Annotated in this window: 94 protein-coding genes, 1 tRNA gene, 1 pseudogene and 2 riboswitches (2 of these 98 running past the window's edge); of the genes and pseudogenes, 75 read left to right on the plus strand and 21 right to left on the minus strand. The window is 33.1% G+C overall.

Going from position 1 to position 115,343, the window contains the following annotated elements; genetic code table 11:
* Positions 1–201 carry the 3' portion of a hypothetical protein gene (locus tag JOOMADRAFT_RS07180; RefSeq protein ID WP_008612267.1) on the plus strand. Its footprint begins 612 nt before the window's first position, so 201 of the gene's 813 nt are visible here — the last part of the coding sequence; its start codon lies off the left edge, out of view; it ends in the stop codon at positions 199–201.
* Here the strand turns inward: JOOMADRAFT_RS07180 and JOOMADRAFT_RS07185 are convergent.
* Together JOOMADRAFT_RS07185 and JOOMADRAFT_RS07190 are read right to left on the minus strand one after the other, a co-directional pair.
* Positions 192–452, minus strand: a complete 261-nt coding sequence (locus JOOMADRAFT_RS07185) for a hypothetical protein (RefSeq protein WP_008612268.1) — start codon at positions 450–452, stop codon at positions 192–194. The genes JOOMADRAFT_RS07180 and JOOMADRAFT_RS07185 overlap by 10 nt on opposite strands.
* The gene (locus tag JOOMADRAFT_RS07190; protein WP_008612269.1) at positions 449–1,009 is read right to left on the minus strand and encodes a sigma-70 family RNA polymerase sigma factor; all 561 of its coding nucleotides are present in this window, start codon (positions 1,007–1,009) and stop codon (positions 449–451) included. Before JOOMADRAFT_RS07190 ends, JOOMADRAFT_RS07185 begins: the two co-directional genes overlap by 4 nt.
* Before the next feature lie 347 nt (positions 1,010–1,356).
* Here JOOMADRAFT_RS07190 and JOOMADRAFT_RS07195 point away from each other — a divergent pair, with 347 nt between their 5' ends.
* Entirely contained in the window at positions 1,357–1,731 is a 375-nt protein-coding gene (locus JOOMADRAFT_RS07195) for a rhodanese-like domain-containing protein (RefSeq protein ID WP_008612271.1), read from the plus strand.
* Positions 1,732–1,906: 175 nt separating this feature from the next.
* Here the strand turns inward: JOOMADRAFT_RS07195 and lysS are convergent, their stop codons facing one another.
* The gene (gene lysS / locus JOOMADRAFT_RS07200) at positions 1,907–3,598 is read right to left on the minus strand and encodes a lysine--tRNA ligase (RefSeq protein WP_008612272.1); all 1,692 of its coding nucleotides are present in this window, start codon (positions 3,596–3,598) and stop codon (positions 1,907–1,909) included.
* A gap of 331 nt (positions 3,599–3,929) precedes the next feature.
* Between lysS and JOOMADRAFT_RS19845 the strand changes: the two genes are divergently transcribed.
* The 4 genes from JOOMADRAFT_RS19845 (at position 3,930) to lipB (ending at position 6,141) form a co-directional block, all read left to right on the plus strand.
* Positions 3,930–4,088, plus strand: coding sequence for a YqaE/Pmp3 family membrane protein (locus JOOMADRAFT_RS19845; protein ID WP_083833452.1), 159 nt, complete (start codon positions 3,930–3,932; stop codon positions 4,086–4,088).
* 275 nt (positions 4,089–4,363) lie between these two features.
* Complete coding sequence (locus JOOMADRAFT_RS07210; protein ID WP_008612274.1) at positions 4,364–4,747, plus strand: hypothetical protein; 384 nt, start codon at positions 4,364–4,366, stop codon at positions 4,745–4,747.
* A gap of 18 nt (positions 4,748–4,765) precedes the next feature.
* Positions 4,766–5,239 (plus strand): HAD domain-containing protein, encoded by a 474-nt coding sequence (locus JOOMADRAFT_RS07215; RefSeq protein ID WP_008612275.1) that lies wholly within the window; start codon positions 4,766–4,768, stop codon positions 5,237–5,239.
* Between the two features lie 197 nt (positions 5,240–5,436).
* On the plus strand, positions 5,437–6,141 hold the full coding sequence (gene lipB / locus JOOMADRAFT_RS07220) for a lipoyl(octanoyl) transferase LipB (RefSeq protein ID WP_008612276.1): 705 nt from the start codon (positions 5,437–5,439) through the stop codon (positions 6,139–6,141).
* A gap of 816 nt (positions 6,142–6,957) precedes the next feature.
* Here the strand turns inward: lipB and JOOMADRAFT_RS07225 are convergent.
* On the minus strand, positions 6,958–9,405 hold the full coding sequence (locus JOOMADRAFT_RS07225; RefSeq protein WP_008612277.1) for a hypothetical protein: 2,448 nt from the start codon (positions 9,403–9,405) through the stop codon (positions 6,958–6,960).
* 276 nt (positions 9,406–9,681) lie between these two features.
* On the opposite strand from JOOMADRAFT_RS07225, the gene JOOMADRAFT_RS07230 reads away from it, so the two are divergent.
* From JOOMADRAFT_RS07230 to JOOMADRAFT_RS07245, 4 genes are all read left to right on the plus strand, one after another.
* Positions 9,682–12,741, plus strand: a complete 3,060-nt coding sequence (locus JOOMADRAFT_RS07230; RefSeq protein WP_008612278.1) for a SusC/RagA family TonB-linked outer membrane protein — start codon at positions 9,682–9,684, stop codon at positions 12,739–12,741.
* Between the two features lie 6 nt (positions 12,742–12,747).
* On the plus strand, positions 12,748–14,148 hold the full coding sequence (locus JOOMADRAFT_RS07235) for a RagB/SusD family nutrient uptake outer membrane protein (RefSeq protein WP_008612279.1): 1,401 nt from the start codon (positions 12,748–12,750) through the stop codon (positions 14,146–14,148).
* Between the two features lie 244 nt (positions 14,149–14,392).
* The gene (locus JOOMADRAFT_RS07240; protein ID WP_050989667.1) at positions 14,393–17,605 is read left to right on the plus strand and encodes a SusC/RagA family TonB-linked outer membrane protein; all 3,213 of its coding nucleotides are present in this window, start codon (positions 14,393–14,395) and stop codon (positions 17,603–17,605) included.
* An 11-nt stretch (positions 17,606–17,616) separates the two neighbouring features.
* Positions 17,617–18,933 carry a SusD/RagB family nutrient-binding outer membrane lipoprotein gene (locus JOOMADRAFT_RS07245; protein ID WP_008612283.1) on the plus strand — a complete coding sequence of 439 codons (1,317 nt, stop codon included), beginning with the start codon at positions 17,617–17,619 and terminating at the stop codon, positions 18,931–18,933.
* A gap of 53 nt (positions 18,934–18,986) precedes the next feature.
* Here JOOMADRAFT_RS07245 and JOOMADRAFT_RS07250 read toward each other — a convergent pair whose 3' ends face one another.
* Positions 18,987–19,583 carry a ribonuclease HII gene (locus tag JOOMADRAFT_RS07250; protein ID WP_008612285.1) on the minus strand — a complete coding sequence of 199 codons (597 nt, stop codon included), beginning with the start codon at positions 19,581–19,583 and terminating at the stop codon, positions 18,987–18,989.
* A 154-nt stretch (positions 19,584–19,737) separates the two neighbouring features.
* Here JOOMADRAFT_RS07250 and JOOMADRAFT_RS07255 point away from each other — a divergent pair, with 154 nt between their 5' ends.
* From JOOMADRAFT_RS07255 to JOOMADRAFT_RS07265, 3 genes are all read left to right on the plus strand, one after another.
* Positions 19,738–21,717, plus strand: a complete 1,980-nt coding sequence (locus JOOMADRAFT_RS07255) for a putative porin (protein ID WP_008612286.1) — start codon at positions 19,738–19,740, stop codon at positions 21,715–21,717.
* A 59-nt stretch (positions 21,718–21,776) separates the two neighbouring features.
* Positions 21,777–22,865, plus strand: a complete 1,089-nt coding sequence (locus JOOMADRAFT_RS07260; RefSeq protein WP_008612287.1) for an aminotransferase class V-fold PLP-dependent enzyme — start codon at positions 21,777–21,779, stop codon at positions 22,863–22,865.
* A gap of 152 nt (positions 22,866–23,017) precedes the next feature.
* Positions 23,018–23,314 carry an isoamylase early set domain-containing protein gene (locus tag JOOMADRAFT_RS07265; protein WP_008612288.1) on the plus strand — a complete coding sequence of 99 codons (297 nt, stop codon included), beginning with the start codon at positions 23,018–23,020 and terminating at the stop codon, positions 23,312–23,314.
* A 163-nt stretch (positions 23,315–23,477) separates the two neighbouring features.
* Here the strand turns inward: JOOMADRAFT_RS07265 and JOOMADRAFT_RS07270 are convergent, their stop codons facing one another.
* The 8 genes from JOOMADRAFT_RS07270 to JOOMADRAFT_RS07305 form a co-directional block, all read right to left on the minus strand.
* On the minus strand, positions 23,478–24,248 hold the full coding sequence (locus tag JOOMADRAFT_RS07270) for a hypothetical protein (protein WP_008612289.1): 771 nt from the start codon (positions 24,246–24,248) through the stop codon (positions 23,478–23,480).
* A 4-nt stretch (positions 24,249–24,252) separates the two neighbouring features.
* Complete coding sequence (locus JOOMADRAFT_RS07275; protein WP_008612290.1) at positions 24,253–25,212, minus strand: L-histidine N(alpha)-methyltransferase; 960 nt, start codon at positions 25,210–25,212, stop codon at positions 24,253–24,255.
* Between the two features lie 18 nt (positions 25,213–25,230).
* A complete protein-coding gene (egtB, locus tag JOOMADRAFT_RS07280; RefSeq protein ID WP_008612291.1) occupies positions 25,231–26,394 on the minus strand; it encodes an ergothioneine biosynthesis protein EgtB in 1,164 nt (387 codons plus the stop codon).
* A gap of 123 nt (positions 26,395–26,517) precedes the next feature.
* Positions 26,518–27,342 carry a thymidylate synthase gene (locus JOOMADRAFT_RS07285; protein WP_008612292.1) on the minus strand — a complete coding sequence of 275 codons (825 nt, stop codon included), beginning with the start codon at positions 27,340–27,342 and terminating at the stop codon, positions 26,518–26,520.
* A gap of 475 nt (positions 27,343–27,817) precedes the next feature.
* Positions 27,818–29,494, minus strand: coding sequence for a NupC/NupG family nucleoside CNT transporter (locus tag JOOMADRAFT_RS07290; protein ID WP_008612293.1), 1,677 nt, complete (start codon positions 29,492–29,494; stop codon positions 27,818–27,820).
* 135 nt (positions 29,495–29,629) lie between these two features.
* The gene (locus JOOMADRAFT_RS07295) at positions 29,630–30,253 is read right to left on the minus strand and encodes a bifunctional nuclease family protein (RefSeq protein ID WP_008612295.1); all 624 of its coding nucleotides are present in this window, start codon (positions 30,251–30,253) and stop codon (positions 29,630–29,632) included.
* 86 nt (positions 30,254–30,339) lie between these two features.
* A complete protein-coding gene (locus JOOMADRAFT_RS07300; protein WP_008612297.1) occupies positions 30,340–31,308 on the minus strand; it encodes an electron transfer flavoprotein subunit alpha/FixB family protein in 969 nt (322 codons plus the stop codon).
* Positions 31,309–31,448: 140 nt separating this feature from the next.
* Positions 31,449–32,189: an electron transfer flavoprotein subunit beta/FixA family protein gene (locus tag JOOMADRAFT_RS07305; RefSeq protein ID WP_008612298.1), complete on the minus strand. Its 741-nt coding sequence runs from the start codon at positions 32,187–32,189 to the stop codon at positions 31,449–31,451.
* Positions 32,190–32,366: 177 nt separating this feature from the next.
* Here JOOMADRAFT_RS07305 and JOOMADRAFT_RS07310 point away from each other — a divergent pair, with 177 nt between their 5' ends.
* The 4 genes from JOOMADRAFT_RS07310 to JOOMADRAFT_RS07325 all read left to right on the plus strand — a co-directional run bounded on the left by JOOMADRAFT_RS07310 (position 32,367) and on the right by JOOMADRAFT_RS07325 (position 39,207).
* Entirely contained in the window at positions 32,367–33,344 is a 978-nt protein-coding gene (locus JOOMADRAFT_RS07310; protein ID WP_008612300.1) for a pyruvate dehydrogenase complex E1 component subunit beta, read from the plus strand.
* Between the two features lie 63 nt (positions 33,345–33,407).
* Complete coding sequence (locus tag JOOMADRAFT_RS07315; protein ID WP_008612301.1) at positions 33,408–35,900, plus strand: DUF5686 family protein; 2,493 nt, start codon at positions 33,408–33,410, stop codon at positions 35,898–35,900.
* Between the two features lie 315 nt (positions 35,901–36,215).
* A complete protein-coding gene (locus JOOMADRAFT_RS07320) occupies positions 36,216–36,743 on the plus strand; it encodes an inorganic diphosphatase (protein ID WP_008612302.1) in 528 nt (175 codons plus the stop codon).
* 112 nt (positions 36,744–36,855) lie between these two features.
* Positions 36,856–39,207 carry a sodium-translocating pyrophosphatase gene (locus JOOMADRAFT_RS07325; RefSeq protein ID WP_008612304.1) on the plus strand — a complete coding sequence of 784 codons (2,352 nt, stop codon included), beginning with the start codon at positions 36,856–36,858 and terminating at the stop codon, positions 39,205–39,207.
* A gap of 252 nt (positions 39,208–39,459) precedes the next feature.
* On the opposite strand, the gene JOOMADRAFT_RS07330 is transcribed toward JOOMADRAFT_RS07325, so the two are convergent.
* Positions 39,460–40,074: a deoxynucleoside kinase gene (locus JOOMADRAFT_RS07330; RefSeq protein ID WP_008612306.1), complete on the minus strand. Its 615-nt coding sequence runs from the start codon at positions 40,072–40,074 to the stop codon at positions 39,460–39,462.
* 383 nt (positions 40,075–40,457) lie between these two features.
* On the opposite strand from JOOMADRAFT_RS07330, the gene metK reads away from it, so the two are divergent.
* The 19 genes from metK (at position 40,458) to JOOMADRAFT_RS07425 (ending at position 65,782) form a co-directional block, all read left to right on the plus strand.
* Positions 40,458–41,714 carry a methionine adenosyltransferase gene (gene metK / locus JOOMADRAFT_RS07335; RefSeq protein ID WP_008612308.1) on the plus strand — a complete coding sequence of 419 codons (1,257 nt, stop codon included), beginning with the start codon at positions 40,458–40,460 and terminating at the stop codon, positions 41,712–41,714.
* Between the two features lie 230 nt (positions 41,715–41,944).
* Positions 41,945–42,060: riboswitch (SAM riboswitch) on the plus strand.
* An 85-nt stretch (positions 42,061–42,145) separates the two neighbouring features.
* A complete protein-coding gene (locus tag JOOMADRAFT_RS07340) occupies positions 42,146–43,426 on the plus strand; it encodes an O-acetylhomoserine aminocarboxypropyltransferase/cysteine synthase family protein (protein WP_008612310.1) in 1,281 nt (426 codons plus the stop codon).
* A 4-nt stretch (positions 43,427–43,430) separates the two neighbouring features.
* Positions 43,431–46,826, plus strand: coding sequence for a bifunctional aspartate kinase/homoserine dehydrogenase I (thrA, locus tag JOOMADRAFT_RS07345; RefSeq protein ID WP_008612311.1), 3,396 nt, complete (start codon positions 43,431–43,433; stop codon positions 46,824–46,826).
* Positions 46,827–47,087: 261 nt separating this feature from the next.
* The gene (locus tag JOOMADRAFT_RS07350; protein ID WP_008612313.1) at positions 47,088–48,254 is read left to right on the plus strand and encodes a trans-sulfuration enzyme family protein; all 1,167 of its coding nucleotides are present in this window, start codon (positions 47,088–47,090) and stop codon (positions 48,252–48,254) included.
* Between the two features lie 202 nt (positions 48,255–48,456).
* Positions 48,457–48,729, plus strand: a complete 273-nt coding sequence (locus tag JOOMADRAFT_RS07355) for a DUF2061 domain-containing protein (RefSeq protein ID WP_008612314.1) — start codon at positions 48,457–48,459, stop codon at positions 48,727–48,729.
* 56 nt (positions 48,730–48,785) lie between these two features.
* A complete protein-coding gene (locus JOOMADRAFT_RS07360; RefSeq protein ID WP_008612315.1) occupies positions 48,786–50,891 on the plus strand; it encodes a HEPN domain-containing protein in 2,106 nt (701 codons plus the stop codon).
* Positions 50,878–51,639, plus strand: a complete 762-nt coding sequence (gene cobA / locus JOOMADRAFT_RS07365; protein ID WP_008612316.1) for a uroporphyrinogen-III C-methyltransferase — start codon at positions 50,878–50,880, stop codon at positions 51,637–51,639. Before JOOMADRAFT_RS07360 ends, cobA begins: the two co-directional genes overlap by 14 nt.
* 9 nt (positions 51,640–51,648) lie before the next feature.
* Positions 51,649–52,233 (plus strand): precorrin-2 dehydrogenase/sirohydrochlorin ferrochelatase family protein, encoded by a 585-nt coding sequence (locus JOOMADRAFT_RS07370; protein ID WP_008612317.1) that lies wholly within the window; start codon positions 51,649–51,651, stop codon positions 52,231–52,233.
* Positions 52,234–52,296: 63 nt separating this feature from the next.
* The gene (locus JOOMADRAFT_RS07375) at positions 52,297–53,352 is read left to right on the plus strand and encodes an NAD(P)/FAD-dependent oxidoreductase (protein ID WP_008612318.1); all 1,056 of its coding nucleotides are present in this window, start codon (positions 52,297–52,299) and stop codon (positions 53,350–53,352) included.
* Between the two features lie 163 nt (positions 53,353–53,515).
* Positions 53,516–53,645, plus strand: a riboswitch (SAM riboswitch).
* 99 nt (positions 53,646–53,744) lie between these two features.
* Positions 53,745–54,752 (plus strand): homocysteine S-methyltransferase family protein, encoded by a 1,008-nt coding sequence (locus JOOMADRAFT_RS07380; RefSeq protein WP_008612319.1) that lies wholly within the window; start codon positions 53,745–53,747, stop codon positions 54,750–54,752.
* 71 nt (positions 54,753–54,823) lie between these two features.
* A complete protein-coding gene (gene metH, locus JOOMADRAFT_RS07385; RefSeq protein ID WP_008612320.1) occupies positions 54,824–57,541 on the plus strand; it encodes a methionine synthase in 2,718 nt (905 codons plus the stop codon).
* A 75-nt stretch (positions 57,542–57,616) separates the two neighbouring features.
* A complete protein-coding gene (locus JOOMADRAFT_RS07390; protein ID WP_008612321.1) occupies positions 57,617–57,856 on the plus strand; it encodes a hypothetical protein in 240 nt (79 codons plus the stop codon).
* Between the two features lie 100 nt (positions 57,857–57,956).
* Entirely contained in the window at positions 57,957–58,910 is a 954-nt protein-coding gene (metF, locus tag JOOMADRAFT_RS07395; RefSeq protein WP_008612324.1) for a methylenetetrahydrofolate reductase [NAD(P)H], read from the plus strand.
* Between the two features lie 33 nt (positions 58,911–58,943).
* A complete protein-coding gene (locus tag JOOMADRAFT_RS07400) occupies positions 58,944–60,044 on the plus strand; it encodes an acyloxyacyl hydrolase (RefSeq protein ID WP_008612326.1) in 1,101 nt (366 codons plus the stop codon).
* A gap of 116 nt (positions 60,045–60,160) precedes the next feature.
* A complete protein-coding gene (locus tag JOOMADRAFT_RS07405) occupies positions 60,161–60,931 on the plus strand; it encodes a head GIN domain-containing protein (protein WP_008612328.1) in 771 nt (256 codons plus the stop codon).
* Complete coding sequence (locus JOOMADRAFT_RS07410; protein WP_040879611.1) at positions 60,894–61,880, plus strand: ankyrin repeat domain-containing protein; 987 nt, start codon at positions 60,894–60,896, stop codon at positions 61,878–61,880. The genes JOOMADRAFT_RS07405 and JOOMADRAFT_RS07410 overlap by 38 nt, the downstream gene beginning before the upstream one ends.
* Positions 61,881–62,416: 536 nt before the next feature.
* Positions 62,417–63,670 carry a DUF4331 family protein gene (locus tag JOOMADRAFT_RS07415; RefSeq protein ID WP_008612330.1) on the plus strand — a complete coding sequence of 418 codons (1,254 nt, stop codon included), beginning with the start codon at positions 62,417–62,419 and terminating at the stop codon, positions 63,668–63,670.
* Between the two features lie 206 nt (positions 63,671–63,876).
* Positions 63,877–65,154, plus strand: coding sequence for an NAD(P)/FAD-dependent oxidoreductase (locus JOOMADRAFT_RS07420; protein ID WP_008612332.1), 1,278 nt, complete (start codon positions 63,877–63,879; stop codon positions 65,152–65,154).
* 163 nt (positions 65,155–65,317) lie between these two features.
* The gene (locus JOOMADRAFT_RS07425; protein ID WP_008612333.1) at positions 65,318–65,782 is read left to right on the plus strand and encodes a hypothetical protein; all 465 of its coding nucleotides are present in this window, start codon (positions 65,318–65,320) and stop codon (positions 65,780–65,782) included.
* Here JOOMADRAFT_RS07425 and gldA read toward each other — a convergent pair whose 3' ends face one another.
* On the minus strand, positions 65,783–66,679 hold the full coding sequence (gene gldA / locus JOOMADRAFT_RS07430; RefSeq protein WP_008612334.1) for a gliding motility-associated ABC transporter ATP-binding subunit GldA: 897 nt from the start codon (positions 66,677–66,679) through the stop codon (positions 65,783–65,785).
* Between the two features lie 103 nt (positions 66,680–66,782).
* The gene (gene pncB, locus JOOMADRAFT_RS07435) at positions 66,783–67,970 is read right to left on the minus strand and encodes a nicotinate phosphoribosyltransferase (protein WP_008612335.1); all 1,188 of its coding nucleotides are present in this window, start codon (positions 67,968–67,970) and stop codon (positions 66,783–66,785) included.
* An 883-nt stretch (positions 67,971–68,853) separates the two neighbouring features.
* On the opposite strand from pncB, the gene JOOMADRAFT_RS07440 reads away from it, so the two are divergent.
* The 19 genes and pseudogenes from JOOMADRAFT_RS07440 (at position 68,854) to dnaG (ending at position 91,137) form a co-directional block, all read left to right on the plus strand.
* Positions 68,854–69,681 carry a prephenate dehydratase gene (locus JOOMADRAFT_RS07440; RefSeq protein WP_008612336.1) on the plus strand — a complete coding sequence of 276 codons (828 nt, stop codon included), beginning with the start codon at positions 68,854–68,856 and terminating at the stop codon, positions 69,679–69,681.
* Entirely contained in the window at positions 69,678–70,823 is a 1,146-nt protein-coding gene (locus JOOMADRAFT_RS07445; RefSeq protein ID WP_008612337.1) for a pyridoxal phosphate-dependent aminotransferase, read from the plus strand. The genes JOOMADRAFT_RS07440 and JOOMADRAFT_RS07445 overlap by 4 nt, the downstream gene beginning before the upstream one ends.
* 227 nt (positions 70,824–71,050) lie before the next feature.
* Positions 71,051–71,911, plus strand: a complete 861-nt coding sequence (locus JOOMADRAFT_RS07450) for a prephenate dehydrogenase (protein ID WP_008612338.1) — start codon at positions 71,051–71,053, stop codon at positions 71,909–71,911.
* 11 nt (positions 71,912–71,922) lie between these two features.
* A complete protein-coding gene (locus tag JOOMADRAFT_RS07455) occupies positions 71,923–73,005 on the plus strand; it encodes a bifunctional 3-deoxy-7-phosphoheptulonate synthase/chorismate mutase type II (protein WP_008612341.1) in 1,083 nt (360 codons plus the stop codon).
* Positions 73,006–73,091: 86 nt separating this feature from the next.
* On the plus strand, positions 73,092–74,039 hold the full coding sequence (gene rsgA, locus JOOMADRAFT_RS07460; protein ID WP_008612343.1) for a ribosome small subunit-dependent GTPase A: 948 nt from the start codon (positions 73,092–73,094) through the stop codon (positions 74,037–74,039).
* Between the two features lie 151 nt (positions 74,040–74,190).
* Positions 74,191–74,643, plus strand: coding sequence for a D-aminoacyl-tRNA deacylase (dtd, locus tag JOOMADRAFT_RS07465; protein WP_008612347.1), 453 nt, complete (start codon positions 74,191–74,193; stop codon positions 74,641–74,643).
* 68 nt (positions 74,644–74,711) lie between these two features.
* Positions 74,712–76,631 carry a DUF3857 domain-containing protein gene (locus JOOMADRAFT_RS07470; RefSeq protein ID WP_008612349.1) on the plus strand — a complete coding sequence of 640 codons (1,920 nt, stop codon included), beginning with the start codon at positions 74,712–74,714 and terminating at the stop codon, positions 76,629–76,631.
* Between the two features lie 2 nt (positions 76,632–76,633).
* The gene (locus tag JOOMADRAFT_RS07475; RefSeq protein WP_008612351.1) at positions 76,634–78,655 is read left to right on the plus strand and encodes a DUF3857 domain-containing protein; all 2,022 of its coding nucleotides are present in this window, start codon (positions 76,634–76,636) and stop codon (positions 78,653–78,655) included.
* A gap of 2 nt (positions 78,656–78,657) precedes the next feature.
* Positions 78,658–78,984: a nucleotide pyrophosphohydrolase gene (locus JOOMADRAFT_RS07480; protein ID WP_008612352.1), complete on the plus strand. Its 327-nt coding sequence runs from the start codon at positions 78,658–78,660 to the stop codon at positions 78,982–78,984.
* A 39-nt stretch (positions 78,985–79,023) separates the two neighbouring features.
* Positions 79,024–80,250, plus strand: a complete 1,227-nt coding sequence (gene aroA / locus JOOMADRAFT_RS07485) for a 3-phosphoshikimate 1-carboxyvinyltransferase (protein ID WP_008612353.1) — start codon at positions 79,024–79,026, stop codon at positions 80,248–80,250.
* A gap of 523 nt (positions 80,251–80,773) precedes the next feature.
* Positions 80,774–81,823, plus strand: a complete 1,050-nt coding sequence (gene queA, locus JOOMADRAFT_RS07490) for a tRNA preQ1(34) S-adenosylmethionine ribosyltransferase-isomerase QueA (RefSeq protein WP_008612354.1) — start codon at positions 80,774–80,776, stop codon at positions 81,821–81,823.
* Positions 81,824–82,126: 303 nt separating this feature from the next.
* On the plus strand, positions 82,127–83,167 hold the full coding sequence (gene rlmN, locus JOOMADRAFT_RS07495; RefSeq protein WP_008612355.1) for a 23S rRNA (adenine(2503)-C(2))-methyltransferase RlmN: 1,041 nt from the start codon (positions 82,127–82,129) through the stop codon (positions 83,165–83,167).
* Between the two features lie 50 nt (positions 83,168–83,217).
* Complete coding sequence (locus tag JOOMADRAFT_RS07500) at positions 83,218–83,625, plus strand: hypothetical protein (protein ID WP_008612356.1); 408 nt, start codon at positions 83,218–83,220, stop codon at positions 83,623–83,625.
* A gap of 39 nt (positions 83,626–83,664) precedes the next feature.
* Positions 83,665–84,642: a polyprenyl synthetase family protein gene (locus JOOMADRAFT_RS07505; RefSeq protein WP_040879612.1), complete on the plus strand. Its 978-nt coding sequence runs from the start codon at positions 83,665–83,667 to the stop codon at positions 84,640–84,642.
* Between the two features lie 173 nt (positions 84,643–84,815).
* Positions 84,816–85,796, plus strand: coding sequence for a hypothetical protein (locus tag JOOMADRAFT_RS07510; RefSeq protein ID WP_008612358.1), 981 nt, complete (start codon positions 84,816–84,818; stop codon positions 85,794–85,796).
* Positions 85,797–86,048: 252 nt separating this feature from the next.
* A complete protein-coding gene (locus JOOMADRAFT_RS07515) occupies positions 86,049–86,282 on the plus strand; it encodes a hypothetical protein (protein WP_008612359.1) in 234 nt (77 codons plus the stop codon).
* 623 nt (positions 86,283–86,905) lie between these two features.
* Positions 86,906–87,442: a hypothetical protein gene (locus JOOMADRAFT_RS07525; RefSeq protein WP_008612362.1), complete on the plus strand. Its 537-nt coding sequence runs from the start codon at positions 86,906–86,908 to the stop codon at positions 87,440–87,442.
* Positions 87,443–87,976: 534 nt separating this feature from the next.
* A pseudogene (locus JOOMADRAFT_RS07530) lies at positions 87,977–88,303 on the plus strand (GNAT family N-acetyltransferase); the annotation flags it as partial.
* Between the two features lie 830 nt (positions 88,304–89,133).
* Positions 89,134–91,137, plus strand: coding sequence for a DNA primase (dnaG, locus tag JOOMADRAFT_RS07535; RefSeq protein ID WP_008612365.1), 2,004 nt, complete (start codon positions 89,134–89,136; stop codon positions 91,135–91,137).
* Between the two features lie 63 nt (positions 91,138–91,200).
* Here the strand turns inward: dnaG and JOOMADRAFT_RS07540 are convergent, their stop codons facing one another.
* Positions 91,201–91,830 carry a response regulator gene (locus JOOMADRAFT_RS07540; RefSeq protein ID WP_008612366.1) on the minus strand — a complete coding sequence of 210 codons (630 nt, stop codon included), beginning with the start codon at positions 91,828–91,830 and terminating at the stop codon, positions 91,201–91,203.
* Positions 91,831–91,989: 159 nt separating this feature from the next.
* A complete protein-coding gene (gene nadE / locus JOOMADRAFT_RS07545) occupies positions 91,990–92,781 on the minus strand; it encodes an NAD(+) synthase (RefSeq protein ID WP_008612367.1) in 792 nt (263 codons plus the stop codon).
* Positions 92,782–92,948: 167 nt separating this feature from the next.
* Here nadE and gldB point away from each other — a divergent pair, with 167 nt between their 5' ends.
* The 3 genes from gldB (at position 92,949) to JOOMADRAFT_RS07560 (ending at position 95,109) form a co-directional block, all read left to right on the plus strand.
* On the plus strand, positions 92,949–93,905 hold the full coding sequence (gene gldB / locus JOOMADRAFT_RS07550; RefSeq protein WP_008612371.1) for a gliding motility lipoprotein GldB: 957 nt from the start codon (positions 92,949–92,951) through the stop codon (positions 93,903–93,905).
* Positions 93,905–94,240: a gliding motility protein GldC gene (gene gldC, locus JOOMADRAFT_RS07555; RefSeq protein WP_008612372.1), complete on the plus strand. Its 336-nt coding sequence runs from the start codon at positions 93,905–93,907 to the stop codon at positions 94,238–94,240. The genes gldB and gldC overlap by 1 nt, the downstream gene beginning before the upstream one ends.
* A gap of 398 nt (positions 94,241–94,638) precedes the next feature.
* Positions 94,639–95,109 (plus strand): DUF4252 domain-containing protein, encoded by a 471-nt coding sequence (locus JOOMADRAFT_RS07560; RefSeq protein WP_008612373.1) that lies wholly within the window; start codon positions 94,639–94,641, stop codon positions 95,107–95,109.
* 3 nt (positions 95,110–95,112) lie between these two features.
* Here the strand turns inward: JOOMADRAFT_RS07560 and yihA are convergent, their stop codons facing one another.
* The gene (gene yihA / locus JOOMADRAFT_RS07565) at positions 95,113–95,721 is read right to left on the minus strand and encodes a ribosome biogenesis GTP-binding protein YihA/YsxC (RefSeq protein WP_008612374.1); all 609 of its coding nucleotides are present in this window, start codon (positions 95,719–95,721) and stop codon (positions 95,113–95,115) included.
* A 17-nt stretch (positions 95,722–95,738) separates the two neighbouring features.
* Entirely contained in the window at positions 95,739–96,503 is a 765-nt protein-coding gene (locus JOOMADRAFT_RS07570; protein ID WP_008612375.1) for an alpha/beta fold hydrolase, read from the minus strand.
* A gap of 289 nt (positions 96,504–96,792) precedes the next feature.
* Between JOOMADRAFT_RS07570 and mraZ the strand changes: the two genes are divergently transcribed.
* The 17 genes from mraZ (at position 96,793) to JOOMADRAFT_RS07660 (ending at position 115,090) form a co-directional block, all read left to right on the plus strand.
* On the plus strand, positions 96,793–97,272 hold the full coding sequence (gene mraZ, locus JOOMADRAFT_RS07575; protein WP_008612377.1) for a division/cell wall cluster transcriptional repressor MraZ: 480 nt from the start codon (positions 96,793–96,795) through the stop codon (positions 97,270–97,272).
* Positions 97,259–98,155, plus strand: a complete 897-nt coding sequence (gene rsmH, locus JOOMADRAFT_RS07580; RefSeq protein ID WP_008612379.1) for a 16S rRNA (cytosine(1402)-N(4))-methyltransferase RsmH — start codon at positions 97,259–97,261, stop codon at positions 98,153–98,155. The genes mraZ and rsmH overlap by 14 nt, the downstream gene beginning before the upstream one ends.
* A 7-nt stretch (positions 98,156–98,162) precedes the next feature.
* Positions 98,163–98,480, plus strand: a complete 318-nt coding sequence (locus tag JOOMADRAFT_RS07585) for an FtsL-like putative cell division protein (protein WP_008612381.1) — start codon at positions 98,163–98,165, stop codon at positions 98,478–98,480.
* Positions 98,481–98,483: 3 nt separating this feature from the next.
* Positions 98,484–100,493 carry a penicillin-binding protein gene (locus JOOMADRAFT_RS07590; RefSeq protein ID WP_008612382.1) on the plus strand — a complete coding sequence of 670 codons (2,010 nt, stop codon included), beginning with the start codon at positions 98,484–98,486 and terminating at the stop codon, positions 100,491–100,493.
* Positions 100,490–101,953: a UDP-N-acetylmuramoyl-L-alanyl-D-glutamate--2,6-diaminopimelate ligase gene (locus JOOMADRAFT_RS07595; RefSeq protein WP_008612383.1), complete on the plus strand. Its 1,464-nt coding sequence runs from the start codon at positions 100,490–100,492 to the stop codon at positions 101,951–101,953. Before JOOMADRAFT_RS07590 ends, JOOMADRAFT_RS07595 begins: the two co-directional genes overlap by 4 nt.
* Positions 101,954–101,991: 38 nt before the next feature.
* Entirely contained in the window at positions 101,992–103,224 is a 1,233-nt protein-coding gene (mraY, locus tag JOOMADRAFT_RS07600) for a phospho-N-acetylmuramoyl-pentapeptide-transferase (RefSeq protein WP_008612387.1), read from the plus strand.
* A gap of 9 nt (positions 103,225–103,233) precedes the next feature.
* Positions 103,234–104,568, plus strand: coding sequence for a UDP-N-acetylmuramoyl-L-alanine--D-glutamate ligase (gene murD, locus JOOMADRAFT_RS07605; protein ID WP_008612389.1), 1,335 nt, complete (start codon positions 103,234–103,236; stop codon positions 104,566–104,568).
* Between the two features lie 12 nt (positions 104,569–104,580).
* A complete protein-coding gene (locus tag JOOMADRAFT_RS07610; protein ID WP_008612390.1) occupies positions 104,581–105,777 on the plus strand; it encodes an FtsW/RodA/SpoVE family cell cycle protein in 1,197 nt (398 codons plus the stop codon).
* Entirely contained in the window at positions 105,764–106,861 is a 1,098-nt protein-coding gene (gene murG, locus JOOMADRAFT_RS07615) for an undecaprenyldiphospho-muramoylpentapeptide beta-N-acetylglucosaminyltransferase (protein WP_008612391.1), read from the plus strand. The genes JOOMADRAFT_RS07610 and murG overlap by 14 nt, the downstream gene beginning before the upstream one ends.
* 12 nt (positions 106,862–106,873) lie before the next feature.
* Positions 106,874–108,229, plus strand: coding sequence for a UDP-N-acetylmuramate--L-alanine ligase (gene murC / locus JOOMADRAFT_RS07620; protein ID WP_008612392.1), 1,356 nt, complete (start codon positions 106,874–106,876; stop codon positions 108,227–108,229).
* Positions 108,213–108,932 carry a cell division protein FtsQ/DivIB gene (locus JOOMADRAFT_RS07625; RefSeq protein WP_008612393.1) on the plus strand — a complete coding sequence of 240 codons (720 nt, stop codon included), beginning with the start codon at positions 108,213–108,215 and terminating at the stop codon, positions 108,930–108,932. Before murC ends, JOOMADRAFT_RS07625 begins: the two co-directional genes overlap by 17 nt.
* A 3-nt stretch (positions 108,933–108,935) precedes the next feature.
* On the plus strand, positions 108,936–110,270 hold the full coding sequence (gene ftsA, locus JOOMADRAFT_RS07630) for a cell division protein FtsA (protein ID WP_008612394.1): 1,335 nt from the start codon (positions 108,936–108,938) through the stop codon (positions 110,268–110,270).
* A 75-nt stretch (positions 110,271–110,345) separates the two neighbouring features.
* Positions 110,346–112,283, plus strand: coding sequence for a cell division protein FtsZ (gene ftsZ / locus JOOMADRAFT_RS07635; protein WP_008612395.1), 1,938 nt, complete (start codon positions 110,346–110,348; stop codon positions 112,281–112,283).
* A 194-nt stretch (positions 112,284–112,477) separates the two neighbouring features.
* Positions 112,478–112,927, plus strand: coding sequence for a GatB/YqeY domain-containing protein (locus JOOMADRAFT_RS07640; RefSeq protein ID WP_008612396.1), 450 nt, complete (start codon positions 112,478–112,480; stop codon positions 112,925–112,927).
* Between the two features lie 134 nt (positions 112,928–113,061).
* Positions 113,062–113,138 (plus strand) — tRNA-Arg (locus JOOMADRAFT_RS07645).
* 325 nt (positions 113,139–113,463) lie between these two features.
* Entirely contained in the window at positions 113,464–113,985 is a 522-nt protein-coding gene (locus JOOMADRAFT_RS07650) for an RNA polymerase sigma factor (protein ID WP_008612397.1), read from the plus strand.
* Positions 113,986–114,250: 265 nt separating this feature from the next.
* On the plus strand, positions 114,251–115,090 hold the full coding sequence (locus JOOMADRAFT_RS07660; protein ID WP_008612399.1) for a FecR family protein: 840 nt from the start codon (positions 114,251–114,253) through the stop codon (positions 115,088–115,090).
* A gap of 165 nt (positions 115,091–115,255) precedes the next feature.
* Here JOOMADRAFT_RS07660 and JOOMADRAFT_RS07665 read toward each other — a convergent pair whose 3' ends face one another.
* A protein-coding gene (locus JOOMADRAFT_RS07665; RefSeq protein WP_008611013.1) for an IS3 family transposase crosses the window boundary here: on the minus strand, positions 115,256–115,343 show its 3' end. The gene runs 761 nt beyond the window's last position; only the last 88 of its 849 coding nucleotides appear in the window; its start codon lies off the right edge, out of view; the stop codon is at positions 115,256–115,258.

Below are 115,343 nucleotides of genomic sequence, written 5' to 3' on the forward strand. Positions count from 1 at the left end.
ATAATTTTAATAGTTGCTTTTTGTGGACTTAGCTATTTAATGAAGGATATGTCTAGCAAAAGTCATTTAATAGAAATTATAATAAGCTTTTTACTACTTTTTGCAGTGTTATTTTCAAAAAAAGAACAGGCATCTTACTATTCTAGTTTTTTTGTGGAAAGTATTTCAATTGTATGGTGGTCACTCCTTATTTATGCTTGAGATTGAGAAGTATTTATTTTTTCCTTCATCTCATTTTTTTTCTGTGTATCCAAAGTTTTAATTTCAGCTTCCTGGCAAAGTTTAGTTAAGTTAACATTACGTTTGCTGTAGGACTTTGTAGCCTTACACCATAAAATGCGTAAATTTAATTTTAACTTCTCTAAAAATGTAGCCTCACCATATTGCATTTTATCGCAAATGTGTTTTGCTTCTTCACAAGATATAAGAAGATTATTTTTTTTAGTACTCATTTTTTAAACCAATTATTTTCTAAACAGTCCATTAAATTTGTTCTTGCTCGATGAACTATTACCCATAAATTAGACGCAGAGATATTTAATTCTTTACAAATATCTTCTGTATCCATGCCTTGAATTGTTTTTTTTATAAAAACATCTGCCTGTTTTTTAGGGAGTTTCATTAAGCATTCTTGTATTGCCATTCCTAACTCCTTATTTTGTAAAGCGTCTTCAGCATTAATATCAAAAGGGTCTGCAACAGTGTCCTCAAGCCAATCGCCTTCTTGATCTTCACGATTGGAATAGCCCATTTTAACTTCAGCTTTTCCTTTAGTAGAATTTATTTTTCGGTAATGATCAATAATTTTTCTTTTAAGAATAGAAATGAGCCAAGTACGCTCGGCGGCCTCACCTTTGAAGTTTTTAGCAGATTTTAATCCTGCCAAAAAGGTTTCTTGTACCAAATCTTCAGCAACAATAGTGTCGTTCACTCGTGTTATGGTGTAATTATAAAGATAGTCGGCATATTCGTCTACCCACTTCGAAGGATCTAGTTTGTTTTTAGGCACGCTAAATTTAATTTACTTCAAAAATAGGATAAAAACTTTAATAAACACTTTTGTGGATTTACATTTTAAATTTTAACCACAATACACGGATGTATCATTCTTTACCGATTAAAGAAACAAGACTGCTTCGATATAAGCGAAAAGACTAAATTTTAACTTTTATAAAATAAGTAGTTTAATAAATTTCTATTTACTTTTATCGGGGAACAATCCAAAAAACATTTGTGAATTTGTGGCAAACAGAATTTCAGGATGTATACAAACTATGTACTTTTAAATTTAGTTGCTCAGTGGAGGGATTATTTTGATGTTTCATATAGTCATTAAAAACAATTTAAAATAAGCACATGAAAAAAGAATTTTTATTTTTTTTATTGATGATACTCGTTCAGGTTACTTACGGACAGGTAAAGAACAAAAGTATTATTGAGTTTAAAGAGGTTGCTTCTGAAGGTTTTGTATTAATAGACGTAAGAACGCCAGAAGAGTACGCACAAGGATTTATAGGTGGAGCAATAAATATGGATATGAAAAATGAAAGTTTTGTTTCTAATATTCAGCAAATAGATAAAAATAAAAAAGTATATCTCTATTGTAAAGCAGGAGGAAGAAGTGCCAAAGCTTCTAAAGTTTTGGATTCTTTAGGCTATAAAAATATTATTAATCTTGAGGGTGGATTTGATGCTTGGAAAGAGGCAGGAAATGTATTTGTAGTACAGTAAAGGGTATTTTATAAAAAAAATAAAGAGGGTGTGTATAAAGTATTGTGCTATTGTTTTGTCAGGAGCTTGTCGAAGACATTTTGCGCCTAGAAACATATAAACTTTGACAAGCTCAGTTTGACAACTTCAAAATACTTTATACACACCCTCTTTTAGTGTTTTGTTAAGAGTTTATTTATAAAACTTCACAAAACAAGTTGTCATCGGTTTTAGAAACCTTAACTACTTTGTGTTTTGTAAGTCCTTTTATGGTTTTGTCCCATTTTTTATTACTCAATCCAGATTGCTCTTTTAGATCGTTAAGAGGCATTTTAGTTTCTTTTTTCAGTAAATCAAAAACTAATTTTTCATCTTCACTCAAAGCTACTTCTGCTTTTTTCTCTGGACGCATTTGTGGGAAGAAAAGCACTTCTTGGATAGAAGAGTTGTTGGTTAAAAGCATAACCAAACGGTCTATTCCAATCCCAATTCCAGATGTTGGAGGCATTCCGTATTCCAATGCACGTAAAAAATCTTGATCTATAAACATTGCCTCGTCATCTCCTTTTTCAGAAAGTTTTAATTGTTCTTCAAAACGCTCTCTTTGATCTATTGGATCGTTTAACTCTGAATATGCATTAGCTAATTCTTTCCCGTTTACCATTAATTCAAAACGTTCTGTTAAAGCAGGATTGCTTCGGTGTTCTTTGGTAAGCGGACTCATCTCTTTTGGGTAGTCGGTAATAAATGTTGGCTGGATGTAATTGTGTTCGCATTTTTCGCCAAAAATTTCATCTATCAATTTCCCAATTCCCATAGTCTCATCCACAGGAATATCAAGTTTTGTACATACCTCTCGGAGCTCTTCTTCATTCATTCCAGCTACATCAAAACCAGTATGGTCTTTAATAGCTTGTAAAATTGGAACACGAGGGTAGGGTGCTTTAAAATTAATTTCGTTAGCGCCTACTTTGGCAACAGCAGTTCCATTGGCATCGGTAGCAACTTTTTCAAGTAACTCTTCTGTCATGTTCATCATCCAGTTGTAGTCTTTGTAAGAAACATATAATTCCATTACAGTAAACTCTGGGTTGTGAGTTTTATCCATCCCTTCGTTACGGAAATCTTTTGCAAACTCATAAACCCCATCAAAGCCACCAACAATAAGTCTTTTTAAATACAGCTCATTGGCAACACGTAAATAAAGAGGAATGTTTAAAGCGTTGTGGTGTGTAACAAAAGGTCTAGCGGTAGCCCCTCCAGGAATTGATTGTAAGATTGGAGTTTCCACTTCTATATAATCTCGCGAATTAAAAAACTCACGCATACTTGTTGTAATTTTTGTGCGCTTTAAAAAAGTTTCTTTTACATGCGGATTTACAATTAAATCTACATAACGTTGACGGTAGCGAAGCTCTGGGTCATTAAATTCATCAAATACTTTTCCTTCACTATCAACTTTAGGTAAAGGTAATGGGCGTAACGATTTATTTAAAACCGTAAAGTTTTTAACCATAACGGTCATTTCTCCTACTTGCGTTTTAAATAGTGTCCCTTCAATACCAATAATATCACCAATGTCGAGTAATTTTTTGTAAACATCGTTGTACAATGTTTTGTCTTCTCCTTGGCAAATTTCATCTCTATTAAAGTACAATTGAATACGACCTTCAGAGTCTTGTAATTCGGCAAAAGAAGCTTTTCCTTGAATACGTCTACTCATTAAACGCCCCGCAAGTACCACCTTTTTATCTTCTTCAAAATTCTGTTTGACCTTTTTAGAAGTGTGGTCTACCGGATATAAATCGGCAGGATATGGGTTAATGCCTAATTCTCGTAGCTTTCCAAGCTTTTCTCTTCGAATAATTTCCTGTTCTGAAAGTTGCATAATTTATGTTGTCATTTTAAGCCTGCAAAGATAGGGAGTATTTAACAATCTATCAATCAATTTATACTATTTGGGCGGGTTGCTTATCGCAACCGCACTTTCCGCAGTACATGGTACTTTGCTTCAATTGCTCCCGCAAGGCTTTAGTTATTTTCAAATTTATATTTCTTTAGAACGGATGTAACAAAATCAATAGTTGTGCGTCGTATAAGTAAGAAGAATATAATTATCATCTTATATTTGCCCTGCTTTTGGGATTAATCAACCTAAAAGTTAGAATTAAAATAGCGCTCCTAGAGCGTAATTTCATCAATCAAAAAAAATATAAAAAATGAGTATTTGGAGAGTCTTACTTTCAATTTTTTTTCCACCCTTAGCAGTCCTAGATAAAGGTTGTGGTTCTATAGTTATTGTTTTTTTATTAACCCTTTGCGGTTGGATTCCTGGTGTTATTGCAGCATTGGTAATTCTAAATAATCCTAATAGATAGTATTTTAGTTCATAATAAATAGCGCAGCTACTAAATTGTAAGCAGTACCTTTTCATACTAGGTTTTTATAAAGCTTATAAATGTTTAAGTAGCTATGTTTTGTTGTACTTTTAAGAGCTTTTTTGTTGTCCAGTTGTGTTTTACTGAAAAATTTATTTCAAAGAAAACGGACAAGGAGATGTCAATTTAGAATGCAACGGAAAAAAATCATATAATAGCTCTAGAAGTCAGTCAGTATTATAAGGATATTGTTGTGTATACTTTAAAAAATACAAATGGAGACCATAGATAGAGAGGTGATTTTAAAAGCGATTAAAGAATCGGATTTTATTTTAATGGCAACTCATAAGAAGCTTTGCCTTCCAATTATTAATAGAATTTATAAAAAAATGATAAATGGAATAAAATTTGACGATATTAAAGTACATGACACATTAATTATTAATGGACACCATAGATATATAAGCTCTTTATTAGCAAATATTAAGCTTGATGAAGCTAAATCATCTAAGACAAGCGCAACAAATGAATATGATTGGAAAGATGTTGATTTTGTTAAAGAAGAATGGGATACAGAAGATAAAATTAGACGTTTGAACCAATTAGACGCTGAATTCAATAATATCACGTTAGATAAAATAATTGAAATAACAAAATAATTAATATACATTTGTATTATGCTGTTATACTTAGACATAGACGGAGTAATGGTTCCAGCTAACTCATGGAGAAGACCTGAAATATTAGAAGACGGTTTTCCTGAATTTAGCCCAAACGCAGTTAGGTCGCTTGATAGAATTATTTCTAATTTAAGTGCAGATATTGTATTGACTACTTCTCATAAACATAAGTATACTTTAAAAGAATGGTATAATATTTTTAAGCGAAGAAATATTAATGTTAATAAAATAACCAGACTTCCTAGGAATATAAATCATTTAAATAGAAAGGATGAGCTAATCAATTGGTTTAATGGTAAGCACTTAAAAGATAAATTTATAATTATTGATGATGATAAGTCCTTAAATGCGTTACCAAAATTTTTAAAGGATAGATTAATACAAACTAGTGGTTCTGTTGGCTTGACAGATTATTTGGCTGATGAAGCTATAGATAAGCTTGAAAAAGCTAATTATAAATTAGCTACTTAAAAAAGTATTACATATATAAAAAAATAAAAACGGCTTTGGAATTAAACTAAAGCCGTTTTTTTGTTCTAAAACCTGTATCATTTTACAACTCCAGATATAGTGAAGATATAAAAACTGTTACAATTGTTGTAGATTTGTATAATTATGCAACGGATTCATATCTGTTCAATTTAGAAATTATTTTAGAAAGATAAGCTTTGAATAAAAAGGTATTAATACAAGATTTAGGATTAAAGGATTATAAAGAAACTTGGGATTATCAAGAGTCGATTTTTAAAGATATTTTAGATATAAAAATTAAAAACCGACGAGAAAACACCGAATTGCCTACTCCTAATTATTTCCTATTTGTAGAGCATCCACATGTTTTTACACTTGGAAAAAGTGGCGATATGACTAATTTGCTTTTAAATGAAACACAATTAAAAGAAAAAGGAGCTTCTTTTTATAAAATAAATAGAGGAGGAGATATTACATATCACGGTCCAGGTCAAATTGTAGGCTATCCAATTTTAGATTTAGATAATTTTTTTACTGATATTCATAAATACCTTCGTTTTTTAGAAGAAGTAATTATTCTTACGTTAGACGAATATGGTATTGTTGCTACCCGAAGCGATGGAGAAACAGGGGTTTGGATAGATGCTGGAACTCCTTTTGCTAGAAAAATTTGTGCTATGGGAGTTCGTGCTTCTCGATGGGTTACTATGCATGGATTTGCATTAAATGTAAATGCCAATTTGGGATATTTTGATAATATTATCCCTTGTGGGATTAGAGGGAAAGGAGTTACTTCTCTCAATGTGGAACTAGGAAAAGCTACCGTTAATGAAACCGAAGTAAAACAAAAAATACAGAAACACTTTCAAGATCTATTTGAAGCTACTTTTGTGGAGAAATAAGAAAGAAGTCGGGAGGTTAAATAATTTAAAGATTGAAGGATTGAAAGATTGAAAAGTCGGGAGTTGGAAGACAGAATGCAGTGTTCAATGTTCAGTAGGCGTACATTTTCAATCAAGAGACAAGAAAAAATGCAAAAAAATGACAAGAATAAAGAGAAGGGAATATAGATTTTGTATTCTTATTCTTTTGAGAATCTTTAGTTTACCAGAAACAATAAAGAATTCGACAATTTACACAATCACAACTTTGTCACTTTGAGTTAAAAGTTATTTTGTTATGAAGTTACGATGTTACGTAAAAAGAATAGGGGAGAAGTCCGAAGTCGGGAGTCGGGAGTCCGAAGCTAATAAGAATAAAGAGGAGAAAAAATAGATTTTGTGTTCTTATTCTTTTGAGAATCTTTAGTTTACCAGAAACAATAAAGAATTCGACAATTTACACAATCACAACTTTGTTGCTTTGAGTTAAAAGTTATGTTGTTATGAAGTTACGATGTTACGTAAAAAGAATAGGGGAGAAGACCGAAGTCGGGAGTCCGAAGCTAATAAGAATAAAGAGAAGGGAATATAGATTTTGTATTCTTATTCTTTTGAGAATCTTTAGTTAACTAGAAACAATAAAGAATTCGACAATTTACACAATCACAACTTTGTTGCTTTGAGTTAAAAGTTACAAGGAAAAAACTGGCTAAAGCTACATTTTACTGAACACTCCCGACTTCGGACTTCGGACTTCCGACTTTTTATTTCCACATTTTCAAATCATCATATTGACACATTTACAAATTTGAACCTTTGCCTCTACAACCAACGGAACTAATTAATCTTATAACAGATTATCGAGTTTTTATCGCCTACGGTAACCATTTCTAACTTTTTATCATTGTCTATATCTGCTAAATCGATGGCAGAATCTCCATAGACAGGGAAGTTTTCCACTTGTTTTGCATTACTGTCAAATAAATAAACCTTATGTGTTTGTTTGTCGGTTACGGTAACATAAATTTTATCGTTTATATAAAAGATTTCCGGTTTAGTATAGATTCCAAAATCTAGCGTAGCTTTATTGTTTTTAATGGTTAAAATATTTTCAGAAATAGTAGCTAACGTATTAGCAGTTGCATCAATTAAATGGTTTTCTTTTAGTCCTAATTCAATTTTATTTAATCCACCTTTTTGGTCTACCTGAATTAAATCTCCAGAAGAATTGGTAGTTGTAAACTTCTTATCATATAAATAAACTTCATTTCCAGAAAAATCTATGGATCCTCTAACACGAATCCTCAAATCTCCTGTGCGGTGAAGAATATCTAATTTTCCATCATTTTCTTGGAGGATAATGTAATCTTTATTTCCAATACGAATATGTTTCGGACTATTAATAATAGTGTTTTCGGTTTCATCTAAAATAAAACCAGTAACCACTTTTCCGTAGCGGTCGTACATTTCTATTTTTTTACCCATTACCACCACAAAACGATAATCCTTATTATTACTATAGTCAAAAACAGCTAGCGGTTGTGTAATGGTGTTTTTAAAATCTATAGGAAATGGAGAAACCTCATTCCCATTTCTATCTAGAATCATCATTTTATCGGTTGTATTAAAGGCAAGTTGTAAGCGTCCATTTCTGTATAAATCAACCTGAGATATTTCGCCAATAATTTTACCGCTCAATTCTTTTTTCCATAAAACTTTTCCGTCTGTGCCAATTAAATAAAGGTTGTTTTTTACATCTTGCACAACAATTTCTTTCTTTTTGGTATGATGATTTATTACAAACTGCGGATTCGTAGCAATATCTGCATCTAAAGTAGTACTATATAATTGTGTAATAATATTAGAACCAACGGTAGAGGTGTTTGCTTTTTTTAATAACGCATGGAAGTGTGCAAAATCTCCTTCAGCAATATATTGAAAGGCAATAAATTTATAATCTTTAAAAGATTTTTTAGCTACCGATGCTTTAAAGTCCTCACTTAAAATAGCGCTGTCATTTTTTAGTTTTTCAAGATTCCCAATAATTAAAACAGAAGATTCATCTGCCAATTCGCTACGTAAATTTTTATAAGATGGAAGTTGAGAAAGCGTAGCACTATTTTGATAATTTGAAATAATATCTTCTAATAGGTTTATCGACTCAGCAAAAACATAAAAGTCGTCCACTTTGGCAACATAATTTGTACTAACCCCTTTTGTAATTTTCGAAAAGTGAGTCTTAATTAAGTCTGTTTTATTTATTTCCCAAATATTATAATCTCTGTATGAAGTTTCTTCTTTTACAAATTTCTGAAGACGGTCTTCAAAATCAATATTATCTGAAGTTGTAAAAGCAAATATTTTTGTTTGCTGAAACCCAATTTCTATCATTTCTGTAGCCTTATGAAAAAGAGAATCGCTCATTTGCTTCATTTCAGACTCATTTCCATTAATTGCAGGATATGCTATAAAATAGGTAGCATTTATAGGAACAATTTCTGAAGCAAAGCTAGTAGAGGGAGTTGTATGTTTAAAAGCATTTAAAGTGTTGTTGAGGGAGTCATTCGCTACAGCAATTCCGTTTAACTTGATATAATCTTGAGCAATGCTGGTATCAAAAGAAGTCCAATCGTTAAATTCCGTGAGATTGTTAGCTAGGCTTTTGGAAAGCACTCTTTTAAAAAAGCTAGCTCCTTTTTTATGATTAATAAAAATATTAGCAGGAACATTGTTTTGAGCTACTTGATATAATTTAGAAAGCTTTGGATTAGCTTTTAGGTGGTCTGAGTTTCTAATGATGTTTTCAATAATTAGACGAGAAGAAGAACCTATAAAGTGATTCCCAACATTGGTACTAAATAATTTCTTTCCTCCAATACTCAGTATTTTGATGGAAGCCCCTTCATAAGTAATGGTTTCTATTTTACGATTAACTGTAGAATCAATACTGAATAAGTTATTATGATTTTTACTTATAAAGGTGTAGTTAAACTCTTCTTTTCCAATTTCATTAAAAGCAAGAATAGAAGTGCCTTTAGGATTGATATATTTTAAGGTAGTTACTAAGGAGGCAGAATTCTTATAAGAAGTACTTTCTTGAAGCAACTTGAGAAAGTCGTTATTAATTATTTCACTTTTAAAAGCTTGATAGTCGTTTATTTTAATAACAGCGGTAGCATGTCTTGGAGTATATGAAACTAAATCTTCCGTTTGAACGGTTTCTTTTTTTGCACAAGAAAGGGTTATAAGTAGCGATAAAAATAGAATCTTAACAACAAACTTCATGGATACTTTAATTTTTTAGCAAAAATAGAGTTTAACGATAAAAAAAGTACAAAAATATGTTAAGACTTGATTTTTTGGATTTATAAAAAAAACTTTTTCTGACTAATTTTTTTGATAATCAGACACTATTGTAAGTTTTTTCTCTTAATAATGAAGAATTATGAATAATTGTGTTGTGTAAAATCTTTTAAATACGTAATATTTTATATGCATTTTTTTGTTTTTATTAAGAAAAAATTATGATATTGTAAGACGCTAAATTCAAATTAATTAAATATGAGATCAAAGTTTACTTGGATGCTAACGTTTTTTATGGCGTTAGTTTTACAGTTCTCCTATGCGCAGGAGAAGACAATTACAGGTATGGTGACAGACCAAGATGGTTTGCCGTTACCTGGAGCAAATGTAACTGTTAAGGGTACGTCCACAGGTACTCAAACAGATTTTGATGGAAATTATTCAATTTCTACAGCTGTGGGGAGTAAATTAGTTTATTCGTATGTTGGTCAGAAAACTGTTGAGAAAACAGTTGGAGCAGCAAGTACAATCAACGTAGTTTTAGAGCAAGATGCTCAGGCACTAGATGAGGTAGTTGTATTAGGATATGCTACTTCTAGTAAAGCCGAATTAACAGGATCAACTGTTCAAGTTGATGCTGCAGATATTGAGCAAGTTCCAGTAGCCTCTGTAGATCAGGTGTTACAAGGTAAAGTTGCTGGTTTAGTAATGAATAACTCTTCTGGTACACCGGGTTCTACTGCAGATATCCGTATTAGAGGTGTTAGTTCTATTACAGCAGGGAATAATCCTTTATATGTTATTGATGGGGTTCCTGTAGCAAATACAGATAATGCTGATAATCAAAATTCTGGTTCTTCATTGTCTCCTTTAGCAAGTATTAGTAGTAACAATATTGAAAGTATTACAGTGCTTAAAGATGCTTCTGCTACTGCTGCTTATGGTGCACGTGGTGCTAATGGGGTTATTGTAATTACTACTAAAAAAGGTAGAGAAGGAAAAACAGCTATTAGTTTTAACACTTCATATGGTTTTTCTAATGATGCTGTAGATGGACCAGACGTATTAACAGGGGCAGAAAGAGAAATGTTATTTTATGAGTCTTTATACAACTCTTATGGGGTTAGTGATGGTTTTTCTAGAGATGGAGCGAAACAACATTATGAAGATAATTTAGGATTATATGGTTCTGCATACTATGATTGGAATCAAGCAGGGAGACCTGAAGCAAATTGGGACGAAGTAGTAACAAATAAAGATGCAGCTTTTAGAGAGTATAACCTTTCAGCTAGTGGAGGTAATGAAAATCATAATTTCTATGCTTCATTAGGATATTTTAATCAAGAAGCAACTGTTATTGGTTCTGAATTTGAAAGAATTTCTGGACAGTTAAATTTTCAGAAATCATTAAATAGCAAATTAAAGTTTTCAACAAACAATAGTGCATCACATTCTTATCAAGATGGATTGTTAGAAACGAGTTCATATTTCTCTTCGCCTAGAACAGTTAAGTTTTTTGCTCCTCCAATAGAGCAACCATATGATGAAGATGGAGAAATCAACTTAAATACAACATTGCCTAACCCGTTATGGATTGCGCAAGAAGACATTGATGATTCTCAGTTAGTTAGAATTTTATCTAATAACTCATTAGAATGGGAAACACCTGTAGAGAATTTAAGATTTACTACACGTACAAATATTGATTATCAAGTATATAACTATAAACGTTACCGTAATAGAATTGATGGTGATGGAGCTAGTACAAATGGCTATGGTTGGCAATCTCATAGTAGTAGAGCTAACTATGTATTCCAGAACTATTTAGATTATACTTGGAATGTGTCAGATGAGCATTCTATTGACTTTAAAGCATTACAAGAGTATCAAAAAAATAGATATTATTATTTAGAGGCAGATGGAGATTCATTCTCTGATGATGGATTAACTAATTTAAACTCATCAGGTAATCCAACTACTGCTAATTCTTATTTTACAGATTGGTCAATTGCTTCATACATGGGACTTCTACACTATAGTGGTTTTAATGGACGTTATGTTTTTGATGCTACCTATAGAAGAGAAGGAAACTCTCGTTTCGCCGATGATAATAGATGGGGGAACTTCTGGTCTGTTGGTGGAGCTTGGAACATTCATAGAGAAGCTTTTCTTGCAGATAGTAATGTAATAAGTAATTTAAAATTAAGAGCTTCTTATGGAGTTACTGGTAATGCTAACATTGACTTGAATTTGTATCAATCGTTATTAAATTACGATTCAGATTATGCAGGTACTGGAGCATCTTATCCTGGAACTTTTGGGAATCAGAATCTTTCTTGGGAGACCTCTCATACTTATGATATAGGCGCGGATTTCGGTTTCTTTAACAATAGAATTACAGCTAATGTTGGTTATTACTATAGAGAGTCAAAAGATTTATTGCTTGAGGTTCCACTTTCTTTGACAACCAGTTTTGAAGAGCAAACACAGAATGTTGGTAGAATGGAGAATAAAGGTTTAGAGTTAGAAGTAAACTTTGATATTATCCGTTCACAAAACTTCAATTTATCTCTTGGAGGTAATATGGCAACTAACGAGAATAAAGTGTTAGAAACGGCAACAGATGGAACAGGAGAGCCAATTAATATAACTACAGGAACACGTAGAGTTGAGGCTGGACATCCAGTTTATGGATGGTATATGGTTTCTTACGCAGGAGTTAATCCAGATACTGGAGTTGACGAGTGGTATACAGATGGAGAAGGGAGTGCTACTACTACAACTTGGTCTCAAGCTAATCAAGTATGGCAAGGAGAAAGTGCTTTACCAACGCTTACGGCAGGTTTGAATTTGCATATTGATGCTTATGGTTTTTTCTTAGATGCTAATGGATATTATGCAGGTGGACACAAAGTATTTGAAGATTGGACACGTTATACCAATGGTACAGATAGATTTTCATTAGATCTTTACAATGGAGTAGATGCATTGCTTGACAGATGGCAAGAACCAGGAGATATAGCTAGATTTCCTAAAATGGAGTATACTGCAAAACCATGGCAAAACAGTAATAAGTTTTTATATGAAGGAGATTTTATTCGTCTAAGAAATTTAACTTTTGGTTATGACTTTAATCAAAAAATTACTGAAACTATTGGAATAGATGGATTAAGGTTATTCTTAAGAGGAACTAATCTTTACACATGGGTGAAAGATGATCGTTTAAAATACGATCCAGAGACAGCAGCAGATGGATTTACAAGTTTGACAACACCACCTGTTAAATCATTCATTTTTGGATTAAACGTTAAATTTTAAAAAATTATGAAGAGAATTAATTTTATATATAAAGTAGCATTTGTAGCGGTATCCCTAGTTGGGTTGAACTCGTGTACTACAGATGACTTAGATCCTTCTACCGAACAGAATAAACCTGTAGAAGGGGGAATAACTACGGTAAGTAACCTTGAAGGAATTATTAAAGGAGCTTATAGCGCAATGACCTCAAGTGAATATTATGGTAGAGACTATATCATAACAAATGAGGTAAGAACAGATAACTGTTTTGCTAATGGTAGTTCTGGGCGTTTTACTACAGAAGCTCAAATGGCATATAATGAGAACAATGATTATATCTGGGATAATGCTTATGATGTGATAGCATCTGCAAATATTGTTATTAATCAGGATGTTAGTGTGCTTGAAGGGGATTTAGATTATGCAAAACACCTTCAAGGTCAAGCATATACCCTTAGAGCTTTAGCGCATTTCGATTTGTTGAAGTCATATGGTCAAATGCATGCTGGAGGAACACTTGGAGTTCCATATGTAACTGAATTTAAAGGAGAGGATTTATTTCCTAGTAGAAATACAATTGAAGAAAACAAAACAGCAATTGCAGCAGACTTTCAAGCTGGATTTGATATGATGAGCACTGCTTATAATGATTCTTCAAAAGAATTCTTAAATAAATATGCTGCAAAAGCTTTACAATCTAGATTTAATGTATATTTTGGAATGTGGCCAGAAGCTAAGACCGCGGCAGAAGCTGTAATTAACTCAAAGTTATATTCAGTTTTATCTGCTAGTGATTTTGTAGGATCTTGGACACAAGATGGATCTTCAAATTCAATCTTTGAATTAGCTTATAGTGCAACAGATAACCAAGGAATTAATGGACTTGCTTATATCTATAGATTAGGTCCAGCAGGTAGTTATGGAGATATTCAGGTTATTGATGAGGTTGCAACCCTTTTTGAAGATACAGATGTTAGAGGACTCTTACCAGATGACGATGATGAGCCAACAGGAATTTTAGGATATGAAGATAATATGTTGAGAAACATAGGGAAGTATCCAGACAATAGAGGGTATGATAATGTTCCTGTAATTCGTTATGAAGAAGTAATCCTTAACTATGCTGAGGCATTATTAGAAACAGGTGGAGATGCTTTAACGCAATTAAATATGATTCCTTCAAATAGAGGAGCTACTCCTTATACTTCTGCAACAAAGGAAAACATCCTTTTGGAGAGAAGAAAAGAATTGATGTTTGAAGGTTTCCGTTTTGATGATTTTGTACGAAATGGAATGGGAGTGGAGAAAGTTTCACCTCAACAAAATTTATTAAGTACAGTTCCTTATGGGGATTATAGATTAGCATACCCTATCACAAATGCAGAAACAAATGCTAACTCTAATATTGTTCAAAATGACCAATATTAAATAAACTTTTTATTTGAATTAATTGCTAATTAATTCCAAACCCACCAGATTCACTGGTGGGTTTTTTTACTTCTACTTTTTTTCTCTTCCCATAGTTTTGTAATCATTACTTCTAGGTAGGTGTAGTCTGTCTTATAATTTAAGTAAGTTGATACGTGTTATATTCTATATTTTGTAGAATATTTGTTTTTATTTAAGAAATATTTCACATATTAGTGCACGCTAAATTCAAATTAATTAAAATATGAGATCAAAATTTACTTGGATGCTAACGCTATTTATTGCGTTAGTTTTACAGTTTTCCTATGCGCAGGAAAAAACTATTACAGGGGTGGTATTAGACCAAGATGGTTTGCCATTGCCTGGAGCAAATGTTACTGTTAAAGGTACAACCAACGGTACTCAAACAGATTTTGATGGCTATTATTCTATCGATGTTTCTGTAGGTAAGGTAGTAGTGTATTCTTTTATTGGACAAAAAACAGTTGAAAAAACTGTTGGTTCACAAAATGTTTTAAACATAACTTTAGAGCAGGATGCACAAGCATTGGATGAGGTAATAGTGACGGCCTTAGGTATTGAAAAGAAAAAGGATGATGACTTAAGTTCATCAACAACTGTTAACACAGAGGCGGTATCAAGAGCTGCGGAATCTGGTGTGATTCAGAGTATGGCAGGTAAAACCTCTGGACTTAAAATCACCAGAAACTCAGGTGACCCTGGAGCAGGTGCCTATATCCAAATTAGGGGGCAGAATACCATTAATGGTAATTCAAATCCATTAATTATTCTTGATGGGGTTCCTATTTCTAACACAAGTGTTGGTGGAGAAGTAGATGGTGTAACTCAACAGTCACGTTTAAATGATATTAATTCTGAAGACATCGAAAGTGTTACCGTTTTAAAAGGTGCTGCAGCTGCAGCTGTTTGGGGTACTGGTGCTGCAAATGGGGTGCTTATTATAAAGACAAAGTCGGGTAGGACTGGTGTTGAAAGACGGGTAGATGTTAATGTGAAGTCTTCTGTAATTGTAGATAAAATTAATGTTGAATTTGATAAACAAGGGAAGTTTGGTCAAGGAAGCAATGGAGTCTGGAATCCTTTTACAGGTAACTCTTGGGGAGATAAAATTTCTGATAGATTAGGTGGTGCAGACCAAGTAACTATTGGAAATGAGAGATTTGAATCTGAAACAGGAAATGTATATTACCCAATTACTTCAAAAAACTCAAGAGAAGTGTATAACCAAACTAATCGTGATCAAATATTTGGTACAGGATTTACTTTTGATAATTCGGTGTCTGTTTCTTTTAGTGGGAATAATAGCAACACTTTTTTAAGCTATTCAGACTGGAATCAAGATGGAATAATTAAAGGAAATTCATCTTATAGAAGACAAACATTTAGAATTAATAATGGAGTTAACCTAACCGATAATATTACAGCTAAAATTACTGTAGGTTATACTAGAATTAATGCGTCTAGAATACAACAGGGGTCTAATTTAGCAGGGCTTTATTTGGGGTATTTAAGAACTTCTCCAGATTTTGATAATAGAGATTATATAGGAACATATTATGATGAAAATAATATTCCATCACAATACTCGCATAGAGGATATAGAGATTATTTAGGTTCTAGTGCTCCTATTTATAATAATCCAGGATGGACAATTAATGAACAGGAAAATCCAAATGAGGTGGAAAGATTTATTATTTCTCCACAAATAAACTGGCAATTAAGAGATAATCTTACTTTAACTGCTAGATATGGATTAGATTATTATTCAGATAATAGAAAGACATTTTTCCCTGTAAATTCTGCTGCTGATTTTGCACCTGGATTTTATTCTGAGTCAACTATTCAGGAAAAAACACAAAATATAAATGTTTTTTTACAGTCTAATTATGATGTGTCTGATAATTTTAATTTTGGTTGGATAGTAGGAACCAGTTTAGATAGAAATGAATATAGTAGACTTACAGGAGAATCTAGACAGTTTACCAATCCAGAGGTAGGCGACTTAAGACTATTTGGAAATGCAGAAACTATAAATGAAAAGCCAGAGAATTTTAAAGAAGAAACAAGAAAATCTGGAGCCTATGCTGTAATAAATGCAGAATTGTTTAATCAATTATTTTTTGAATTTTCAGGAAGGTATGAAAGGCCGTCTACAATCGAGAAAAATATATTTTATCCAAGTGCTTCAATAGGTTGGAAGTTTTCTGAGTTAATTAAAGAAAATAACTTTTTCTCTTTTGGCAAGTTTAGAGCATCATATGGAGAAGTTGGTATTGAACCAGATGCATATTCTACTAATACGTTATATAGTCCAAGAGGAATTAGTTCTTCATGGGGAGATGAGCTTACTGCAGGTGCTTATGGGAATCCTTTTACTCGTAATTTTACACTAGGAAATTCTGATATTAAAGAGGAGCGAGTTAAAGAATTTGAGGTAGGAGGAGATTTTAGATTTTTTAAAAATGCAGTAACATTAGGAATTACATATTATGATAGAGTTACTGAAGATGCAATTTTAAAATTAGACCTGCCTTCGCCTACTGGATTTAGTGAAGTAATAGCAAATGCAGCCGAAATTACCAACAAAGGTTTAGAGGTAGATTTGGGAGTGAAGTTACTTACAGAAGGGAATTTTAAGTGGTCTATGAATGCAAACTATTCTCATAATAGAAATGAAGTTACCGATTTAAGTGATGTTAAGTCAGTATTTTTAGCTGGTTTTACAGGAACATCTTCTAGAGTGGTAGAAGGAGAGGCTATAGGAACTTTATGGGGGAATAAATTTTTAAGAGATGAGAGTAATAATTATGTATTAAATGAATTCGGATTTCCTGAAGTATCAGGGGAAGAAGGCGTAATAGGTGATCCTAACCCAAATTGGATAGGAGGTATAGGTACGGTTTTTACTTACAAAGGAATATCATTATCTGCTCAGTTCGAGACTTCACAAGGGAATGACCATTGGGAAGGAACTAAAGGAGTGTTAAACACTTTTGGAATCTCTCCAGAAACTGCAAATGAAACATTAGCTACGCAAGATCTTACAGCAGCTAACGGAAGTGTTATTCCGGCAGGAACTGTTTTTAGAGGTAATATTGGAGATTTTGGAGCTGGACCAGTTGCATTAGATCAATCTTGGTATACTACAAATGGTGGTGGTTTTGGAAATCAAAGTGAAACGTTTATAAGTGATGCCTCATGGACTAGATTGAGAGAATTGTCTTTAGGGTATGAATTCCCAAAAACAATGTTAGATAAAGTTGGTTTTTCAAATATGTCAATTACTCTATCAGGTAGAAATTTATTTTTATGGACTGATATTGAAGGATTTGATCCTGATCTAAACTTGACAGGAGCATCGCTAGGTAGAGGGTTAGATTACTTTACTAATCCAGCAACTCAATCTTATGTATTCACACTTAAATTTGGATTTTAATAAAAGTAAATATGAAAACAATAAATAAAATAATAACATTATGTTTTGGGATAGCTTTATTAATCTCTTGTAATCAATACACTGATGGAATTAATGAAGACCCAAATAATTTTCAAAATGCCCCAGCAGAATTATTAATTGGTCAGGGTAACTTAGCCGTAATTAAGTTGTCAGAAAGTCAGTCATCTAGAGTAGCTGGGATTTGGGTGGATCATTTTACAGGTAGTGATAGGCAATATGAATTATTACAAATTTATGGAACAACAGCATCAGATTATGATGATGATTGGGATGATATTTATACAAATGGATTAGCTCAAGCTAAATTAGCAGAAGATGGAGCGGTAGAAATTGAAAATCCAATTTTAGAAGGTGTTGCGCAAATACAGCAGGCCATTCTCTTAGGTGAGGCTGCAGCTTTATGGGGAGATGTACCAAATACAGAGGCTCTTGATAATGTTACTTATCCTAATCCAAATTATGATAATCAATTAGAAGTTTTAAGTTATGTGCAAAACTTGCTAACTAAAGCTATATCAAATCTAGGAGGAGTTAAAGTAAGTGATTTCTATAATAATGGTTATGTTTTAAATGAGGCAACATGGAAAGAGGTAGCACACTCTTTAAAAGCTCGTTATTATATGATTGTGAAAAATTATCCAATGGCTTTACTGGAAGCAAAAATGGGTGTTTCTTCTCCAGAAGCAAGCTTGATGGCTTTTCATAGTAACGCTGAAGGTTCTAAAAATTTATATTATCAGTTCCAAGTAGAACTTCGAGGCGGATATTTAACTGCGGCTGGTCCAAGCCATCTTTACAATTTGTTAAATGGAACTACAGCTAGGTTGTTAGATACTCCTGGAGATTCAAAAAGACTTGCTTTTTATTTTAATGGAACTAATATTAACACAACAGAGGAAGGATATTTTGCTGTTGATGCTTCTTTTCCAGTTGTTTCCTGGATTGAAACTAAACTTATTGAAGCTGAGGCTGAACAAAGAGTTAATATGGGAACTGCTGGAGAGCCAGCTTTTACCGAAGTAAGAAATTATTTAGCAACTGCTTATGGAGATGTTTTTCCAACATCAACCTCATCAGGAGATCAATTACTTAATGAAATTTTAGAGGAGAAATATGTGTCTCTTCCAGGATCTTTACAAGTATTTCATGATGCTAGAAGAACTAAAAATGTATTAGGAATTCCTATTAAGAAACCTAATGGTACTTTATTACCGCAAAGATTTTTATATCCTCAAACAGAAATTAACTCTAACGATAATTTCCCTGGGTTAATAGATTTGTTTACACCTACAGAAGTAAACAAATAATTTTAATACGCAATAAATTCAATACAAAAACCCACCAACTTCGGTGGGTTTTTTTATAAATCTAATTTTAGTTGCTCTGGCAGTAGTCTAAAAGATAGACGATGGTATTTTGTAGTACCATATTTTTTTATGGCTTCTCGGTGCTCTTTAGTTGGATAACCTTTATTTTTTTTCCAATTGTACATCGGGTATTCTTCATGGATTTCTTCCATATAAGCATCGCGGTAAGTTTTTGCAAGGATGGAAGCTGCAGCAATACTTAAATATTTACTATCGCCTTTAATAATACATTCATATGGAATATCTTTAAAAGGTTTAAATCTATTTCCGTCTACAATAATATGTTCAATCTCACTATTTAGTTTATCTAGTGCATTATGCATGGCCAAAATAGATGCATTTAAAATATTTATTTCATCAATTTTAATAGGATAAATATGAGCAACGCCAAAACAAGTAGCTCCTTCTTCAATTATTGGTTTTAAGATGCTCCGTTTTAATGCTGTTAATTGTTTGGAGTCGTTAATAATTTTATTTTTAAAATTTTCAGGAAGAATAACTGCAGCTGCCGTTACTGGTCCTGCAAGGCATCCACGTCCAGCTTCGTCAGTTCCAGCTTCTAAAGAGAATTCACTATACGATTTATACATTTTAATCGTTATTTAGGAGCCTATATATGGCTAATTCAAAAAAGTCAAAGTTAAAAATAGATACGGTATTTTGTCTTTTTTCAGTGTAAAAATAATAAATCCACTTATATGGATTTCGTTCAAATAATATACCTTTGTTTTTAAATCAAAATGGATGAGATATTTTAATTTTTTGTTTTTCTTTTTAGTATTATGTCTTGGAGTGGCAAATGCTCAAGTTGAACAAGAATCTAATGTTGTTAAGGATACTACAATTGTTCTTACTAAAAAGGAAAATCCAACTAAAAAGAAAGGTGATGATTTTCCTATTGAAGATTATAAAATAATCTCCTATGCAAGAGATACTACCACTTTTGATACAACCCTAACCATTTATAAGGAATACAAATATAATTACCTTAGAAAAGACGATTTTGAGTTGCTCCCTTTTGCAAATGTTGGTCAGACATACAATATATTAGGGGCAGCTACCAAGGAGAAGAGTTTCTATCCAAGAATGGGAGAAGAAGCTAAGCATAATAATTATATGGAAGTTAGTGATATTGATTATTACCGAGTGCCAACTCCTACTACAGAGCTTTTTTATAAAACAGTAATGGAGCAAGGGCAAATTCTAGATGCATTAATTACCTTAAATACCTCTCCACAGCTAAATATGTCTATTGCCTATAAAGGGATGCGCTCTTTAGGGAAATATCAACATATTTTATCAAGTACTGGAAATTTTAGATTTACAACTAATTATCAAACTAAAAGTGGACGTTATTTATTGAGAGGCCATTATACTTCTCAAGATATTTTAAATGAAGAAAATGGCGGACTGGGAGTTCCAGAGCAGTTTACTTCTGGAGACGATGAGTTTACAGATCGTTCTAGAATTGATGTAAGATTTGAAGATGCAGAAAACTTCTTATTAGGGAAAAGATATTTTTTGGACCATGAGTTTTTTCTGTTTAAAGAAAAAGATTCTTTAAGAAATTACGGACTTTCCGTTGGACATCAATTAAATTATGAAACTAAAACGTACGAATTTAGACAGACTACAGCTAATTCATATTTTGGGGAATCTTACCAAGCATCTAATTTAGAGGATAGAGCTAAGCTAAAAACTTTTAACAATCAGCTTAATTTAAATTATAATAATAAAATAATAGGGCAAGCAACTTTCCTAGTAAACTATTATAAATACAATTATTATTTTAATAGTTTGGTGGTAAACGACAGCGCTACAATTACAAATCAACTACGAGATAATGAAATCTCCATTGGAGGAAAATTTAAAAAGCAAATTGGAGGTTTTTCTTTAGGGGGAGATTTTACGCAGAATATTGTAGGAGACTTAGGTGGAACTACATTTAATGCTGAAATGAATTACCAAATTACCGATGATATTGATGTAGATGCTAGTTTACATGCTTCGTCTCGTATGCCAAACTTTAATTTTTTATTGTATCAAAGTGATTATAAAGATTATAATTGGCAAAATACTGACACTTTTGAAAAGCAAAAATTAAGCACCATTCAAGGAACTCTTAATTCTAAAAAGTGGGGAAGTCTTAGTGTTGCTTATACTGTAAGAGATAAATATGCCTATTTTGAAGAAAATTTAGATACTGGAGATTCAATTTCTTCTGTTTTGGATGATGTACAAAGGGTTACGCCAACTCAATTTGATGGTTCTATAAATTCAATAAAAGTAAAATTGAGTAACGATTTACATTTTTTGCGTAAATGGGGACTAGCAAATACAATTATGTATCAAAATGTGAGTCAGAGTGAAGACATTATTAATGTACCGCAAATTGTAACTAGAAACACACTTTATTACTCAAATCATCTTTTCAAGAAAGCTCTTTATTTACAGGTAGGAGTTACTGCCAAATATTTTAGTGAATATTATATGAATTCATACAGTCCTGTTCTTGGGGAATTATTAATTCAGAATAGAGAAAAAATAGGAGGGTATCCAATGATGGATTTCTTTATAAATGCAAAAGTTCGTCGTACTCGTATTTATTTAAAAGCAGAACATTTTAACTCTCCCTTTGGAGATAATAATTATTATACAGCGCCAAATTATCCATATCGAGATTTTATCGTTCGTTTTGGAGTGGTTTGGAATTTCTTTACATAAAAGCTATTTTTCAAGGAGACGCATAACTTTAGTGCGTATAACTTTTTAATTGAATTGAAATGACGATAGATAATTTTTCAAAGGATTTTCCTTTAATTAGTCAATATACTTATGCTAATACGGCAGCTTCCGGACTTATGTATGAAAGTTTGATGGAATGGCGACAAGGACATGATATTGATTTCCTTATTGGAGGGAGTAAGTTTAGAGAGTCTTTAGATGTTCAGCTTGCTGAAATTCGTACTGCAGTTGCCAATTTTTTCGATTCAGAGTTTGAAAATACACTTTTAACACCAAATTTTTCTTTTGCACTAAAAGTGTTTATCAATGGAATTGATAAAGACAAAAGTGTATTGCTTTTGGAAGACGATTATCCCTCTGTAAATTGGCCTTTCAGTAGCAGTGGTTTTAAATCTGTTTCTTTTGCTGAAGTAAATCAGCATTTAGAGCAAAATATAAAAGAAGCATTTGCAAAGCAGCAACCAGATATTTTTGCATTTAGTATTGTTCAATATCTAAATGGAATCAAATTAGATTTAAATTTTATAAAAGATCTAAAGAAAGAATATCCTGATACTATTTTTGTTGCAGATGGAACTCAATATAGTGGTACCGAGAAATTTTCTTTTAAAGAATCTGGGATTGATGTTTTTGGTGGTAGCGGTTATAAATGGATGTTGTCAGGTTATGGAAATGGTTATATGCTCTTTAATAAAGAAATAGTTTCTCAACTATATCCTGTTTCAGTAGAATTTGAACCGCAAAAAGAAGCTTTTCAGAAGGGAAAAAATCATTTAATGTGTCATTTTGAACCTGGACATATAGACACCTTAAACTTTGGAAGTTTATTATATTCTATAGAACAATTTAATGAAATTGGAATGGATGCTATTGAAGCTCATTTAGCGTCATTGGCAAAACATGCTAAAGAAAAATTTACTGGTTTAGAGTTGCTTTCGGAAACAGTTACAGAGAGAAAAGAACATTCTACAATTTTTAATTTAAAGGTTACTCCTAAAATAATGGAGGCTCTAAAAGAGAGAAATGTGCTGTTTTCCTTACGTGGTTCTGGAATAAGAGTAAGTTTTCATATTTACAATACAATAAAGGATATTGATAAAATAGCAAACATCCTTAAACATAAATAGTTCTTTTTCTTTATTTTTATATAGTAAATTTTACATATTTCATTATTTCGTTAAGACTGTTTTATTAAAACGATAAATGTTTGGATGCTAGTTGTTTATTATGATTTAAATGTATTCTTTTGATACAAATTAATCATTAAATTTTATCAACTATGTCAGTTTCAAAACAATATTTAAAGTCTAGACCAGTTTGTAAGGTAACTTTTGTAGTTTCTGCAGCAGAAGCAAATGAGGTGGTAGTTGTAGGAGATTTTAACGAATGGAATCCAGAAGCAACAGCCTTAAAAAAACTAAAAAACGGTAATTTTAAAGGTACATGCGAAATTCCAAAAGATAACTCCTACGAATTCCGATATATTATAGATGGAAATTACACAAACGAACAAGAAGCAGATGGATTTCAATGGAATGATTTTGCTGGTACAGAAAACGCTATTTTATACGTATAAATAAACTACCTTAAAATCCTGTCTAAGCAAAAGGCTCAAGTCAAAAAGTTGTGGGATTTTAAAGATTGGAAGGTAAACCCATAAAATAAATTTAATTTATTTGGAAGCAGTGTTCTTTAATGAGTAAGGATACTACTTAAGGGCTTGAAATCTCTTTGAAGGGTTAAATACGTTTTATTAGAATAGTACTAAAATCTATATAGAAATTTTCAATGGTGTTTAAATCGTAATTATCTTCCACGGAAATAATAGCACCATTCCAATTTCCTAATACCCAATTCCCATTTTTTAAATTGGGTAATTGAGCGTAATTAATAGTGTTGTTGCTCCAAGCATACGCATAGTAATATGGAAGTTTGTTGACCTCCGTATCTGCAATAGCGTATCCTAAACCTATATCTTTTTCTTTATCAATATTTATAAGCATTCCTGTGTCAAAATGGTGTGGCCAAACATATATTGTGGTGGCATTATTATAGTTACTTTTTAGTTTTTCTAAGGCACGCTGTGCTATATTGCGTTCTTCTATTAACTGAAAAATAATTTTTTCATCATCAGTATCTAAAGCAACAAACGTATCAAAGTCTGTTTCTAGTTTAAATCCTAAGTTATAATGGAAGTTACCTGCCGATAATCCGTAATCTGAAATAGTTTCGCGGATCCAAGAATCAATACCGCTGTGAGTAAGACCAAGTAAATCGAGTTCTTTATATTCACTTTCTCGATAGATTCTCAATACTATGTCTTTGTAATTTAACTCAATATAAAAATCTTTTACTTTTTGAGATTGGAGAGCACTTTTTTCAATGGACCATATAAGTGCAGACTGACTATCATCTTCTTTTTTAGTAAGAAAACTGTTGGAAAAAGCAGCTAGGTATTGAGATAAATGATGAAATTTGTTTTGAATAGTATTTATGTGGAATTGATCCATAGTTTTATGCTTTTATGGTTAGTAAGAAATCTTTAAAAAGATTTTCAGAATCAACATACTGATCTATAACTTTTAAATTAGCTTGCTCGGCAAGCCAATTTACAGTAAGATCATCATATTTTTGAGAAATCTCTGTATGGATGGTTTCCCATGCTTTAAAATTTATTTCTAAATCTATTTTCTGAAGCCTAACTTTTAAATCTTCTTTTGCAACTAAATAGCTTTTTGCAGTCCCAGTCTCAGGGTCGTAAGTTTCCCAATGTAAGAATTTATCAAGATCAAAATCGGCATTCATTTCTCTGTTTATCCGCAACAATAAATTCTTATTAAAAGCTTCAGTTATTCCAGTTTTATCACTGTAAGCATCTATAATTTGTTGAGGGTTTTTCTTCATATCAAACCCCATAAATAGCAAATCTCCTTTATTCATGCTTGCTTGAATATTTTGTAAGAATTCAATAGCTTTTTCTTGTACCAAGTTCCCAATGTTTGATCCTAAAACTAAAATCACTTTTTTACGACTCTTATATTCAGCTAAACGATTTAAAACTTTAAAATACATTCCTTCTTGTGGAATTACTTTTAAATTTGGGAGTTCATTTTCTAGAGACTCTTTTAATTCTTTTAACGCATACTTGCTAATATCAATGGGTTGATAAGAGAAATTAAATTTATTTTCATTTAAATAACGTAACAGAACTTTTGTTTTTTTGCCATCTCCAGCTCCTAATTCTATTATATCAAAACCATTTTCATCATTAAAAGCTGCGGCTATTTTTTCAGTATAACTTTCAATAATACTGTATTCTGCATCTGTTAAATAATATTCTGGCATATTCATTATCTGCTGAAATATTTTATCACCTTTTTCATCATAAAAATATTTAGAAGATAACTTTTTAGGATATGAAGTTAGACCCTTGTAAACGTCTTCTTCAAAGGCATTTGTATATATTGTTGGCATAGTTTTTCTAGATATAGTTTATCTTTTGGCTAGTCTAATTCCAGTAAATTGCCATCTTAAATGCGGATGAAAAAAGTTTCGATATGTATAACGAGTATGATCTTTGGAAGTTACCACAGATCCACCTCTAAGTACTTTTTGATTTACCATAAACTTGCCATTATACTCGCCTAAAGCTCCTGCTGCTTTTTTGTAGTAAGGATAGGGGAGGTAGGCGCTTTCTGTCCACTCCCATCGTTTCCCCCAGTCAAAATAATCTTGAGCAACTTCCCATTCAAATTCTGTTGGCAAGCGTAATCCTCTCCATTCAGCATATGCAAAAGCTTCGTAGTAAGAAACGTGTGTTATGGGAGCTTCAAGGTTAATTGGTTTTAATCCTTTAAAGGTGTATTGATGCCATTCGTTATCAATTTTATGCCAATATAGAGGTGCTTTTATAGTGTTAGCTCGAATCCAATCCCAGCCTTCGGCATGCCAAAAATTAAAGTTGTTATATCCACCATCATTTATAAATTCAAGGTATTCTTCGTTGGTAATAAGTTTGTTTGAGATTTTATAGTTATGGAGAAAAACCTTATGTTTTCCTAATTCATTATCAAAACAAAAATCGTTTGTAGCGTGACCAATTTCATAAGTGCCTTCTGGAATTTTAATCCACTTAGATTTCTGTTTTTCAATTAGATTTTCTTCAAAAGTTTCAGAATAATGTGGTAAAAGCGGATTGTTTCCTAAAATATACTTTATATCTGTAAACAGTAATTCCTGATGTTGTTTTTCATGATGAATTCCTATGGTTACCAAACTGCTAATCTCTTCTGTTAGATTATCATCTAAAAATTCAGAGAGACAATTGGTAACATAATCTCGATATTTATAAACCTCTTCTACAGATGGACGTGTAAGATTACCACGGTCTGTTCTTAAAATTTTATCACCTACACTTTCGTAATAGCTGTTAAATATATAGCTAAATTGCGAATCAAATTCTTTATAATCAGGATTGTATTGTTTTAAAATAAACTCTTCAAAAAACCATGTTGTATGTCCTAAATGCCATTTTGGAGGAGATACATTTTCAATAGGTTGCACAACATAATCTTCTTGAGTTAATGGTGCACAAATTTCTTCCGTAGCGATTCTTGTTTGAAGAAAATTGCTAATAATTTCATTGGTTATTAACATTTAGTAACTTTTTCCTTTGTTTTTTTATTAAAAATAAGGATTTTAACGTATGCATTGCAAGATGCTTAGTTAAAAGTTGTTAAAAACCAATTTAACGATTAAAAAATGAATGTAATTTAAGAATTACACCGCAACAGCTCCTTTAATATGCGGATGGTGCTCGTAATTTTCTAAAGTAAAATCTTCAAACTTAAAGCTAAAAATATCTTTTACTTCGGGGTTAAGCTTCATTGTAGGCAAGGGTTTTGGCTCTCTAGATAGCTGTAGTTCTAATTGCTCTAAATGGTTGTTGTAGATATGAGCATCTCCAAAAGTATGGATAAAATCGCCAGCTTTATAACCACAAACTTGTGCCATCATCATTGTAAATAAAGCATAAGAAGCTATGTTGAAGGGCACCCCTAAAAAAATATCGGCACTTCGTTGGTATAATTGGCAAGAAAGTTTTCCATCGGCAACATAAAACTGAAAAAAAGCATGGCAGGGAGGTAAAGCCGCCTTTCCATTAGCAACATTTTCAGAAAACGAAACAGAAGTATCTGGCAAAACACTTGGATTCCAAGCGGAAACTAACATCCTTCTACTATTTGGATTGTTTTTTAAAGTCTCCACAACCTCCTTTATTTGGTCTATTTCTTCACTGTTCCAATTTCTCCATTGATGACCGTAAACGGGACCTAAATCTCCATTTTCGTCTGCCCATTCGTTCCAAATACGTACCCCATTATCTTGTAAGTATTTTACATTTGTATCGCCATTTAGAAACCATAACAGTTCATAAATAATAGATTTTAAATGCAGTTTTTTGGTTGTTACCATAGGGAAACCTTCACTTAAATCGAAACGCATTTGGTAGCCAAAAACACTTTTGGTTCCCGTTCCTGTTCTATCTCCTTTTTCATTTCCGTTTGCTAATACGTGCTTAACAAGGTCGTGGTACTGCTTCATTTGTTATATAATCTAAGTGAGAATTTTCTGGGCGTTCCCCAACAAAAAGGTTGGGGCGGGCTTTTCGCGGTACACGGTACCTTGCTTCAATCCCTAACGCAAACTTTTACGAAAATAGAAAAAGCCTCTCAATAATTAATGTAGGAACTTCTTAATTTATTAAAAGGTTATTAACGGTTTTGGGTCTTGAGATTAATGAGCCAGAAGTCGGTCCTGAGTTTTTTCGTACTTTGGACTTTGCAGCTCTACAAATTCGCAATTTCGCCTCTTAAAGAGTTACGATTTTACAAGGTTACGTTGTTACGAAGAAAGAAACCGCTAACTGAGTACTGAACACTCCTGACTTAGGACTTTGCAACTCTACAAATTCGCAATTTCGCCTCTTAAAAAAGCTATGAAGTTACGTTGTCATGAAGAAATATACAGAGCACTACCTACTGAATTTGCCTCTTTACCTCTTCACAACACATTTGACTTACCCAATAATCATTCCTGCAATTGTGGCCGATAATAATGAGGCTATAGAACCTCCAATAACGGCTTTCATTCCAAATTCTGATAAATTTTTACGTTGCCCTGGTGCTAATGAACCAATTCCGCCAATTTGAATTCCAATAGAAGCAAAATTTGCAAATCCACATAACATATAGGTAGCCATAATAACAGATTTATTGTAAGTAAAATGTGTAAGGCTTGTTATGTCTTTTAAGCTAGCCAATTGTACGTACCCTACAAACTCACTAGCTGCAAGTTTAATACCCAGTAATTGCCCCATAAGCATCATATCTTCTTTAGCAACCCCAATTAACCACATAAGAGGAGCAAAAATAAAACCTAAAATAGATTCCAATGAAAATGATTCATAAGGTGTATTATCAGCTAAAACGGTATTTAAAGTTGTAAGATCTCCAATCCAGCCTAAAACATAATTTATCATTGCAATAAACGCAATAAAAACTAAAAGCATAGCGCCAACATTGGCGGCTAATTTTAAACCTTCGGTGGTACCATTTGCTATGGCATCAAGTATGTTGGAACCAATTTTATCGGTAGAAACTTCTACATCTGTATTAACTTTTTCCTGTTGTGGATATAGCATTTTTGAAATTACTATTGCTCCTGGAGCTGCCATTACCGAGGCTGCTAACAAATGTTTTGCAAATTGAAGTCTAAGTTCTGGGTCATCGCCCCCTAAAAATCCAATATAGGCAGCTAACACACCACCAGCAACAGTAGCCATTCCACCAACCATAACAAGTAAGATTTCAGAACGAGTCATGCGCTCTAAATATGCCTTAATCATTAGTGGAGCTTCTGTTTGTCCTAAAAAAATATTTCCAGCAACCGATAAACTTTCGGCTCCAGAAATTCCTAATAATTTAGAAAGCACAATTGCCATCCCTTTTACTACTATTTGAATAACCCCTAAATAGAATAAAACAGAGGTAAGTGCCGAAAAGAATACAATAGTTGGAAGCACTTGAAATAAGAAAATAAATCCGAAACTGTCGGCATTCATTAAATCTCCTAGCAGAAATTCACTCCCTGCGGCTGTAAAATCTAGGATTAAAACAAAAATACTACCAATCCATTCAAAAGTATTTTGGACAAAAGAAATTTCTAAAACTCCAATAGCTAGTATTAATTGAGCTGCGAGTCCTATTCCTACTGTTTTCCAATTAATAGCTTTTCTGTTGCTGCTAAACAAAAAAGCTATGAATAGTAAAGATGCCATTCCTAATACACCTCTCCATAAGCTGTTAAAGCTAAAGCCTTGGTTTGGAATTAATTCTTGGTATTCTTGTTCAGAAACAAGAACATTATCTTGAGAAGGAGTTGCTATTAGTTGGTAGGAGTTTGTTTTATTTCCAAAAACCAAAGTAGAATCTGTTAGTTCGGTTACTTTATACCTTTCTAAACTATCGGTTGGAGCATCAAAATAAAATATGAGATTGTTATTCTGAAAGATATAACTCCCTTTATAGTTGTTGTTTTTTTGAGTGAAATTAAAGTCGCCTTCATTGAAATTCAATTTACTTATTGCAGATTTTGAAGTGGTATTTTCAGAAGAAGACCATTTTTTTTCAATGTCTTGTGCTACCAATGTACCGGTAAAACAAATTGCTAATAGTAGTAATAGTATTTTTTTCAACACGTTTTTATTTGTATCCTTATTTTAGGTAAATTTCTTTAAAATAACATTTATAATACTACTGTTATTTCCCTTATTAGGTGTTTAGCTTGGCGGGTTAATTCTGTTTTTTGTCTTAATTAGTTTTTTTAAAACTTAATTGTTTTCTCTTTTAGAAATTTCATCTCTAATTTTAGCAGCCTTCTCATAATCTTCATTAGCAACAGCACCGTCGAGCATGGTGTATAATTCTTGAAGAGAATATGTTTTATAGGATGTATCACTAGCTTTTGGAGCAGATTCTCCACTTAAAATTTCATCAACAATAATGCTTTCTTTTTCTTCTTCTCCTTCTTCTTTAGGCGAAAATTTGAGAAAAATTCCAGCTTTATCTAAAATGTTTTTATAGGTAAATATAGGTGCATTAAAACGTAATGCTAGGGCAATAGCATCGCTTGTTCTGGCATCTATTATTTCTTCAATTTTATCGCGTTCACAAATAATGCTCGAATAAAAAACACCATCCACCAATTTATGAATAATAACCTGTTTAACAACAATTTCAAAGCGATCTGCAAAGCTCTTAAATAAGTCGTGTGTTAAAGGTCTTGGTGGTTTTATTTCTTTTTCAAGCGCTATGGCAATTGATTGTGCTTCAAAGGCACCAATTACAATAGGGAGCTTTCTTTCTCCTTCCACTTCATTTAATATCAAAGCGTAAGCTCCATTTTGGGTCTGACTATATGAAATCCCCTTTATGTTTAATTTTACTAAACTCATACATCATTTAAAATAGCAAAGGCTGTCTAAACAATGGGCAAATCCCAAAATTTAGACAGCCCTTTAGGGGCACAATTTAACAAAAATTATGCGTTATTCGCTTTAAATTCTTTCAATTTTTCGATTAACTGAGGAACCACTTCGAAAGCATCCCCTACAACCCCGTAGTCTGCAGCCTTAAAGAAGGGAGCTTCTGGGTCATTATTAATAACCACTTTTACTTTTGAAGCATTAATCCCTGCCAAATGTTGTATAGCTCCAGAGATTCCTACAGCAATATAAAGATTGGCAGCTACTGGTTTCCCTGTTTGTCCAACATGTTCTCCATGTGGACGCCATCCCATATCGGAAACTGGTTTTGAACAAGCAGTTGCAGCACCTAGAACATCGGCTAATTCTTCAATCATTCCCCAATTTTCAGGTCCTTTTAATCCACGACCAGCAGATACTACAATTTCAGCATCAGCAATAGTTACTTTTCCAGTTACTTTGTCTACAGAAGTTACTTCCGTAGAGAAATCTCCTTCATTTAATTCAGGAGTAAAATCTTCCGTAGTAGCTGCAGCATCACTTTCTTTTAAACCGAAAGCATTTTTAGATAATCCTACTAATTTTACATCTGTAGAAATTTCTGTAATATTGAATGCTTTATTGGTAAAAGCGGTGCGTTTTACTTTAAAAGGACTTTCACTTTCTGGTAATGCAACAACATTTGAGGCATATCCTGCATTGAGATTAATAGCTAAAATAGGTGCTAAAAATTTAGCATTTGCACTAGAACTTATTACAATTACCTTGCTATTTTCTTTAGCAGCAGCTTGTTTTAAAACATCAGCATATGCTTTTGCATTAAAATTATTTAATTTATCATTTGTAACGGTTAAAACTTTTTCAACCCCGTATTTTCCTAATTCAGCGGTATCGGTTGCATTTACAGTTACAGCAGTAAGGCTGGTTCCAAGCATATCGGCAACGCCTTTTGCGTAAGAAGCAACTTCTAGAGCTGTTTTTTTAAGTTTTCCGTTTTCCGTTTCAGTATAAACAAGAACAGACATATGTTTTTAGTTAAAAGTTAAAAAGTTAAAAAGTTAAAAAGTTGAAGGTTGAAAAAGTTGAAAGTTTAGTATTTCTCTATGTAGAAAGAAATTTAATTTCTATTCAACTACCTACTTTTATCTTTTTACTTTGTATTTTGTTATATTACTTTAGCTTCGTTATGTAAAAGACTTACTAGTTCGTCCAAATTGTCTGGAGGTACTAATTTTATAGCGCCTTTAGCAGCGGGTTTTTCAAAGGCTACAGCCTTTGTGTTTGTACTAGCGTCTACTGGCTCAACAACATTAAGGGCTTTTTTACGGGCCATCATAATACCTCTCATATTAGGTATTTTTAGGTCGCTTTCTTCCACAAGACCTTTTTGTCCTCCAATAACTAATGGGAATGTAGTTTTTAAGGTTTCTTTTCCACCGTCAATTTCTCGAATTGCTGTTGCATTTTCTCCTTCAACCTCTAAACTGATACAATTATTTACAAAATTAGCATCAATTAAGGTAGCTAGCATTCCAGGAACCATTCCTCCATTATAGTCGATAGATTCTCTTCCTGCAATTATTAAATCAAAATCTTTAGCAACATTGGCTAATTGTTTTGCAACAAAAAAACCATCGGTTGGGTTTGTATTTATTCTTATGGCTTCATCTGCACCAATAGCTAATGCTTTTCTCAGTGTAGGTTCGGTCTCTGTTCCTCCAACATTCACTACTGTTACGGTAGCTCCTTGTTTTTCTTTGAACCACATGGCACGTGTTAATCCAAACTCGTCATTCGGATTTATAACAAATTGCACACCATTTGTATCAAACTTTGAATCTCCGTCAGTAAAATTTATTTTTGACGTAGTGTCTGGTACGTGGCTTATACACACTAATATCTTCATATTTTAGGTAATTTTTTGTGATTTTACTATATGTGTTACGAAGATACTGATAATTTACAAAATATGCTATGCATGCATAATATTTTTTTATTAAAATCTTATGGAGATAGTTCTCATAGAATTACTATTTTTGCTATGCTTAAATAAAATAGACTTTAATAATATCAAATAAAATAGATGAAAACAATTCAGTTTAGAGAAGCGGTATGCGAGGCAATGAGCGAGGAGATGCGTAGAGATGAATCGATTTACCTTATGGGGGAAGAGGTTGCAGAATACAATGGTGCATACAAGGCTTCTAAAGGGATGTTAGACGAATTTGGTCCTGAGCGCGTATTGGACACACCAATTTCTGAACTTGGTTTTGCTGGAATCGGTGTTGGTTCTGCAATGAATGGAAATAGACCAATTATTGAGTTTATGACCTTTAACTTTGCTTTGGTAGGGATTGACCAGATTATTAATAACGCAGCAAAAATCCGCCAGATGTCGGGGGGGCAATTAAATTGTCCAATCGTTTTTCGTGGTCCTACAGCTTCTGCTGGTCAGTTAGGAGCAACACACTCTCAGGCTTTTGAAAGTTGGTTTGCTAACTGTCCTGGTTTAAAAGTAGTAGTTCCATCAAATCCAAACGATGCAAAAGGGTTATTAAAGGCAGCTATTAGAGATGATGATCCAGTTATTTTTATGGAATCTGAACAGATGTATGGAGATAAAGGAGAAGTTCCAGAAGGAGATTATACTATTCCATTAGGAGTTGCAGATATAAAAAGAGAAGGAAGTGATGTTACCATTGTTTCTTTTGGGAAAATTATTAAAGAAGCATACAAAGCTGCAGACGAATTAGAAAAAGATGGCATTAGTTGTGAAATTATCGACCTTAGAACTGTAAGACCGATGGATCATGAAACTATTTTGAAATCTGTTAAGAAAACAAATCGTTTGGTTATTCTTGAAGAGGCTTGGCCTTTCGGAAATATCGCTACAGAGATAACGTATCAAGTTCAATCACAAGCATTTGATTATTTAGATGCACCAATTATTAAAATTAATACAGCAGATACACCTGCTCCTTATTCTCCTGTTCTTTTAGAAGAATGGTTGCCAAATGCAGGGGATGTTGTGAAGGCTGTAAAAAAAGTTTTATACAAATAAGCGAAATTTTTCGTTAATATAACTTCACTGACTATCTTTAGCCAGTGAAGTTTTTTTATTTATATGAAGTACATACTATCCCTATTTATAATATTTTTTTCAATTACAGTAGCTGCTCAAACTAAAGTGAGCGGTATTGTTGTAGACAGTGAAGGGATAGAAATTCCTTACGCAAATGTAATGTTCCCAAATTCTTCTGAAGGGACTATTACTAATGAAGAAGGACGTTTTTATTTAGAATCCGACTCTACCTATGATATTTTGTCGGTTACTTTAATTGGGTACGCCTCAGAGGAAATAAAATTAGAAAAGAAAGTAAACTACGATTTAAAAGTAGTATTAAATGAAGGGGAGGAGCTAGATGAAGTAGTGCTTTATGTAGGAAAGCAGCCTAAAAAGGGGAATCCAGCCATCGAAATTCTTAAAAAAGTATGGGCAAAAAAACGTCAAAACGGAATTTATCTTTTCGATCAATATAAATATGATAAATACGAAAAAATAGAATTCGACTTTAATACTATTGACAGTGCTTTTATGAGCAAAAATATTTTCAAAGGGATGGAATTTATTTTTGATCAAGTAGATACTTCAAATGTTACCGGGAAAACATACCTCCCAATCTTTATAAATGAGGCCGTTTCGGAAGTTTATGGAGATAATAAAATGAACGAAAAGGTTGAAAGATTAGTCGGAAATAAAAATTCTGGATTCAATACAAATCAAAGCGTAATATCTTTTGTAAAAGACCTTTATGCAGATTATAATATTTACAATAACTATATAAAACTTTTTAATAAAAGTTTTGTGAGTCCGCTTTCAAAAACGGGAGTAGATGTGTATAATTATGTGCTAACCGATAGTTCTTATGTAGATAATAAATGGTGCTATAACATTGTTTATTATCCTCGAAGAAAAAATGAAATGACCTTTAAAGGGAATTTTTGGGTAAACGATACCACATTTGCAGTGAAAGATATAAATATGCAAGTCTCAAAAAGCGCCAATGTAAACTGGGTGAAGGAGCTTTATATTGAACAAGAGTTTGAGGTGTTAAGCGACTCTGTTTTTCTGCTGAAAAGAGATTATTTATTGAGCGATTTTAGTTTGCGTAAAAAGGAAGAGTCTCGTGGACTATACGGAAAAAGAACTACTGTTTACAATAATTATGAGTTTGATAAAGAGAAACCTAAAAGTTTTTATAATAAACGGGTAGATCCATATAATGAATTAATTTATAATCGAGATAGTACTTTTTGGGATCAAAATCGTTTAGAAAGTTTAAATGATGACGAAAAGGGAGTTTACAAAATGTTAGACACCTTAAAAACAGTTCCAAAATTTAAACGTTTATACGATTTAACAACCATTTTAGTTTCTGGATATGTAGAAATACCAAAACTTAATCTGGATTTCGGACCTATATATTCCAGTTTTGGGTATAACGAAGCAGAAGGAATACGCCTGAGGGCAGGAGGAAGAACGTACTTCGGACCAAACGACCCATGGCGATTGCAAGGGTATACAGCCTACGGTTTTAAAGATAAAAAGTTTAAATACGGGTTTTCAGGAAAGTGGCTTTTAGATAGAAAAAACCGACTCATAATCTCTGGTGGGACTAGAAGAGATGTAGAACAACTCGGAACAAGTTTAACATCTTCTTCCGATGTTTTAGGAAGAAGTTTTGCTTCTTCAGCAATTTTTACCGCAGGAAGTAATAATACGTTAACCGATTTAAACCTTACTACTTTCGGAATAGAATATGAGCCTGTAAAAAATTTAGTTTTAAAAACAGAAACCAATTTTAGAACCTTGCGTTCTGCCTTACCAGAAGATTTTAATTTAGATTATGTAGATCCAGATGCTCCAGGAGGAATCTCTAGTGAGACCAAGCAGTATGATGTTAATGTTTCTCTTGATTTTACCCCAGGAAGAAAAACTACAGGCTATGGAGTAGAGAGAAGTAATGTAAACAGTAATTTTGCACGTTTATATTTGGTATATACAGCAGGCCTAAAAGGCTTTTTGGAGAGTGATTTTAATTACGAGAAACTTCAGTTTTATTACCGTCAACCATTTCAATTAGGCGGTATAGGTCGTACTATAACCACAGTAGAAGCTGGGAAAACTTTTGGGGAAGTTCCGTTGAGTTTATTAAGCCCAATTCCTGGTAACCAAACGTATTTTTCTATATTTAATACCTTTCCTAACCTTAATTTCTACGAATTTGTAACCGATACGTATGTGTCTGGGCAGATAGAACATAATTTTAATGGTCGTTTATTTTCAAAAATTCCATTTCTTAAAAAATTAGATCTACGAGAAATTGTTGGTTTAAGAGCTGTTTGGGGAGAGATTTCTGATGCAAATATTGCTTTAAGTGCCCCCGCAGGTGCAATCCTTCGTGCACCAACCGATGAAGTGTATTACGAATACTCTTTTGGAATAGCCAATATCTTTAAAATTATCCGTATCGATTTTAATTTCCGAGGGAATTACTTAGATATTCCAGATGCCCGTCCTTTCTCAATTACTGGGAATTTGGAGTTTGTGTTTTAATCCACGTAGTGGTTTTTTGGTGGGTAGGTTGCCTTATTTAATCCTTCATGGAGTGTCTAATTCCTCCAGAGCCAATTCTGAGTATATTGAAGGGCTGTGCGTCGAGATGAGTTAAATTTGTTTTCTTTGAACAGCTTGTGAGCTTGCAACGAGATAGTTGATTAAGGAGTTAAATAATAGTTGGTGTTAATAGAACTATACATTTCTTTTGTTGCTTTTAATATTGGTTTTCATTACTTTTGCACTCCATTTTAAAGAATATATAACGAGTTTTGAGTTCATTATCTGAATTCAAAATTTATAATTTAAAAATAGATGAGTTCAGATCAAATAAAGACTTTCGATGTTTTAATCGAAATTCCTAAGGGAAGTAGAAACAAATACGAGTACGATTTTAAATTGAAAAAAATACGTTACGATCGTATGATTTTCTCTTCAATGATGTATCCTGCTGATTATGGTTTTATTCCTGAAACACTAGCGTTAGATGGAGATCCTTTAGATGTTTTAGTCTTGGTTACAGAGCCAACCTTCCCTGGTTGTGTTATGGAGGTAAAACCAATTGGCGTTTTCCATATGGAAGATGAAAAAGGACCAGATGAGAAAGTAATTTGTGTGCCAGTTTCAGATCCAATTTGGAATCGTGTAAATGATTTAAGCGAATTGAATCCACATTTAATAAAAGAAATCGAACACTTCTTTCAAGTATATAAAGACTTAGAGAAAAAGAAAGTTTCTATCGGAGGATGGGGAGCTTTAGAAGACGCAAAAGATATCGTTGCTAAATGTATCAACCGTTTTCAAGATAGCGACGTTCCTAGAGAAGAAGTTAGTATCGACTAAAAATAATCTTAGTTTTAAGATATTAAAAGCAACAACTGCAAAGTTGTTGCTTTTTTTATTCTATTGATTTCCTTACATTTATAAGAATATAATTACTAACTAACTTATAAATATGGAATCCAATATTATTTATGTACCTATCCTTATGGCCATTCTTGGCCTTATTTTTATGGGGATAAAAGCTGTTTGGGTGAAGCGCCAACCTGCAGGAAATGAGAAAATGAAATCTATCTCTAAGAGTATCCAAGAAGGAGCGCTTGCCTTTTTAAATGCTGAATATAGACTGCTATTAATTTTTGTTATTATCGCCTCAGTCGCTTTATTCGGAATTTCTTTAGTGGTAGACACTACAAGTTGGATGATTGTTCCTGCTTTTGTAATTGGAGCTATTTTTTCTGCCTTAGCAGGAAATATAGGGATGAGAATTGCTACAGAAGCAAATACTAGAACTACAGAAGCGGCAAAAACTAGCTTGCCGCAAGCATTACAGGTTTCTTTTGGCGGGGGTACCGTAATGGGACTAGGAGTGGCAGGATTAGCAGTTTTAGGACTCAGTTTGTTCTTTTTAATCTTTACGGGTCAGTTTTTAGATGGAGCAGGGTCTTTTTATGAAAATATGACGGTTGTTTTAGAAGCGCTTGCAGGCTTTTCTTTAGGAGCAGAATCGATTGCGCTATTTGCTCGTGTTGGAGGAGGTATTTATACCAAAGCAGCAGATGTAGGAGCAGATTTGGTGGGGAAAGTAGAAGCGGGAATTCCAGAAGATGATCCTAGAAATCCAGCAACTATAGCAGATAACGTAGGAGATAATGTAGGAGATGTAGCAGGAATGGGAGCCGATTTATTTGGGTCTTATGTAGCTACAGTTTTAGCGGCTATGGTTTTAGGAAATTATGTTATTCGAGACATGAGTATTAGTGCTCCTTTTACGGATGATTTTAATAATATGGGACCAATTCTTTTGCCGTTGGTAATTGCTGGAATTGGAATTTTAGCTTCTATAATAGGTACTTTCTTAGTAAAAATAGTTAATAATGATGCTAGAGAACCGCAAGTTCAAAAAGCGCTTGATACTGGTAATTGGACAGCTATTTTTTTGATGTTGCTAGCAAGTTATTTTTTAATAAAGTTCATGCTTCCTGAGGCAATGGATATGAAATTCTTTGGAAACGATTATACCGTGGCTATCCCATCTATAAATGTTTTCTGGTCGGCTTGTATTGGATTGGCAGTTGGGGCACTTATTTCTTATGTAACCTCTTATTATACAAGTCTAGGAAAAAAACCAGTACTAGATATAGTTCAAAATAGTTCTACAGGGGCGGGGACAAATATTATAGCAGGACTCGCTGTAGGGATGATGTCTACGTTTTGGTCGGTGTTATTATTTGCAGCAGCTATTTATGGGTCTTATGAATTTGCAGGATTTTATGGGGTTGCTATTGCGGCTTCGGCAATGATGGCAACTACGGCAATGCAATTAGCAATAGATGCCTTTGGGCCAATTGCCGATAATGCTGGTGGAATTGCAGAAATGAGTGAATTAGAGCCAGAAGTACGAGAGCGTACCGATATATTAGATTCTGTAGGAAATACAACGGCTGCCGTTGGGAAGGGGTTTGCTATTGCTTCGGCAGCTTTAACTGCCTTGGCATTATTTGCAGCTTATGTTACTTTTACAGGAATTGACGGAATTAATATTTTTAAAGCAGATGTTTTAGCGGCCTTATTTGTTGGGGGAATGATTCCTGTTGTTTTTTCCGCTTTAGCAATGAAGTCTGTAGGGAAAGCAGCTATGGAAATGGTGCAAGAAGTAAGGAGGCAGTTTAGAGAAATTCCAGGTATTTTAGAAGGAACGGGAAGACCAGATTATAGTAAATGTGTTGAAATTTCTACTAAGGCTGCTCTAAAAGAAATGTTATTACCTGGGTTATTAACCATTATAACTCCTATTGTAATAGGGTTGGTATTTGGTGCAGAACCTTTAGGTGGATATATGGCTGGAGTTTGTGTGTCTGGTGTAATGTGGGCAATTTTTCAAAATAATGCAGGTGGTGCTTGGGACAATGCAAAAAAATCTTTTGAAGCTGGGGTAGAAATAAATGGAGAGATGACGTACAAAGGATCAGATGCTCATAAAGCGGCTGTTACTGGAGATACAGTTGGAGATCCATTTAAAGATACTTCTGGACCTTCCATGAATATTTTAATTAAACTTACTTGTTTAGTAGGATTGGTAATTGCGCCTATTTTAGGAGGGCACTCTTCGGAAGTTATAATGACGTCTAAAGAGGTTATCCAAAAGGAGATTCGTGTAAATGTTGGGAGTGCGGATTTAGAACCAGCAAAAGCGGTAATAACTACCACTAAAACAGTAAATGGTAAAATTGTTACTGAAGAAAAAATTATTGAAGGAACTCCAGAAGAAATAGAACAACAAGTGAAGGATTTAAAAGAAAAGTAATTTGAATACCTCGTGGACTTGCTTCGAGGTAGTTGAAAACTATATTTTTTAATTGTAATCTATTGTAAATCAAAAAAATATAATTAAATTTACACTGAACTGTTGCTCGTAGTTTGAGTAGGATGCGAGTAACTTGGGGTAGTTTTGAGAAGCTAAAAATATTAATTGTAATATTTTTAGCTTCTTTATTTTTACTCACTCACTACTCCCAAGGGAGAATTAGATGCTAAAGTTTCTGCTGAGAAAAAGTCTTTAAAAGAGTCCGTTGATTTCGGCGTCAATTTTATTGATAATTTCTCCTAAATCTTCTGGATTGTCAACAAAGTTATACTTGTCAACATCTATAATTAGTAGTTTTCCTTTGTCGTATTGATGAATAAATGCTTCGTAGCGTTCATTTAACCTACTTAGATAGTCAATAGAAATAGAGTTTTCATATTCTCTTCCTCTTTTATGAATTTGATTTACCAAGTTAGGGATAGAACTTCTTAAATAAATTAATAAATCTGGAGATTGTACTAGGCTTTCCATTAATTGAAAAAGAGAAGAGTAATTTTTAAAATCCCTATTAGTCATCAAGCCCATGGAATGTAAATTGGGAGCAAAAATATAGGCATCTTCATATATTGTTCTGTCTTGAATAATTTTTTTTCCGCTTTCGCGAATTTCTAGAATTTGTCTAAAACGACTATTTAAGAAATAGATTTGCAAGTTAAAACTCCAACGCTCCATTTGTGTGTAGAAATCGTCTAAATACGGGTTGTCTACCACATCTTCAAAATGAGCTTCCCATTTGAAATGTTTAGAGAGTAATCTTGTTAATGTAGTTTTTCCTGCGCCTATATTACCTGCAATTGCAACGTGCATGGGGTCTATTTTTTTATATTGATAAATAACTTTGGTAAAGATACAAGAATAAGCCGCTTTGATAAAAAATAATTTTCTTTACGATGAGAAAAATAAATTATTTAAAGAGACGCAAACGATTGCTGCTAGCCCCGATTGCGCTAACTACCATGTAGTAGCAAAAGCGGGTAACAGCGAAAGGGAATAAGAAATTAAAAAAGGGCTCCAAATAAAAAAGTGTTAAACATTTTTCAGTTTCAATCTTATTCTTACATTTGTACCCAGAATTTTGAGGAAAGATTTGACTGATTGCCACCTCGTAAAAAAAGAGCTAAAGCAGTGATGAACTCCTTTAGACGCACCTGTCAAAATTCTTTCCCATTTAGAAGTTTAGAAATTACATTATGGCATATTTATTTACATCGGAGTCTGTTAGTGAAGGACATCCAGATAAAATTGCAGATCAAATAAGCGATGCGCTTTTAGACAACTTTTTGGCTTTTGATCCAGAGAGTAAAGTTGCTTGCGAAACTTTAGTAACTACTGGGCAAGTAGTGCTTGCCGGAGAGGTAAAAAGCGCTACGTATTTAGACGTACAGTCTATTGCTCGTGAGGTTATTAATAAAATTGGATACACTAAAGGAGCGTATCAATTTAGTGGAGATTCTTGTGGAGTTATTTCGTTAATTCATGAGCAGTCTCAAGACATTAACCAAGGGGTAGACAGGGCATCGAAAGAGGAGCAGGGTGCTGGAGACCAAGGGATGATGTTTGGGTATGCTACCAATGAAACCGAAAACTATATGCCTTTGGCGTTAGATATTTCTCACAAATTATTAATGGGACTTGCAGATTTGCGTCGGGAAGAAAAGGAGATTACCTATTTACGTCCAGATGCAAAAGCACAGGTTACTATTGAGTATTCAGATGATAATGTGCCGCAAAGAATAGATACCATTGTACTTTCTACGCAGCACGATCAATTTGATGCTGACGATGAGAAGATGCTAACTCAAATTAAGAAAGACATTTTAGAAATCTTAATTCCAAGAGTAGTTAAGCAGTTGCCAAAATATGTTCAGGAGTTGTTTAATGATACTATTAAATATCATATCAATCCAACCGGAAAATTTGTAATTGGTGGTCCTCATGGAGATAGCGGACTTACAGGAAGGAAAATTATTGTAGATACTTACGGTGGTAAAGGAGCTCATGGAGGCGGTGCTTTTAGTGGAAAAGATCCAAGTAAAGTAGACCGTAGTGCAGCATATGCTTCTCGCCATATTGCTAAAAACTTGGTGGCAGCAGGAGTTGCAGATGAGGTTTTAGTACAGGTAAGTTATGCTATTGGCGTGGTAGAGCCGACTTCTATTTTTGTAAATACGTATGGTACTTCTAAAGTAGGATTGAGTGATGGGGAGATAGCCAAAAAAGTAGCTCAGTTGTTCGATATGCGTCCGTTTGCAATTGAAGAGCGTTTAAAATTGCGCAATCCAATATACTTAGAGTCTGCTGCATATGGGCATATGGGAAAACAACCTCGTACAGTTACAAAGGTTTTTGAATCTCCATACAACGGTAGAATTGAAAGAGAAGTTGAGCTTTTTACATGGGAAAAGTTGGACTTTATAGATAAAGTAAAAGAGAGTTTTTCGTTATAAATAGATTTTTTAGTGATGATTTGGAAAAATGAATATATTTTCTGAATCTTTGAATCCCTCATAGAGGGTTTAATTTCAAGACGTTCTGCGTTGAAACGAGTAAAATTGTTTCATTTGATTGCTTTGTGGATTTGCTCCCGAAGTAGAAGATATAAAGCTTCATTAATATTATGAGGCGAGATTAAAGTTAATCCCACAATGTGGGAAAGTAGTTCAAATACATTTTGTAGATGTTATCAAGAAAGGCGGAAGGAATAGACCTGAAGATGCCTTAGCAACCCTTTGTCTCGAGGAAACTCAGATTGAGAAGGTGCTACATTCTACCACGTAAGTGGATAGATAACAAGAATTTAATTCTTACGCGTTTACGCTTTTCTTGTTAACACCTTAACAGTACTATTTTAAGTAGTACAAATTAAATTTTAAAAGAAATGAGTAAACAAAAATTTTCAACGGATGCACTTCATGCTGGGCATGATGTAAAAGCAAATGGTGGTACAAGAGCTGTGCCGATATACCAAACGTCTTCTTATGTTTTTAATAACGCAGACCATGCTGCAAATTTATTCAACTTATCAGAGGCTGGATATATTTACACGAGGTTAAACAACCCAACAAACGATGTGTTGGAGCAACGTTTGGCTGCTTTAGATGATGGAATTGCCTCTGTGGTAACAGCCTCAGGAACGGCGGCTATTTCTACTGCTTTGTTGGTGTTGTTAAAGGCGGGAGACCATATTGTAGCTTCTAGTAGCTTGTATGGAGGAACGTATAATTTATTGAGCAACACACTTCCTAGGTTAGGTATTACAACCACATTTGTAGACCCAGATGATGCGGCAAATTTTACAAATGCCGTACAAGAGAATACACGAGCCTTTTTTATAGAATCTTTGGGGAATCCAAAATTGGACGTGTTAGATATTAAATCGATTTCTGCGGAAGCAAAAAAAGCAGCACTGCCATTAATAGTAGATAATACAGTAGCTACCTCTTATTTGGTAAAACCTATAGAGCATGGAGCAAATATTGTTATTCATTCGCTAACTAAATATATCTGCGGTAATGGAACTTCACTTGGTGGAGTTATTGTAGATGCGGGTACTTTTAATTGGGGGAATGGTAAATTTCCAGAATTTACAGAGCCTTCTCCAAGTTATCATGGGTTAATTTATCATGATGTATTAAAAGAGGCTGCTTTTATAGCAAAAGTAAGAATAGAAGGTTTAAGAGATTTTGGAGGCGCGTTGAGTCCGTTAAATGCATTTCAAATTTTACAAGGATTAGAAACACTTCCTTTAAGAATAAAGAAACATAGCGAAAATGCATTGGAATTAGCGCAATGGTTAGAAAAACAAGCAGCAGTAACTTGGGTAAATTATCCTGGGCTTGAAAATAATAAATATAAAAAATTAGCAGAAGTGTATCTTCCAGAAGGACAAAGCGGACTCGTAACTTTTGGAGTTAAGGGAGGTTTTGAATCGGCTAAAAAAGTAGCAGATAACACAAAAATATTTTCCCTACTTGCTAATATTGGCGATACAAAATCGCTAATTATTCATCCTTCAAGTACAACGCATCAGCAGTTAAATGAAGAGGAGCAGTTAGCGGCTGGAGTAACTACAGATTTAATTAGACTCTCAGTAGGATTAGAAGATATAGAAGACTTAAAGTCGGATTTAAAAGAAGCATTTAAACAGATAAAAGCATAAAACGTTGAAAAACGAATTGTTACATATTACACTCAATCAGTACACAACGCTAAGCGGAGTTACGCAAGATTTAAATTTATCATACCAATTGTTTGGTAAGCCATTACATACAGCGCCTATTGTAATGGTGAATCATGCACTTACAGGGAATTCTGATGTTAGTGGAGAGAACGGTTGGTGGAAAGATTTAATAGGAGACGGAAAAGCTATTGATACAAATAATTATACGGTATTATCATTTAATATTCCAGGGAATGGTTATGATGGTTTTGTGATCGATAATTATAAAGATTTTGTGGCTAGAGATGTGGCAAACATCTTTTTGTTAGGTCTTGAAGTCTTAAAAATAGATGAATTGTATGCCTTGATTGGAGGTTCTCTAGGTGGCGGAATTGCATGGGAAATGGTGGCGTTAAAACCTGCTATTACCGAACATTTTATTCCTGTGGCAACCGATTGGAAGTCGACAGATTGGCTTATTGCAAATTGCCAAATTCAGGAGCAATTTTTGGTGAATTCTAAAAATCCTGTCCACGATGCTCGAATGCACGCTATGTTGTGTTACCGAACGCCAGAATCTTTTAAATCGCGTTTCCAACGAAGCACTAATGAAGAATTGCAAGTGTTTAATGTGGAAAGTTGGTTGTTGCATCATGGAAATAAACTTCAAGAGCGATTTCAGCTTTCGGCTTATAAATTAATGAATCAGTTACTAAAAACTATTGATGTTACCCGAGGAAGACCAGAGCATTTTAGTGTATTAGAAGCTATAGATGCTAATGTACATATTGTAGGGGTGAGCTCAGATTTGTTTTTTACTGCTGAAGAAAATAGAGAAACGTATAAGCAATTGGCGCAATCTAGCGACCGTGTGCGCTATGGAGAAGTAGTTTCGGTACACGGGCACGATGCATTTTTGATAGAATATGAACAATTAGAAAAAATAATAGGGGGCATTTTTGAATCTGCTCTTAAAGATAATAAGATGAAAGTATTAAAGTTTGGAGGGAAATCCTTAGCCAATGGTAAAGGAATCAATAATGTAGTTGAAATAATTGAAAACAAGGTAAAAGAAGGAGAGAAAATCACCGTAGTAGTTTCTGCTAGGAATAACGCAACCAATGAGTTGGAGAGTATTTTGGAAACGGCGGCAGATGGGCAGGATTACGAGCATTTATTTGATGCCTTTAAGAAATATCAAACAGAAGATTATAAAAATGCCAATTTATCTGCTGAGTTTGATAGATTAGAAAAACTGTTCTCGGGAGTGAGTTTGCTTGGAGATTATAGTGTAAAAATTAAAGATGAGGTTTTAGCACAAGGCGAAATTATTTCTGCTAAATTAATCACCAATATTTTAAAAGAAAAAGGAGTCAATGCCAATTTTACAGACTCTCGGGAGCTTATAAAAACAGATGAGAAATTTGGTGACGCACAACCCTTAGAAAAAATTTCAAAAGAAAATGTTTTAAAACATTTTGCAAAACATAATGGAACAACCGTTAATATTGTTACTGGATTTATTGGCTCTAATAAAAATAACGAAACCACTACTTTAGGAAGAAATGGAAGTAATTATACAGCTTCTTTATTGGCTAATTTTTTAGATGCTGGAGAATTGCAAAGTTTTACGCATGTAGATGGTATTTTTACTGCCAATCCAGATTTGGTGCCAAGTGCACAACGCATCGAAGAATTGTCGTTTAATGAGGCTAATGAGCTAGCAAATTTTGGTGCTACTATTTTACATGCAAAAACAATTATTCCGTTAATTGAAAAAAATATTCCACTTCGAATTTTAAATACTTTTAATCACGATAATAAAGGAACGCTTATTACTGCTAATCCTAAAAAGGAAGGAATAAAATCACTTTCAGTTTTAGAAAACGTAGCCTTAGTAAATTTAGAAGGACGCGGACTATTAGGAAAAGCAGGAGTAGATGCTAGAATTTTTAATGCTCTAGGGAAAAAAGACATCAGTGTAAGTATTATTTCACAAGGGTCTTCCGAGCGTGGAATTGGTTTGGTAGTAAATGCAAAAGATGCTACCGAAGCTATGATTTCTTTGGAGAAAGAATTTGAAAATGATTTTTACTCTAAAGACGTTAATAAAATTTCTGTGGTAGATGATGTTTCTGTAATTTCTATCATAGGTCAAGATTTGAGTACGTTCCATAAGCCTTATAATGCGTTGATTAAAAACCAGGTAATTCCTATCCTTTTTAATAATACGGTAACAGGGAAAAATGTGAGTTTAGTAGTTAAAAAATCTGAACTTCATAAAGCATTAAATGTTATTCATGGAGAGATTTTTGAAATCTGTAAGAAAATAAACATAGCTATTTTCGGACATGGATTGGTAGGAGGAACTTTAATCGATCAAATTCTTACTTCAGCAGCTAATATAGAAGAGCGTAAACATTTAAAACTGAATATTTTTGCAGTTTCTAATTCAAGAAAATTAGTACTTTCAAAAGAAGGCATTAATTCAGATTGGAAAAAAGAAATAGAGAATAGTAACCAACCTGCAACTATTAAAGATGTAATTGCATTTACGAAAGCAAATCATCTAGAAAATTTAATTGCTATAGATAATACGGCAAGTAAAGATTTTGTTGCAAATTATACCACTTTGGTGGAAAATGGCTTTGATTTAGTGTCGTCTAACAAAATTGCAAATACCCTCGATTTTAAATTTTATAAAGAGTTGAGAAGTTTACTTGATAAAAATCAGAAGCAATATTTATATGAAACTAATGTTGGAGCTGGGCTTCCTTTAATAGATACAATTCGTATTTTACATTTATCAGGAGAAAATATCACTAGAATTAGAGGTGTATTTTCTGGAACTTTAAGTTATTTATTCAATCAATTTTCTTCAGAAGAAAAAACTTTTAATGAGATTCTAAAAGATACTATTGATAAAGGATTTACAGAGCCAGACCCAAGAGAAGACCTTAACGGAAACGATGTTGGTAGGAAGTTGTTAATTTTAGCTCGTGAATTGGATTTGAAAAATGAATTTGAAGATGTTAATATTCAGAATTTAGTGCCCGATGGATTAAGAGATAAAGAAGTGCCAGAATTTTTACAGAGTTTAGAGGCGTTTAACGCTCCATACCAAGAAATTAAAGATAATCAAGAAGAAGGAAATGTACTTCGTTATGTTGGAGATTTACATGGAGATTTGCAGCAAGATAAAGGAATTTTAGATGTTAAGTTGGTGTCTGTCCCAGCAGACAGTGTTTTAGGACAAGTAAAAGGGGCTGATTCTATTTTTGAAATTTATACAGAATCTTACGGAGACCGGCCAATTGTAATTCAAGGAGCAGGAGCAGGAGCAGCAGTTACCGCTAGAGGTGTTTTTGGAGATATTCTTAAATTAGCCGAAAGAGGGTAAGTTAGATAGAGAGTTAAAAAGTTGAACGTAAAAAATTGAAGAATTGAAAGATTGAAAGATTGAAAGATTGAAAGATTGAATTATTGAAATAAGTTAAGTTATACAATTAACGACTAACAACTATTAACGAACAACTGTTAACTAATAACAATTAACGAATAACGAATAACAATTAACCAATAACTATTAACAAACAAACAACAAAACACAGGGAAGAGTTGAACTTTAAAACCATCAACTTTTCAACTTTAAACATATATTATGAGTAAAAAGCATTTTGAAACGGAGGCAATCCGAACACAGATAGAACGAACCGAATTTTTAGAGCATTCAGCACCTTTGTACTTATCTTCTAGTTTTGTATTTGAAGATGCTGAAGATATGAGAGCGTCTTTTGCAGAAGAAAAAGACCGCAATTTATACAGTCGTTTTACAAATCCGAATACTACAGAATTTGTAGATAAAATCTGTAAAATGGAAGGAGCAGAAGCAGGTTATGCATTTGCTACAGGGATGTCGGCTGTGTTTTCAACCTTTGCAGCATTATTAAATAGTGGAGATCATGTGGTTTCTGCACGTTCTGTATTTGGTTCTACGCATGCTTTATTTACTAAGTTTCTTCCTAAGTGGAATATAGAAACTTCTTATTTTAAGGTGGATGAAGTTGCTTCAATTGAAAAATTGATTCAGCCAAATACAAAAATTCTTTTTGCAGAAACACCTACAAATCCTGCTGTAGATGTACTGGACTTAGAATTTTTAGGAGAAATAGCAAAAAAGCATAATTTAATATTGATAATAGATAACTGTTTTGCAACTCCCTATTTACAAAAGCCAATAGATTTTGGAGCGCATATTGTGGTGCATTCTGCTACCAAATTAATAGATGGACAAGGGCGTGTTTTAGGAGGAGTTGCCGTAGGACCAAAAGATTTAATAAGAGAAATTTATCTATTTTCAAGAAATACGGGGCCAGCCTTATCTCCTTTTAATGCTTGGGTGCTTTCAAAAAGTTTGGAAACTTTAGCAGTTCGTGTGGATCGCCATTGTGAAAATGCTTTAAAAGTAGCAGAATTTTTAGAGTCGCATTCCAATGTTAATTTTGTAAAATACCCTTTTTTAAAGTCGCATCCCCAATACGAAGTGGCAAAAAAACAAATGAAACAAGGAGGAAGCATTGTAGCTTTTGAGATTAAAGGCGGTGTAGAAGCAGGAAGAGAATTCTTAAACGCTATAAAAATGTGTTCGCTATCTGCTAACTTGGGAGATACTAGAACCATTGTAACACATCCTGCGTCTACCACACACAGTAAATTATCTGAGGAAGACAGATTGGAAGTTGGAATTTCGGATGGATTGGTTCGTGTATCTGTAGGATTAGAAAATGTAGAAGATATTATTGAAGATTTGAAACAGGCTTTGAGATAAATACAAACTCAAGTCCTTAATAAATAAATAATTACTAAAGGTTACAATTTAATGTAGCCTTTTTTTTGTGTCTTTTTTTAAGGATTTGATATTCTTTAGTTAAAAATACCCAAAAACGTTGGGATTTCTCGAATTATGTATTACTTTCGCTTTTAAATTCTATTAACCTATCGATTAACTAGAGTAATAAGAAAGATTGACGATGATTTTAGATAAAGTATTACAAGGAAATAGCTTTAAAGGGCGTTCGGAGATTACAGATAAAGATAAAGTTTCGAGTGATAAACTAAGTAGAAGTATAGCAAAATCGATAAGCTGGAGGGTTGTTGGAACATTAGATACTATATTAATATCTTGGTTTGTTACCGGAACTATAGAATTAGCATTATCAATTGGGTTTATAGAGTTAGTAACTAAAATGACACTGTATTTTTTTCATGAGCGCCTTTGGGAGCGAATTAAATGGGGAAAATAAAAGACCACGAACAAACTCACTTTGTGAGGAATTATGAATAACGGAAAATAGAAAACATGCAAAGTTTTAGAACAGAGATAGAAAATCCCGTTGTCGAAAGAGACATTATAGAATTAGAAAAGAAAATTCGACTTTTTAGAGAAGGGAAAGTAGATGAAGAACGCTTTAGAAGCTTACGATTGGCTCGTGGAGTCTATGGTCAGCGTCAAGAGGGAGTGCAAATGGTTCGAATAAAGTTGCCTTATGGAAAGGTTACTGGGAATCAATTGTTACGTATTTGTGATGTTTCGGATGAATATTCTAGAGGAAGATTACATATTACCACCCGTCAGGATATTCAAATTCATTATGTAAGTTTAGATAGAACTCCAGAATTATGGGCAGAGCTTGAACAAAGCGATGTAACAATTAGAGAAGCTTGTGGAAATACGGTACGTAATATTACTGCAAGTCCGGAAGCGGGAGTCGATCCAAACGAACCTTTTGATGTTACTCCTTATGCGCATGCAGCTTTTCAGTTTTTCTTGAGAAACCCTATTTGTCAAGAAATGGGACGTAAATTTAAGATGTCGTTTTCTTCTACAGATAAGGATTCGGCTTTATCTTATATTCACGATTTAGGTTTTATTGCAAAAGTAAAAGACGGTCAAAAAGGTTTTAAAGTAATGTTGGGAGGTGGGTTAGGCTCACAGCCTCGTCATGCAGATTTAATGTATGAGTTTATACCAACAGACCAAATTATTCCTTTAATAGAAAGTGTATTAAGAATTTTTGATCGCCATGGAGAGCGTGCAAAACGTTTAAAAGCGAGAATGAAATTCTTACTTAAAGATGTAGGATTAGATGGATTTTTACAATTAATAGAAGAAGAAAAGTTAGCACTTTCTTATCATTCATACCCTATAAGTGAAGAAGGTTTTGAATTTGATCGTTCTGTAGTAGATTCAATTTCGGTTCCAAAAGTAGATTTAAAAGATGTTGATGGATATGAGAAATGGAGAAACTCTAATGTATATCAGCAAAAACAAGAAGGCTTATTTTCAATCGGAATAAAAGTTCGTTTAGGCGATTTTTATACAGATAAAGCTAGAAAACTAGCAAGTTTAATTCAACGTTATGCGGCAGATGAGTTACGTTTAACTTTACGTCAAGATATTTTAATCCGTCATGTAAAAGCAGATTTATTACCGCTGTTTTATTTAGAGTTAAAAGAACTTGGATTTACAGATTTAGGGTATAATTCTACTGCAGATATTACTGCTTGCCCAGGTACAGATACGTGTAATTTAGGGATAGCGAGCAGCACAGGAATTGCAGAAGTGTTGGAGAAAGTTTTAGAAGAAGAGTATCCTCAGTATAGAGATAACAGAGAAGTTGCTATTAAAATTAGTGGCTGTATGAATGCTTGTGGACAACACAATATGGCGCATATTGGTTTTCAAGGGATGTCAATTCGTACAAAAGAAAAATTAGTAGCTCCTGCGCTTCAAATATTATTAGGTGGTGGTGTTGTAGGAAATGGAGAAGGTAGATTTGCAGATAAAGTTATTAAAATTCCTTCAAAAAGAGGACCTCAGGCACTGCGTTTAATTTTAGATGATTATCAGCAACATAAAGAAAATGGAGAAGATTTTTTGGCGTATTACGACAGAAAAGAGCAAATGTATTTCTATGATTTTTTAAAACCTTTATCAGATACAGATAATTTAAATGAAGATGATTTTGTAGATTGGGGGCATGATAAAGCGTATGTTCAGGAAGTAGGAGTTGGAGAATGTGCTGGAGTAGTTATAGATTTGGTTGCTACACTTTTATTTGAAAGTGAAGAAAAAATAGAAAAAGCGCAGTTTTCTTTAGAAGAGAAAAAATGGGCAGATAGTATTTACCAATCGTATACCTCATTAATAAATACTGCAAAAGCATTATTAATAGGAGAAAATAAAAAGACCAATACCCAAGCGGGGATAATAAATCAGTTTGACGAAGTGTTTGTCGCACCCGGAAAGATTTCACTAAACACCACTTTCCATGATCTCGTTTATCAAATTAAAATTAATAAACCATCTGAAACATTTGCAAAATCGTTTTTAGAAGACGCGCAAGCTTTTTACAAAAAAGCAGATGCTTTCAGAAGATTAGAATTAGCTAATGCAGACAAATAACCAACCAAAACTGACTTTAATAGGGGCAGGTCCGGGAGATCCGGATTTGCTTACTATTAAGGGTATGAAAACTTTACAAGCTGCCAATGTTGTTTTATACGACGCATTGGTGAATCCACAATTATTGGATCATGCGCCAAATGCGGAGCATATTTTTGTGGGAAAAAGAAAAGGATGCTATGCATACCAACAAGAACAAATAAACGAACTTATTGTAAGTAGCGCTAAAGCTCATGGACATGTAGTGCGTTTAAAAGGAGGCGATCCTTTTGTTTTTGGAAGAGGATCTGAAGAAATGGAGTATGCAATTGCTCATGGAATTGAAACTGATTTTGTGCCTGGAATTTCTTCTGCTTTGGCAGTACCAGCATATCAAAATATTCCGTTGACAAAAAGAGGAAGTTCAGAAAGTTTTTGGGTAATTACGGGCACCACCAAAGCTCATAAACTATCAAATGATGTTGTTTTAGCTTCAAAATCATCTGCAACTGTGGTGATTTTAATGGGAATGAGTAAGCTTTCAGAAATAACAACTTTATTTAAAAATGAAAGTAAACACGAAGTGCCTGTTGCTATTATTCAGAGTGGAACAACACCAGAAGAAAAAATAGGAATCGGAACAATAGCTACTATAGAAACTGTGGTTGAGCAACAAAAACTTACCAATCCAGCAATTATTGTAATTGGGGAGGTGGTAAACCATAGAGAAAAGATATTGGAAATTAGTAGCCAAGTTGCTACAGTATAATTGAAGAGGATGGAAACGGGAGAACGGAATGAATTATATCCAGTTTTTTTAAAAGTAAATAACCTTAATATACTAATTGTTGGAGGAGGAAATGTTGCTTTAGAGAAGCTTACTTTTTTACTAAAGTCAAGTCCAAATGCAAAAGTGCAAATGGTGGCGCCACACTTTAGAGAAGAAACTATTAGTAAGGCAAAGGCTCATAATGTAGAAATGATTACAGATGTGTATGCTGAAAATTATTTAACAGCTAAGCATATTGTTATAGCTACAACAGATAAAGAAGAAGTAAACGTTAAGGTTTATAAAGATTGTAAGGAACAAAATATTTTGGTAAATGTAGCCGATAATCCGCCATATTGCGATTTCTATATGGGGGGGATTGTAACCAAAGGAAATGTGAAAATAGCCATTTCTACTAATGGGAAATCTCCTACTACAGCCAAAAGATTACGTCAGTTTTTTGAAGAAGTGATTCCAGAGAATATCGATGATCTTGTTCAGAACTTAAATGAATATAGAAAAACCATCAAGGGGAATTTTGAGGAAAAAGTTGAGAAACTAAACGAATTTACCAAGAGTTTAGTGGAAAAATAGAAAAAGAAAAAGTTAGAAATGTTATTGTAAATCCCATAACGTAAATGGGGAAAGTTAAAAGTCATGATTAAAACAGATATACTAATAATAGGAGCAGGGCCAACGGGATTATTCACTGTTTTTGAAGCGGGATTATTAAAATTGAAGTGCCATTTAATTGATGCCTTACCACAACCAGGAGGGCAATGTTCTGAGATTTATCCAAAAAAACCAATTTATGATATTCCTGGTTTTCCAGAGATTTTGGCTGGCGATTTGGTAAAAAATCTTTTAGAGCAAATTAAATCTTTTGAACCTACTTATACCTTGGGAGAAAGAGCGGAAACGATTGAAAAATTAGAAGACGAAAGCTTTATTGTAACCACCAATAAGGGAACAAAACACCATGCGCCAGTAGTTGTAATTGCTGGAGGATTAGGAAGTTTTGAGCCTAGAAAGCCACAGTTAGAAAATATAGATAAGTATGAAGATAATGGGGTTTCTTACATTATAAAAGACCCAGAAGTTTACAGAGATAAAAAAGTATTGATAGCTGGGGGTGGAGATTCTGCCTTGGATTGGTCTATTTATTTAGCCGATGTTGCTTCGGAAGTTTATTTAGTACACCGCAGAAATGAATTTAGAGGTGCCTTAGATTCTGTTGAAAAAGTAGCAGAACTTTCTAAAAAAGGAAAAGTAGAGTTAATTACCGAAGCAGAGGTAACGCAGCTACATGGAGAAGATACATTGGAAGCGGTAACCGTAAAACATCTTAAAAATGGCGAATCTCATGTGGAGGTAGATAATTTTATTCCACTTTTTGGATTGTCACCAAAGTTAGGACCAATTGCAAATTGGGGCTTGGAGATAGAAAAGAATGCTATAAAGGTGAATAATGCGTATGATTATTCTACCAATATTCCGGGGGTTTATGCTATTGGCGATGTAAATACATACCCTGGGAAATTAAAGTTAATTCTTTCTGGTTTCCATGAAGCAGCAGTAATGTGTCAGAGTGCTTACCAACGTATTTTTCCAGACAAAAAATATGTAATGAAATATACAACTGTTGGTGGAGTTCAAGGATTTGATGGAACTAAAAAAGAAGCTAAAAAAGAAGTGATTAAAAGTATTGTTTAAGAGCAATTTCTTTTAGAATTTATAAAAAGCAAATCCGTTGAAAGATACAGATTTGCTTTTGTTTTTTAGAGACATTTTTTTCAGAATAAATTAAACAAGAGGCATTTGCTTAACAGTAAAATGTGCGCTATATTTGCATCAAAATTGTTCATAATTTTATTGAACGTTATCAAGAAAGGTGTAGGGATTAGACCCGCAGAAGCCTTAGCAACCCTTTATGTACTTCAATTAACAAGGAAGTTTTCTTAGAGAAGGTGCTACGTTCTACCGTAGATAATACGGACAGATAACAAAAAGACTTCCTTTTTTTTATTTCACACCCTCTTGATATACATATTACAAATTACGCTTTGAAGCGTATAATTATTTTATACTATTTTAAGTAGAACTGAATGAAGGATATTAGAAAAGAACTCGAAAAGAGAATTTTAGTGCTCGATGGAGCTATGGGAACGATGTTGCAGCGCTATAAATTTACTGAAGAAGATTTTCGTGGAGAGCGTTTCAAGGACTTTGAACACCCTTTGCAAGGGAATAATGACCTGTTGTCTTTAACCCAACCAAAGGCAATTGCAGAAGTTCATGCAAAATATTTTGAGGCTGGAGCAGATATTATAGAGACCAATACATTTTCTGGGACTACTATTGCAATGGCCGATTATCATTTAGAAGACATTGTTTACGAATTAAATTACGAATCTGCTAAAATTGCTAAGCAAGTAGCGGATAAATTTACTGCAGAGAATCCTGAGAAACCTCGTTTTGTAGCAGGTGCTATGGGACCTACAAATAGAACAGCAAGTATGTCTCCAGATGTTAACGACCCAGGGTATCGAGCAGTTACTTTTGATGAACTTCGTATTGCATACAAGCAACAAGTAGAAGGGTTGGTAGATGGTGGAGTGGATGTTTTATTAGTAGAAACTATTTTTGACACTCTAAATGCTAAAGCAGCTTTATTTGCAATTGAAGAAGTAAAAGAAGAGCGAGGAATTGATATTCCAATTATGGTAAGTGGTACAATTACGGATGCTTCGGGGAGAACTCTATCAGGACAAACTGCAGAGGCTTTTTTAATAAGTATATCTCATATTCCACTTTTAAGTGTAGGTTTTAATTGTGCCCTTGGAGCCGATCAATTATTGCCATATGTAAAACGATTATCGCAGCAATCGCCTTTCTATATTTCAGCTTATCCAAACGCAGGCTTACCAAATCATTTTGGAGAATATGATCAAACAGCTAAAGAAATGCAAAAATTGGTGCGTAATTATATGGAAGAATATGTGGTGAATATTGTAGGAGGATGCTGTGGAACTACTCCAGATCATATAAGGTTATTGTCGGAAATAGCTTCGGAATTTGAGCCAAGAAAAGTAGTAGTTGAGAGCTATAATTAAATGAATAATTGTCATGCTGAGCTTGTCGAAGCATAGGGTCATGAATAAAGAATAAGGAAGGACTATAAACGATGAACGACGAACGAATAACGAATAACGATAAACGAAAACCGAAAAGCGAAAAACGAAAACCGCTAGTTTTATCTGGTTTAGAACCTTTGGTAATTGATGGGAACACCAATTTTGTAAATGTTGGAGAGCGAACTAATGTTACAGGTTCTCGAAAATTTCTTCGGTTAATTAAAGAAGAAAATTTTGACGAAGCATTAGAAGTAGCAAGAGCTCAGGTGGAAGGAGGAGCACAGATCATCGATGTAAATATGGATGAAGGGATGCTCGATGGGAAATGGGCAATGGTGAAGTTTTTAAATTTGATTGCTGCGGAGCCAGATATTGCACGTGTTCCAATTATGATAGATAGTTCTAAATGGGACATCATAGAAGCTGGACTTCAAGTTACGCAAGGTAAAGGGATAGTAAATTCTATCAGTTTAAAAGAAGGAGAGCCAGAGTTTATAGAGCGAGCAAAATTGATAAAACGTTACGGAGCAGCTGTAATTGTAATGGCATTTGATGAAGTTGGTCAAGCAGATTCTTACGAAAGACGAATTGAAATTTGTAAGCGTTCTTACGATATTTTAGTTGAGAAAGTTAAGTTTTCTCCTCAGGACATTATCTTCGATCCAAATATATTTCCAGTAGGAACAGGGATGGAAGAGCACCGTCAAAATGCGGTAGATTTCTTTCGTGCTACTAAATGGATTCGGGAAAACCTTCCTCATGCGCATATTAGTGGAGGGGTGAGTAATGTGTCCTTTTCCTTCCGTGGAAATAATACAGTAAGAGAAGCAATGAATGCTGCCTTTTTGTATCATGGAATACAGCATGGAATGACTATGGGGATTGTAAATCCTGAAATGTTAGAGATTTATGATGAGATAAATAAAGAATTATTAGTTTACATTGAAGATGTACTCCTTGATCGAAGAGAGGATGCTACAGAGCGTTTACTTGATTATGCTGAAACGGTAAAAGGCAATGGAAAAGTAAACGAAAAGCAAGCGCAAGAATGGCGTAGTGGTACTTTACAGGAACGAATTACGCACTCCTTAGTAAAAGGAGTTTTAGAATTTGTAGAGGATGATGCAGAAGAGGCTCGCCAAGCAGTAGATAAACCCATTGAGGTTATCGAAGGGTATTTAATGAATGGAATGAATGTAGTTGGAGACCTCTTTGGAAGTGGGAAAATGTTTCTGCCACAGGTAGTAAAATCTGCTCGTGTAATGAAGAAAGCAGTAGCTTATTTATTACCATATATCGAAGCAGAAAAAGATGAGAGGTCTCGATCAGCCGGAAAGGTTTTAATGGCAACCGTAAAAGGAGATGTTCATGACATAGGAAAAAATATTGTAAGCGTTGTTTTAGGTTGTAATAATTATGAAATTGTAGACCTTGGAGTGATGGTGCCGCCAGAAAAAATAATTCAAGCGGCTATAGACCAAGAGGTAGATATTATAGGGCTTAGCGGACTTATAACGCCATCGTTGGATGAAATGGTTTATCTGGCTAAAGAGTTAGAGAAATTAAATTTAAATATTCCAGTAATGATAGGTGGGGCTACAACTTCACGTGCGCATACGGCTGTAAAAATTGCTCCTGAATATTCTAAAACTGTAGTCCATGTAAACGATGCTTCTCGTGCTGTAAATGTAGCAGGAAGCCTAATGAATCCGAAGCTGAAAGAAGCTTATGGTGTTTCATTAAGAAGTGAATATGATAAACTTAGAGAAGGATTTTTGAATCGTTCTCGTGAGAAGAACTTCTTAACCATTGAACAGGCTAGAAAGAATAAATTACAATTAAATTGGGAGGAATTTACGCCTGAAAAACCAAATTTTATTGGGGTGAAACAGGTGGAAATTTCTTTAGATAAATTAAGACCATATATAGATTGGACTCCTTTTTTTAGATCGTGGGAATTACATGGAAAGTATCCTGCTATTTTAGAAGATGAGGTAGTTGGTACCGAAGCTACAAAACTATTTGCAGAGGCTACAACAATGCTAAATAGTATTATTGATGAAAAGTGGCTTACCGCAAAAGGGATTTTAGGGATTTTTCCTGCAAATCAAGTAGATGATGACGATATACAGTTGTATGACGAAGCAGGGAAAGAGTTGAATAAATTCCTAACCTTACGTCAGCAATCAGAAAAAAATAAGCGTGCTTCTAATATAGCATTGGCAGATTTTATAGCACCAAAAGAAATTGGAAAACAAGATTATGTGGGAGCTTTCTGTGTTACAACTGGTTTTGGAGTAGACGAAATATCTGATAAATATGTTAAAGATTTAGACGATTATAATTCGATAATGATTAAAGCACTTGCCGACCGATTAGCAGAAGCCTTTGCAGAGTATTTGCACGAGCAAGTTCGTAAAGAAATTTGGGGGTATGATTCTGATGAGAAGTTGTCTAATGAAGAGCTTATTAAAGAGAATTATAAAGGGATTCGTCCGGCTCCAGGATATCCTGCTTGTCCAGATCACTTGGAGAAAAAAGTAATTTGGGAAGTTCTAAATGTAGAAGAGGAAATAGGAGTGAAGTTAACAGATAGCCTTGCCATGTGGCCAGCATCATCAGTATCAGGGTACTATTTTGCTAATCCTGAAAGTAAATATTTTGGTTTAGGGAAAATTAAAGAAGACCAAGTTGCCGATTATGCAAAGCGTAGAAATATTAGTATTGAAGAGGCTACAAAATGGCTAAATCCTAATATTGCGGATTAGAAAAAGTTAAAAAGTAGAAAGTTTATAGTTTCTAAAATTAGAAAGTAAAAACTATGAAGCAGCAATAACCAGGATATGAAACCAAAATTTATAGAGTTAGCTTTAGGGAGTCATCTTATATCTCATGGCTATGATGAAAATAATAGAGAAATTACTGAAGTAGTTTCAATAGAAGGATTTTCAAAAAAGCTGGTTTCAGTTTCAAGAGTAAAATCTTTGAGTGAAAAATATATTTTAACAGATTATCTTGATGGGCGATGGATTTATTGGGAATATGAAGGAGATTTTGAAGATGTTAAGAAGCTATTGCTGTAATAAAGTTGTAAAGTTGAAAGTAATAAAGTAAAAAAACACTAAAATATGTTAATCTGAATTTGCTTCAGGTTCGTATAAAATAAAACCTATTTAGTAAAAAATGAAAGTAACCGATCATATAAAAAAAGCCAACGGGAAAACAATGTTTTCTTTTGAAATTATCCCACCTCAAAAGGGTAAAAATATTCAGGAATTATATAATAATATAGATCCATTAATGGAGTTTAATCCTCCTTTTATAGATGTAACAACCTCTAGAGAAGAATTTGTTTACATTGAAAGAGATGGGCTTTTTGATCGTAAGGTTACTCGTATGCGTCCTGGAACTGTAGGAATTTGCGCTGCTTTAAAACATAAATACAATGTAGATACCATTCCACATGTACTTTGTGGTGGATTTACAAAGGAAGAAACGGAGTATTTATTGGTAGATTGCCAGTATTTAGGAATAGAAAATGTTATGGCACTTCGGGGAGATGCAATGAAACATCAACGCTATTTTGAACCAACAGATGGCGGACATACCTACGCTACCGAATTGGTTACGCAAATAAGAAATATGTGTGAAGGAAAATACCTTCATGAAACTATAGAAGCAAGTAATTGCTCAGATTTTTGCATCGGGGTAGCAGGGTATCCTGAAAAACACTTGGAAGCTCCTTCATTAGATTTTGATCTTAAAAAATTAAAAGAAAAGGTAGATGCGGGTGCAGATTATATTGTAACACAAATGTTTTTTGATAATAGTAAGTTTTTTGAGTTTCTAGAAAAAGCTAAATCCGCAGGAATTAATGTGCCAATTATTCCTGGAATCAAGCCTATTGCTGTTAAAAAGCACTTGCAATTATTGCCTCAGGTTTTTAAAATAGATTTACCTGAAGATTTAGTGAATGCTGTAGATAGCTGTAAGAACAATAAAGAGGTTCGCCAAGTAGGAATTGAATGGTGTATTCAACAATCTAAAGAACTTAAAGACGCAGGTGTTCCATTATTGCATTATTATTCTATGGGAAAATCGGACAATATTAAGGCTATTGCCTCCGCTTTATTTTAAAAATAAGGTTACTTTTGTTGCGAAATAAATTTTATGCAAAGAGTAGTTGTCATTCTTTTAGTAGCCCTTTCCGTTGTTTGTAATGCTCAGGAAAAGCCAAATTCATCCTATGTAGATCTGAGTTATTTCTATGGAAATATTTCTAGACATAATAACGATATTCTACATCTTATTACAGGTCATCCTGAAGGTTTTATTCTGAGTTGGAATAAAAAAACATATGGAAATAAAGAATGGGAGCAATTGTATAATTATCCAGATTATGGTGTCTCCTTAAGTTTTCAAGACTTTAAAAATGAATACATGGGAGATAACCTCGCCATTTATGGGCATTATAATTTTTATTTTTTTAATAGAAATTTGATGTTGAGAATTGGTCAAGGTATTGCTTTAGCAGGAAAACCATATGATAAAGAAGAGAACTACAGAAATGTAGCTTTTGGTTCAAAAGTACTTAGCAGTACTTATTTAATGCTGAATTATAAAAAAGAACGCATTTTTAATCGACTTGGAGTGCAGGGGGGATTGTCTCTTATTCATTATTCCAACGGAAATACCAAAGCGCCAAATACTAGTATCAATTCAATTACACTAAATATTGGGATTAATTATCAGTTAGAAACAATAGAGCCAGAATACAAAGTAACCGAAGGTTTAACTAATAGATTTAATGAGCCTGTTCGATATAATTTTGTGTTTAGAACTGGTGTTAACCAAAGTGATGTTATCGATAGCGGGCAATTTCCTTTCTATATTTTTTCTTTTTATGCTGATAAGCGAATCAATAAAAAAAGTGCCATACAATTAGGAACCGATGTTTTCTATTCTAATTTTTTAAAGGAATATATAAAATATAGTAGTATTGCCTACCCTGAAAGGGGCTTGGATGGAACAGAAGATTATAAACGTGCTGGGATTTTTGTTGGTCACGAATTGTTTATCAATCGGCTTTCCGTGGTTACGCAAGCGGGCTATTACCTGTATTATCCTATAGATTATGAAGGCAGAATGTATTTGCGTGGCGGTGTAAAAGGATACTTAACTAAAAAGAAAAAGTTGTTTGCAGTGGTTGCAGTTAAAGCCCATGCAGCACAAGCAGAAGCTGTAGAAGTAGGAATTGGGTATAGGTTATAATTTTTTAGATGAAACTTTCGTGGAAAGATTCATTAGAACCAAATTAGATACTGTAAAAAAGGAAATGAATAGATCAAAGATTTTCAAGATAAGGCGTTTAATTTAAATTTATTCGTGTGAATAAAAACATACAAAATAATATAGCTTTCTTCGGTATAATTTTCTTGTTAATTTTTACTAGTTGCGATAGTAAAGATGCGAACGATTGTATTCAAGCTTCAGGAACTGTAGTTAAGGAAGAACGACCAGTAACTCCTTTTTCTAAAATTTTGGTAAATGAAGGCGTTTCCATGATTATCAAACAAGGCGATGTTTATAAAGTAGAAATTGAATCTGGAGAAAACTTATTAAACGATATCAAAGTAGAAGTAGTAGACAACCAATTAATCTTAACCGATACTAATGTTTGTAATTATGTTAGAGAGTACGACAATACAAATATTTATGTAACCGCACCAACTATTTCTGAAATTAGAAGCGCTACTCAAAGAGAGATTTATTCTGATGGTGTAATTGAAGGAGAAAGATTAGTAGTTTATTCTGAAAATTATCAGAATAATGAATACCTAACAAGTGCTAATATTTATTTGGATGTAAATGTTACTTCTTTTCAAATAATATTTAATGGAATTTCTAATATTTTCATAGATGGTACAGCAACCAATTTGAATGTTAATATGGCATCGGGAAATGGTCGTTTTGAAGGGCGAAATTTTTCCGTAGAAAATGCAACTATTTACCATCGGAGTTCTAATGATGTAATTGTAAAAGCATCCAAATCCTTAAAAGGAGATATCTATAGTACAGGAGATGTTATTTCTGTTGGAACACCAGAATCTGTGCAAGTAAATGAACATTACAAAGGGAAGCTTATTTATGAAGATTAATCTTAAGATTGTTGTTCTATTGGTTTTTAGTGTTGTAGCCACAGCCCAAAAGGTAACCCATCAAGAATTAGAACACTTAATTAAGGAGGGTAAAATCAAGGAATTGAAAGAAATTGTTTCTAGTAATGAAATAAATGTAGGGACAGTTGGTGTTGAAATAGGAGAAGTGCCGCTATTATTCCCTGCTTGTAGTGGAGGGGATTTAGAGATTATTGAATACTTATTACAACAAGGTGCAAATCCAAATTCAGTTTCAAGATATGGAATGCCTGCTAATTGGGCTGCTGAGCGTGGAAATTTAGCGACTATTAATTTATTGTTGGATTATGGTTTTGATCCAAAAAAAGAAACATTAGCATACTGGATGAAACAATTTAATGAAAAGGATTCGCTCCCTCCATTAATGAAAAAGCTCACTAATTATGTAGCTAAAAATAAACTCCCAATTACAGACCTTCCTTATACAGCATATACAGATCCAAGTGATCCATTAATACTTACAGCCGCTATTTTTTACGACAGTATAGGAGACTTTACTCTTGCAAAGCGACTCATAACAGCGGGGACTAACGTTAATTTATCTGACAAAAAAGGGAAAACTGCTTTGCATAATGCCATAGAGAGCTTTAATATTGATGCGGTTAACTTTTTGATTAAAAATAGAGCCAACGTCAATAAGCCTATTAAAAGTGAACAAATGTTTGAATTGTTTCACCGTAAAGAATATAATGATAATATAACTCCTTTACATTATGTGTTATATCTGGCTACTCATAATTCAGAATCTTATAATACCCATAAAAAACAAGTCTATAAAATAGCAAAATCCCTTGTAAAGGCTGGTGCAAATCCTAATGCAATTACTATTTCTGATAGTCTTAGTGTTCTTCAAAAAGCCGATAAGCTAGGCGATCCTACCCTTATTAAAATTATTTCTCGCTCAAAATGATTGTTTTTTAGAATTCAGCTTTGTTTTTAACTTCCTCTAAGGCAATGAACAGTTTTAAAAATAGATTATAGTATCAATTTAGTATTTTATAATCTAAAAAAATCATTTATTGTAAATAATTTTCTATATTTAATCTAATTTATGAATCGGAATAATCTATCAAAGTATCAAACTCTTTTTTTAAATCCCTCATTGAGGGGTTTATTGCCCAGAGTCTGTGCTGAGTTTACCGAAGGGCTCTGCGTCGAAATGGATTAAATTATTTTTTCCTTTGAATACCTCGTAAGCTTGCCTCGAGGTAGTTGATTTCCGAAACTACATATTTAAAAATCGTATACTTCTATTTCGAAGTTAAGCTTGATACAGTCTTAGCTATGAAGAAGAAATGGAAATAAGAGCAGAAGTGTGTTTCTTCAATAAAAGGAAGGTTAAATTATATCTTTTAGTATGAATTAATCTTAATTATAAAGAAAATACTAAAAGGTGTTGAAGTAAAAATATAAGATAATAGATTAAAATAAATAGCTTAATTAATCATGAAAATAAAAAATAGAATTATAGTACTTTTATTAGCTCCAATAGCATTGTTTTTTTTAACTGCGGGACATCATTTCGAAACCGATTTGGCAAAGAAATATCCTGAGATGGATTTGTTAGATCTATTTGTGTTTAAATCTACAGAATCTAACAAAACAGTGTTTCTAGCAGATATAAATCCTAAATCAAAAAAAGATAGTTTTAATTTTTCGTCTAAAGGAATATATAAATTTCATATAGCTAAAAATAAAGAGTTTGACAAAGGACAGCTGTTCAGTTTTACCTTTAAAAACAATGAGGTACAGATGTACTGGGACGATCAACCAGAAAATAGTTTACATGAAACAGGAACTTTAATTGCCGAGGGGCCAATTAATAGAGTTTTAGAATTAGATAACGGTATTAAAATATGGACTGGAACTACATATGATAATTTTCAGGGGAATGCAGTAGGAGCAGAAGCGTTTAAGCATAAAGTGCTTGAAAAAAAAGAGTATGATTTGTCTACTTTTGATGTTGGAGAAAAAGGGAATTTTTTCGGGAAAGGAAATGCTGCTGTCATAGTGTTTGAAATTCCAAATGAGTTTTTGTCAGAAGATATTTTTTATTACGCATCAACTTCGCTTGAGGAAGAACCAGGTCACTGGCATCAAGTAAACCATATTGCTAATGTATTATTCCCTCATTTTTATATGGGATATGAAGATAAATTAAGGTCTAAATATGGTTCTCAAGGAGCAGTGGTAGATGAAGAAATAAAGCAAAATGTAATAGAAAATCTAAGTAATTATGTTAATGCAGCTGGAATTCAAAAAGATACAGATGCATATTTAAAACAATTAATGGAACGAATTTATCCAGATATCGTACCCTATAAAATTGGAACCAAGGCGCATTACGGAATGGAAAAATTTAATGGAAGACCACTACATGAAGACGCAATGAATGTTACTTTAGGACTTATGGTAGGCTCTGAAACCCCAATAGATGATAAAGTAGCTATTAAATTAGAGCGTTACCAACCCAACTTCCCTTATACCATACCAATAGATAAAGCATATATAGATGCCTTAGATAAAAGAGTTAAGGTGGTAACGGTAAATGCAATAAAAGAGAATGAAAAAAACTATGAGTATTTACCTCAGAAAGATGCGAACGAATTAGAGGGAGAGCCTTTTAATATATGGAGTTATATTTTAATTGGGATGGTAGTGTTATTTGGGGTCTTTATACTTTTTAGTAAGAAAAAGTAATTAAAAAACATTAATGTCTGAGTAAAAATACAAGACCGTGCCGTTATAAGAGTAAAGACTAAATTATATAGATTAATAAGTAAATCCGGAGAGCTCGTGCTTAGTTCTTCGGATTTTTTTATAAAAGCACTATAAACTTATTCTAGTACACTAACTTAAATTTAATAGTTTAACCTAACTTTGAAATAAAAAAGTTGTAGCAAGAGATGGAAGTAGATAAAAAAAAGAGAATCGTAATTGTAGGAGGTGGTTTTGCAGGGATTGAACTCATTAATAAGCTAAAAAAATCTGATGTTTATGAGGTAGTTTTAGTCGACTTAAATAATTATAATTTCTTTCCTCCTTTGCTTTATCAAGTAGCTTCTGGTTTTATGGAGCCATCTGCAATTAGTTACCCATTTCGGAAAATATTGAGAGGGAAAGAAAATGTTAGATTCCGATTGGGAGCTTTGCAAAAAGTAGTTTCTGAAGAAAATAAAATAGTGCTTAGCAATGGGGAGTTGTTTTATGATATACTGATAATGGCAACGGGAACAGAAACCAATTTTTTTGGGAATGAGAATGTTAAAAAGCACTCATTACCAATGAAAACAATTGGGGATGCACTGGCTTTACGGAATTTACTTTTTACACGTTTAGAAAGAGCCACGCGTGTACAAGATCCATTGCACAGAAAAAAATTATTATCTTTTGTAATAGCTGGAGCTGGTCCTACAGGCGTTGAACTCTCTGGAATTTTGGCAGAGATGCGTAAACATATTATAACAAAAGATTATCCAGAACTGGTTAAAGAAGATTTAGGAGAAGTTTATTTATTAGATGGACTGGATGCAGTATTGGCTCCGATGTCTGAGAAATCCCAAAAGTATTCTCAAGAGAAATTGGAAGGTTTGGGAGTAAAAGTAAAGCTTAAAACACTTGTTACTGATTTTAAAGAGGATGTTGTTTACTTATCTGATGATACTACTATTGATTCTAAAAATTTAATTTGGGCCGCAGGAGTATCGGCAAAAGTATTTGACGGTTTTAAGAAAGAAGACTATGGAAGAGGTCGCCGATTAAAAACAAATGAATTTAACCTTGTAGATGGTTATACCAATATTTATGCTGTTGGAGATACAGCTATTTTGGCTGGAGATAAAAAATATCCCGACGGGCATCCTCAAGTAGCTCAAGTTGCAATACAACAAGCGGAAAATTTAGGAGAAAACTTATTGAAAAATAAAGGAGATTGGAAGGCTTTTGAATATGCCGATAAAGGTTCAATGGCAATTATTGGACGTAATAAAGCGGTTACAGACGGTCCTAATGAAAGCTTCTTTTTGAAAGGATTTCCTGCATGGTTTATATGGATTTTTGTACATATCATGTCGCTTGTTAATTATAAAAATAGACTTCGTGCATTGTATGACTGGACAGGGTATTATTTCAAAAAAGATCAATCGTTTAGAATGATTATTAAACCTACAGATACAAAGAGTTAATCCCTTACAGGGGGCTAATTTCCCAACGCCTGCTTCTGAATTTATAGAAGGGTTTTGTGTCGAAATGAGTTAAAATCTGTTTCCTTTGACCACCTGGTGGGCTTGCTTCCTAGGTAGTTAATTTTAAATAAAAACAATCAAATTAATTAAACCAACCAAAAACATGAGAATAACATCATTGCTATTTATTATAGTAACAGCTTTACTATATTCCTGTAACTCTAAAAAAGGTATAAAAAAAGAAGATAAGCTAGATTTAATAGGAACTTGGAAATTGGTTTCTGCTACAGTAATTCAGGAAAAGGATACTTCGGTAACCGATTTTACTACTGGACAAGAAATGATTAAAATTATAAACGAAACTCATTTTGCTTTTTTGCGTCACGACTTAAACCATGGTAAGGACAGCACTGCTATATACGCAGCCGGAGGAGGTTCTTATACAGTAAACGGGAATATTTATACTGAAAACCTTGAATATTTTAATAATAGAGATTGGGAAGGACACAGCTTTGATTTAGAATACCGAATAGAGGGAGATACACTTTATACAACTGCTATTGAAAAGATAGAAAAGTTAAATGTAAACCATCTAAATATTGAAAAATTTGTTCGAATTTCTAAATAATTATTGATTAGTTAACTCTACAAATAAACTCTCTAGATTTTTATTTTTTTGATTTAGTTGTAGGGTTTTTAAACCGTTATCGTGTGCAAAATCAAAAACAGATGCGCGCATATCTTTATTGGTTTCAAAAGTAATTTCGTAAACAAAACCTATCTTGTTTTTAACGTGTTTTACATTTGGTAATTTAAGAAGAAAAGCTTCTTCTACACGGTAATCAAATTCAACTTCAATAATTTGTTCTTTGGCTTCTCTAAGTTCCGTGAGTTTTTTATCAGCAACAATTGCTCCTTTATTAATAATTATAACACGGTCGCAAATTGCTTCCACTTCCTGCATAATATGTGTAGAAAGTAAAATAGTTTTCTCTCCACCAATATCTTTAATCAATTTTCTAACTTCTAGCAATTGGTTAGGATCTAATCCTGTAGTAGGTTCATCTAAAATTAAAACCTCAGGATTACCAATTAGAGATGCGGCCAATCCAACGCGCTGCCTATATCCTTTTGATAAGGCACCAATTTTTTTATTAGCCTCTGGCAACAAACCGCATTGGGAAATTACAGTTGCAATAGTGTCTTTAGAAACCTTATATAGGCTTGCTGTGTAGCTTAGGTATTCTCTTACATACATATCTAAATGTAGCGGATTATGTTCTGGGAGATAGCCAACACTTTTTTGAACTCCTATTTTATGTGTTTTAATATCGTAATTATTTACTTTAGCATCTCCTTCTGTTGGAGTAAGGTAGGTGGTTAAAATCTTCATCATAGTAGATTTTCCAGCACCATTTGGGCCTAAAAAACCAACTATTTCTCCTTTTTTAATGCTGAAAGAAACATTTTTTAGAGCTTCTTGAGCTCCATATTTTTTTGTGATATTTAAAACTTCTATAGACATATTTCAAATGTAGTAGTAAAGTTTGAAAGTAGAAAGGGTAATTTTTGAAAGCTTTTTTAATCTTTCATAAGGTTTAATACCTGCGCTACTTGTAATAAAGAAATTACTTTATTCGTAATAATTCTTTTGCTAGAGCTATCATTTTTGGATTACCAGTATGTTTATTAGGCTCGTCCGACAATTTTACTGTTGGCAACCACTCTTGGTCGCTCGTCAACACATCTGTAAGCTTAATTACAATATTCATTGGTTTTAGACCTACATCGTTAGTTAAATTCGTACCTATTCCGAAGGAAAGTCCTATTTTTCCTTTGCAAGCTTTTGTAATAGATTCGACTTTTCTAGGGTTTAATCCGTCAGAAAAAATAATGTATTTGTAGAGTGGATTTATTCCATGACTTTTATAATGTGCAATAGTTTTTTCGGCAAACTCAATTGGATCGCCGCTATCATGTCTAACGCCATCAAACAGTTTAGCAAACTTGGTGTCGAATTGCTTAAAGAAAACCTCTGTAGTGTATGTATCAGAAAGCGCCACTCCTAAGTCGCCTCGGTAAACATCTACCCAATGTTCTAGAGACATGGCGTTTGCCATTTTAAAACCATACTCCGCCGCATGGAACATAAACCACTCATGGGCGTGTGTTCCAATTGGTTTTACATTATATAGCATTGCCATATGCACATTACTAGAACCAATAAAGCTTTTTCCTTTGTAGGAAGAAAGTGTGTGTACCACCTCTCGGTGTGTTCTGTAGGAATGCCTTCTGCGAGTTCCAAATTCAGCAAAAGTTACTCCTAATTCATTATAGAGTTTTATTTTATCAAGTGTATTAGAAACTACCTTTTCTTTTTTCCAACCTTCTTGATGGGTCAGTTCATAAAACAATTCGCTAATCATTGCTAAAAGCGGTACTTCCCACAAAATGGTTCGATACCAATATCCAGAAACATACACTTCTAAGTCTTCCCCTGTTTGTCTAATTGATACTTCGGATGGGTCGTATCTGTATCCTTCTAAAAAATCTACATAAGCAGGGTTTAAGTATTGACAATTTTCACGTAAAAACTTTTTCTCGTCTTTCGTAAGTTGTAATAATGCCATATTATCTACAGCGGTTCGAAGCGCTTTATCAAATCCTGTAGGGAATTTATGTGCACCTCTATTTATAAACTTATACTTGGCCTGTGTATTTGGAAATAGTTTTACAACGGCACATTGCATTGTAAATTTATAGAAGTCGTTATCTAAAATAGAGTTGAAAACAGTATGGTTATGCTCTTTTAACATATGCTTTATTAATGCTGAAAGTTATTATATATTTTTTAGTCCTCATTGAGGGTCTAATTCCCCAGAACCTGTCCTGAGTTTACCGAAGGGCTCTGCGTCGAAATGAGATAAATTTGTTTCCTTTGAATACCTTGTGGGCTTGCCCTGAGGTAGTTGATTAAACTTATTTTACCCGAGTTCTATACCAAAAATACTACATTAAAATATTGTTGTCCGATAAAAGTTAACGGAATTTATTGAACTCCACTTATATCAAGGTTCAAATAGGGTTTTCAAAATAGCCCCCTTGTTATTAATAAAAATAAATAAAAAGAGGATTTTTGAAATGTTATTTCTTTAAACTATTTATTTTTAGGCATTTAAGATTTAGTCTTTGTTCTTTTTTCTTATAGCGAAGCGGTCTTGTATTTTTACTCGGACATTAATGACATTAAAAGATAAAAGCACTATTTTTCCTTAAACACAAAAACCTAAGAAGAGTATAATGTGGAGAATTATATTTAAGCTATCGTTCTAAACATTTTTTAATTTACATGGTTGTTCCCTTACATTCAATTTTTTAGGACAGAATAGATTTGTAGCCAAAAACTGAATGGAGGATTATCAATAAAACGTGATTTTTGAAATTAAATATTGAAAAAAAGTTAAGAAATTATATTTTTTTCAAAAAAAATTAAATGAGAGGTTCTATATTTCAAATTAATAATTACATTAGCAACGTAAACGAAAAAAACACATGTTAACAAACGCTTATATCTGGAACTTTTATTTTTTCTTCTTTTATTTCTTTAATAAAGGAACGGGACAGTTATAGGTTATTGTTAAAGTAAATTATATAGAGTCCCGGAATTATTTTCGGGACTTTTTTTTATGCAAAATTTGAATGAATAATAAAGTTGCAATACAAGGAATATTAGGTTCTTTTCACCACCAAGTGGCACAGGAATATTTTGGAAAAGAGGTAATTGTAGACGAATGTTTGTCTTTTGATGCTTTGGTGGATAGCTTGCTGAACAAGCATACAAATGTGGCGGTTATGGCTATTGAAAACTCAATAGCAGGTTCTATTATACCAAATTATGCGTTGATAGATGCTAATAATTTGCACATAATTGGAGAACACTATATTAATGTTCATCATAATTTATTGGCGCTAAAAGGGCAATCTATTGAAGATATAAAAGAGGTGTATTCACACCCAATGGCATTGCTTCAATGTAAAGTGTTTTTTAAGCAATATCCACATATTAAATTGATTGAAGATGCCGATACCGCAGAGGTTGCTAGGCGGATTCATCAAGGACAAATAAAAGGAATTGGAGCCATTGCAAGTAAGACTGCAGCGTCCATTTTTGAATTAGAGATGTTAGCTGAGGATATTCAAACGATAAAAAATAACGAAACACGTTTTGTTATTGTAAAAACAAAAAACTCTGTTATTCCTAAGGAAGAAATTAATAAGGCTTCTCTAATGTTTGAATTGGGAACAAAGCGAGGGAGTTTAGCAACGGTTTTAAATGTAATGAGCGATTGTAAGCTCAATCTTACTAAAATTCAGTCGTTGCCAAAAATAGAAACTCCATGGAGGTATTCCTTCTTTGTGGATTTAACTTTTGAACAATATGATGATTTTGAAAAAGCAAAATCGTTACTAGCCATTATGGCATCTCATTTTAAGGTGCATGGCGAATATAAAAATGCAAAAAAATGATACAAGTAGCCAAGCGTTTACATAGTGTTGAAGAATATTATTTCTCAAAAAAATTAAGAGAAGTACGGGGTTTAATTGCTGAAGGGAAACCTATTATTAATATGGGAATAGGGAGTCCAGATATGGCGCCCTCTGAGGAGGTTTTGCAGGCGTTAGTTTCTTCACTTCGTGAAGATAAAGCGCATCAATATCAAAGTTATCAGGGGTTGCCAGAGTTAAGAACGGCTGCAGCTAATTTTTATCAAGAGCATTTTAATGTTGCTATAGATAGTGAAAAAGAGATTTTACCTTTAATGGGCTCTAAAGAAGGGATTATGCACATTAGTATGGCTTTTTTAAATGAAGGCGATGAGGTTTTAATTCCAAATCCTGGATACCCAACATATACTTCGGTTACAAAATTGGTAGGGGCTAATCCTAAGTATTACAATTTGACTGAAAAGGGGAATTGGTTGCCAAATATAGAGGAGTTGGAAGCTACCGATCTTTCTAAAGTAAAAATGATGTGGCTTAGTTACCCGCATATGCCAACAGGAGCAAACGCTTCAAAACAGATTTTTAAAGATTTGGTGGCTTTTGCAAAGCGTAATAATATATTATTGGTAAACGACAATCCATATAGCTTTGTATTGAATGACAACAGATTGAGTATTCTAGAAATTGAAGGAGCAAAGGAGGTAGCTTTAGAACTTAATTCGTTGAGTAAAACTTTTAATATGGCAGGCTGGAGAGTAGGCTTTGTTTTAGGAAGTGCTCAACATTTGGATGCTGTTTTAAAAGTGAAAAGTAATATGGATAGCGGGATGTTTTATGGCTTGCAAAAAGGAGCTGTTAAGGCTTTAGAGTCTTCAATGGACTGGTATGCCGAATTAAATAAGGTTTACAAAAGACGTAGAGATTTAATTTTTCAATTAGCTGAGACTTTAAATTGTACGTATGATAAAAATGCTTCGGGGATGTTTGTATGGTCTAAATTGCCTGAAGGAGTAACTTCCGCAGAAAAATTTATTGATGATATATTGTATGATAAAAGCATATTTATAACTCCAGGAACCATTTTTGGGAGTAATGGAGAAGGATATATCCGGTTTTCACTTTGTGTAAAAGAAGACAAAATAAAGGAAGCAATAGATAGATTTTAGAGGAGGGGGAAAGAAGGTCAAAAAGATAGAGTAGAGGGAATAGAAAATAGAAAATAGAGAAGAGAGGATAGAGAAGAGAGAAGAGTGTACAGAGAGAGTAGATTGAAGAGTAATGAAAATAGAGAAGATAGAAGATAGAAGAGAGTAAAGAGAAATGGAAAAAGAGAAAAAATGATGGATTTGTTAATTCTAAATTGTGTGTCAGAACTTGTAAATAAAAATTCAAAATGAATGTATTTATAATAGGGTTAGGGCTCATAGGAGGGTCGATGGCAATCGACATGAAAGCTGCCAATAACGATATTAAAATTATTGGGTTTGATGCAGACCAAAACCATATGGAAGAAGCCTTAGCGCTTGGTTTTATAGATGAGAAGGGAGTTTTTGAAGATGTAAAGAATGCTGATGTAGTTATAATTTCTATTCCTGTAAATGTGTCTATAGATGTAACTCCTAAGGTGTTGGACATCGTAAAAGACGATACTTTGGTTTTTGATGTTGGTTCCACAAAAGTTAATATTTGTAGTGTTATAGAAAATCATCCAAAGCGAAGAAATTTTTTAGCAACACATCCAATTGCTGGGACAGAATTTTCTGGACCTAAAGCAGCAATTAAAGGATTGTATAAAGACAAAACAAATATTATTTGTGAGGTTGAAAAAACGGCTTTTAAGTTGCAAGAGCGTGCATTTACAATTTTTAACGATTTAGGAATGCGAATTAGGTATATGGAACCAAAAGCACATGATAGGCACATTGCATATGTATCGCATTTATCGCACATAAGTTCATTTATGTTAGGGAAAACGGTAATTGAAAAAGAAAAAAATGAACGAGATATTTTCGATATGGCAGGCAGTGGATTTGAGAGTACAGTACGTTTAGCCAAGAGTTCGCCCGCAATGTGGAGTCCTATTTTTGAGCATAATAAAGAAAATGTAATAGAAACATTAGACGAATATATTACCAATCTTCTGAGATTTAAGCAATTGATGGAAGAAGATGATTTTGAAGCTATTTATAAAGAAATGGCAGAAACAAATAGAATAAAAGAAATATTAAAAGGAATTTCAATCAAAACTTCATAAGTAAAATTAAAATGGAAAATTCAGCAGGATTAAGAACATGGTTAGACAAGATGAACTTAGATCATCCGCTAGTAATAGCAGGTCCATGTAGCGCAGAAACAGAAGAACAAGTATTAAAAATTGCTCACGAGCTTAAAGACAGCGATGTAAACTACTACCGTGCTGGAATTTGGAAGCCTAGAACTCGCCCAGGGAATTTTGAAGGTGTTGGTGCTATTGGTTTAGAGTGGTTAAAGAAAGTTAAAGAAGAAACGGGTTTAAAAACAGCTACCGAGGTTGCTAATAGAGCACACGTAGAATTAGCATTGGAGAACGATGTAGATTTATTATGGATTGGAGCACGCTCTACCGTAAGTCCGTTTATTATTCAAGAAATTGCAGACGCACTTGAAGGAACCGATAAGATTGTATTGGTAAAAAACCCAGTTAATCCAGACCTTTCTTTATGGTTAGGAGGGGTGGAACGTTTGTACAGCAAAAACATTAAAAACTTAGGAGTTATTCACAGAGGGTTTTCAACTTATGAGAAATCTAAATACCGTAATAATCCAGAGTGGCAATTGGCTATTGAACTTCAGAATAAATTTCCAGATTTACCTTTAATTTTAGATCCATCTCATATTACAGGAAATAGAGAAATGATTTTTGATGTTTCTCAAACTGCTTTAGATTTAAATTATGATGGATTAATGATTGAAACTCATAATAATCCTGATAAAGCATGGAGTGATGCTGCACAACAAGTTACTCCAGAGTCTTTAAAACAGATTATGCGTGATTTAAAAATTAGAAAAGAGACAGACGAAGAAGCAGATTATAATAATAAATTAACTAATTGTCGTGCTCAGATTGATGTTATCGATAATTCATTAGTAGAAATGCTAGGAAAAAGAATGAAGGTTTCTGATGAAATTGGAAAACTTAAAAAATCGCGTAACGTAGCCGTTCTTCAGTCTAAAAGATGGAATGAAATTCTTGGAAAAATGATAATGGATGGAGAAGAAAAAGGATTAAGTGAAGAATTTATTTTACGTATTTTTAAAGCAATTCACCAAGAATCTATTAACCACCAAGAAAAGGTAGTAAAAGGATAATTAAATTGTATAAATGGAAGTCAAAAGTACAGACGAAGAAGATCGCTAACTTCTAAATTTGTACTTTTGACTTCTTACTTTTTAATATGACGGGAATTGTTTATAAATCAACAGGAAGTTGGTATAGTGTTAAAACGGAAAATGGCAAGTTTTACAATTGTAGAATAAAGGGGAAGTTTAGAATTCAAGGTATAAAGAGTACTAATCCCATTGCTGTTGGAGATATTGTTACGCTAGACCTAGAAACTATTGGCGATGAAACTTTAGGGGTAATTAAAGATATCCACGAACGAAAAAATTATATCATTCGTAAATCGGTTAATCTTTCCAAAAGAACCCATATTATTGGCGCTAATATTGATAATGCTTTTCTGCTAATTACACTTAACAATCCCACTACATTTACCGATTTTATAGATCGTTTTTTGGTTACTTCAGAAGCATACCATGTAACTCCTATATTACTTTTTAATAAAATAGACACCTATACCGAAGCGGAATTAATAGACGTTCGTTACTTAATAAGTGTATATGAGCAAATAGGGTACAAGTGTATTGAAGTTTCTGCCAAAACTGGATTAAATATAGAAGAAGTTAAGTCTTTAATGACTGGTAAAACAAGTATTTTTTCTGGGCACTCAGGGGTAGGGAAATCTACATTAATAAATACAATAGAACCAGCGTTGGACTTAAAAACTTCTGAAATTTCAGAGCAACATAAGCAAGGGCAGCATACTACAACCTTTGCCGAAATGTTTGATCTTAGTTTTGATGCACGTATTATTGATACGCCAGGAATAAAAGGTTTTGGAATTGTGAATATGGAAAAATATGAAGTAGGAAATTATTTTCCAGAATTTTTTAAGCTGAAAAGTGAATGTAAGTTTAATAACTGTTTGCATATAGACGAGCCAAAGTGCGCTATTAAAGATGCTTTAGAAGAAGATAAAATAGCTTGGAGTCGTTATAAAAGTTATTTACAAATAATAGAAGGAGAAGAAGAAAATTATAGAACCGATATTTACGGCGATTGATTTTGGAAGCTGAAAAATGCTAAATAATTAGTTTTTGTTGTATGGTAAAGCCAAATAAGTTTCAAATCAATACTAACAACCAATCATCTATTAACTATTAACCAATAACCAATAACTAACAACCTATCAACTATCAACTATTAACCAAATCATGCGTATAGTTATACAAAGAGTTACAGAAGCTAGTGTTACCATAGAAGGCAAAGTAAAATCTGAAATTAAAAAAGGGTTGCTTGTTCTTTTAGGAATAGAGGATGCCGATACACAAGAAGATATAGCATGGCTTTGTCGGAAAATAGTAGGACTCCGTATTTTTAACGATGCAGAAGGCGTAATGAATTTGTCAATAAAAGATGTTGATGGAGATGCAATAGTTGTGAGTCAGTTTACCTTGCATGCTTCTACAAAAAAAGGAAACAGACCTTCCTATTTAAAAGCAGCAAAACCAGAGGTGTCAATTCCTTTGTACGAAGCCTTTGTTAATCAGCTTGAAAATGAATTAGGAAAAAAAGTTGGAACAGGAGAATTTGGTGCAGATATGAAAGTTTCTTTACTAAATGATGGCCCTGTAACGATTATAATTGATTCTAAAAATAGGATTTAATCAATGAAAATGTTGCTTATTTAAAGAAGTTTTATATTTTTATTCCCCAACTAATCCTAAACACCCAAATGAGGTTAAAAAACCTATTAGGCTTTATATGTCTATTTGTATCGCTAAGTGCTTCTTATTCACAAGAATCTATTGAATTACAATCTGTATTACTTCAAAATGAATCTCTAAAAAATGCTGATGCTGTAGTACGGTATGATAGCATCTCTGTAAACATGTCATCTTTTGATGAGATGAAAATATATAAGGAATATACCATAACAGTACTCAATAAGGCAGGGAATAGCCATATTGATACGTATGAATATTATAATGAGGGTAGAAGAATTAATTCATTAGAAATAAGTATTTATAATCAACTAGGGCAAGAGATAAAGAAATATAAAAAAAGAGATTTTATAGACAAAAGTGCGGTTCCGAATGGAACACTTTATTCTGACCATAGAATGCTTTATGTTGATTATACGCCTACAACATATCCATATACTTTAAAATTTGTATCTGAAATAGAAACTTCCAATACAGCTTATATTCCTTCTTGGTATTTTATCTCTGGGTATAATTTAAGCGTAGAAAAAAGTGTATACCATATTGCTTATCAAAAAGATACAGAATTGAGGTTTAAAGAAGATAATTTTGATGGGTATGATATTAAAAAGATATCAGATGATAATATAATTACATATAAAGCCAATTCCTTGCCTGCCATTGAAAGGGAAGAATTAGCGCCAAGTTTATTAAATAGAATTCCTAAAATTCAAGTTGCATCGAATCATTTTAGTGTAAATGGAATAGAGGGAAATGCTTCAAACTGGAATGAGTTGGGGCAATGGATGTACGACAAGATTTTGGCGGATAGAACTAACCTATCAGGAGCTTCTGTTCAGAATGTAAAACAATTAGTTGCAGGAATTGAAGATCCTCTCATAAAGGCTCAAAAGGTATATGAATATGTGCAAGAGCAAACACGTTATATAAGTGTTCAAGTAGGAATAGGGGGAATTCAGCCAATAGCGGCAGAAGAGGTTGATATGGTAAAGTATGGCGACTGTAAAGGGCTTTCAAATTATACAAAAGCGTTATTGGAAAAAGTAGGTGTAGAGGCTTATTATACCCATGTGGAAGCTGGAAGTAATTTAGTAGATTTTGATAAAGAATTTGCTTCTTTAGCACAAGGGAATCATGCAATTTTAGCTATTCCTTCTGATAATGGATACTTATGGATAGATTGTACCTCAAGAATTCATCCATTTAACTTTGTGGGAGATTTTACAGATAATAGGAATGTGTTAATAATGAAGCCAGAAGGAGGGGAAATAGTAAAAACAGTGTCTTATTTAAATGAACATAACTCTAAGGAAACTATTGGTGCGTTTGAATTAATGGGAGATGGCGGGATTAAAGGACAAGTAGAGATAGTGTCCAAAGGGATTGTTTATGATAATCATTTTATATTGGAAGGAAATAATCATGAAGATTTATTAAATTATTATAAAGAGTATTGGGGTTATATAAATAATTTGAATTTAGAAAACATCAGTTTTGAAAACGATAAAGACAATGTAGTTTTTACTGAGAAAGTAGATGTTTCTGCTAAAAAATATGGATCAATATCGGGAAGTCGTATGATTTTTAATTTGAATTCTTTTGACAGAAACATGTACATCCCATCTCGATATAGAGATCGAAAATCACCATTTGAAATAGAACGAGGATTTCAACATTCCGATACATATAAAATAAAAATTCCAGAAGGGTATCAAATTGAGGCAATGCCGAGTAACGAATCATTTGAGAATGAATTTGGAAGTTATTCATTTGAATTAGAAAAAACAGAAGACAATAATCTTTTATATAAAAAGAAGTTTTTTTTGAAAAATGGTATTTATCCTAAAGAAAAGTACAATCAATATAGAGATTTTAGGAAGAATATATCAAAACTTGAAAACGCTAAAATAGTATTAATCAACAACAGTTAAACATGACCAAAACTTATTACCTACTATTACTACTACTCTTAACTTTAAACGGAATATTTGCTCAAGATTATGAATTTGGAAAGATATCCGAAGAAGAGTTGGCCTTAAAAAATCATAAACTAGATTCTTCTGCTGTAGCATCTGTTCTTTATGAAAAACAAAATTCTACTATTGAATATAAAGATGGACTCGGATTTGTATTGGTTACTTATATTCAAAAAAGGGTAAAAATATTTGATGAGAAAGGATTTGGTTATGGAGTAGCCAAAGTTTATTTGTATACAGGCGGAACAGATGAAGAAAATTTATCAAGTTTAAGAGGGTATACCTATAATTTAGAAGATGGAAAAATCAAGGAATCTAAACTATCAAGAGATGCCATTTTTAAGAATGATGAATCCAGATATTGGAAGAGTCAAACTTTTACTTTTCCAGATATAAAAGAAGGGAGTATCATAGAGTATAAGTATACTATTACATCGCCTTACGTTTCTAATATTCAAACGGTAAATATACAAAAAGAAGTTCCTGTGGATTTTATAGAAGCTACTTATGAATTTCCAGAGTATTACTATTTTAAGCCTGTAGTAAAGGGGTATTTAGATATAGGATTGAAAACTAGTTCTGGTAGTGAATCTGTAAATTATATGAATAAACAAAGATCGGGAGGTACTTCTGCTTACGATCAAGTAAGAACTAGCTATCAAAGTGGCAAAATAGATTACTTAGTTAATATAAGTTCTATAAGTCTTACAGATATTCCTAGCATGAAAGATGAGCCATTTGTAAATAATATAGATAATTATAGAGCAAGTTTAGATTATGAATTGTCTTATATTAAATATCCTAATTCTTCAATAGAAAGTTATAGTACCACATGGGAGGATGTTACAAAAAAAATATATGAGGATCCAGATTTTGGTACAGAATTAAAAAAGACAGGTTATTTTGAGGATGAAATAGATCAACTCATTAATCAAACATCTAATGTAAAAGATAAAATGGCATTAGTCTTTGAGTTTGTAAAGAATAAAATGTCATGGAATGGAGTTTACGGTTATACATGTAATGATGGGGTGAGAAATGCTTATAAAGATAATACAGGTAATGTAGCTGAGATTAATTTAATGTTTACAGCAATGCTTCAATATTCTGGGATAGAAGCATATCCAGTTTTAGTTAGTACACGTTCAAATGGAATCCCACTTTTTCCAACACGTGAAGGCTTTAACTATGTAATTACTGCAGCCGTTGTTGGAGAGGATGTAATCTTGTTGGACGCTACAAGTAAATACTCAAAACCTAATTTATTGCCAACTAGAGCTTTAAATTGGAATGGAAGGTTGATAAAAAAAGGGGGAGAATCTTTGAAAGTAGATTTGGCTCCTCATACAATTTCTAATGAAATGGTTTTTATGAATGTGGAATTAAATGATGATGGTTCGGTAAAAGGTAAAGTAAGAGGACAATATTTAGATTATAATGCCTATAATTATAGAGTGAAAAATGATCAAAAGAGCAAGGATGATTTAATAAAAAGTATTGAAGATAGGTATTTGGGGGTTGAGATAGATGAATACGAAGTTAAAAACCAATATGATGTTAATAAACCACTTATTGAACAATATAGTTTTTATAAAGAAAATGCCTATGATCAAATTGCAGATAAGATATATGTTTCGCCATTGTTTTTCTTTACACAATTAGAAAACCCATTTAAATTAGAAAAAAGAGAGTTTCCAATTGATTTTTCTTATCCTCATAAAGAAAAATATGCTATTAATATTGCTATACCAGAAGGTTATAAGGTTGAATCGTTGCCAGAGTCAACAAAGTTAGTTTTACCAGACGGAATAGGTAGTTTTTCTTATATGGCTGGAACAAGTACAGGCAATTTGCAACTTAGTGTTGAATTAGAAATTTCATCAGCAATTGTTCCATCGCTTTATTATGATTCAATAAAGCAGTATTTTAGCAAAATAATTGAAAAAGAATCAGAAAAAGTAGTATTAAGTCAAAGTTAATAATGGACATAAAAAACGCACAACTCGAAGTTGATAAATGGATAAAAGAGCATGGAGTTCGCTATTTTAATGAACTTACCAATATGGCGCAACTTACAGAGGAAGTAGGAGAAGTAGCCCGTATTATTGCACGTAGATATGGAGAACAAAGCGAGAAAGAAAGCGATAAAAATAAAGATTTAGGTGAAGAACTTGCCGATGTTGTTTTTGTAGTTTTGTGCTTAGCAAACCAAACTGGAATCGACTTACAAGCTTCTTTTGATAAAAAAATGGGCATTAAAACAGAGCGTGACCACGATAGACACCATAATAACCAAAAATTGAAATAATTTATTTCATCAATAAAAACCATCAGAAATTTTATAATAGTGAACTTACTTTTATCTTCCAATCAGCATAACATACATCAACATATAACCATAACAGGTTCTAAAAGTGAAAGTAATAGAGCATTGCTTTTACAGGCTTTATATCCAACTATTAGTATTGAGAATTTATCAAATTCTGATGATTCTCAAGTAATGCAAAAAGGACTTCAGGTGCATAACGGAACGGTAGATATTCATCATGCGGGTACTGCTATGCGTTTTTTAACTGCTTTTTTTGCAACCCAAGAAGGAAGAGATGTAGTTTTAACAGGGTCTCAACGAATGACCGAACGCCCTATAAAGATTTTGGTAGACGCACTTGGTCAATTAGGAGCCGATATTACTTATGAAAAAAATGAGGGGTATCCGCCATTAAAAATTAAAGGAAAAAAAATTACAAAGCATCAGGTTTCATTGGCTGCCAATGTAAGTAGTCAGTATATTTCTGCTTTGTTATTAGTAGCACCAACTTTAGAAAACGGATTGGAGCTTACTTTAGAGGGTAAAATTACTTCTGTTCCATACATTAAAATGACCTTGGCTTTGCTTGAAGAAATTGGGGTTTCAACCAGTTTTAATGGCAATGTTATCTCTGTTAATCCACTTGCTAAAATATCAGAAAAAACATTGGTGGTAGAATCCGATTGGAGTTCGGCTTCTTACTTTTATAGTATTGCTTCATTGGTAGAAGTAGGTTCGGAAATTTCTATTGCGAGTTATAAGGCTACAAGTTTGCAAGGTGATAGTGTCTTACAAGAAATTTATAAGCAATTTGGTGTAGAAACTTCTTTTAATAAAAATGTTGTTAAACTTAAAAAAGTAAAAGAAATTCCGCAGGAAACAGTTATAAATATAGATTTGGCAAATGCTCCAGATATTGCACAGACAATAGCGGTAAGTTGTTTTGGATTAGGATTAAAATGTGAGCTTTCTGGACTTCATACCTTAAAAATTAAAGAAACAGATAGATTGGAAGCCTTAAAAACAGAATTAACCAAACTAGGAGCAAACATTTCTGTAACCAATAAAGAACTGTTTTTGGAACCATCAGAAATTATAAAAGAAAAAATAGCCATAGATACTTATAATGATCATAGAATGGCAATGGCATTTGCGCCATTAGCATTAAGAGTTCCAATTGTAATTAACGATGCCGAAGTGGTTTCTAAATCATATCCAGATTTTTGGAAAGACATGGAATCTCTTAAAATTAAGGTTCAAGGTTAAAAATCTATAAAAAACTATTAGTGTCCGAGTAAAAATGTAATTCCGCTTCACTATAAGAACAAAGAACAGATATTAACTATCGTAAAATAAGTAGTCTAAAAGAAATAATATTGCTAAATCCTCTTTATATTCATTTTTATTAATACAAGAGAGCTATTTTGAAAACCTCATTTTAACCGTGATATAAGTGGAGTCCAATAAATTTTGTTAACTTTTATCGGATAATAATAATAAAAAAGAGTCTTTTTTTAGTTTTTGATGAGCTAATTCCTTGAAAACAAGAAATAATTGTCGATTTACTTGACAACCCCTATCTCCATATTGTATATTTGCAGCTCGCAAAAATGCGATGGTTGGAATTTAGTATTTAAAAAATAAGAATTCCTTATAATTCATAACAGATTTGAATCTAAAAGAATACGTTTAAATTAATTGCCGATTTTTCTATAATCAATGTAGGTGTAGGATATCGGTTTTTTATTTGTGCTCTTTAGACTTCTGAAAAAAAGATAAATATTTACAGATGAAATTATCACATTTTAATTTTGAACTTCCTAAAGAATTATTAGCAGAATATCCTTCGGAGCACAGAGATGAATCTCGTTTAATGGTGCTTCATAGAAAAGAGCAAAAAATTGAACACAAAATGTTTAAGGATTTGATCGATTATTTTGATGAAGGAGATGTAATGGTACTTAATAATACCAAAGTTTTCCCTGCTAGATTATTTGGGAACAAAGAAAAAACAGGAGCTCGTATTGAAGTTTTTCTCTTAAGAGAATTGAATGAAGAGCAACGTCTTTGGGATGTTTTAGTGGATCCTGCTAGAAAAATTAGAATTGGGAACAAACTTTATTTTGGAGATGATGAGAGTTTAGTTGCTGAGGTTATAGATAATACAACATCTAGAGGAAGAACGCTTCGTTTTTTATATGATGGATCTTATGAAGAGTTCAGAAAAAAATTAAACGATTTAGGAGAAACTCCACTTCCAAAGTACATCAAAAGAGAAGTTGAAGAAACAGACGAGGAGCGTTACCAAACTATTTATGCAAAAACAGAAGGGGCTGTTGCAGCGCCAACTGCGGGACTTCACTTTTCTAAACATTTATTAAAGCGTTTAGAAATTAAAGGAATTGATTTTGCTGAACTTACTTTGCATGTTGGTTTAGGAACTTTTAACCCAGTGGAGGTTGAGGATCTTTCTAAGCATAAAATGGATAGCGAAGAACTATTTATTAATGATAAAGCAGTAGAAATTGTAAATAGTGCTAAAAAGAACAAACGTAAAGTGTGTGCTATTGGTACCACTGCAATGCGTGGATTGGAAAGTTCGGTTTCTTCAGACCTTAAATTAAATCCATATGAAGGATGGACTAATAAATTTATCTTCCCTCCATACGATTTTAGTATTGCAAACTGTATGGTAACAAACTTCCATACACCAAAGTCTACTTTATTAATGATGATTTCTGCTTTTGCAGGTCATGATTTTGTAATGAAAGCATATAAAGAAGCCATCAAAGAAGGATATAAATTCTATTCTTACGGAGATGCTATGCTTATTTTATAATTAAAGATTAGTATCTAAAAAAGTCCTGTTTTTTATTGAGCAGGACTTTTTTGCGTTTTTAATTTCTCATTGAGGGTTTTATTTCCCAGAGCCTGTTCTGAGTATATCGAAGTGTTCTATGTCGAAATGGATTATATTATTTTTCCTTTTGAATACCTCATAGGCTTGCCTCGAGGTAGTTGATTGGGACACTTTATTAACGCTATTCAGCTTCTTTTCTAGAAGTAGCTACTTTGATTGTTATAAAACCTTCTATGAGGGTTTATTAGTGATAAATTATAATCAAAACGTATCTTTGCACCTATGCAAGCAGCAAAAAAAGACATACGCGCACTAACAAAAGAGCAACTTAGAGATTTTTTCGTTTCTCAAGGAGATAAAGCTTTTCGTGGTAATCAGGTTTATGAGTGGTTATGGGGAAAAGCAGCATACTCTTTTGAGGCCATGACAAATATTTCTATGGAAACTAGAAAGATGTTAGAAGATAATTTTGTTATTAACCATATCAAAGTGGATCAAATGCAGCGCAGTAATGATGGTACTATAAAAAATGCAGTGCGTCTTCATGATGATTTAATTGTAGAATCGGTTTTAATTCCTACAGCTTCTAGAACTACAGCTTGCGTTTCTAGTCAGGTTGGATGTAGTTTAGACTGTAAATTTTGTGCTACTGCTAAGTTAAAACGGATGCGAAATCTAAATCCTGATGAAATTTATGATCAAGTAGTAGCAATTGATAATGAAAGTAGGTTGTATTTTGATAAACCACTTTCTAATATTGTTTTTATGGGAATGGGAGAACCGCTCATGAATTACAATAATGTATTAGCTGCTATTGAAAAAATAACTTCCCCAGAGGGTTTAGGAATGTCTCCACGGAGAATTACAGTATCTACTTCTGGAGTGCCAAAAATGATTAAAAAAATGGCAGATACCGAAGTGAAGTTTAAATTGGCAGTGTCATTACATTCTGCAATAGATGAGGTTAGAACTTCAATAATGCCGTTTAATGCAACTTTTCCGTTAGCCGATTTAAGAGAGGCATTACAATATTGGTACGATAAAACTAAAAGTAGAATTACCTATGAATATGTAGTTTGGAGAGGAATAAACGACACCCGTAAGGATGCAGATGCCTTAGTTAAATTTTGCAAGTTTGCGCCTTCTAAAGTAAATATTATAGAGTACAATCCAATTGGAGATGAAGTTTTTAATCAGGCCGATACTAGTGCAATAGAAATGTATCAGCAAATATTAGAACGGAACGGAATTACAGTCACCGTTAGACGCTCTCGAGGCAAGGATATTGATGCGGCATGCGGGCAACTAGCCAATAAATCGTAATTGATATAGTCTTTAAAAATTCTTAAATTGTAGGAACTAACTCTATAGTCATGCAATTACAAATAGGAGAATTAAAAATTATTGACAATGCACTTCATATAAATGACGGACAAAAACGCCAATATATATTTCTGAAAATAGTATTGTCTTTGGGATTAATAAACGGAACTCTTAATTTATACCATTATTTTAAAGGAGAAACACATTATAGTTTTTTACTTATTGTAATTGGGCTTATTTGTGCTTTTGCATTGATTTGGATTTTTCAATTCTCCAATAAAGAGATTATAGCTTTTGAAGAAATAAAAAAGGTAAAGCTTAAGAAGCTATTAAAACGAAAATCTTTTATTATTTATTTAAAATCTGGACGAAAAAGAGAAATTCTCCTTCCAAAATATAAAACAGACTCCCAAGAATTAATTTCTATATTTAGAGATAGAGGTTTTCTTCAAAAATAAAGAGGAGGTTTTTATAACTTCATTATCTTTATGCTCTTTATGAAGGTAGTAGAACAAATTAAAGAACCTATACGTGCCGAGATGGAACTTTTTGAAAAAAAGTTCCATGAATCGATGTCTTCCAAAGTAGCTTTACTTAATCGGATTACTTATTATATAGTAAATCGAAAAGGAAAGCAAATGCGACCAATGTTTGTTTTTTTGGTTGCCAAAATGGTTTCTGGAGGAAAAGTAAACGAGCGCACTTACCGTGGAGCAAGTGTTATTGAACTTATTCATACCGCTACTTTAGTGCATGATGATGTGGTGGACGATAGCAATCGGAGACGAGGTTTCTTTTCTATCAATGCCCTTTGGAAAAATAAAATTGCCGTTTTGGTGGGAGATTACCTGCTTTCAAAAGGTTTATTACTTTCTATAGATAATGAAGATTTTGATTTGCTTAAAATCATTTCAGTAGCAGTTCGAGAAATGAGCGAAGGGGAGTTACTTCAAATAGAAAAAGCCCGACGTTTAGATATTACAGAAGAGGTTTACTACGAGATTATCCGACAAAAAACAGCCACATTAATAGCAGCCTGTTGTAGTTTGGGGGCTTGTTCTGTAAAACCTCAATCCGAAGAAGTTGAGCAGATGCGAAAATTTGGAGAGCTTATAGGAATGGCTTTTCAGATAAAAGACGATTTGTTTGATTATACAGATGGCCCTATTGGAAAACCTACTGGTATAGATATAAAAGAGCAAAAAATGACCTTGCCTCTAATTTATAGCTTGAATAATGCTACTAAAGAGGATAAAAAATGGCTTATTAATTCTGTAAAGAAATATAATAAAGACAAAAAGCGTGTTCAAGAAGTTATTGCTTTTGTGAAAGAAAAAGGAGGTTTGCAATATGCTGAAGAGAAAATGATTTCTTTCCAAAAAGAAGCACTTTTACTACTGTCCAACTTTCCAGACTCCGTTTACAAAGATTCATTAGAGTTAATGGTGAATTATGTAATAGAAAGGAAAAAGTAGAATTACTTATTCTCTAAGTAAACTGTAGGGTGTTGAAATAGTATAAAAGAATATAATTATAATTGATAACCAATAGTATGTATTTTCTTATAACTTTTTAGCAAGGAGTTTTAAGGGAGAAAGATAAGTGCTATTGTGTTTATATATATGTTAGGTGTCATTAAAAGTAATCATTGGGAAAAGACAAAAAAAAGGGAGAAAAAATACTAGCAGGCATTAATAGAAACGTAAAAGCTATTCAATGGGATTGCCTAATTGAAGAATGTTCTGAAAAAGCTATAAATTCCCACATTCTTCAAAAAAATGGAGTTTTAAGTAATATTGAATCTAGTGGGCATATTTATGAAATAAAACCCATTGATGTTTTTAAATGGACTGGAAAGAATTTTGGCTCTATAACTGCTTTTAAAAAAATAGGATTGAATCAAGCACATTCATATCCAACTTTATGTAATCAACACGATACAGACATATTTCTTCCAATCGAAACTCATCCATTAGATTTTAATGAATATCAAATCAACTTGCTTTTTGCTTTTAGAACATTATTGTCTATGATTCGTAAAGAGCAAATCATAAAAGAAAGAGAAACTAGAACTATAAATTCTGCAATACTTAAATCTAATCCAAATACTGTAAGTGCTCTACAATATTCAAAACAAAATTTAATTGTAATTGAAGAACTATTAAAATCAAGAAATAAAGAGTTTTCTAAGTTTAAAGTTGACCTTGAAAGCGAAAACAAGAATTTTGACTTCATCTCTTTAAGTTACCCTCTCAAAGAAGCATATGCTAGTTCTATACATATCAGCCCAAATAAATTAGAATCTATTTACACTAATATTTTCCCTTATGAAGGCAAATCTAAAATATTAATATTTTATCCTATTAACACTACTGACAAGTGGACTCTTGAATATTTGGAGAGTTGGAAATCATTAAACGAAAACGAATTAGAAATGAGACTTTCAACTCATTTGATTATGCAATGTGAAAATTGGGGAATTTCTGAAAAGGTTTATGAAAATCTTTCTATTGAAAAACAAAAGGACTTGATTAAAATTTCTCAAAATAATTTATTCAATATGTACCCAAAACTTGACCTTAAATACCGAGTAGATTTCAATTTGTTTAATGAGGAAAACGCCACCTAACACTATATATAGCAAATAAGGCGATTAGTGTTTAACCGAAAGGTATGTGCTTATTTGCAAAGTCGCCAAATCTTTTGATTTGGTATTAAAAAAGAAAAAATTAAAACAAAATGCAAAAGATATGGCTTGTGACTAAATCGAAAATAATCGCTTGTTTTTCGCCCAACTTGCCATGTATTTAACGTTGTACAACAGTTTTAAAAAATTCACGTAAAAATTGAATGATAGAATTAAATTTGTAACTTTGATATTATGGATTTAAGTTTAGAAAATAAAAAAATCGAGTTAATTCAATGGTTGTCAACATTAAACGATAAGTATTTGATTGATAAACTGATGGAATTAAGAGAAAAAGAAAAAACTGATTGGTGGAACGAAATTTCAGCGGACGAAAGAGAATCTATTGAGAAAGGAATTCAAGATGCTGACAACGGAAAATTGACTTCTCACTCAACCGTGAAAGGGATTTATGAAAAGTGGTTATAAAATACTGTGGACTGACCACGCAATATCTGAACTTAAAGAAACTATTGAATACCTTGAAACCAATTGGACTGAAAAAGAATTAAGAAAGTTTACTGCAAAATTAGATCACACAATCGAACTGATTTCAAAAATGCCTGAAATTTTTCTTGAATCAATCGAAATAAAAGAATATCCAAAAAGCTGTCGTTGAAAAGAACAACAATCTATACTATAGAATCAATAAAAATACAATTGAGATTGTTTCTTTATTTTCAAATAAAAAGAATCCAAATAAGAAAAAATTATAAAACAGTTGCACAAGCCATTAATTTTATAAAAACAAGATAGATTTAAGCCCTTTTAAGGGCTTTTATTTTACAATCTAATTAAGTTGTATGTTAAAATTAGGGAGCTTTAAACAGCATAGAATATGTTTTTGAAGGGCTTTTAAAAAAGAATACGAGACTTTATCTGACTTATTTCTCCACTATTAAATAGGTATGTTTGGTAAATTAGTATATTAGATTTGTATAACAAGAGCCGTATGATGGGAGACTATCACATACGGTTCTGTGAGAGGCTCGGGTGAAACTCCCCTTGTCTACTCGACTACAAACCGTTGGCAACAATGAAAAACTACTTTAATGAAAATTTTAGATTTCTTAATTAAATATTGGTCTCAAACAACAGTTTTGATTTTTGCTTTTGGTTATGTTTTAAGAACTATTTTTGAATTTTATATAAGAAAAGCCGAAATAAAATTTACTTTCATCCACAAAGAAAGAGCTGAAATAATTAAGGGAATTCATTTAGACATTATTAAACTTTCACGAGAATTAGAATTTTTAGCACTTGGACATACTCTTGCTGAACAAAATATGGGACCAACAATCGAGGAAGGAAGAAACGTGTTTGGAAAAGTCCTTGAGTTGAACAAAAAAATTAAAATAAAAATAGAAGAAAATGAAATATATTTTTCAGAAAAATTTATTTCTCTATTTAATGAATTATTTACAAAAATTAGTGACAACATTATTCTGACAAGTCTAAATAAAAACTTAACAAAAGATTCTAATCAAAAATTTGAATTTAATAACTCTGAATTATTCTTTAAATATTACAAAAAGGAATTTCCAAAATTGAAAAAGAAATTAGTAAAAGAATATCGGAGATATATATAAATGGAAAACACAGTTGTCAACAAAGCATATAATTTATTGCTAAAGCTCTAGTTTACTTCTTAAAATCCTCGCGGACTTTTTATTCAGTTTCTATTTACTAAATTAGACGCTTAAACACACAATAAAACATATAAACACGTTAGCGGTCAGCCAAAAAAAAACGTTACGAGCCTAAAATAATTATTAACAAATAAAACAACAGTAAAATGAAGAATTTTCATCCTTTTTTTACCATCGGAACCTTAGGAATGATTGTAATTGCTTGCTTACATATGTTTTTAGCAGTAGGCTTATCATTAACCTCAATGCACACAACATTTTTTGTATTGTATCCCATATTCTTGACATTCCTAATACTCGGAGTTGTGCTAACAGTTAAAGATAAAAAGACTCTTGTTTAAGGAAAAGACATCAGATTTAGCAATTCGAGAATATGTCTAACCAGATGAAAATGAAATCATTCATCTATTACGTTTGAATACGCTTAAGTTTTTTGCTGTTGATGAAGAAGAAGATTAAAAAAGATATTTAGAGACCGAAAGAGAACTCTATTATGTATTACTCTGTGACAATAAAATTGTGGGTTGTGGTGGAATCAATTTTGCAGACGGAAAAACTATATGTAAAATTAGTTGGGATATATTTCATCCCGACTATCAAGGGAAATTTTTAGGGACAAAATTATTAAAATATAGAATAGATAAATTAAAATCTATTAAAACCATCCGAAAAATAACTGTTAGGATTTCACAAGTTGCTTATAAATATTACGAGAAACAAGGTTTTGAACTGTTTGAAATTCAAAAGGACTTTTGGGCAGACGGATTTGATATGTGCAATATGATATATAAACAACTATGAAACAATGCTAGCTAAAGAAGCCTGAATCGCTAACAAGTATATAAAAAATAGGCGAAACAGTAGTGAAATCAAGAGTTTTTGACTTTTACTTCTAAAACAAACTTAATTGAGTGGTACAAGAAAAAATATGGAGCTACACAGGCTCTTGGTCAAAGAATGTATATAGAAGATTCAATTGGAATAAAACAAGTTTGCCGAATACATTGGAATTAGACCATCGAATTTAACTAAACTCATAAAAGAGGAACGTTCTTTAAATCACGAATTAGCCCTTGTCTTTGGTGCTATCTTTGAGAATGATCCAATGCTTTGGTTAGATATTCAAGATAAAAATAAACTTTATGAATTGTCTAAGCTTAAGAGCTTAAGAGCAATATTCGCTAGACGATTTAATAGAGCAATAAAATTGTGCGCTACCATGTAAATTAATTATTAGGTGCTTTAAATACACAATAAACCATAAACATAATTATTACCACACATGCAAAAAAAACAAAACTATGAATTAAGTTAAGGTATTAAAAGAATACGAAATAAAGAAGAAGCCCCTGTTATTTTTAAAAATTGACGATAAGTATTTACCTGCCTTATAATATTCAATCTTTATTCTTATTTCTTGTAGTGAAGCGGTCTTTTATTTTTCCTAAGTTTTTTCTTAAATTCCTGACAAATTTTTTGATATAAATCTCATCTATCATCCTTAGGGATAATTACAATGACCTCAGCATGAATAAAACATCTTCAATATTACTTTGAGAGAATAATTACTTACTTTTGATTCCCACTTTTTTCAGTGGGAATTGTTATTTTTATAAAAAGGCATTTAGATTTTGATTGCAAAAGAAACCATAGATAAAGTTTTTGATGCTTCCCGAGTAGAGGAAGTTATTGGCGATTTCGTTCAGTTAAAAAGATCAGGGTCAAATTATAAAGGTTTAAGTCCCTTTTCGGATGAGCGTACCCCTAGTTTTATGGTATCTCCAGTTAAGCAGATATGGAAGGATTTTAGTAGTGGAAAAGGAGGGAATGTTGTTGCTTTTTTAATGGAACATGAGCATTATACCTATCCAGAGGCTATTAAATATTTGGCAAAAAAATACGGAATTGAAGTTGAAGAAACCGAGCAGACTAATGAAGAAAAGGAAAAGTCTAGCGAACGGGAGAGTATGTATTTGGTGTCTGAATTTGCACAATCTTATTTTCAAAAAACATTAAAAAATTCAGAATTAGGAAAAGCAATAGGAGGTACTTATTTTAAGGAACGTGGCTTTACCAAAGAAACCATAGATAAATTCAAGCTAGGATATTCTTTAGATCAATGGGATGCTTTTACAAAAGAGGCATTAGGAGCTGGGTATCAACTTGAATATTTGGAAAAAACTGGACTTACTATTGTTAAGGAGAAAGAGGGATCTGATGATAAGAGGATGTTCGACCGCTTTAAAGGGCGGGTTATGTTTCCTATACATTCTATGAGTGGTCGTGTTTTAGGTTTTGGAGGTCGTATTTTAACTTCTGATAAAAAAGCAGCTAAATATCTAAATTCTCCTGAAAGTGACATTTACCATAAAAGCAAAGTGCTTTATGGAATTTACCATGCTAAACAGGCTATTGCTAAACAAGATAATTGTTTTTTAGTTGAGGGTTATACAGATGTTATTCAATTTCATCAAAGTGGAATTGAAAATGTAGTAGCCTCTAGTGGAACTGCATTAACACCAGATCAGATTCGGTTAATTAATAGGTTAACAAAAAATATAACTGTTTTATTTGATGGGGATGCAGCTGGATTACGTGCCTCGTTGAGGGGTATTGATCTTATTTTGGAACAGGGCATGAATGTAAAAGTTTGTACCTTCCCCGAAGGTCAGGATCCCGATAGTTACGCCCGTGCCAATAGCGAGGAAGATCTAGTTTCTTTTTTAGAAGAAAATGCTACAGATTTTATCCGTTTTAAAGCTTCGTTACTTGTTAAAGATGCTCAAAACGATCCTATAAAAAAAGCGGATACTATTAGAGAAATTGTAAATAGTATTTTTAAAATCCCAGATCGAATTCAGCGTGAAATTTATGTTCAGGAATGTTCTAGAATTATGGATATTTCTGAAGATGTGCTTTATAATACCCTAGCTCAATTGGGTAATAAAGAAGTGGCAGATGCTAATAAAAAGCATAAAGAAGAGCGTAAGAAAAATAACTTTAATGTTGTTAGACCTGGAGAGGGAACTAGCTCGAAAAAAGTAAACCAGTTAAATGAACTAGAAAAATCTATTATTGGTATTTTATTATTTCATGGCGATAAAACCGAAACATTTAATGATATTGTTTTGGAAGATGATGACAATGGAGATATGATTCAGAAAGAAATTAAAGTAGACATGAAGGTTTATGAAAAGATTTTTTTGGATTTACAAGCCGATGAAATTGAGTTTGCAAATAAAGATTTTCATGCTATTTATACAATATTAATAGAAATGTTTAACGTTGAAGGGGTATTGAAAATGGATAGTTTCCTTCAGAAATTAACATTTGAACAAAATGCATCTGTAGTAGATATTTTGATGAACGAAGAAAAGTATGCGCTTTCAAACTGGGAGAGTAAAGATATTTTAGTAAAAGATAAAAGTATGTCTGTTCACTTATTAGTTTTTCAAACCATATCTATGCTCCGTTTAAAGTTATTAAATATGCTGGTAGATAGTATCCATGAAGTAATTGGAGCTAATAATAATGCAACTACAGAACAGCTAGAAGACATTAAAAACTACTGGGATTTAAGAAAAACACTGTCAGATAGATTTGGATTGGTAACCAATACTACATTTTATAGTTAAGAATCGGTCATAAAAAAAGCACTCTATCAAAGAGTGCTTTGTAGCGTAAAAAGCCTATATTTTTTAGTATAATTCTAGGGCTTTAGCTTGTTGAAGCATATCGACCATATTATCTACATTTAGCTTTTTCATAAGTCTAGCTTTGTAGGTGCTTACTGTTTTTTCATTCAGTCCAAGCTCCTCTGCTACTTGCTTATTCCTTCTACCAGAAGCTAGAAGTTTTAAAACTTCGATTTCCCGAGTCGATAATTTCCTAAATAATTTTCTAGGTTTGTTTGTGCTCTCGTCAAATGCTAATCGTTGCGCAAGTTCATTTGTAATAAACATACCGCCATTAGCTACTCTTTTGATAGCATCAATTAGGGTGTCTAAAGAGGCTGTTTTAGATACATAGCCAGAAGCTCCAGCTCTTAGTGTGCTTAGGGCGTAAACGTCCTCAGCTTGTGTACTGTAAATAAGAACCTTTATATCACTTTGGTCCTTTTTAAGTCTTCGAAGGGCAGTGATACCGTTTACTTCAGGAATATCCATTTCCAATAAAATCACATCAGGATTTTTTGTTGAAAGTGCGTTGAATAATTCTGTTGTTGTACTTACACTACCAATTACTTCGGTAATTCCATTGTTGTTCAAGGCTGTCTCTAATCCTATTCTTACGATAGGGTGGTTATCAGCAACTAAAACTTTAATCATAATTGAGGTATTTTAAAGTTTGTTTCAAATAAGCCACAACAAATTTTCTCGTAGATAATATACGTCATATGAGCTTGGGGGATTTTACTCTATTTGTAAGTAAATATAGTAAAAATTAGTCTTATAATCAAGTATAGGAAAAAACTTTCTTAAAAATATTTATTTTTTTAATTCCGCAGGGATTATACACACTGGGATTGGATCCATTTTGTGCTTATTTGCTCGGTTTAAGCGAGTATAAATTTCCATGACTATTTTCTCTCTATTGTCGAAATCTGTTGTTGATTTTCCTTTTTCAGTCTGTTCCATTGCCCATTCCAATTCTGGGTAAGATGCTCCTATTTGGTCTTCGTCAGTTCTATTGTCTCCCCATAAACCATCAGTAGGAGCTGCTTTTTGTATGTCTTGATTAATGCCAAGGACTTTTGCTATTTCATATACTTCTGTTTTTAATAGGTCGGCAATCGGACTTAAATCTACTCCGCCATCACCATATTTTGTGTAGAAACCAACCCCAAAATCCTCCACTTTATTTCCAGTGCCAGCTACTAAATATTTTTCTAGGGCAGCAAAATAATATAAAGAGGTCATTCGTAAACGAGCTCTAGTGTTTGCTAAAGCCATAAAACGCTCCTCTTCACTCTCTACTTTTGGGAAAGAAGCTACTAAACTATCAAAAACAGTAGTTAGATTAACTTGCTTGGTGTCCACATTAGAATAATTTTTTTGTAACCAACTAATGTGGTTTAAAGCACGACTTACTTGGTTTTCGGCTTGATGGATAGGCATTTCTAAGCATAAAACATCCAATCCAGTTTTAGCGCATAAGGTAGAGGTAACTGCAGAGTCAATTCCTCCAGAAATTCCAATAACAAAACCATTCATTTTTGCATTGGTAGCATAATCCTTAAGCCAATCTACAATATGAGTTATTACTTTTTCTGTATTCATAATTTGTGTGTATAATGGGTTATTAAAAAGTAAGTGTAAAGAAAAATGTAATTTGTGTACCTTAAAAATTTAGGTGTAATTTTACATTCGGTTAACTTTGCAAACAAATGTAACAGATTCTTAAATTTTTAAAAAACGAAAAGACTAAAGGTTTTAAAATATTGTGTATGAGTAAATTTTTGTGCTTACTTCTTGTTATATTGTTAATTGCATGCTCCAATGAGGCGAAAGTTGAAAGGGAGGTAGCTAAAATAGATTTGAATGTAAAAATTGATAGATTCGATAAGGCTTTTGCAAATGCTAGTCCGTTAACGCTTCCCGATTTAAAAAATAAATATCCTTATTTGTTTCCAAAATCTTATAACGATAGTATTTGGGTGCAAAGAATGAACGATTCTTTGCAGAGGGATATGTATGCTGAGATTCAGAAAAAATTTAAAAATTTTGAAGATAATTCCTCTGAGATAAAATCGGTTTTTCAGCATGTTACTTATTATTTTAACGACTTTAAATCGCCTAAAATTATTACTGTAATCTCAGATGTGGATTACAAGAACAGGGTTATTTATGCTGATAGTTTGTTGCTCTTAGGCTTAGATAATTATTTAGGAGCTACACATAGGTATTATGGCGGAATTCAAGAGTATTTAAAGAAAAATTTTGAAGCTTCCAAAATTCCTGTAGATATAGCAAGAACTATTGCTAGGAGTAAGGTAAAGGCGCCAAGTAATAGAAGCTTTTTAGCACAATTAATTTATTACGGAAAGCTGTATTATCTTTTAGATTTGTTTTATCCTTCAGCAGAGAAAGAGAGTGTTATTGGATATAATAAGTCTGAATATAATTGGGCGTTGGCTAATGAAAATTATATTTGGCGGTATTTTATAGAGAAAGAATTGCTTTTTTCTACGGATGCAAAACTGGGAGAACGCTTTATAAATCCAGCTCCATTCTCTAAATTTTATTTAGAATTAGACAATGAATCTCCTGGAAGAATAGGACAATTTATAGGATGGCAAATTGTAAATTCCTATATGCAAAATAATGAAGTATCTTTGCAGCAAATGCTGAACACTTCAGCAGAAGAAATTTTTAATAAATCAAAATATAAACCTGAAAAGTAATGGCTAAAACACATAGCTCAGATATAAAATTACATATTGAACTTGACGAAAATAAAGTTCCTGAAAAACTAAATTGGACAGCAAAAGATGGTGGAATTGAAAACGAAAAAGCAAAAGCTTTTTTACTCTCAGTTTGGGATAGCGAGCAACAAGAAACGTTAAAAATAGATCTGTGGACAAAAGATATGCCTGTGGATGAAATGAAGAAATTTATGCATCAAACATTAGTTTCTTTGAGTGATACTTACCAACGGGCTACGCAAGATGAGAAAATGACAGCTACGATGCGCGACTTTTGCGATTATTTTGCAGAAAAACTAGAACTCAAAAAATAATATAAAACACTATATTTTTTATGCCTCGATTTATATCGGGGCATTTTTTTTCTATTTTTTTATCTCTATAAAAAAAACTTTTGTCCGTGCTGTAACAAAAAATCTTGCTGTTCGTCTGTAAAGTATAATCAACGTAATTCTAAACTAGAGCATAAAAAAATATTAATGTCCGAGTAAAAATACAAGACCGCTTCGCTGTAAGAGAAAAGAACAAAGAATAAATCTTAACTGTTACAAAAAGAGTAGCTTAGGGAAGTAACATTACTAAACTCCTCTTTTTATTCATTTTTCTTAATAGTAAGGGGGCTATTTTAAAAACCTCTATTAACCCTTGATATATGTGGAATGCAATGAACGCTGTCTGCTTTTATCGGACAACAATAAAAAACAATAAACAGATGAAAAAAGTTTTAATTATTGCAGTTGTAGCTACATTCTTTGCTTCATGTGGGGCGTCTACTCCTTATGATTCCTTTAGAAAAGAAAATAAAGAAGATATTGCCTTTTCTTTAAGTGCGTCTAATTTTTTAGTAAATATGTTTGTAGACGATGACGATTTTAAAGAGTTGAATCAAGTGGTAAGTGGGATATCTCGTTACCGTGTATTGGTGGGAGCAGAAGTTGGGACAGAAAATCTAGAGCGTAAATTTAATAAATTTGTAAGTCAAAAAGGCTATGAGTCTTTAATGTTTGTAAATAGCGACGGTGCTAGAGTTGGACTGTATTATTTTGAAAAACGAAATAAAATTAAAGAGGTAATTATGAAGGTCAAAGACGATAAAGACTTCGTAATTATTAGTGCTGAAGGAAATATTAAAATTAAAGATATAGACGGATTAATGAATAAGGCAATTGTGAAATTGAATTAAAAATTAAGCGTTATTGTACTCTTTATTTATTTGATCGATATATTCTAAAAGTTCATCTTTTCCAGTGCCAGACGTAGAAGAAGTGATAAAATAATTAGGAGCTTCTTCCCAAACATCTGCTATTAAAACGTCTAAGTATTTCTTAACGTCACGTTCAATGGCTTTTGGCTTTAACTTGTCGGCTTTTGTAAATATTATAGAAAACGGGATTTGATGTTCTCCGAGCCATTGCATAAATTCCATGTCTATTTTTTGTGGATCATGCCGGATATCTATCAATACAAAGGCAGAGACTAATTGCTGTCTTTCTTCAAAATATTTAGTGATAAATTTCTGAAATGTACTCTTTACTTTTTTAGAAACTTTTGCGTATCCATAACCAGGTAAATCTACTAAAAACCAATTTTCATTTATTTTAAAATGGTTAATAAGTTGTGTTTTCCCAGGTCTTCCAGAGGTTTTAGCTAAGCTCTTACGCTCAGTGAGCATGTTAATGAGAGAAGATTTTCCTACATTAGACCGACCAATAAACGCATACTCAGGAAGCGGTTCATTAGGACATTTTTTTACATCCGAATTACTCATTACAAAAGTGGCGGATTTAATGTGCATGGTCTTCTTTTTGTTGTTTATAAACTTCTCTTTTTAAGCCATTCATCTAAAATAGCATTAAAATCATTTGGGTGCTCCATCATTGGTGCGTGTCCGCATTTCTCAATCCAAAATAAATCTGAATCTGGAAGTAGTTCGTGGAACTCTTTAGCAACTGTTGGAGGAGTAACGGAGTCGTTTTCTCCCCAAATTATACAAGTAGGTGTGTGCATATGAGGTAAGTCTTTCGCCATATTATGACGAATAGCACTCTTAGCAATTGCTAATGTTTTTATTAACTTATGTCGGTCGTTTACCGTTGCAAATACTTCATCTACAATTTCTTTAGTTGCAACAGCAGGATCGTAGAATACATCTTCGCTTTTTTTCTTTATAAACTCATAATCCCCACGTTTTGGATAGCCGTCTCCCATTGCATTTTCATACAAGCCAGAGCTTCCAGTAATAACTAAAGCTTTTACTTTTTGTGGGTATAATTTAGTGTGTAAAAGACCGATATGTCCTCCTAAGGAGTTTCCTAATAAGATAACTTCTTCTAAACCTTTGAACTCTATAAATTTCTCTACGTAATTTGCAAAACTCTTTACATTAGTCTTTAATAAAGACATGCTGTAGATCGGTAATTCAGGAATTAATACTTTGTATCCTCTTTTAGAAAAATAGTTGGCAACATCACTAAAATTGCTCAATCCACCCATTAATCCGTGTAAAACTATCATGGGGGTTCCTTCTCCAACTTCTAAATAAGTAAATTTACCTTCCTTCTTTAAATCGTGTGCCATTAAGGGGTTGTTACATTTCTTTGGAAACAAATATAGGCATTTCGAATTTATAAAAAACGATTTCTCTTCAATGCTAATATTTGAACTTTAATAAACCGCAAAATTAAGCTTTTTCTCAAGCAAAATCTCAGTCGTGAGGTTATTAACAATTTTATAACTATTGGATTTGCTGCTATTTAAGCGATAACGACATGAATTTATTAACAAAGTGGTAAAAAGTGACAAAAAGTGGTAAAAAGTGGTAAATAATTCTCTATATTTGAAAAGTTAACAGTAAAAACGGATTGGGGTGATTCAGTTTTCAGAAGAGTATGAGTGTAAGGCAGATAGCAAAGGACGGATTATGGTTCCTGCTACTTTGCGCGCTAAATTAGCTCCTGTTTTGCAGGACGGTTTGGTGTTAAAACGCTCTATTTTTCAAAAATGCCTCGAAATTTATACCATGGCCGCTTGGGAGAAAGAAATGAAGCAAGTGGGAAAATTAAATCGTTTTGTAAAGAAAAATAATGACTTCATTCGTCAGTTTACTGCTGGAGTTCGTGTAGTGGAGATCGATGCAAGCGGAAGGCTTTCTATTCCTAAAAACTTAATGTCGTTTGCAAATATTGCAAAAGAAGTGGTGCTTTCGGAGTCTATTGATAGAATTGAAGTGTGGGATAAACAGAAATATTATGATGTGCTTGACGAAGGTGCTGATTCTTTTTCTGATTTAGCTGAGGATGTAATGGGTGGTTTTGAATTAAATGATGACGAAGATGGAGTATCATAATCCAGTATTGTTGAAGGAGACCGTGGAGGGTTTGAATATTAAAGAAGATGGGGTGTATGTTGACGTTACTTTTGGTGGCGGTGGGCATTCCAAAGAGATATTAAGAAGATTAGGGCCTAACGGAAGATTGATAGCTTTTGATCAAGATGAGGATGCGGTGAATAACGCTCTGCAAGATGAAAGGTTTACGTTGATTGAAGAGAATTTTAGGTTTATTAAACGTTTTTTGAAATTCTATGGAATAAAAGAAGTTGACGGTATTTTAGGCGATTTCGGAGTTTCTTCGCATCAATTTGATGTGGCTGAACGTGGTTTTTCTACACGTTTTGATGCTGATTTAGATATGCGAATGAGTAAGAAAAATCCGATTTCTGCTTTTGAGGTGGTAAATGATTATGATGAAGGGCAGCTTAAAAGTGTGTTGGGTTTGTATGGAGAGCTTCGTAATGCTGGTTCTTTAGCAAAAGCTATTGTAGAGAAAAGAGCGGAGGCGCCAATAAAAACTTCCGAAGAGTTAAAAACTGCACTTAGAAAGTTTTTGCCGCAATATAAAGAGCATAAAATATTAGCGCAGATTTATCAGGCTATTAGAATAGAGGTAAATCAGGAGGTGGAAGTTTTGAGAGAATTTTTAGAACAAACTCCTGAGTTGTTAAAACAAGGCGGAAGGTTAAGCTTGATAAGTTATCATTCTTTAGAAGATAGATTGGTAAAAAGGTTTATAAGAAGTGGAAAGTTTGAAGGAGAGCCTGAAAAAGATTTTTATGGAAATATTGAAGTTCCATTAAAAAAAGTAGGGGGTTTAATAACTCCTACTTCAGAAGAAATAAAAGAGAATAATAGAGCGCGTAGCGCAAAGTTGAGGATAGCAGAAAAGTTGTAAGCGTATTATGAAGAAAGGGATTTTAGATTTATTGAAAGGTAGATTTTTAGTTAGTGAGGACTCGGTTAAAAACTGGAGGTTTATACTTTTTATATCCATTTTGGCTGTAATAATGATTTCTAGCGCGCATCATGCAGATAAAAAAGTGCATGAGTTAGCAAAAATTAATAATGAAGTTTTAGAATTAAGGAGTGAGTTTGTAGATGTAAGAACTAAAGTGCAGCAAGTAAAATTAGAATCTAATGTAACAAGTCAAGTAGCCGCATCGGGATTGAGACCCTCGTTAATTCCGCCAAAAAAAATAATGGTCGCCAAAAAAAAATAAATTATGCCAATAACTGATAAAAACATATTAAGCCGTTTGTACTTCGTTGCCGGGTGTATGTTTTTCTTCGCTTTGGCTGTAGTGGTAAAACTTGTTACCATTCAGATGGTTGATGGAGAAAAATACAGAGCTTTGGCGGAGCAGCGTACCATTAAGAATTTTACAATTGGACCAAAAAGAGGGAATTTGTATTCGGATGATGGGAGTTTGTTGGCTACTTCTGTAACGAAATATGATATTCGTTTTGATGCAATTACTCCGCAACATAAAGTTTTTGAACAGCATATAAAACCACTTTCCGATTCTTTATCTAAAGTGTTGGGGAGGTCTTCTTCGTATTATCAGAATTTACTTCGTAAAGCAAGAGTTAATAAAAATAGGTATTTGCTAATTGCTAAGGATTTGGGGTATACGGAGTATGTGCGAATTAAAAATTTCCCACTTTTCAATTTAGGGCCTTATAAAGGAGGGGTAATTGTAGAGCAAGAAACTAAAAGAGAATATCCTTTAGGAGGAATGGCGCATCGTAGCGTGGGTTACGAGCGAGTAGATGATAAAGGCTATTATACAAGAGTTGGTTTGGAAGGGGCTTTTGGAAGTTATTTACGAGGAACAGAAGGGCATCGATTAAAGCAAAAAATAGCAAAAGGACAATGGAAACCCATTACAGATTATAATGAGGTGGAGCCAAAAGATGGGTATGATGTGGTGTCTACCATTAATGTTAATATTCAGGATATTGCGCATCATGCATTGTTAACTCAGTTAGAGAAATATAATGCAGATCATGGTTCTGTTGTGGTTATGGAAGTAGCTACTGGAGAAATAAAAGCGATTTCAAATTTAGGGAGAACAAAAGGAGGAAATTACTACGAGCGATTAAATTATGCTGTAGGAGAATCTCATGAGCCAGGTTCTACATTTAAATTGATGTCGATGATTGCGGCGCTTGAAGATAAAGCGGTAGATACTAGTGATGTTGTTGACACTGAAAATGGGATAATTTCTTTCTATGGGAAAAAAGTACGCGATTCTAAAAGAGGGGGGTATGGAAAAATAACAGTATCTGAAGTTTTGGAACGCTCCTCCAATGTAGGAATCGTAAAAATTATAGATAATTATTATAAGAATCAGCCTGAAAAATTTGTTAATCGCCTATATAATATGGGACTTAATGAAAAATTAGGAATGTCTATAAAGGGAGAAGGAGCGCCAATTATTCCACATCCAAATGATAAAAGTAGATGGAGTGGAATTGCTTTGCAATGGATGGCTTATGGTTACGGAGTTTCACTAACGCCTTTACAAACGCTTACTTTTTATAATGCAGTGGCAAATGGTGGGGAAATGGTAAAACCACGATTAATAAAAGAGGTTAGGGAATGGGATAAGGTAATTTATAAGTTTGATAAAGACGTTATTAATCCTTCTGTCTGTTCAAAAGAAACTATTTCTAAAGTTCAGGCTATGCTTAAAAATGTGGTTGAAGATAAGCACGGTACTGGACATAGGTTGTACTCTCCTAATTTTTCCATGGCAGGAAAAACAGGGACTGCTCAAAAGGATTATGCGGACAAAAGTAAGATGAATTATATCTCAAGTTTTGTAGGGTATTTTCCAGCTGATGAGCCTAAATATTCTTGCATCGTAGTAATTCATAATCCTGATAAAAGTGTTGGGTATTACGGAGCAGATGTTTCTGGGCCTGTGTTTAAAAGTGTTGCTCAGAAAATATATACCAATTCGCCATTAATAGATACAATTGAAGAATTGGATAACGAGAGTGAGCAAACAGAAAAAGACTACAAAGCTTATTATGCGAAAGTGAAGAAGCGAAACGAAATAATTCCAAATGTAGAAGGGATGAGTGGAATGGATGCTATTTCTATTTTAGAAAACTTAGGCGTTCGAGTAAAAGTTGAAGGAGATGGAATAGGGAAAGTTAAAAGTCAGTCTATAAAAAGTGGACAAAAAATAGAGTCGAATCAAACAATCGTATTGCAGTTGTCATGATGTTATTAAAAGACATATTGTATAAAGTTAGTATCAACGCAGTGGCTGGTAACACGGTTGCTTTTGTTAATGATATTCATTTTGATTCGCGAAAAGTATCGTTGGATGATGTGTTTGTTGCAATTCCTGGAACTGTAGTAGATGGACATGATTATATTACAAAGGCGGTGGAATCTGGGGCTATTGCAGTAATTTGTGAGAAGCTTCCTGCGCAATTGGTTAATGGAATTACCTATGTAGAAGTTGAAAATGCCCATAAGGCTTTGGCTATTATGGCTTCCAATTTTTATAAAAATCCTTCTGAAAATTTAAAATTAGTAGGAGTAACAGGAACCAATGGAAAAACCACAGTAACCACACTCTTGTATAATTTGTTTAAAAAGGCCGGTTATAAAGTAGGGTTATTGTCTACCGTAAAAGTTATGGTGGGGGCTAAAGAGTATCCAGCAACGCATACTACACCAGATTCTTTAACAATAAATAAGTATTTAAAGTTGATGAATGATGAAGGAGTTGAGTTTTGCTTTATGGAAGTGAGCTCTCACGGAATTCATCAACAGCGTACGGCCGGATTACATTTTGCAGGGGGCGTATTTACAAACCTTAGTCACGATCATTTAGATTATCATAAAACATTTGCGGAGTATAGAGATACTAAAAAAGTATTTTTTGATGAACTCCCAAAATCGGCATTTGCATTGGTGAATGTGGACGATAAAAATGGATCGGTAATGATTCAGAATACCAAAGCTAAGAAAGTGAGTTACGCTTTAAAGTCGTATGCCGATTATAAAGCACAGATTCTAGAAAATCAGTTTACAGGGTTATTACTGAAGGTGAATGATAATGAAGTCTGGTCAAGATTAATAGGAAGTTTTAATGCTTATAATTTGCTGGCTGTTTATGCGGTGGCAGATCTTTTTGAATTAGGAACAATTGAAACGCTTCAATATTTGAGTGAATTAGAAAGTGTAGGAGGGCGTTTTCAGTATTTTATTTCAGAAGAAAAAATTACAGCAATAGTGGATTATGCGCATACTCCAGATGCTTTGAAAAATGTTTTGGAAACTATAAACACCATCCGTACAGGAAATGAGAATTTAATAACAGTTGTTGGTTGTGGTGGAGATAGAGATAAGACAAAGCGACCAGTAATGGCAAATATTGCTTCAACTCTTAGCACAAAAGCCATTTTTACTTCGGATAATCCACGTACGGAAGATCCGAAAAAAATTATAGAAGAAATGGAGGCAGGAGTAGAGCCACAAAATTATAATAAAACCATTTCTATTGAAGATAGAAAGCAAGCCATAAAAACAGCTTGTCAATTTGCAACATCAAATGATATTATTCTAATTGCTGGAAAAGGTCACGAAACCTATCAGGAGGTAAATGGAGTTAAAAATGATTTTGATGATTTGAAAGTTGTAAAAGAATTATTGATAAACGTAAAAAAATAATGCAGTCGACTCCAAATTAGGAGTAAATAGAAGTTTATATGTTATACTATTTATTTGAATTTTTAGAGAAAAATTACCAATTGCCTGGAGCTGGATTGTTTCAATTCATCACCTTCAGAGCTTCTGCTGCAGTTATTTTATCCTTGTTAATTTCTACAATTTACGGGAAAAGAGTTATTAATTATTTGCGAGCAAAACAAGTAGGAGAGAGTGTTAGAGAATTAGGATTGGAAGGGCAATCACAAAAAGCGGGGACTCCAACAATGGGAGGAATAATTATAATAATGTCAACGCTTATTCCTGTGTTGCTATTTGCTAAGCTAGAAAATATTTACATCCTTCTTTTAATAATTACCACGCTTTGGATGGGAGCAATTGGTTTTGTTGATGATTACATCAAAATTTTTAAAAAGGATAAAGAAGGTTTAAAAGGAAAATTTAAAGTTTTAGGGCAAATTGGAATCGGAATTATAGTTGGAGCTACTTTATATTTTCATCCAGAAGTAACGGTGAAAGAAGAGTTGAAAGCTCCAAATAGTATAGAGATTGTTGCAGGGGGAGATGTTTCAAAAGAATATGGGAAAGAAGAAAAGTCAACAAAAACAACAATTCCTTTTGTAAAGGATAATGAGTTTGATTATGCAGATTTACTCACTTGGATGGGGGATAATTATAAAACCTATGCTTGGTTGATTTTTATACCGATTGTGGTTTTTATAATTACAGCGGTTTCCAATGGAGCAAACCTAACCGATGGAATTGATGGTTTGGCTGCAGGAACATCTGCAATAATAGTATTGACATTGGGGATTTTTGCTTGGGTGTCTGGGAATATAATTTTCTCAGATTACCTAAATATTATGTACATCCCCCGTGCTGGAGAAATTACAGTTTTTATAGCTGCTTTTGCTGGAGGTTTAGTTGGTTTTTTATGGTACAATACCTTTCCTGCACAAGTTTTTATGGGAGATACAGGGAGTTTAACAATTGGGGGGATAATTGCGGTAATAGCAATTGCAATTCGTAAAGAATGGTTAATACCTATTCTGTGTGGAATTTTCTTAGCAGAGAATTTATCGGTGGTAATGCAGGTGAGTTACTTTAAGTATACCAAGAAAAAGTTTGGAGAAGGAAGACGCATATTCTTAATGTCGCCATTGCATCATCATTATCAGAAAAAAGGATATCACGAAAGTAAAATTGTAACCCGTTTCTGGATTATAGGAATTTTATTAGCCGTAATAACTGTGGTGACATTAAAATTAAGATAAACCTAGAAAATGAAAAGATTAGTAGTCTTAGGAAGTGGAGAAAGTGGTGTTGGTGCCGCTGTATTAGGGAAGAAGGAGGGGTTTGAAGTTTTTGTTTCTGATAAAGGAAATATAAAAGAAAAATATAAAAACGTTCTTAAAAATAGTGAGATTGATTGGGAGGAAGGAATGCATTCTGAAGTAAAAATATTGAATGCAGACCTTGTTGTGAAAAGTCCTGGAATTCCAGATAAAGTTCCGATGATTAAAAAGTTGGTGGAGCTTGGAATTTCGGTAATTTCTGAAATTGAGTTTGCATCGCTTTATACAGATGCAACTCTTATTGGAATTACAGGAAGTAATGGTAAAACTACCACTACCATGTTAACAAATCACATTTTAAAAAGTGAAGGTTTAAATGTGGGAATGGCTGGAAATATAGGCGATAGTTTTGCACAGATGGTGGCAGAGCAAACCAAAGATTTTTATGTGTTGGAGATTAGTAGTTTTCAATTAGATGGAATTAAAAAGTTTGCGCCAAATATTGCAATAATTACCAATATAACCCCCGATCATCTCGATCGATATGATTATAAGTTTGAAAATTACATAGCTTCTAAATTTAGAATTGCTATGAATCAAACTGAAAAGGATTATTTGATTTATGATGCCGATGATGAAGTTATAGAAGACTGGTTAAAAAAGCATCCTATAAAATCAAAACTTATTCCATTTTCTGTTCAAAAAGAATTAGGATATGGAGCTTTTTTAAAAGAAGATAAAATAATAATTAACCTAGATAAACAGCATTTAGAAATGGCTACAGATACATTAGCTTTAGAAGGAAAACATAACACGAAGAACGCTATGGCGGCTTCAACTGTGGCGCAGTTATTAAAAATAAGAAAGGCTACAATTAGAGAAAGTTTAGAGAACTTTCAAGGAGCTTCACACCGACTTGAAAATGTATTGAAAATTCAAAATGTTCAGTATATAAACGACTCCAAAGCAACAAATGTTAATGCAACCTTTTATGCTTTGGATAGTATGAAAACACCAACAGTATGGATTGTTGGAGGGCAAGATAAAGGAAACGATTATCTATCGTTAATGCCCCTTGTAAGAGAGAAGGTAAAAGCAATTGTGTGTTTAGGGCTTGATAATGCTAAGATAATTGAGGTTTTTGGAGGGGTTGTAGATTTTATTGTAGAGACCACCTCAATGGCAGATGCAGTAAAAATTAGTAAAGAGGTGGCAGAAAAGGGAGATACTGTATTATTATCGCCAGCTTGTGCGTCTTTTGACTTGTTTACTAATTACGAGGATAGAGGGAATCAATTTAAAGAAGCAGTTCAGAAATTATAAAAAAGAGGTTAAGTGCAGCAATTATTTAACAAATTAAAAGGAGATAAAGCTATATGGGCAGTAGTGGCCATATTAGCGCTATTTTCTTTTTTGCCAGTTTATAGCGCCAGTACAAATTTGGTGTATGTAGTTGGTAGTGGAACTACTTTTGGTTACCTATTAAAGCATGCTGTTTTGCTATTTTTAGGAATCGGGGTAATCTATGCTGTACATAAAATTCCATATAGATATTTTAAAGCATTATCTATTTTGGCAATGCCAATAGTAATACTTTTATTAATCTATACTTTGGCGCAAGGAACTACAATTGGAGGAGCTAATGCAAGTAGGTGGATCCAGGTTCCTTATGTAGGAATAACATTTCAAACGTCCACTTTTGCTTCTATTGTTTTACTAATTCATGTTGCTAGATATCTTTCCAAAATAAAAGATAAGGCAGTTACTTTTAAAGAAACTATAATTCCGCTTTGGGCACCTGTTTTTATAGTATTAGCGCTTATTTTACCAGCAAACTTTTCCACAACGGCAATTATATTTTTAATGGTATTGGTTTTATGTTTTATTGGAGGTTATCCATGGAAATATTTAATGGGGATTGTTGGAGCTGGACTTTTAAGTTTAACCATGTTTATATTAACGGCAAAAGCATTTCCAGGATTGCTTCCAAACCGTGTAGATACTTGGATAAGCAGAATTGAAAGTTTTACAGATAAAGGAGATACAGAGGCAGACTATCAAATTGAAAGAGCAAAAATAGCCATTGCTACCGGAGGAATAGTTGGTGTTGGAGCCGGAAAAAGTGTAATGAAGAATTTTCTTCCGCAGAGTTCATCAGATTTTATTTATGCAATTATAATTGAAGAATACGGTTTAATAGGAGGGCTAATATTAATATTTATTTATTTGTTGCTCCTTTTTAGAATAGTGGTTGTGGCGCATAAGGCAGATTCGTCTTTTGGGAAATTGTTGGTGCTAGCCGCTGGCTTACCAATAATAGTTCAAGCATTTATAAATATGGCTGTAGCTGTAGAGTTATTCCCTGTTACTGGGCAGACATTACCGTTAATAAGTAGTGGAGGGACCTCTATTTGGATGACCTGTCTAGCTATTGGAATTATTTTAAGTGTAAGTGCAAAACGACAAGAAGACATAGAATTAGAAGAAGTTGAAAATCAAAATCCATTAGATATTTTAAGTGAGCAATTATAAATTCATATTATCTGGAGGTGGAACAGGAGGGCATATATATCCTGCAATTGCTATAGCCAATGAGCTTAAGCACAGGTTTCCTGATGCTGAATTTTTGTTTGTAGGAGCAGAAGATAGAATGGAAATGGAGAAAGTGCCACAAGCAGGATATAAAATAGAAGGGTTATGGATTTCTGGAATTCAACGGAAGTTAACATTGAAAAATTTAATGTTTCCTTTTAAGTTGATAAGTAGCATCTGGAAAGCTAAGAAAATTATAAAATCTTTTAAACCAGACGTTGCAATAGGTACAGGAGGGTATGCAAGCGGTCCATTATTAAAAGCGGCTGCAGGAAAAGGAATTTCATGCGTATTACAAGAGCAAAATTCCTTTCCAGGAATTACTAATAAATGGCTAGCAAAAGAGGTAAGAAAAATTTTTGTAGCCTATGATAATTTGGAGCGCTTTTTTCCAGCTGATAAAATTGAGAAAACTGGGAATCCAGTAAGGCAAGATTTGTTAGAAATAGCGGATAAAAAAGAAGCTGGAATTAAATTTTTCAACCTAGATGAAAATCGTAAAACGTTGTTTGTCATGGGAGGGAGTTTAGGAGCACGAAGAATTAATCAATTAGTGGAAAAAGAGCTCAACTTTTTTAAGGAAAATAACGTACAACTAATATGGCAATGTGGGAAGTTATATTATGAGGAGTATAAAAAGTATGAAAGCGACTTGGTAAAAGTAAATGCTTTTATAAACGATATGAAACTAGCGTATGCCGCCGCTGATATAATTATATCTAGAGCGGGTGCTATTTCGGTTTCTGAATTGGCTATTGTAGGGAAACCAACAATTTTTATTCCCTCGCCAAATGTTTCGGAGGACCATCAAACTAAAAATGCTATGGCAGTTGTAAACAAAGATGCAGCTGTATTATTGAGAGAAAATGAGCTGGATGAAAAGTTTGAAAATGAATTTTTAACGCTATGGAATTCAGAAGAAAAAAGAGAAATGCTAGGAAGTAATTTTAAAAAGTTAGCGCTTCCAAATGCAACTAAAGATATTGTTGATGCTATTGAGAAATTATTAAAAAAAGCAGCTTAATTAATTTTAATTATGAATTTAAATACTATAAATAACGTATACTTTTTAGGCATAGGCGGCATTGGGATGTCTGGCTTAGCACGTTATTTTAAATTCATAGGTAAGGAAGTTGCAGGTTATGATAAAACACCAAGCGATATAACTCGAGAGTTAGAAATGTTAGGAGTAGAAATTCATTTTGATGAAGCTATTCATAAAATCCCAGCAGCATTTAGAAACATAGAAAACACTTTAATAGTTTATACTCCAGCAGTTCCTGTTACCCATAAGGAATATGTTTATTTTACTGAAAACGGCTATGAGGTTCAAAAAAGAGCTGCTGTTTTAGGCTTAATCACAAAAGATTCCTATTGTTTTGCAGTAGCTGGAACGCATGGAAAAACTACTACAAGTGCTATTTTAGCGCATCTTTTAAAAGAAACAGGGACAGCTATTACTGCTTTCTTGGGAGGTGTTTCAGAGAATTTTAATAGTAATTTTTTAATAGAAGGAGATGAATTTACGGTGGTAGAAGCCGATGAATTTGATCGTTCATTTTTACACTTATCTCCAACAGTAGCTTGTATTACTTCAATTGATGCCGATCATTTGGATATTTATGGCAATGCAGAAGAAATGGAGCGAACTTTTGTTGAGTTTTCAAAAAAGGTAAAACCTGAGGGGAAACTGTTTGTTAAAAACGGATTGCCAATAGCAGGTATAACCTATGGAATAGAAGATGATTCTGATTTTTCAATCAGAAATATAACAATAACAAACTCGACCTACCTATTCGATTTATTTACTCCTACTGAAACTATCAGAGGAGTTAGGTTTAACAAGCCAGGAAAACACAATTTGTTAAACGCATTGGCAGCATTGGCAATGGCGACAACCCTAGACACCCCTCTAAGTCGCCTTGCCGAGGCCCTTGCCACATTTAAAGGAATAAAACGTAGATTTTCATATCAAATAAATAAAGAGAATCTTATTTATATAGATGATTATGCACATCATCCAACAGAAATTGAAGCAGCACATGAAGCTGTAAGAAGTGCACACCCAAATAAAAAAGTAACTGTAATCTTTCAGCCCCATCTTTTTTCAAGAACGAAAGATTTTGCCCCAGAATTTTCAAAGAGCTTAGCCCGTTTTGATGAGATAATTTTATTAGACATTTACCCAGCCAGAGAAGAACCTATTGAAGGAATTACCTCAAATTGGTTATTAGAAATGATACCCAATGATAAAAAACAGAAGGTAGCCAAAAGTCATTTACCTAAAGTTTTATCAGAAAGTAATTCAGAAGTGTTTTTATCATTAGGAGCTGGAGATATTGGACTAGAAGTTAATACCATAAAAAAAACGTTAAGTGAAAAAATATGTTAATCATATAAAAATAATTATTGTGCTGATAGCATTGATTTTCTTGTATTCATTTTCGAATAAAAGAAATGAAAATCGTGTTTTGAGTAAGAATTGTCGCATTGAATTTTTAAATGATGACGGACATTTTATTACCCGAAATACAGTTAATAAATTGTTGATACAAAATCAGGACTCGCTTACGAGCGTGTCAAAAGAAAAATTAGCTTTGAATAATATAGAGGAGTCTCTCAATGCAAATGCGATGGTTCAAGTTGCAGATGTGTATGTGTCTATTACTGGGGAGATTGGGGCAAAAATTCGCCAGCGCACGCCAATAGCGCGAGTAGCGGGCAATCAGTCATTTTATATAGACATGGATGGAGAAATGATGCCATTATCTCCAGTTCATTCAGCTCGAGTTCCATTAATTACTGGAACTGGACTGAAAAAATCTATGTCAGATTTATATGAGCTTGCAAAATATATATACTTTGATGATTTTCTAAAAAAGAACATTATTGGAATTCATCAAAATAAAAATCATTTTGAATTAAAGTTAAGAACGGAAAGTTTTGTAGTAGACCTTGGTGAGATGAAGAACTTATCGGCTAAGTTCAATAATTTTAAAGCTTTTTATCAAAAAGGATTGCATGATAAAACTTTAGATAGTTATAAAGTTGTTAATCTCGGATTTGATAATCAAGTGGTGTGTACCAAAAAATAAGTTATGGAAAATACTAAATACGCGGTAGGATTAGACATAGGAACCACAAAGATTGTGGCTATGATAGGTCGTGAAAACGACTACGGAAAGATTGAAATTTTAGGTATTGGTAAATCCAAAAGTTTGGGAGTACATAGAGGAGTGGTTAATAATATTACGCAAACCATTCAATCAATACAACAAGCAGTTCAAGAGGCAGAAAGTATTTCTGGATTAAAAATAGACGATTGTGTAGTAGGAATTGCTGGGCAACATATTAGAAGCTTACAGCATAGCGATTATATAACGCGTCCAGATTCTGAAGAGGTAATTAGTGAAGCCGATTTAGATAAACTTTGCAACCAAGTATATAAATTGGTAATGCTACCTGGAGAAGAAATTATACATGTACTTCCGCAGGAATATAAGGTAGATGGACAAGCAGAAATAAAAGAGCCAATTGGAATGTATGGAGGGCGGTTGGAAGCCAACTTTCATGTAGTAGTGGGGCAGGTTTCTTCTATTAGAAATATTGGAAGATGTGTAAAAAGTTCTGGATTAGATTTAGCAGGAATTACACTAGAACCTTTGGCAGCAGCAAATGCAGTGCTAAGTCAGGAAGAAAAAGAAGCAGGAGTAGCACTTATAGATATAGGAGGAGGAACAACCGATTTAGCCATTTTTAAAGATGGAATAATTCGGCATACAGCAGTAATTCCATTTGGAGGAAATGTGGTTACAGAAGATATTAAAGAAGGATGCTCAATTATTGAAAAGCAGGCAGAACTCTTAAAAATTAAATTTGGTTCTGCATGGCCAGGAGAAAATAAGGACAACGAGATTGTTTCCATACCTGGATTAAGAGGAAGAGAACCAAAAGAAATCACCTTAAAAAATCTGTCAAAAATAATTCACGCTAGAGTAGTGGAGATTGTAGAGCAGGTTTATATGGAAATTAAAAATTACGGTCACGACGATCAGAAGAAAAAACTAATCGCTGGAATTGTATTAACAGGAGGTGGGAGTCAGCTTAAACATTTAAAGCAACTTGTTGAATATATAACAGGCATGGATACTCGAATTGGATATCCAAACGAACATTTGGCAGGAGATTCTGATGCTGAAGTTGCAAGTCCTGTATATGCCACAGCAGTTGGATTAGTAATGAATGCTATTCAATTAGAAAAGAAAAATGGACCAAAGCGAATAGAAGCAGAGCAAAAACCAACTATAGAAGAGAAAGAAGAACAACCAACAAATAATCAAGAACCCCAATCAACTGAACCACAAGAAGAGCGTAAATCTTTTCTTGAAAAATGGTCAGAGAAATTAAAAGATTTTTTAGACAATGCCGAATAGTTTTACCACACTATAAGGCATCTAAGAAAATAAAGTAAGTAGTAAATAGGAAAAATAGGGTAAAAAAGAATTATTATGAGTAGCAACACAGATTTAGGGAACATCTCATTCGACTTACCGAAGAATCAAAGTAATGTAATTAAAGTTATTGGCGTTGGAGGCGGCGGTAGTAATGCAATTAATTACATGTTTCAACAAGGTATCAATGGTGTGGATTTTGTGGTTTGTAATACAGACTCACAGGCACTGCAAAACACAGGAGTGCCAAATAAGGTACAACTTGGAGTTTCTTTAACAGAAGGGCTTGGAGCAGGTGCCAATCCAGAAGTTGGAGAAAAAGCAGCTATAGAAAGTTTAGAAGAACTACAGTCTATGTTAGATACCAATACAAAAATGGTATTTATTACTGCCGGAATGGGAGGTGGAACTGGTACTGGAGCTGCGCCAGTTATAGCAAAGCTAGCCAAAGACATGGATATCTTAACAGTTGGAATTGTAACGATACCTTTTCAGTTTGAAGGGAAAATGCGTAATGAGCAAGCACAACGTGGGGTAGAAAAACTACGTGCACATGTGGATTCGCTTATTATGATAAACAATAATAAGTTAAGAGAAGTATATGGAAATCTTGGTTTTAAAGCAGGATTCTCCAAAGCAGACGAAGTATTAGCAACTGCAGCCAAAGGGATTGCAGAGGTAATAACACATCACTACACGCAAAATATTGACTTGCGTGATGCTAAAACAGTACTTTCAAATAGTGGAACAGCAATCATGGGGTCTTCAACTGCTACTGGAGCAAACCGTGCGCCTGAAGCTATTATGAAAGCCTTAGATTCTCCTTTATTAAATGATAATAAAATTACAGGTGCCCAAAACGTACTGCTACTTATAGTTTCTGGCGCTGAAGAAATTACCCTAGACGAAATTGGAGAAATCAACGATCATATTCAAAATGAAGCTGGCCATAATGCAAATATTATTATGGGAGTTGGAGAAGATGAAAGCTTAGGAGATGCTATTGCAGTAACTGTTATTGCTACAGGTTTTAATGCCGAGCAACAACATGAAATTGTAAATACAGAAGCTAAAAAAATTATCCACACTTTAGAGGATGAGCAAAAAGCTTTTCACGATTTAACACCAAAAAGCAATAACAAAAGATATACAGACTTTGATGAAGTGCAATCTCCAGAGGCTAGCCCTGAACAGCCAAAAGAGAAAAAAGTAGTTAAGCATACGTTAATGGATGAAACTGAAGAGGAAAATGAGATGGAATTAATTCCTACTTCAGAATTAATAAAAAATATGAATGTTGTTTATGATGAAGTAACATTAGAAAACGACGAGGATTTTGTAATTATTGATACTACAGCACAAATAAAAGATATTGATGTTGTAGATCCAGAGATATTGAAACCACAGCCAAAAAAGCAGACTACTTTATCTTTTGATATGCCTTTACATGAAGAAGAGAAAGAGGAAGAGGAAAACGTGGTGACTTTCGATTTCTCCGATACTATAAACGATGTAGAAGTTAATGACCATGTGGAAGTGGTTCCAGTAACAGAAGTTTCTCAAGATGGTACTAAACGATACAGTTTAGACGATTATATGGAAATGGAAGATCAGTTAAATAATGCAAAGCCTGAAGCAAAAAAAGCAGAGAAAGTAGAGGAAGAATTGGCTTTTGAAAAGAAGGTTGTTGAAGAAAAACCTTCTCAAGAAAACGATTCAGAGGAGATAGATCCAATGAATAGTTCTATAGAAGACAGTTTGCGTAATAGAGCAGAAGAACGCAGACGTAAATTGAAGGATTTTAATTATAAATTCCATAATAATGCTTCTAAAATTGAAGAAATAGAAAAGCAACCTGCTTACAAACGAATGGGAATTGATTTAGAAGACAGAAGAGCTGATGGGAATACTTCTCGAATGAGTGTAGGAACCGATAGTAATGAGGATGTACAGTTAAGAAGTAACAATTCTTTTTTACATGATAATGTAGATTAAGTATTAGTTACTATAGTCTAATCCAAAATTTTATTAACCCCTTACAGAGGGGTTAATTACCAGTAACTCTGTTTCGAAATGAATTAGATTTATTTTAATCAACTACTTCGAGGGTTTGCCCCGAAGTAGTTGATTAATATTTCGGGTTATTTTTTTATATTCGCACAGCAAAAGTTTTACAAAAAATAAAAGTTATGAGTTTACAAGATAAAGTAATGGGAGAAATGAAAGCTGCAATGAAAGCTAAAGATACCGCAGCTTTAACAGCATTAAGAGCAGTAAAATCTGAACTTTTATTAGCACAAACTAATGCAGCTACAAAAGAAGGTTTATCTGAGGAAGAAGAGATTAAACTTTTGCAGAAACTTGTAAAGCAACGAAAAGATAGTGCTGCAATTTATACCGAACAAGGACGTGCAGACCTTGCTGAGCCAGAAATTGCTGAAGCAGCTATTATAGAGAAATTCTTACCAGAGCAATTAAGTGAAGATGAAATAGCAGTTATTGTTGAAGAAGTGATTGCAAAAACTGGAGCAGAAGGAATGAAAGATATGGGAAAAGTAATGGGCATGGTGTCTAAAGAGCTTGCAGGAAAAGCAGATGGTAAAACAATTTCTACAGTAGTAAAGAGTAAGCTTTCTTAAATCTCTCATTGAGGGTTATATTCCCCAGGGTTTGTCCTGAGTATTTTGAAGGGTTCTACGTCGAAAAGGATTAAATTATTTTCTTTTGAATACCTAGTAGGCTTGTCTTGAGGGAGTTGATTTAAAAATATTTTGGCCGCGTGGCGCAACTGAATAGCGCATCAGATTTCGGCTCTGAGGGTTGGGGGTTTGAATCCCTTCGCGGTCACCAAAGGGGAAAAGTCAATTTTATTTGATTTTTCCCCTTTTTTATTTTCTTGTAAGTGTTTGTTAATCATGGTAGTTAGAGCTAAAGCTTCGTTGATTTTAGGTGTTCGAATTTTTCCAGAAATAATTGTCAATTTTTGAGGGAAAAGAGGCGAAATTAACTTTATTATTAAGAAGTTATCTTTTCTTTCTTGGAAGTTTAAAATTCACATCCTGTTACTTAGGATAAAACCATAGGGACGCCTCATATTTTAATTAACATTTATTTAGTTTATAGAAAACAATATTATCTACTTTACAATGTTATCTCGAATCAGGATGTTATTACTATGGAGAATGTGAAACTCATTAAAAATTTAAAGAAGGGGAAAGAATCGGCCTTCAAGGAGGTTTACTTTACATATTATGATAAGTTGTATAATGTAGCGAAGCGATTTAATTTTAAATTCCTTACGCCAGACGACTTCGTACAAGAGAGTTTCTTAAAACTATATAATAAAAGAGCATTGCTAAAAGAGGATGTTGTTTTTGAAAAACAATTGTTTGTTATATGTAAGCATATCATCATTAACCATATCAATAGGGAAAATAAGGTAATTCCATTAGATACTTCAAAACTTGAAATGATAGAAGAAGATGCTGAATTAGAGTCTTTGGAGGAGATGAGAATTAAACTGTATTTTCTCATAGATCAATTACCAGCCCAACAGCAAAAAATATTTACATTACATAAATTAGAGAATCTTACTTACCAAGAAATAGCAGCAATTACCAATCTTTCCGAAAAGACAATTGCCAATCATATATACCTTGCCAATAAATTTATTCAAAAAAAGATAGCAGGAGCTTAGGAACTTTTAATTTCTCGTTTGTTATATATATAAATGGGAAATAAAATGAATATCGAAATTTATAAAACGAGTGTAGAAACTAGGGATCAGGCAACATATCTTCTGAGACTTTTACAACAACATATTTCTGATTGTGTCATGAACTTCGACTTAGAAGATTGTGATCGAATTCTCCGTATTGAAAGTAATAGAGATATTTCTGAAATAGTAAGTGGGATGTTTGTAAAGCACGGATTTCAATGTCAAAAACTATAATTTTCTAGCTATGGATAAAAAGAAACTGGCAGAGAAATATAGAAAAGCCTGGGAAGAAAAGCCTATGGCTATTTCCAATAACATAAAAGAAGCTTCTTGGAATAAATTTCAATCCAAAGCCTTCCCAACTAAAAAGAGAATTAAGATGCCTTGGCGTTATGCAGCGGCAGCCATTTTAATTATTTCCCTTTCTGCGGGAGGTCTTTTTGTATATCAAAACACACAACAAGATACATATAAAATAGCTGAAAATGTTATTGAAAATCCAACTTCAGAATGGAAAACAATCACCTTACCAGATAGTTCTAAAGTCGAATTAAGTGCAAATTCTAAGTTGGTCTACGCAACAGATTTTGTACATAATAGAAAGATTGAACTCAATGGAGAAGGGTTTTTTAAAGTTAAAAAGGATAAAGAACATCCTTTTCAAGTGGTGTGTAATGAAACAACTACTACTGTTTTGGGAACTTCATTTACAGTTAGGGAAGATCTAAAGGACGGTGTAAGTGTCAAACTTTATGAAGGAAGTGTACAGATGAGTGTGAAAGACAGTACACAGAACTGGTTGTTAGCTCCTGGTGAAAAATTCATTTATAGTAAACAAACAGTATCAATAGAAGCCTTTAATAGGTTTGTGGATTTTGATAATGAAAAATTTGTAAATGTTGTCCAGTATATAGAAGATGGATACCACTATAAAATAACAATACCAGAGGCGTATTTAAATAAGCGAATTACGTTACGAATTAATAAAAAAGAAGATATAACTACTATTGTTAAACTACTATCAAAACTACACAACCTGAATTATGAGATAAATGAATCCTTAAAACAAATCACTTTTCAATAAAAAAGAAAAGGATGTCTTAGCTACAACACTGTACATCCCTTTCCATATCAAAATAGAATGTATTATCCATTTTAATATAATTAAAAAACATAAAACTTTATGAAGCATATCATTTCATTACACTACTCCCCATCTGTAAGACAGTTTAAATATATATCTAATTATTTATGATGCTATTCTTTTTGTATTATAAATTTGATCAGGTGGTACTTTTCCTATTTCAGTATGCCTTCTTTTGGTGTTATAGAATTCA

Origin of the sequence: Galbibacter orientalis DSM 19592 (assembly GCF_000260115.1) — a bacterium.
GTDB lineage: Bacteria > Bacteroidota > Bacteroidia > Flavobacteriales > Flavobacteriaceae > Galbibacter > Galbibacter orientalis.

Coding starts and splice junctions, on each gene's coding strand:
- JOOMADRAFT_RS07185 (WP_008612268.1), bottom strand. CDS start 452: ATGAGTACTAAAAAAAATAATCTTCTTATATCTTGTGAAGAAGCAAAA.
- JOOMADRAFT_RS07195 (WP_008612271.1), top strand. CDS start 1,357: ATGAAAAAAGAATTTTTATTTTTTTTATTGATGATACTCGTTCAGGTT.
- lysS (WP_008612272.1), bottom strand. CDS start 3,598: ATGCAACTTTCAGAACAGGAAATTATTCGAAGAGAAAAGCTTGGAAAG.
- JOOMADRAFT_RS19845 (WP_083833452.1), top strand. CDS start 3,930: ATGAGTATTTGGAGAGTCTTACTTTCAATTTTTTTTCCACCCTTAGCA.
- JOOMADRAFT_RS07210 (WP_008612274.1), top strand. CDS start 4,364: ATGGAGACCATAGATAGAGAGGTGATTTTAAAAGCGATTAAAGAATCG.
- JOOMADRAFT_RS07215 (WP_008612275.1), top strand. CDS start 4,766: ATGCTGTTATACTTAGACATAGACGGAGTAATGGTTCCAGCTAACTCA.
- JOOMADRAFT_RS07225 (WP_008612277.1), bottom strand. CDS start 9,405: ATGAAGTTTGTTGTTAAGATTCTATTTTTATCGCTACTTATAACCCTT.
- JOOMADRAFT_RS07230 (WP_008612278.1), top strand. CDS start 9,682: ATGAGATCAAAGTTTACTTGGATGCTAACGTTTTTTATGGCGTTAGTT.
- JOOMADRAFT_RS07235 (WP_008612279.1), top strand. CDS start 12,748: ATGAAGAGAATTAATTTTATATATAAAGTAGCATTTGTAGCGGTATCC.
- JOOMADRAFT_RS07240 (WP_050989667.1), top strand. CDS start 14,393: ATGAGATCAAAATTTACTTGGATGCTAACGCTATTTATTGCGTTAGTT.
- JOOMADRAFT_RS07245 (WP_008612283.1), top strand. CDS start 17,617: ATGAAAACAATAAATAAAATAATAACATTATGTTTTGGGATAGCTTTA.
- JOOMADRAFT_RS07250 (WP_008612285.1), bottom strand. CDS start 19,583: ATGTATAAATCGTATAGTGAATTCTCTTTAGAAGCTGGAACTGACGAA.
- JOOMADRAFT_RS07255 (WP_008612286.1), top strand. CDS start 19,738: ATGAGATATTTTAATTTTTTGTTTTTCTTTTTAGTATTATGTCTTGGA.
- JOOMADRAFT_RS07260 (WP_008612287.1), top strand. CDS start 21,777: ATGACGATAGATAATTTTTCAAAGGATTTTCCTTTAATTAGTCAATAT.
- JOOMADRAFT_RS07265 (WP_008612288.1), top strand. CDS start 23,018: ATGTCAGTTTCAAAACAATATTTAAAGTCTAGACCAGTTTGTAAGGTA.
- JOOMADRAFT_RS07270 (WP_008612289.1), bottom strand. CDS start 24,248: ATGGATCAATTCCACATAAATACTATTCAAAACAAATTTCATCATTTA.
- JOOMADRAFT_RS07275 (WP_008612290.1), bottom strand. CDS start 25,212: ATGCCAACAATATATACAAATGCCTTTGAAGAAGACGTTTACAAGGGT.
- egtB (WP_008612291.1), bottom strand. CDS start 26,394: ATGTTAATAACCAATGAAATTATTAGCAATTTTCTTCAAACAAGAATC.
- JOOMADRAFT_RS07285 (WP_008612292.1), bottom strand. CDS start 27,342: ATGAAGCAGTACCACGACCTTGTTAAGCACGTATTAGCAAACGGAAAT.
- JOOMADRAFT_RS07295 (WP_008612295.1), bottom strand. CDS start 30,253: ATGAGTTTAGTAAAATTAAACATAAAGGGGATTTCATATAGTCAGACC.
- JOOMADRAFT_RS07300 (WP_008612297.1), bottom strand. CDS start 31,308: ATGTCTGTTCTTGTTTATACTGAAACGGAAAACGGAAAACTTAAAAAA.
- JOOMADRAFT_RS07305 (WP_008612298.1), bottom strand. CDS start 32,189: ATGAAGATATTAGTGTGTATAAGCCACGTACCAGACACTACGTCAAAA.
- JOOMADRAFT_RS07310 (WP_008612300.1), top strand. CDS start 32,367: ATGAAAACAATTCAGTTTAGAGAAGCGGTATGCGAGGCAATGAGCGAG.
- JOOMADRAFT_RS07315 (WP_008612301.1), top strand. CDS start 33,408: ATGAAGTACATACTATCCCTATTTATAATATTTTTTTCAATTACAGTA.
- JOOMADRAFT_RS07320 (WP_008612302.1), top strand. CDS start 36,216: ATGAGTTCAGATCAAATAAAGACTTTCGATGTTTTAATCGAAATTCCT.
- JOOMADRAFT_RS07325 (WP_008612304.1), top strand. CDS start 36,856: ATGGAATCCAATATTATTTATGTACCTATCCTTATGGCCATTCTTGGC.
- JOOMADRAFT_RS07330 (WP_008612306.1), bottom strand. CDS start 40,074: ATGCACGTTGCAATTGCAGGTAATATAGGCGCAGGAAAAACTACATTA.
- metK (WP_008612308.1), top strand. CDS start 40,458: ATGGCATATTTATTTACATCGGAGTCTGTTAGTGAAGGACATCCAGAT.
- JOOMADRAFT_RS07340 (WP_008612310.1), top strand. CDS start 42,146: ATGAGTAAACAAAAATTTTCAACGGATGCACTTCATGCTGGGCATGAT.
- JOOMADRAFT_RS07350 (WP_008612313.1), top strand. CDS start 47,088: ATGAGTAAAAAGCATTTTGAAACGGAGGCAATCCGAACACAGATAGAA.
- JOOMADRAFT_RS07355 (WP_008612314.1), top strand. CDS start 48,457: ATGATTTTAGATAAAGTATTACAAGGAAATAGCTTTAAAGGGCGTTCG.
- JOOMADRAFT_RS07360 (WP_008612315.1), top strand. CDS start 48,786: ATGCAAAGTTTTAGAACAGAGATAGAAAATCCCGTTGTCGAAAGAGAC.
- cobA (WP_008612316.1), top strand. CDS start 50,878: ATGCAGACAAATAACCAACCAAAACTGACTTTAATAGGGGCAGGTCCG.
- JOOMADRAFT_RS07370 (WP_008612317.1), top strand. CDS start 51,649: ATGGAAACGGGAGAACGGAATGAATTATATCCAGTTTTTTTAAAAGTA.
- JOOMADRAFT_RS07375 (WP_008612318.1), top strand. CDS start 52,297: ATGATTAAAACAGATATACTAATAATAGGAGCAGGGCCAACGGGATTA.
- JOOMADRAFT_RS07380 (WP_008612319.1), top strand. CDS start 53,745: ATGAAGGATATTAGAAAAGAACTCGAAAAGAGAATTTTAGTGCTCGAT.
- metH (WP_008612320.1), top strand. CDS start 54,824: ATGAACGACGAACGAATAACGAATAACGATAAACGAAAACCGAAAAGC.
- JOOMADRAFT_RS07390 (WP_008612321.1), top strand. CDS start 57,617: ATGAAACCAAAATTTATAGAGTTAGCTTTAGGGAGTCATCTTATATCT.
- metF (WP_008612324.1), top strand. CDS start 57,957: ATGAAAGTAACCGATCATATAAAAAAAGCCAACGGGAAAACAATGTTT.
- JOOMADRAFT_RS07400 (WP_008612326.1), top strand. CDS start 58,944: ATGCAAAGAGTAGTTGTCATTCTTTTAGTAGCCCTTTCCGTTGTTTGT.
- JOOMADRAFT_RS07410 (WP_040879611.1), top strand. CDS start 60,894: ATGAACATTACAAAGGGAAGCTTATTTATGAAGATTAATCTTAAGATT.
- JOOMADRAFT_RS07415 (WP_008612330.1), top strand. CDS start 62,417: ATGAAAATAAAAAATAGAATTATAGTACTTTTATTAGCTCCAATAGCA.
- JOOMADRAFT_RS07420 (WP_008612332.1), top strand. CDS start 63,877: ATGGAAGTAGATAAAAAAAAGAGAATCGTAATTGTAGGAGGTGGTTTT.
- JOOMADRAFT_RS07425 (WP_008612333.1), top strand. CDS start 65,318: ATGAGAATAACATCATTGCTATTTATTATAGTAACAGCTTTACTATAT.
- gldA (WP_008612334.1), bottom strand. CDS start 66,679: ATGTCTATAGAAGTTTTAAATATCACAAAAAAATATGGAGCTCAAGAA.
- pncB (WP_008612335.1), bottom strand. CDS start 67,970: ATGTTAAAAGAGCATAACCATACTGTTTTCAACTCTATTTTAGATAAC.
- JOOMADRAFT_RS07440 (WP_008612336.1), top strand. CDS start 68,854: ATGAATAATAAAGTTGCAATACAAGGAATATTAGGTTCTTTTCACCAC.
- JOOMADRAFT_RS07445 (WP_008612337.1), top strand. CDS start 69,678: ATGATACAAGTAGCCAAGCGTTTACATAGTGTTGAAGAATATTATTTC.
- JOOMADRAFT_RS07450 (WP_008612338.1), top strand. CDS start 71,051: ATGAATGTATTTATAATAGGGTTAGGGCTCATAGGAGGGTCGATGGCA.
- JOOMADRAFT_RS07455 (WP_008612341.1), top strand. CDS start 71,923: ATGGAAAATTCAGCAGGATTAAGAACATGGTTAGACAAGATGAACTTA.
- rsgA (WP_008612343.1), top strand. CDS start 73,092: ATGACGGGAATTGTTTATAAATCAACAGGAAGTTGGTATAGTGTTAAA.
- dtd (WP_008612347.1), top strand. CDS start 74,191: ATGCGTATAGTTATACAAAGAGTTACAGAAGCTAGTGTTACCATAGAA.
- JOOMADRAFT_RS07470 (WP_008612349.1), top strand. CDS start 74,712: ATGAGGTTAAAAAACCTATTAGGCTTTATATGTCTATTTGTATCGCTA.
- JOOMADRAFT_RS07475 (WP_008612351.1), top strand. CDS start 76,634: ATGACCAAAACTTATTACCTACTATTACTACTACTCTTAACTTTAAAC.
- JOOMADRAFT_RS07480 (WP_008612352.1), top strand. CDS start 78,658: ATGGACATAAAAAACGCACAACTCGAAGTTGATAAATGGATAAAAGAG.
- queA (WP_008612354.1), top strand. CDS start 80,774: ATGAAATTATCACATTTTAATTTTGAACTTCCTAAAGAATTATTAGCA.
- rlmN (WP_008612355.1), top strand. CDS start 82,127: ATGCAAGCAGCAAAAAAAGACATACGCGCACTAACAAAAGAGCAACTT.
- JOOMADRAFT_RS07500 (WP_008612356.1), top strand. CDS start 83,218: ATGCAATTACAAATAGGAGAATTAAAAATTATTGACAATGCACTTCAT.
- JOOMADRAFT_RS07505 (WP_040879612.1), top strand. CDS start 83,665: ATGAAGGTAGTAGAACAAATTAAAGAACCTATACGTGCCGAGATGGAA.
- JOOMADRAFT_RS07515 (WP_008612359.1), top strand. CDS start 86,049: ATGGATTTAAGTTTAGAAAATAAAAAAATCGAGTTAATTCAATGGTTG.
- JOOMADRAFT_RS07525 (WP_008612362.1), top strand. CDS start 86,906: ATGAAAATTTTAGATTTCTTAATTAAATATTGGTCTCAAACAACAGTT.
- JOOMADRAFT_RS07540 (WP_008612366.1), bottom strand. CDS start 91,830: ATGATTAAAGTTTTAGTTGCTGATAACCACCCTATCGTAAGAATAGGA.
- nadE (WP_008612367.1), bottom strand. CDS start 92,781: ATGAATACAGAAAAAGTAATAACTCATATTGTAGATTGGCTTAAGGAT.
- gldB (WP_008612371.1), top strand. CDS start 92,949: ATGAGTAAATTTTTGTGCTTACTTCTTGTTATATTGTTAATTGCATGC.
- gldC (WP_008612372.1), top strand. CDS start 93,905: ATGGCTAAAACACATAGCTCAGATATAAAATTACATATTGAACTTGAC.
- JOOMADRAFT_RS07560 (WP_008612373.1), top strand. CDS start 94,639: ATGAAAAAAGTTTTAATTATTGCAGTTGTAGCTACATTCTTTGCTTCA.
- yihA (WP_008612374.1), bottom strand. CDS start 95,721: ATGCACATTAAATCCGCCACTTTTGTAATGAGTAATTCGGATGTAAAA.
- JOOMADRAFT_RS07570 (WP_008612375.1), bottom strand. CDS start 96,503: ATGGCACACGATTTAAAGAAGGAAGGTAAATTTACTTATTTAGAAGTT.
- rsmH (WP_008612379.1), top strand. CDS start 97,259: ATGGAGTATCATAATCCAGTATTGTTGAAGGAGACCGTGGAGGGTTTG.
- JOOMADRAFT_RS07585 (WP_008612381.1), top strand. CDS start 98,163: ATGAAGAAAGGGATTTTAGATTTATTGAAAGGTAGATTTTTAGTTAGT.
- JOOMADRAFT_RS07590 (WP_008612382.1), top strand. CDS start 98,484: ATGCCAATAACTGATAAAAACATATTAAGCCGTTTGTACTTCGTTGCC.
- JOOMADRAFT_RS07595 (WP_008612383.1), top strand. CDS start 100,490: ATGATGTTATTAAAAGACATATTGTATAAAGTTAGTATCAACGCAGTG.
- mraY (WP_008612387.1), top strand. CDS start 101,992: ATGTTATACTATTTATTTGAATTTTTAGAGAAAAATTACCAATTGCCT.
- murD (WP_008612389.1), top strand. CDS start 103,234: ATGAAAAGATTAGTAGTCTTAGGAAGTGGAGAAAGTGGTGTTGGTGCC.
- murC (WP_008612392.1), top strand. CDS start 106,874: ATGAATTTAAATACTATAAATAACGTATACTTTTTAGGCATAGGCGGC.
- ftsA (WP_008612394.1), top strand. CDS start 108,936: ATGGAAAATACTAAATACGCGGTAGGATTAGACATAGGAACCACAAAG.
- ftsZ (WP_008612395.1), top strand. CDS start 110,346: ATGAGTAGCAACACAGATTTAGGGAACATCTCATTCGACTTACCGAAG.
- JOOMADRAFT_RS07640 (WP_008612396.1), top strand. CDS start 112,478: ATGAGTTTACAAGATAAAGTAATGGGAGAAATGAAAGCTGCAATGAAA.
- JOOMADRAFT_RS07650 (WP_008612397.1), top strand. CDS start 113,464: ATGGAGAATGTGAAACTCATTAAAAATTTAAAGAAGGGGAAAGAATCG.
- JOOMADRAFT_RS07660 (WP_008612399.1), top strand. CDS start 114,251: ATGGATAAAAAGAAACTGGCAGAGAAATATAGAAAAGCCTGGGAAGAA.